The organism is Pseudomonas fluorescens, from assembly GCF_902497995.1.
Classification (GTDB): Bacteria; Pseudomonadota; Gammaproteobacteria; order Pseudomonadales; family Pseudomonadaceae; genus Aquipseudomonas; species Aquipseudomonas fluorescens_BK.
The window spans coordinates 1-115,343 of the sequence record NZ_CABVII010000002.1; the positions used below are offsets into that span (position 1 = coordinate 1).

93 protein-coding genes, 1 pseudogene and 1 riboswitch (1 of these 95 running past the window's edge) are annotated in these 115,343 nt (G+C 60.7%); of the genes and pseudogenes, 57 read left to right on the forward strand and 37 right to left on the reverse strand.

The features are described 5' to 3' along the window. Window positions 1-65: hypothetical protein (locus F8N80_RS32085; RefSeq protein ID WP_440131173.1), on the forward strand; the 65-nt coding region annotated here is incomplete at its 5' end. 247 nt (window positions 66-312) lie between these two features. Here F8N80_RS32085 and F8N80_RS02020 read toward each other — a convergent pair. Next, the gene (locus F8N80_RS02020; RefSeq protein ID WP_440131174.1) at window positions 313-2,757 is read right to left on the reverse strand and encodes a penicillin-binding protein 1A; all 2,445 of its coding nucleotides are present in this window, start codon (window positions 2,755-2,757) and stop codon (window positions 313-315) included. A 216-nt stretch (window positions 2,758-2,973) separates the two neighbouring features. On the opposite strand from F8N80_RS02020, the gene F8N80_RS02025 reads away from it, so the two are divergent. From F8N80_RS02025 to gspM, 23 genes are all read left to right on the forward strand, one after another. Continuing rightward, entirely contained in the window at window positions 2,974-4,038 is a 1,065-nt protein-coding gene (locus tag F8N80_RS02025) for a pilus assembly protein PilM (RefSeq protein WP_150749047.1), read from the forward strand. Next, window positions 4,038-4,601: a PilN domain-containing protein gene (locus F8N80_RS02030; protein ID WP_150783122.1), complete on the forward strand. Its 564-nt coding sequence runs from the start codon at window positions 4,038-4,040 to the stop codon at window positions 4,599-4,601. The genes F8N80_RS02025 and F8N80_RS02030 overlap by 1 nt, the downstream gene beginning before the upstream one ends. Beyond that, a complete protein-coding gene (gene pilO, locus F8N80_RS02035) occupies window positions 4,598-5,221 on the forward strand; it encodes a type 4a pilus biogenesis protein PilO (RefSeq protein ID WP_150749049.1) in 624 nt (207 codons plus the stop codon). The genes F8N80_RS02030 and pilO overlap by 4 nt, the downstream gene beginning before the upstream one ends. Continuing rightward, window positions 5,218-5,745 (forward strand): pilus assembly protein PilP, encoded by a 528-nt coding sequence (locus tag F8N80_RS02040; RefSeq protein WP_150749050.1) that lies wholly within the window; start codon window positions 5,218-5,220, stop codon window positions 5,743-5,745. The genes pilO and F8N80_RS02040 overlap by 4 nt, the downstream gene beginning before the upstream one ends. A gap of 13 nt (window positions 5,746-5,758) precedes the next feature. Continuing rightward, the gene (pilQ, locus tag F8N80_RS02045) at window positions 5,759-7,837 is read left to right on the forward strand and encodes a type IV pilus secretin PilQ (protein ID WP_150783123.1); all 2,079 of its coding nucleotides are present in this window, start codon (window positions 5,759-5,761) and stop codon (window positions 7,835-7,837) included. 4 nt (window positions 7,838-7,841) lie between these two features. Next, a complete protein-coding gene (gene aroK, locus F8N80_RS02050; RefSeq protein WP_150749052.1) occupies window positions 7,842-8,360 on the forward strand; it encodes a shikimate kinase AroK in 519 nt (172 codons plus the stop codon). A gap of 150 nt (window positions 8,361-8,510) precedes the next feature. Continuing rightward, window positions 8,511-9,611 (forward strand): 3-dehydroquinate synthase, encoded by a 1,101-nt coding sequence (gene aroB / locus F8N80_RS02055; RefSeq protein WP_064675510.1) that lies wholly within the window; start codon window positions 8,511-8,513, stop codon window positions 9,609-9,611. Between the two features lie 10 nt (window positions 9,612-9,621). Further along, window positions 9,622-11,217 (forward strand): AAA family ATPase, encoded by a 1,596-nt coding sequence (locus F8N80_RS02060; RefSeq protein WP_150783124.1) that lies wholly within the window; start codon window positions 9,622-9,624, stop codon window positions 11,215-11,217. A gap of 348 nt (window positions 11,218-11,565) precedes the next feature. Beyond that, a complete protein-coding gene (gene gltB, locus F8N80_RS02070) occupies window positions 11,566-16,011 on the forward strand; it encodes a glutamate synthase large subunit (protein WP_150748631.1) in 4,446 nt (1,481 codons plus the stop codon). A gap of 124 nt (window positions 16,012-16,135) precedes the next feature. Beyond that, window positions 16,136-17,554, forward strand: a complete 1,419-nt coding sequence (locus tag F8N80_RS02075) for an FAD-dependent oxidoreductase (protein ID WP_064675513.1) — start codon at window positions 16,136-16,138, stop codon at window positions 17,552-17,554. Between the two features lie 223 nt (window positions 17,555-17,777). Further along, window positions 17,778-18,845 carry a uroporphyrinogen decarboxylase gene (hemE, locus tag F8N80_RS02080; protein ID WP_150748630.1) on the forward strand — a complete coding sequence of 356 codons (1,068 nt, stop codon included), beginning with the start codon at window positions 17,778-17,780 and terminating at the stop codon, window positions 18,843-18,845. A gap of 295 nt (window positions 18,846-19,140) precedes the next feature. Further along, a complete protein-coding gene (gene gbpA, locus F8N80_RS02085; protein WP_150748629.1) occupies window positions 19,141-20,607 on the forward strand; it encodes an N-acetylglucosamine-binding protein GbpA in 1,467 nt (488 codons plus the stop codon). A gap of 28 nt (window positions 20,608-20,635) precedes the next feature. Then, entirely contained in the window at window positions 20,636-21,310 is a 675-nt protein-coding gene (locus F8N80_RS02090) for a type II secretion system protein N (RefSeq protein ID WP_318185846.1), read from the forward strand. 8 nt (window positions 21,311-21,318) lie between these two features. After that, window positions 21,319-23,247, forward strand: a complete 1,929-nt coding sequence (gene gspD, locus F8N80_RS02095) for a type II secretion system secretin GspD (protein WP_150783125.1) — start codon at window positions 21,319-21,321, stop codon at window positions 23,245-23,247. Continuing rightward, on the forward strand, window positions 23,244-24,725 hold the full coding sequence (gene gspE, locus F8N80_RS02100; RefSeq protein ID WP_150748627.1) for a type II secretion system ATPase GspE: 1,482 nt from the start codon (window positions 23,244-23,246) through the stop codon (window positions 24,723-24,725). Before gspD ends, gspE begins: the two co-directional genes overlap by 4 nt. A 3-nt stretch (window positions 24,726-24,728) precedes the next feature. Then, window positions 24,729-25,937: a type II secretion system inner membrane protein GspF gene (gene gspF, locus F8N80_RS02105; protein WP_150783126.1), complete on the forward strand. Its 1,209-nt coding sequence runs from the start codon at window positions 24,729-24,731 to the stop codon at window positions 25,935-25,937. 3 nt (window positions 25,938-25,940) lie between these two features. After that, window positions 25,941-26,396 carry a type II secretion system major pseudopilin GspG gene (gene gspG, locus F8N80_RS02110; RefSeq protein WP_150748625.1) on the forward strand — a complete coding sequence of 152 codons (456 nt, stop codon included), beginning with the start codon at window positions 25,941-25,943 and terminating at the stop codon, window positions 26,394-26,396. 3 nt (window positions 26,397-26,399) lie between these two features. Continuing rightward, window positions 26,400-26,867 carry a type II secretion system minor pseudopilin GspH gene (gene gspH, locus F8N80_RS02115; RefSeq protein ID WP_150748624.1) on the forward strand — a complete coding sequence of 156 codons (468 nt, stop codon included), beginning with the start codon at window positions 26,400-26,402 and terminating at the stop codon, window positions 26,865-26,867. Next, window positions 26,860-27,243 carry a type II secretion system minor pseudopilin GspI gene (gene gspI, locus F8N80_RS02120; protein WP_150748623.1) on the forward strand — a complete coding sequence of 128 codons (384 nt, stop codon included), beginning with the start codon at window positions 26,860-26,862 and terminating at the stop codon, window positions 27,241-27,243. Before gspH ends, gspI begins: the two co-directional genes overlap by 8 nt. Next, window positions 27,236-27,778: a type II secretion system protein GspJ gene (locus F8N80_RS02125; RefSeq protein WP_150748622.1), complete on the forward strand. Its 543-nt coding sequence runs from the start codon at window positions 27,236-27,238 to the stop codon at window positions 27,776-27,778. Before gspI ends, F8N80_RS02125 begins: the two co-directional genes overlap by 8 nt. After that, a complete protein-coding gene (locus F8N80_RS02130; RefSeq protein WP_150748621.1) occupies window positions 27,775-28,626 on the forward strand; it encodes a type II secretion system protein GspK in 852 nt (283 codons plus the stop codon). The genes F8N80_RS02125 and F8N80_RS02130 overlap by 4 nt, the downstream gene beginning before the upstream one ends. Further along, complete coding sequence (gene gspL, locus F8N80_RS02135) at window positions 28,623-29,729, forward strand: type II secretion system protein GspL (protein ID WP_150748620.1); 1,107 nt, start codon at window positions 28,623-28,625, stop codon at window positions 29,727-29,729. The genes F8N80_RS02130 and gspL overlap by 4 nt, the downstream gene beginning before the upstream one ends. Next, a complete protein-coding gene (gene gspM / locus F8N80_RS02140; RefSeq protein WP_150748619.1) occupies window positions 29,726-30,157 on the forward strand; it encodes a type II secretion system protein GspM in 432 nt (143 codons plus the stop codon). Before gspL ends, gspM begins: the two co-directional genes overlap by 4 nt. On the opposite strand, the gene F8N80_RS02145 is transcribed toward gspM, so the two are convergent. Then, window positions 30,150-31,430, reverse strand: a complete 1,281-nt coding sequence (locus F8N80_RS02145; RefSeq protein WP_224790626.1) for an MFS transporter — start codon at window positions 31,428-31,430, stop codon at window positions 30,150-30,152. The genes gspM and F8N80_RS02145 overlap by 8 nt on opposite strands. Window positions 31,431-31,548: 118 nt before the next feature. Here F8N80_RS02145 and F8N80_RS02150 point away from each other — a divergent pair, with 118 nt between their 5' ends. Continuing rightward, on the forward strand, window positions 31,549-32,451 hold the full coding sequence (locus F8N80_RS02150) for a LysR family transcriptional regulator (RefSeq protein WP_150748617.1): 903 nt from the start codon (window positions 31,549-31,551) through the stop codon (window positions 32,449-32,451). A gap of 529 nt (window positions 32,452-32,980) precedes the next feature. Continuing rightward, window positions 32,981-33,271, forward strand: coding sequence for a DUF6124 family protein (locus tag F8N80_RS02155; RefSeq protein WP_150783128.1), 291 nt, complete (start codon window positions 32,981-32,983; stop codon window positions 33,269-33,271). Window positions 33,272-33,470: 199 nt separating this feature from the next. Here the strand turns inward: F8N80_RS02155 and F8N80_RS02160 are convergent, their stop codons facing one another. From F8N80_RS02160 to F8N80_RS02250, 19 genes are all read right to left on the reverse strand, one after another. After that, a complete protein-coding gene (locus F8N80_RS02160) occupies window positions 33,471-34,697 on the reverse strand; it encodes a beta-ketoacyl-ACP synthase (protein WP_150783129.1) in 1,227 nt (408 codons plus the stop codon). Next, window positions 34,697-35,425, reverse strand: coding sequence for a 3-oxoacyl-ACP reductase FabG (gene fabG, locus F8N80_RS02165; RefSeq protein WP_150783130.1), 729 nt, complete (start codon window positions 35,423-35,425; stop codon window positions 34,697-34,699). The genes F8N80_RS02160 and fabG overlap by 1 nt, the downstream gene beginning before the upstream one ends. Continuing rightward, window positions 35,422-35,883, reverse strand: a complete 462-nt coding sequence (locus F8N80_RS02170; RefSeq protein ID WP_150748613.1) for a hotdog family protein — start codon at window positions 35,881-35,883, stop codon at window positions 35,422-35,424. Before F8N80_RS02170 ends, fabG begins: the two co-directional genes overlap by 4 nt. Beyond that, a complete protein-coding gene (locus F8N80_RS02175) occupies window positions 35,880-37,076 on the reverse strand; it encodes a beta-ketoacyl-[acyl-carrier-protein] synthase family protein (RefSeq protein WP_150748612.1) in 1,197 nt (398 codons plus the stop codon). Before F8N80_RS02175 ends, F8N80_RS02170 begins: the two co-directional genes overlap by 4 nt. After that, window positions 37,073-37,705: a hypothetical protein gene (locus F8N80_RS02180; RefSeq protein WP_224790627.1), complete on the reverse strand. Its 633-nt coding sequence runs from the start codon at window positions 37,703-37,705 to the stop codon at window positions 37,073-37,075. Before F8N80_RS02180 ends, F8N80_RS02175 begins: the two co-directional genes overlap by 4 nt. 76 nt (window positions 37,706-37,781) lie before the next feature. After that, window positions 37,782-39,029, reverse strand: coding sequence for an NAD(P)/FAD-dependent oxidoreductase (locus tag F8N80_RS02185; RefSeq protein WP_150748130.1), 1,248 nt, complete (start codon window positions 39,027-39,029; stop codon window positions 37,782-37,784). After that, window positions 39,016-40,176, reverse strand: a complete 1,161-nt coding sequence (locus F8N80_RS02190; protein WP_150748129.1) for a sodium:proton antiporter — start codon at window positions 40,174-40,176, stop codon at window positions 39,016-39,018. Before F8N80_RS02190 ends, F8N80_RS02185 begins: the two co-directional genes overlap by 14 nt. Next, window positions 40,173-42,512, reverse strand: a complete 2,340-nt coding sequence (locus tag F8N80_RS02195; protein WP_150783131.1) for an MMPL family transporter — start codon at window positions 42,510-42,512, stop codon at window positions 40,173-40,175. The genes F8N80_RS02190 and F8N80_RS02195 overlap by 4 nt, the downstream gene beginning before the upstream one ends. After that, window positions 42,496-43,215 carry an outer membrane lipoprotein carrier protein LolA gene (locus F8N80_RS02200; RefSeq protein ID WP_150748127.1) on the reverse strand — a complete coding sequence of 240 codons (720 nt, stop codon included), beginning with the start codon at window positions 43,213-43,215 and terminating at the stop codon, window positions 42,496-42,498. The genes F8N80_RS02195 and F8N80_RS02200 overlap by 17 nt, the downstream gene beginning before the upstream one ends. After that, complete coding sequence (locus F8N80_RS02205; protein WP_150748126.1) at window positions 43,212-43,637, reverse strand: acyl-CoA thioesterase; 426 nt, start codon at window positions 43,635-43,637, stop codon at window positions 43,212-43,214. The genes F8N80_RS02200 and F8N80_RS02205 overlap by 4 nt, the downstream gene beginning before the upstream one ends. Continuing rightward, window positions 43,630-45,174 carry an HAL/PAL/TAL family ammonia-lyase gene (locus F8N80_RS02210; protein WP_150783132.1) on the reverse strand — a complete coding sequence of 515 codons (1,545 nt, stop codon included), beginning with the start codon at window positions 45,172-45,174 and terminating at the stop codon, window positions 43,630-43,632. Before F8N80_RS02210 ends, F8N80_RS02205 begins: the two co-directional genes overlap by 8 nt. Next, window positions 45,155-46,096, reverse strand: coding sequence for an LpxL/LpxP family acyltransferase (locus F8N80_RS02215; RefSeq protein WP_150748124.1), 942 nt, complete (start codon window positions 46,094-46,096; stop codon window positions 45,155-45,157). The genes F8N80_RS02210 and F8N80_RS02215 overlap by 20 nt, the downstream gene beginning before the upstream one ends. Continuing rightward, entirely contained in the window at window positions 46,093-46,827 is a 735-nt protein-coding gene (locus tag F8N80_RS02220) for a glycosyltransferase family 2 protein (RefSeq protein WP_150748123.1), read from the reverse strand. The genes F8N80_RS02215 and F8N80_RS02220 overlap by 4 nt, the downstream gene beginning before the upstream one ends. Before the next feature lie 146 nt (window positions 46,828-46,973). Next, window positions 46,974-48,656 carry an acyl-CoA synthetase family protein gene (locus tag F8N80_RS02225; RefSeq protein WP_150783133.1) on the reverse strand — a complete coding sequence of 561 codons (1,683 nt, stop codon included), beginning with the start codon at window positions 48,654-48,656 and terminating at the stop codon, window positions 46,974-46,976. After that, window positions 48,653-49,198 (reverse strand): hypothetical protein, encoded by a 546-nt coding sequence (locus F8N80_RS02230; RefSeq protein ID WP_150783134.1) that lies wholly within the window; start codon window positions 49,196-49,198, stop codon window positions 48,653-48,655. The genes F8N80_RS02225 and F8N80_RS02230 overlap by 4 nt, the downstream gene beginning before the upstream one ends. Then, complete coding sequence (locus F8N80_RS02235; RefSeq protein ID WP_150783135.1) at window positions 49,195-49,449, reverse strand: acyl carrier protein; 255 nt, start codon at window positions 49,447-49,449, stop codon at window positions 49,195-49,197. Before F8N80_RS02235 ends, F8N80_RS02230 begins: the two co-directional genes overlap by 4 nt. 9 nt (window positions 49,450-49,458) lie before the next feature. After that, complete coding sequence (locus F8N80_RS02240; RefSeq protein ID WP_150783136.1) at window positions 49,459-49,734, reverse strand: phosphopantetheine-binding protein; 276 nt, start codon at window positions 49,732-49,734, stop codon at window positions 49,459-49,461. Then, a complete protein-coding gene (locus F8N80_RS02245) occupies window positions 49,712-50,524 on the reverse strand; it encodes a lysophospholipid acyltransferase family protein (RefSeq protein ID WP_150783137.1) in 813 nt (270 codons plus the stop codon). Before F8N80_RS02245 ends, F8N80_RS02240 begins: the two co-directional genes overlap by 23 nt. Continuing rightward, window positions 50,500-51,225, reverse strand: a complete 726-nt coding sequence (locus F8N80_RS02250) for a beta-ketoacyl synthase chain length factor (protein ID WP_150783138.1) — start codon at window positions 51,223-51,225, stop codon at window positions 50,500-50,502. The genes F8N80_RS02245 and F8N80_RS02250 overlap by 25 nt, the downstream gene beginning before the upstream one ends. Window positions 51,226-51,577: 352 nt before the next feature. Between F8N80_RS02250 and F8N80_RS02255 the strand changes: the two genes are divergently transcribed. Beyond that, on the forward strand, window positions 51,578-52,348 hold the full coding sequence (locus F8N80_RS02255) for a ParA family protein (RefSeq protein WP_150783139.1): 771 nt from the start codon (window positions 51,578-51,580) through the stop codon (window positions 52,346-52,348). Between the two features lie 126 nt (window positions 52,349-52,474). Here F8N80_RS02255 and trxC read toward each other — a convergent pair whose 3' ends face one another. Further along, window positions 52,475-52,909, reverse strand: coding sequence for a thioredoxin TrxC (gene trxC, locus F8N80_RS02260; RefSeq protein ID WP_150783140.1), 435 nt, complete (start codon window positions 52,907-52,909; stop codon window positions 52,475-52,477). Between the two features lie 195 nt (window positions 52,910-53,104). Between trxC and F8N80_RS02265 the strand changes: the two genes are divergently transcribed. Together F8N80_RS02265 and F8N80_RS02270 are read left to right on the forward strand one after the other, a co-directional pair. Then, window positions 53,105-53,401: a type II toxin-antitoxin system HigB family toxin gene (locus tag F8N80_RS02265; protein ID WP_150783141.1), complete on the forward strand. Its 297-nt coding sequence runs from the start codon at window positions 53,105-53,107 to the stop codon at window positions 53,399-53,401. Next, entirely contained in the window at window positions 53,398-53,799 is a 402-nt protein-coding gene (locus F8N80_RS02270) for a helix-turn-helix domain-containing protein (protein WP_150783142.1), read from the forward strand. Before F8N80_RS02265 ends, F8N80_RS02270 begins: the two co-directional genes overlap by 4 nt. A gap of 6 nt (window positions 53,800-53,805) precedes the next feature. Here the strand turns inward: F8N80_RS02270 and selO are convergent, their stop codons facing one another. The 3 genes from selO to F8N80_RS02285 are packed head-to-tail and all read right to left on the reverse strand — an operon-like array spanning window position 53,806 to window position 60,444. Further along, window positions 53,806-55,269, reverse strand: a complete 1,464-nt coding sequence (gene selO, locus F8N80_RS02275; protein ID WP_150783143.1) for a protein adenylyltransferase SelO — start codon at window positions 55,267-55,269, stop codon at window positions 53,806-53,808. Between the two features lie 48 nt (window positions 55,270-55,317). Further along, a complete protein-coding gene (mscK, locus tag F8N80_RS02280; protein ID WP_150783144.1) occupies window positions 55,318-58,668 on the reverse strand; it encodes a mechanosensitive channel MscK in 3,351 nt (1,116 codons plus the stop codon). 33 nt (window positions 58,669-58,701) lie between these two features. Further along, window positions 58,702-60,444: a potassium/proton antiporter gene (locus tag F8N80_RS02285; protein ID WP_150748112.1), complete on the reverse strand. Its 1,743-nt coding sequence runs from the start codon at window positions 60,442-60,444 to the stop codon at window positions 58,702-58,704. A 315-nt stretch (window positions 60,445-60,759) separates the two neighbouring features. On the opposite strand from F8N80_RS02285, the gene F8N80_RS02290 reads away from it, so the two are divergent. After that, window positions 60,760-60,990, forward strand: coding sequence for a hypothetical protein (locus F8N80_RS02290; RefSeq protein WP_150748111.1), 231 nt, complete (start codon window positions 60,760-60,762; stop codon window positions 60,988-60,990). After that, window positions 60,987-61,289: a cell division protein ZapA gene (locus F8N80_RS02295; RefSeq protein ID WP_150748110.1), complete on the forward strand. Its 303-nt coding sequence runs from the start codon at window positions 60,987-60,989 to the stop codon at window positions 61,287-61,289. The genes F8N80_RS02290 and F8N80_RS02295 overlap by 4 nt, the downstream gene beginning before the upstream one ends. Window positions 61,290-61,540: 251 nt before the next feature. On the opposite strand, the gene F8N80_RS02300 is transcribed toward F8N80_RS02295, so the two are convergent. Further along, window positions 61,541-63,343, reverse strand: a complete 1,803-nt coding sequence (locus tag F8N80_RS02300; RefSeq protein ID WP_150783145.1) for an acyl-CoA dehydrogenase — start codon at window positions 63,341-63,343, stop codon at window positions 61,541-61,543. Window positions 63,344-63,589: 246 nt separating this feature from the next. Then, complete coding sequence (gene putA, locus F8N80_RS02310; protein WP_150783146.1) at window positions 63,590-67,540, reverse strand: trifunctional transcriptional regulator/proline dehydrogenase/L-glutamate gamma-semialdehyde dehydrogenase; 3,951 nt, start codon at window positions 67,538-67,540, stop codon at window positions 63,590-63,592. Between the two features lie 462 nt (window positions 67,541-68,002). Between putA and putP the strand changes: the two genes are divergently transcribed. The 4 genes and pseudogenes from putP to F8N80_RS02335 all read left to right on the forward strand — a co-directional run bounded on the left by putP (window position 68,003) and on the right by F8N80_RS02335 (window position 74,041). Next, entirely contained in the window at window positions 68,003-69,487 is a 1,485-nt protein-coding gene (putP, locus tag F8N80_RS02315) for a sodium/proline symporter PutP (protein WP_150783147.1), read from the forward strand. 901 nt (window positions 69,488-70,388) lie between these two features. Next, entirely contained in the window at window positions 70,389-70,718 is a 330-nt protein-coding gene (locus F8N80_RS02325) for a hypothetical protein (RefSeq protein ID WP_150748106.1), read from the forward strand. A 325-nt stretch (window positions 70,719-71,043) separates the two neighbouring features. After that, window positions 71,044-72,990 (forward strand): annotated as a pseudogene (locus tag F8N80_RS02330) (RHS repeat-associated core domain-containing protein); the annotation flags it as partial. 211 nt (window positions 72,991-73,201) lie between these two features. Beyond that, entirely contained in the window at window positions 73,202-74,041 is an 840-nt protein-coding gene (locus tag F8N80_RS02335; RefSeq protein ID WP_150748104.1) for a 23S rRNA (adenine(2030)-N(6))-methyltransferase RlmJ, read from the forward strand. Between the two features lie 149 nt (window positions 74,042-74,190). Here F8N80_RS02335 and msrA read toward each other — a convergent pair whose 3' ends face one another. From msrA to aceE, 4 genes are all read right to left on the reverse strand, one after another. Further along, a complete protein-coding gene (gene msrA / locus F8N80_RS02340) occupies window positions 74,191-74,838 on the reverse strand; it encodes a peptide-methionine (S)-S-oxide reductase MsrA (protein ID WP_150748103.1) in 648 nt (215 codons plus the stop codon). Between the two features lie 107 nt (window positions 74,839-74,945). Further along, the gene (locus F8N80_RS02345; protein WP_150783149.1) at window positions 74,946-76,340 is read right to left on the reverse strand and encodes an alkaline phosphatase D family protein; all 1,395 of its coding nucleotides are present in this window, start codon (window positions 76,338-76,340) and stop codon (window positions 74,946-74,948) included. A gap of 291 nt (window positions 76,341-76,631) precedes the next feature. Then, the gene (gene aceF / locus F8N80_RS02350; protein ID WP_150783150.1) at window positions 76,632-78,596 is read right to left on the reverse strand and encodes a dihydrolipoyllysine-residue acetyltransferase; all 1,965 of its coding nucleotides are present in this window, start codon (window positions 78,594-78,596) and stop codon (window positions 76,632-76,634) included. Window positions 78,597-78,607: 11 nt separating this feature from the next. Next, window positions 78,608-81,253, reverse strand: coding sequence for a pyruvate dehydrogenase (acetyl-transferring), homodimeric type (aceE, locus tag F8N80_RS02355; RefSeq protein WP_150743861.1), 2,646 nt, complete (start codon window positions 81,251-81,253; stop codon window positions 78,608-78,610). 383 nt (window positions 81,254-81,636) lie between these two features. Here aceE and glnE point away from each other — a divergent pair, with 383 nt between their 5' ends. The 16 genes from glnE (at window position 81,637) to F8N80_RS02440 (ending at window position 100,754) form a co-directional block, all read left to right on the forward strand. Further along, window positions 81,637-84,576: a bifunctional [glutamate--ammonia ligase]-adenylyl-L-tyrosine phosphorylase/[glutamate--ammonia-ligase] adenylyltransferase gene (gene glnE, locus F8N80_RS02360; RefSeq protein ID WP_150783151.1), complete on the forward strand. Its 2,940-nt coding sequence runs from the start codon at window positions 81,637-81,639 to the stop codon at window positions 84,574-84,576. A 346-nt stretch (window positions 84,577-84,922) separates the two neighbouring features. Then, window positions 84,923-85,957: a lipopolysaccharide heptosyltransferase II gene (waaF, locus tag F8N80_RS02370; RefSeq protein ID WP_150743863.1), complete on the forward strand. Its 1,035-nt coding sequence runs from the start codon at window positions 84,923-84,925 to the stop codon at window positions 85,955-85,957. 1 nt (window position 85,958) lies between these two features. Further along, entirely contained in the window at window positions 85,959-87,020 is a 1,062-nt protein-coding gene (waaC, locus tag F8N80_RS02375; RefSeq protein ID WP_150743864.1) for a lipopolysaccharide heptosyltransferase I, read from the forward strand. Beyond that, window positions 87,020-88,144, forward strand: a complete 1,125-nt coding sequence (locus tag F8N80_RS02380) for a glycosyltransferase family 4 protein (protein WP_150783152.1) — start codon at window positions 87,020-87,022, stop codon at window positions 88,142-88,144. The genes waaC and F8N80_RS02380 overlap by 1 nt, the downstream gene beginning before the upstream one ends. Beyond that, the gene (rfaP, locus tag F8N80_RS02385; protein WP_150743866.1) at window positions 88,141-88,947 is read left to right on the forward strand and encodes a lipopolysaccharide core heptose(I) kinase RfaP; all 807 of its coding nucleotides are present in this window, start codon (window positions 88,141-88,143) and stop codon (window positions 88,945-88,947) included. The genes F8N80_RS02380 and rfaP overlap by 4 nt, the downstream gene beginning before the upstream one ends. Further along, on the forward strand, window positions 88,947-89,681 hold the full coding sequence (locus F8N80_RS02390) for a lipopolysaccharide kinase InaA family protein (RefSeq protein WP_150743867.1): 735 nt from the start codon (window positions 88,947-88,949) through the stop codon (window positions 89,679-89,681). The genes rfaP and F8N80_RS02390 overlap by 1 nt, the downstream gene beginning before the upstream one ends. Further along, on the forward strand, window positions 89,678-90,430 hold the full coding sequence (locus F8N80_RS02395) for a lipopolysaccharide kinase InaA family protein (protein WP_150743868.1): 753 nt from the start codon (window positions 89,678-89,680) through the stop codon (window positions 90,428-90,430). Before F8N80_RS02390 ends, F8N80_RS02395 begins: the two co-directional genes overlap by 4 nt. Then, window positions 90,430-91,881: a lipopolysaccharide kinase InaA family protein gene (locus F8N80_RS02400; RefSeq protein ID WP_150743869.1), complete on the forward strand. Its 1,452-nt coding sequence runs from the start codon at window positions 90,430-90,432 to the stop codon at window positions 91,879-91,881. The genes F8N80_RS02395 and F8N80_RS02400 overlap by 1 nt, the downstream gene beginning before the upstream one ends. 239 nt (window positions 91,882-92,120) lie before the next feature. Then, window positions 92,121-92,453 (forward strand): YceK/YidQ family lipoprotein, encoded by a 333-nt coding sequence (locus tag F8N80_RS02405; protein ID WP_150783240.1) that lies wholly within the window; start codon window positions 92,121-92,123, stop codon window positions 92,451-92,453. A 176-nt stretch (window positions 92,454-92,629) separates the two neighbouring features. Further along, complete coding sequence (locus F8N80_RS02410) at window positions 92,630-94,387, forward strand: carbamoyltransferase family protein (protein WP_150743870.1); 1,758 nt, start codon at window positions 92,630-92,632, stop codon at window positions 94,385-94,387. After that, window positions 94,371-95,501: a glycosyltransferase gene (locus tag F8N80_RS02415; RefSeq protein ID WP_150743871.1), complete on the forward strand. Its 1,131-nt coding sequence runs from the start codon at window positions 94,371-94,373 to the stop codon at window positions 95,499-95,501. Before F8N80_RS02410 ends, F8N80_RS02415 begins: the two co-directional genes overlap by 17 nt. Further along, window positions 95,501-96,397, forward strand: coding sequence for an antimicrobial resistance protein Mig-14 (locus tag F8N80_RS02420; protein WP_150743872.1), 897 nt, complete (start codon window positions 95,501-95,503; stop codon window positions 96,395-96,397). The genes F8N80_RS02415 and F8N80_RS02420 overlap by 1 nt, the downstream gene beginning before the upstream one ends. 8 nt (window positions 96,398-96,405) lie before the next feature. Continuing rightward, entirely contained in the window at window positions 96,406-97,836 is a 1,431-nt protein-coding gene (locus F8N80_RS02425) for a PIG-L deacetylase family protein (protein WP_150743873.1), read from the forward strand. Beyond that, window positions 97,833-98,789, forward strand: a complete 957-nt coding sequence (locus tag F8N80_RS02430) for a glycosyltransferase (RefSeq protein WP_150743874.1) — start codon at window positions 97,833-97,835, stop codon at window positions 98,787-98,789. Before F8N80_RS02425 ends, F8N80_RS02430 begins: the two co-directional genes overlap by 4 nt. Before the next feature lie 57 nt (window positions 98,790-98,846). After that, the gene (locus F8N80_RS02435; protein ID WP_150783153.1) at window positions 98,847-99,608 is read left to right on the forward strand and encodes a glycosyltransferase family 2 protein; all 762 of its coding nucleotides are present in this window, start codon (window positions 98,847-98,849) and stop codon (window positions 99,606-99,608) included. A 48-nt stretch (window positions 99,609-99,656) separates the two neighbouring features. Next, entirely contained in the window at window positions 99,657-100,754 is a 1,098-nt protein-coding gene (locus tag F8N80_RS02440) for a glycosyltransferase family 4 protein (protein WP_150744066.1), read from the forward strand. On the opposite strand, the gene F8N80_RS02445 is transcribed toward F8N80_RS02440, so the two are convergent. Next, complete coding sequence (locus F8N80_RS02445; protein ID WP_224790628.1) at window positions 100,749-101,315, reverse strand: toluene tolerance protein; 567 nt, start codon at window positions 101,313-101,315, stop codon at window positions 100,749-100,751. The genes F8N80_RS02440 and F8N80_RS02445 overlap by 6 nt on opposite strands. Before the next feature lie 150 nt (window positions 101,316-101,465). On the opposite strand from F8N80_RS02445, the gene F8N80_RS02450 reads away from it, so the two are divergent. From F8N80_RS02450 to hldE, 3 genes are all read left to right on the forward strand, one after another. After that, the gene (locus F8N80_RS02450) at window positions 101,466-102,638 is read left to right on the forward strand and encodes an O-antigen ligase family protein (RefSeq protein WP_150743876.1); all 1,173 of its coding nucleotides are present in this window, start codon (window positions 101,466-101,468) and stop codon (window positions 102,636-102,638) included. A 15-nt stretch (window positions 102,639-102,653) separates the two neighbouring features. Next, window positions 102,654-104,462 carry a lipid A export permease/ATP-binding protein MsbA gene (gene msbA / locus F8N80_RS02455; RefSeq protein ID WP_150783154.1) on the forward strand — a complete coding sequence of 603 codons (1,809 nt, stop codon included), beginning with the start codon at window positions 102,654-102,656 and terminating at the stop codon, window positions 104,460-104,462. Window positions 104,463-104,646: 184 nt separating this feature from the next. Then, the gene (gene hldE / locus F8N80_RS02460; protein WP_150743878.1) at window positions 104,647-106,071 is read left to right on the forward strand and encodes a bifunctional D-glycero-beta-D-manno-heptose-7-phosphate kinase/D-glycero-beta-D-manno-heptose 1-phosphate adenylyltransferase HldE; all 1,425 of its coding nucleotides are present in this window, start codon (window positions 104,647-104,649) and stop codon (window positions 106,069-106,071) included. 37 nt (window positions 106,072-106,108) lie between these two features. On the opposite strand, the gene F8N80_RS02465 is transcribed toward hldE, so the two are convergent. From F8N80_RS02465 to F8N80_RS02480, 4 genes are all read right to left on the reverse strand, one after another. Beyond that, a complete protein-coding gene (locus tag F8N80_RS02465) occupies window positions 106,109-107,077 on the reverse strand; it encodes a metal ABC transporter ATPase (RefSeq protein ID WP_150743879.1) in 969 nt (322 codons plus the stop codon). A gap of 32 nt (window positions 107,078-107,109) precedes the next feature. After that, complete coding sequence (locus F8N80_RS02470; RefSeq protein ID WP_150783155.1) at window positions 107,110-107,922, reverse strand: aldo/keto reductase; 813 nt, start codon at window positions 107,920-107,922, stop codon at window positions 107,110-107,112. Beyond that, the gene (locus F8N80_RS02475; protein WP_150743881.1) at window positions 107,919-109,094 is read right to left on the reverse strand and encodes an NAD(P)/FAD-dependent oxidoreductase; all 1,176 of its coding nucleotides are present in this window, start codon (window positions 109,092-109,094) and stop codon (window positions 107,919-107,921) included. The genes F8N80_RS02470 and F8N80_RS02475 overlap by 4 nt, the downstream gene beginning before the upstream one ends. Window positions 109,095-109,291: 197 nt before the next feature. Next, window positions 109,292-109,624: a DMT family transporter gene (locus F8N80_RS02480; protein ID WP_015093202.1), complete on the reverse strand. Its 333-nt coding sequence runs from the start codon at window positions 109,622-109,624 to the stop codon at window positions 109,292-109,294. 103 nt (window positions 109,625-109,727) lie between these two features. Between F8N80_RS02480 and F8N80_RS02485 the strand changes: the two genes are divergently transcribed. Then, the gene (locus F8N80_RS02485) at window positions 109,728-110,642 is read left to right on the forward strand and encodes a LysR family transcriptional regulator (protein ID WP_150743882.1); all 915 of its coding nucleotides are present in this window, start codon (window positions 109,728-109,730) and stop codon (window positions 110,640-110,642) included. After that, complete coding sequence (waaA, locus tag F8N80_RS02490) at window positions 110,635-111,912, forward strand: lipid IV(A) 3-deoxy-D-manno-octulosonic acid transferase (protein WP_150743883.1); 1,278 nt, start codon at window positions 110,635-110,637, stop codon at window positions 111,910-111,912. Before F8N80_RS02485 ends, waaA begins: the two co-directional genes overlap by 8 nt. A 115-nt stretch (window positions 111,913-112,027) precedes the next feature. Here waaA and F8N80_RS02495 read toward each other — a convergent pair whose 3' ends face one another. Then, complete coding sequence (locus F8N80_RS02495) at window positions 112,028-113,461, reverse strand: TolC family outer membrane protein (RefSeq protein ID WP_150783156.1); 1,434 nt, start codon at window positions 113,459-113,461, stop codon at window positions 112,028-112,030. A 193-nt stretch (window positions 113,462-113,654) separates the two neighbouring features. Then, window positions 113,655-113,760: riboswitch (TPP riboswitch) on the forward strand. A gap of 164 nt (window positions 113,761-113,924) precedes the next feature. Here F8N80_RS02495 and thiC point away from each other — a divergent pair. Beyond that, window positions 113,925-115,343 carry the 5' portion of a phosphomethylpyrimidine synthase ThiC gene (thiC, locus tag F8N80_RS02500; protein ID WP_150743885.1) on the forward strand. It continues 471 nt past the right edge of the window, so only the first 1,419 of its 1,890 coding nucleotides appear in the window; it begins with the start codon at window positions 113,925-113,927; its stop codon lies beyond the right edge, outside the window.

A 115,343-nucleotide genomic window follows, 5' to 3' on the forward strand; every position in this document is an offset into this window, starting at 1 on the left:
TGGCGACCCTGCCGTATCCGAAGAACTACCCGCTCAAAAGCGTGGATGATGTGTTCAACGGCTAAGCCGTTGTAGCGCTTCAGCCAAAGGCCCCGGCTCACTCTGAGTCGGGGCTTTTTTGTATCTGAGAGTTTTGTATCGTTTGTAAGGGCCTCTTCGCGGGCAAGCCTGGCTCCTACGGGTTACGCGCCAATTTTGATATCGCGTGCAACCTGTAGGAGCGAGGCTTGCCCGCGAAGGCTGCCTGACAGGAACCAAATACTAAAAAGCCCCGCACTTCTTTCGAGGGCGGGGCTTTTCAGTGTGCGGTGATCAGAACAAATCGATCGGTGCCGCTTCATCCGCTGGCAGCGGGCTGCCCGGCGCATTGCCGTTGCCCTGTTCGTTGGCCGACGCTGGCGTGTGCTCGGCCTTGAACAGTTCGAAGTAGGCGCCTGGGGTGCCTGGGGAGGCTGCACGGCCACTGATCGGGTCGACTCGCAGGCTGAGGATGCCTTCCGGTTCTTGCTGCGTATGGGGCGGCTTGTCTTTGAGTGCGGCGCCCATGTAGCTCATCCAGATCGGCAGCGCGACCGTGCCGCCGAACTCCCGGCGACCAAGACTTTCAGGCTGGTCGAAGCCGGTCCAGACGGTGGTCACGTAGTCGGCGTTGTAGCCGGAGAACCAGGCGTCCTTGGATTCGTTGGTGGTGCCGGTCTTGCCTGCAATGTCGCTGCGACCCAAGGCCAGGGCGCGGCGGCCGGTGCCACGTTTGATGACGTCCTCAAGCATGCTGTTGAGGATGAACGTGGTGCGGCCATCGACAATGCGTTCGGCCACGGCCGGTGTGGGAGGCGCTGGCTGGGCAGTCAAGGTTTCGCCTGGCGTTGCGCTGACGGTGAAAGCGTCGGCAGCCGGGACCGGGGCCGCGATGCCGTCGCTGACTGCATTGCCTTTCGGAACGCTTGGCGGGTTGGCGACGAACAGCGTGTCACCGTTGCGGCTTTCGATCTTGTCGATAATGTACGGGGTGATCTTGTAGCCGCCATTGGCGAAAGTACTCCAGCCGGTGGCGATTTCCATGGGCGTCAGGGTGGCGGTACCCAGGGCCAGGGACAGGTTGCGCGGCAGGTCCTGTTTGTTGAAGCCGAACTTGCTGATGTAGTCGATGGTGCGGTCCACGCCCAGTGCTTGCAGCAGACGGATCGACACCAGGTTGCGCGACTTGTAGAGCGCCTCGCGTATGCGGATCGGGCCGAGGAAAGTGTTGGTGTCGTTCTTTGGGCGCCAGACCTTGTCCAGGTATTCGTCGACAAATACGATCGGGGCGTCGTTCACCAGGCTGGAGGCGGTGTAGCCATTATCCAGCGCGGCGCTGTAGACGAACGGCTTGAAACTCGAGCCCGGCTGACGCTTGGCCTGGAGCGCGCGGTTGTAGTTGCTCTGCTCGAAAGCGAAGCCGCCGACCAGCGAACGGATGGCGCCGTTCTGCGGGTCGAGGGACACCAGTGCGCCCTGGGCTTGCGGAATCTGGCTGAACTTCAGTGAGCTGTCTGGCTGGCGCTGGACGCGAATCAGGTCGCCGACCTGAGCCACATCCGACGGCTGCTTGGGATTGGCGCCCATGCTGTTGGTGTTCAGGAACGGACGCGCCCATTTCATGGTGTCCCAGCTGACGTGTCCTTCCCCGGTGCGGGTCAGCACTTGCAGGCCGGTCTTGTCGACCTGAATGACGATGGCCGGCTCAAGGCTGCTGATGGTGCGCTGTTTAGTCAGTTCGGTAGCCCAGGCCTCGCGGGTCTTGCCCGGCAGGCGTGACTCGGGGCCGCGATAGCCATGACGCTGATCGTAGGTCATCAAGCCTTCGTGGACCGCGGTGTTGGCCATTTCCTGCAGGTTGCTCGGCACCGTGGTGGTGACGCGGAAGCCTTCGGTATAGGCATCGCTGCCATAGCGCCCGACCATTTCGGCGCGAGCCATTTCAGCGATGTACGGGGCATTCACTTCCGGGGTCGGTACGTGATAACTGGCGTTGAGCGGCTCGTTGACCGCAGTGGTGTAGTCGGCTTCGGTGATTTTGCCCAGCTTGTACATGCGCCCCAGGATCCAGTCGCGACGCTCCTTGCTGCGGGCCGGATTGGCCAGCGGGTTGAAGCGCGACGGTGCTTTGGGCAGGCCGGCGATCATCGCCATTTGTGCCAGGCTGACGTTTCGAATCGACTTGCCGTAATAGACTTGTGCCGCTGCCTCGATGCCGTAGGCGCGGTTGCCCAGGTAGATTTTGTTCACGTACAACTCAAGGATTTCGTCCTTGGTCAGCTGCCGTTCGATCTGCAGGGCCAGGAGGATTTCGGTGGTCTTGCGCGAGAAGCTGCGTTCGCTGGTGAGGAAAAAATTCTTCGCAACCTGCATAGTGATGGTGCTGCCACCGGACTGGATGTGTCCGCTCTTGATCAGCTGAGTGGCGGCTCGCATCAGGCTGCTGGGGTCGACGCCGTAGTGGTTGGCGAAATTGTCGTCTTCGGCGCTGAGCAAGGCATTGATGAAATTGGGGGGGATGTCGGCAAAACGGATCGGTGTGCGGCGCATTTCACCAAATTCAGCGATCAATTTGTCGTCGCTGCTATACACCCGCAAGGGGATCTGCAACTGAATGCTTCTCAGTGCCTCCACGGAGGGCAGTCCGGGGCTAAGGTATAGAAACGCGCCGCTCAGACCAAGGAGCAGTCCGCAGAAGACGGCGACGATGGACCACCCGAAAAATTTCAGCAGACGAATCAAGGCTTTTGGATATCCAGGGCAAAGAATGAATTAGGCTCAGGGTTCAGGTAAACAGGGAACGACCCGCGCTTGAAGTAAAAGCTGAAAAAAACGCTGGGCATTATAAGCATTTTTCCGTCGAGGGCGTCATTTGCGCTGCTGTCAAGACGGGTGGTTTGAACGCAATGCATATTACGGAGTCCGTAACTCACGGAAAGTCATAGGGAATGGGTAGTGCTAGGACTCTTCAATAAAAAGGCCAATACGCTTCTGGGGATCGACATCAGTTCCACGTCGGTAAAGCTGCTGGAGCTGAGCCGCCAGGGCGATCGCTATCGGGTCGAGGCCTATGCGGTTGAACCGCTGCCCTCAAGCGCGGTGGTCGAGAAAAATATCGCCGAACTCGAAGGCGTGGGCCAGGCGCTTTCACGCGTGCTGCTCAAGGCCAAGACCAGCCTCAGGAACGTCGCCGTGGCCGTGGCCGGTTCCGCAGTGATCACCAAGACCATCGAGATGGATGCCGGTCTTTCCGACGACGAGATGGAAAACCAGCTGAAGATCGAGGCCGATCAATACATCCCTTATCCATTGGACGAAGTCGCGATCGACTTTGAAGTCCAGGGCGTGTCGGCGCGCAGCTCCGAGCGGGTCAATGTGCTGCTGGCGGCGTGTCGCAAGGAGAATGTCGAAGTTCGTGAAGCAGCCTTGGCCCTGGCCGGCCTGACAGCTCGGGTGGTCGACGTCGAGGCCTATGCGCTGGAGCGTTCGTACGGCCTGCTGACGCGTCATCTGGCGGCCTCTCAAGAGGGACTGACGGTGGCGGTGGTCGACATCGGTGCCACCATGACCACGCTGAGCGTGCTGCACAACGGGCGCATCATCTATACCCGCGAGCAATTGTTCGGCGGTCGTCAGCTGACGGAAGAAATCCAGCGGCGTTATGGACTGACGCTCGAGCAGGCGGGGCTGGCGAAGAAACAGGGCGGTCTGCCGGACGATTACGTCAGTGAGGTACTGCAGCCATTTCGCGAGGCGCTGGTGCAGCAGGTGTCCCGTTCATTACAGTTTTTCTTCGCCTCCGGTCAGTACAACTCGGTCGATCACATTCTGTTGGCCGGCGGTACCGCTTCGGTCTCGGGGCTGGACCGGTTGATCGAGCAACGTTTGGGCACACCCACGCAAGTGGCCAACCCCTTCTTCGATATGACCCTGAGCAGCAAGGTCAACGCCGGTGCCCTGGCCAGTGATGCCCCGGCATTGATGATTGCCTGCGGGCTGGCCCTCAGGAGTTTCGACTGATGGCGCGGATCAATCTTCTACCCTGGCGCGAGGAGCTGCGTGAGGCGCGTCGCAAGCGCTTTTTGCTGGCGCTGGTCGGTGTGCTGGTGGGTTCGGTGGGGGCGGTGCTGATTGCGGACCAGCTCATCAAAGGCGCCATCGATCGACAAATCGCCCGTAACGACTACATCGGCAAGCAGATTGCCGTGGTCGATGAGCGGATCAACAAGATCAGCGACCTCAAGGCCCGACGCCAGCAACTGGTCGAGCGCATGCGCATCATCCAGGACCTGCAAGGCAATCGTCCCATCAGCGGGCGTATCTTCGACCAGTTGGCGCGTACCTTGCCGGATGGCGTTTACTTCACCGAAGTGAAAATGGCCGGCAAAACCTTGTCCATTGCAGGCGCGGCGCAATCCAACAATCGAGTTTCAGACCTGATGCGCAATCTGGATGCGTCCGACTGGTTCGAAGCGCCCAACCTCACGGAAGTCAAAGCGACCACCGCCGGTCAGCTGGAGCAGGCCAATGTTTTTCAGTTGACTGTTCGTCAGACCCAGCCGGCTGTGGAGAGCGCCAAATGAGGCTGTCCGAATGGTTCGAAGGCCTGCGCAAGATCGATATCAACGATCTGGATACCAACAACATGGGCTCCTGGCCGCCGGCGATCAAGGCATTGGTGGCTGTCCTGCTGATGGTATTGGTGCTGGCGCTGGGGTACAGCTTTTACGTCAGCGATCTGGAGGATCACCTCGATCTCAAGCGCGAGGAAGAGTCGACACTCAAGGAGCAATTCGCCACCAAAGCCCACATGGCAGCGAATCTGGAACTGTATACCCAGCAGATGAAGGAAATGGAGAACTCTTTTGGCGTGCTGCTGCGGCAATTGCCCAGTGACACCGAAGTACCCGGCCTGCTGGAGGACATCACACGCACCGGCCTGGGCAGTGGCCTGGAGTTCGAAGAGATCAAGTTGTTGCCGGAGGCCTCCCGGCAGTTCTACATCGAGCTGCCGATCCAGATCACCGTCACCGGTGCCTACCATGACCTGGCCACCTTCGTCAGTGGCGTAGCGGGACTGCCACGAATTGTCACCCTGCATGACTTCGAGATTGTGCCGGCCAACCCCGAGGGCGGGCCGAGGTTGCGTATGAGCATCCTTGCCAAGACTTACCGCTACAACGACAACGGGCTGCAAAAATGAGCCCGATTCGTTGTGTATCGATGATTGTATTCATCGCCGGCCTGGCCGGTTGTGGCGGCGACAACGACGTCAGTGACCTCGATGCCTACATGAACGAAGTGCGCTTGCGAGCGCCGGGCAAGATTGAACCCACCCCGACATTCCGGTCTTACCCCACATTCACCTACAGCGCCGCCAACCTGAGAAGTCCGTTTTCCAGGCAGATCAGGGTCGATCTGGCGGGTCAGAAACACGGCTCGCGCAACGTCAAGCCCGACCCTGGCCGGGTCAAGCAATACCTCGAAGGTTTCAACATCGAGCAGTTTGAAATGGTCGGCACCCTCTCCAATGCGACGGGTTCCTTTGCGCTGCTGCGCGGAGCGGGCGGTGTGCATCGGTTGAAAGTCGGCGATTACCTGGGACGTAACGATGGACGGATCGTCGCCATCAGCGGCTCACAGGTCGATGTGGTCGAAATCGTTCCAGACGGCGAAGGCGCCTGGCTGGAGCGGCCGCGGACCATCCCTTTGAAAGAGCACTCATAGTGGAACTCGAATAATGAACAGGATTTTCTCCACCCTCGGTACTTCGCTATGGATAGCGCTGCTGTCGCCGATGGTACTAGCGGCCAACCTCAAGACGCTGGATGTCGCGGCGTTACCGGGAGACCGCGTCGAGTTGAAGTTGTCCTTCGATGGACCGCCCCCGACGCCCCGAGGCTACACGACGGAATCGCCGGCACGGATTGCACTGGATCTGCCCGGCGTGGTCAGTCAACTGAAGAGCAAGAATCGTGAGCTGGGGGGCGGCAATGCCCGAAGCGCCACGGTAGTGGAGGCCAAGGACCGCACGCGGTTGATCATCAATCTGACTCAGTTGACCCCGTATGACGCGCGGGTCGAAGGCAACACGCTGTTCGTGGTTGTCGGGCAAGGCGCCGCGAAGGCCGCGTCCCGGCCCGCCAGTGCGCCTCGTGCCGCCACTGCAACGCCAGCCCCGGCCAAGGCTTATGCGCCGGTGGGCAAAGCCATCCGGGGCGTGGATTTCCAGCGCGGCACCCAGGGCGAAGGCAATGTGGTCATCGATCTGTCGGACCCCTCCATCGCCCCGGATATTCAGGAGCGCGACGGCAAGATCATTCTCGGTTTCGCCAGGACACAGCTGCCCGAGCCATTGCGGGTGCGCCTGGACGTCAAGGACTTCGCCACGCCAGTGCAGTTCGTCAATGCCAGCGCCACGGGCGATCGGGCCACCATCAGCATCGAGCCCAGCGGTGCTTTTGACTATTCGACCTATCAGACCGACAACAAGCTGACGGTCAGCATCCGGCCGATGACCGTCGACGACCTGCAAAAACGCAACGCCGAGCGTTTCGCCTACACCGGTGAAAAACTCTCGCTGAATTTCCAGGACATCGATGTGCGCTCGGTGCTGCAACTGATCGCCGATTTCACCAACCTCAACCTGGTGGCCAGCGACACGGTGCAGGGCGGCATCACCCTGCGTTTGCAGAACGTGCCGTGGGACCAGGCGCTGGATCTGGTGCTGAAAACCAAAGGCCTGGATAAACGCAAGATCGGCAACGTGCTGCTGGTAGCGCCCGCCGATGAGATTGCCGCGCGCGAACGCCAGGAGCTCGAGTCGCAGAAGCAGATTGCCGAACTGGCGCCGTTACGTCGCGAGCTGCTGCAAGTCAACTATGCCAAGGCAAAGGACATCGCCGAGCTGTTCAAGTCAGTGACCAACAAACAGGCGGAAACGGATGAGCGGGGCTCGATTACCGTGGATGAACGGACTAACAACATCATTGCCTACCAGACCCAGGACCGCCTTGACGAGCTTCGCCGTATCGTTGCGCAACTGGATATTCCGGTACGGCAGGTGATGATCGAGGCGCGAATCGTCGAAGCCAATGTCGACTACGACAAAAGCCTTGGCGTGCGCTGGGGCGGTTCGGTGCAGAACAAGGGCAACTGGAACACGTCCGGGGTCAGCAACGGCTCGTCGACCACCATTGGTACGCCGGGCAGCACCAGCACCAATTCGCCGTTTGTCGACCTGGGCGCCGCTGGCAATACCTCCGGGCTCGGCATCGCGTTCATCACTGACAACGTGTTGCTGGACCTGGAGCTGACCGCGATGGAAAAGACCGGTAACGGCGAAATCGTCTCGCAGCCCAAGGTGGTCACGTCCGACAAGGAAACCGCGAAAATTCTCAAGGGCACTGAAATTCCCTATCAGGAAGCCAGTTCCAGCGGCGCCACGTCGGTATCGTTCAAGGAGGCCTCGCTGTCGCTGGAAGTGACGCCGCAAATCACCCCGGACAACCGGATCATCATGGAGGTCAAGGTCACCAAGGACGAGCCGGATTACCTGAACAAGGTCCAGGATGTACCGCCGATCAAGAAAAACGAGGTCAATGCCAAGGTGCTGGTCAATGACGGCGAGACCATCGTTATTGGTGGGGTTTTCTCAAATACTCAGAGTAAGGTTGTAGATAAGGTGCCATTTCTCGGCGATGTGCCGTATCTTGGCCGCCTTTTCCGGCGTGACGTGGTTTCGGAGAAAAAATCCGAGCTGCTGGTATTTCTCACTCCGCGTATCATGAACAATCAGGCGATTGCTGTGAGTCATTGATTCTGTGCGAAATTTGATTCTTGTTGGACCGATGGGGGCTGGAAAAAGCACCATCGGCCGTTTGCTGGCCAAAGAGCTGCGCCTGCCGTTCAAGGATTCCGATAAGGAAATTGAACTGCGCACGGGCGCCAATATCCCGTGGATTTTCGATAAGGAAGGCGAACCGGGCTTTCGTGACCGCGAGCAGGCGATTATTGCCGAGCTGTGCGGCTGCGATGGCGTGGTGCTGGCGACCGGTGGCGGCGCGGTAATGCGCGAAGCCAATCGTCGGGCGCTGCATGCCGGTGGTCGGGTGGTTTATCTGCACGCGTCCGTCGAGCAGCAAGTCGGTCGCACCTCGCGTGATCGCAACCGGCCACTGCTGCGTACCGCCGATCCGGCCAAGACCCTTCGGGACCTGTTGGCGATTCGCGATCCGCTTTATCGGGAAATCGCCGATCTGGTGGTGGAAACCGATGAGCGACCGCCGCGAATGGTCGTGCTCGATATTCTCGAGCGCTTGCAGCAGCTACCTCCCCGTTAAAGCGCGGCGCGAAATGCGCTATCCTCGAGCGCTGTCATGACCGCTCAAGGTTGTGGCGGATGGCTACCGAACGGCGTCACACCAGCAGGCGCCGTGGATATTGGATAATTCAAGGCAGGACGCCTGCTTCCATCTTCACTGTGGGGACACATGCAGACACTCAAGGTTGATCTAGGCGAGCGCAGCTACCCGATTCATATTGGCGAAGGTTTGTTGGATCAGCCTGAGCTGCTGGCCCCGCATATTCGCGGACGGCAAGTGGCGATCATCTCCAACGAGACCGTTGCGCCGCTCTACCTCGAGCGTCTGACCCGCAGCCTCGCACCGTTCTCGGTGATATCCGTGGTCCTGCCCGACGGCGAAGCCTTCAAGACCTGGGAAACCCTGCAGCTGATTTTCGACGGCCTGCTGACCGCACGCCACGACCGTCGCACCACGGTGATTGCCCTCGGTGGCGGCGTCATTGGTGACATGGCCGGTTTTGCTGCCGCCTGCTACCAGCGCGGCGTCGATTTCATCCAGGTCCCGACCACTTTGCTGTCGCAAGTCGACTCTTCGGTGGGCGGCAAGACCGGGATCAATCATCCGCTGGGCAAGAACATGGTCGGCGCCTTCTATCAGCCGAACGTGGTGCTGATCGATACCGCCACCCTCAACACTCTGCCGGCCCGCGAGCTGTCCGCCGGGCTGGCGGAAGTCATCAAATACGGGCTGATCTGCGATGAGCCGTTCCTGACCTGGCTTGAAGAAAACGTCGATCGCCTGCGTGCCCTGGATCAGGTCGCCCTGACCTACGCCATCGAACGTTCTTGCGCGGCCAAGGCGGCGGTGGTCGGTGCCGACGAGAAGGAGACTGGCGTTCGTGCCACGTTGAACCTGGGTCACACCTTCGGCCACGCGATCGAAACCCATATGGGCTATGGTGTCTGGTTGCATGGTGAGGCAGTCGCTGCTGGCACCGTAATGGCTTTGCAGATGTCCGCACTTCTGGGCTGGATCAGCGAGCAGGAGCGCGATCGCGGCATCCGCCTGTTCCAGCGCGCCGGTCTGCCGGTCATCCCGCCTGAAGAGATGACTGAAGCCGATTTTCTCGAACACATGGCAATTGACAAGAAAGTGATCGACGGACGTTTACGCCTGGTGCTGCTGCGCCACATGGGCGAAGCAGTGGTGACCGACGATTATCCGAAAGAGGTTTTACAGGCCACGCTGGGGGCGGATTACCGCGCCCTGGCTCAGCTTAAAGGTTAATAAGATCCCGATGACTAGTTTGCATGCCGACGAGGCGTTCCTCGGCCATTACCAGTTGAGCCATGACCCTTTCGCTCCACGGGTGCCTGGCTTCAAATTTTTCCCGGCCCAGCGCAAGCCGGTGCTGGGACAGCTGCACCACCTCGCGCGCTATAGCCAGTTGCTGCTGGTGGTCACCGGCCCGCAAGGCAGTGGCAAGACCCTGTTGCGTCAGGCCCTGGTGGCCAGTACCAACAAGCAGTCGGTACAGAGTGTGGTGGTTTCCGCCCGTGGTGCCGGCGACGCAACCGGCGTGCTGCATCAGGTGGCTCAGGCGTTGAACGTTGCGCAGCCCGAGATCGGTGCGATTCTGGCTCAAGTGGTGCAACTGGCGCTCACGGGGCAGGAAGTCTACCTGCTGGTGGATGATGCCGAGCAACTCGACGAGTCCGCGCTGGAGGCTTTGATGGCCCTGGGCGCGGGTGCGCCGGAAGGTCGTCCCCATGTGTTCCTGTTCGGCGAGTCCTCGCTGATTGCGCAGCTTGATGCGTTGAGCCTTGAGGAAGAGCGTTTTCACGTCATCGAGTTGCAGCCCTACACTGAAGAGGAAACCCGCGAATATCTGGACCAGCGGCTCGAGGGCGCCGGTCGGGGTATCGAACTTTTCACCGCGAAACAGATCTCTGATATTCACGAAAGCTCCGACGGTTGGCCTGGCACCATCAACCAGGTTGCCCGCGATGCAATGATCGAAGCCATGATTGCCAGCCGCTCAGCGGTCAAGCGTCCAAGTATGGGGTTCAATATGCCGAAGAAACACGTATTGGCGATTTCCGCCGTTGTCGTGGTCGCGGTAGCCGCCGCCTGGTTGATGCCGGGTCGCAGCAAAGCGCCGACCACTGGCGCACCTTCCAGCGAACAGGCACAACTGCCGCCCGGTCAGGGCGCGCCGCAACCTGACAGCGACGGTGCTCCGACCATGGAATTCAACGGTAATTCGCAACCGATGCCGTTGCCGCTGGTCGGTAACTCGCAGCCGGTCATGCGCGGTCCCCTGGCCGAAGCGGCCGGCGGCATCACCGAAGGCGACGACGGCGTGCCGGTAGAAGGATCCAGCGCTACGCCGCCGACCGTTACGACGATTGCGCCGCCTGCCGGCGTCCAGCCAGGTCCGGCGCCGATATCGGCGGCCAAGCCAGCGCCTGCTCCGATTCAGGTCGCGACGGCCAAGCCAGCCCCGGCGCCTGCTGCGAAGCCGGCCCCAGTCCCAGCCCCGGCCAAGCCAGCCGCTGCGGCCGCCAAGCCTGCGGAGAAGCCAGTCACCGTGGCCAAAGCCGCTGGTGGCACCTGGTACGCAGGACAAGCGCCGGGCAACTACGTGGTGCAGATCCTCGGCACCAGTTCCGAAGCGACCGCGCAAAACTTCGTGAAAGAGCAGGGCGGCGAGTACCGTTATTTCAAGAAAGTGCTCAACGGCAAACCGCTTTATGTCATCACCTATGGCAACTTCGCCAACCGCGATGCAGCCCTTTCCGCCATCAAGGCCTTGCCAGCGAAGGTTCAGGCTGGTAAACCTTGGCCTCGCACTGTCGCCAGCGTCCAACAGGAACTGGCAGCAACTCGCTGAAGATTCGGCGGCCTTACCCAGGCCGCCTCTCCAGGCACCTCAAAATTTCTGCAAGCGCGCTGGCCTCACAGGCCGCGTGCCTTGTGGTGTCTGCGTCACAGTAGTCTTTGAGTCGTAGCGGTCAAAATTAAAAATGTTTTGACTAGCACGGTAGATAGCTTTAAACCTTTCACAAATGCGACATAGATTTACGACATTTCGTCGTCGAATTTGTGAGCCTCTGTGTCGGTGTGTACAATGACCTCCCTTTTGCCCCTGCAAAGCTGGCGTACGTTCGGCGCGGACGGCAAGTGGTTGAATTGAAAAGAAATTTGCCCCGATATGGGGCAGCCTGGTGAGAAAGTGTCTATGAAAGCAGGTCTGTACCAACCAGATGAATTCAAGGATAACTGCGGTTTCGGCCTGATAGCCCATATGCAGGGCGAGCCCAGTCATACCCTTTTGCAAACGGCCGTCGAGGCCCTGACCTGCATGACCCACCGCGGTGGGATCAACGCCGACGGCAAGACCGGTGACGGTTGCGGTCTGCTGATTCAAAAGCCGGATGTGTTCCTGCGTGCGATCGCCCAGGAAACCTTCGGCGTCGCACTGCCCAAGCAATATGCCGTGGGCATGGTCTTCTTCAACCAGGATCCGGTAAAAGCCGAAGCCGCTCGCGAGAACATGAACCGCGAGATCCTGGCTGAAGGCCTGACCCTGGTCGGCTGGCGCAAAGTGCCGATCGACACCAGCGTCCTCGGCCGCCTGGCCCTCGAGCGCCTGCCGCAGATCGAGCAGGTGTACATCGGCGGTGAAGGCCTGAGCGACCAGGACATGGCCGTCAAGCTGTTCACCTCCCGTCGTCGCTCGTCCGTGGCCAACGCCGCCGACACCGACCACTACGTGTGCAGCTTTTCCCACAAGACCATCATTTACAAAGGCCTGATGATGCCGGCGGACTTGACCGCCTTCTATCCGGACCTGAGCGATGAGCGCCTGCAAACCTCGATTTGCGTGTTCCACCAGCGCTTCTCCACCAACACTCTGCCGAAATGGCCGCTGGCTCAACCGTTCCGCTTCCTGGCGCACAACGGCGAGATCAACACCATCACCGGCAACCGCAACTGGGCCGTGGCCCGTCGCACCAAGTTCACCAACGATCTGATGGACCTGGAAGAACTCGGCCCGCTGGTCAACCGCGTAGGTTCCGATTCCTCGAGCATGGACAACATGCTGGAGCTGATGGTCACCGGTGGCATCGACCTGTTCCGTGGCGTACGGATGATCATTCCGCCTGCGTGGCAGAACGTCGAGACCATGGACCCGGATCTGCGGGCGTTCTACGAATACAACTCGATGCACATGGAGCCGTGGGACGGCCCGGCCGGCGTGGTCATGACCGACGGTCGTTACGCGGTGTGCCTGCTCGACCGTAACGGTCTGCGCCCGGCGCGTTGGGTCACCACCAAGAACGGCTTCATCACCCTGGCCTCGGAAATCGGTGTCTGGAACTACCAGCCTGAAGACGTGATCGCCAAGGGTCGCGTGGGACCTGGCCAAATCTTTGCCGTGGACACCGAAACCGGTCAGATCCTCGACACCGATGCCATCGACAACCGCTTGAAGTCGCGTCATCCGTACAAGCAATGGCTGCGCAAGAATGCCCTGCGCATCCAGGCGACCATGGAAGACAACGACCACGGTTCGGCGTTCTACGACGTCGACCAGCTCAAGCAATACATGAAGATGTACCAGGTCACGTTCGAAGAACGTGATCAAGTGCTGCGTCCGCTCGGCGAGCAAGGCTATGAAGCCGTCGGCTCGATGGGCGACGATACGCCGATGGCCGTGTTGTCCCAGCGCGTGCGCACGCCGTACGACTATTTCCGCCAGCAGTTCGCCCAGGTCACCAACCCGCCGATCGACCCGCTGCGCGAAGCGATCGTGATGTCGCTGGAGATCTGCCTCGGTGCCGAGCGCAACATCTTCCAGGAGTCGCCGGAACACGCCTCGCGCGTGATCCTCAGTTCGCCGGTCATTTCCCCGGCCAAGTGGCGCTCGCTGATGAACCTCGATCGTCCGGGCTTCGAACGCCAGATCATCGACCTCAACTACGACGAGAGCGTCGGCCTCGAAGCCGCGGTGCGCAACGTCGCCGATCAGGCTGAAGAAGCCGTGCGCGCCGGCCGCACCCAGATCGTGCTGAGTGACCGTCACATTGCCCCGGGCAAGTTGCCGATCCACGCGTCCCTGGCGACCGGCGCGGTGCACCATCGCCTGACCGAAAAAGGTCTGCGTTGCGACTCCAACATCCTGGTGGAAACCGCGACCGCTCGCGATCCGCATCACTTCGCGGTGTTGATCGGTTTCGGTGCCTCTGCCGTCTATCCGTTCCTGGCCTACGAAGTGCTGGGCGACCTGATCCGTACCGGTGAAGTGCTGGGCGACCTCTACGAGGTGTTCAAGAACTACCGTAAAGGCATCACCAAGGGCCTGCTCAAGATCCTGTCGAAGATGGGTATCTCGACCATCACGTCGTACCGTGGTGCGCAGTTGTTCGAAGCCATCGGCCTGTCCGAGGAAGTCTGCAACCTGAGCTTCCGTGGCGTGCCGAGCCGCATCAAGGGTGCGCGTTTCGTCGACATCGAAGCCGAGCAGAAAGCCCTGGCCACCGAAGCCTGGAGCCCGCGCAAGCCGATCCAGCAGGGTGGTTTGCTGAAGTTCGTCCACGGTGGCGAGTACCACGCCTACAACCCGGACGTGGTCAACACCCTGCAGGCCGCCGTGCAACAGGGCGACTACAGCAAGTTCAAGGAATACACGTCGCTGGTGGACAACCGCCCGGTGTCGATGATCCGCGACCTTTTGAAAGTCAAAACCCTGGACACGCCGCTGGACATCAGCGAGATCGAACCGCTGGAATCGGTGCTCAAGCGCTTCGACTCCGCGGGCATCTCCCTCGGCGCCTTGTCGCCGGAAGCCCACGAAGCCCTGGCCGAAGCCATGAACCGCCTCGGTGCGCGTTCCAACTCCGGCGAAGGCGGCGAAGACCCGGCGCGCTACGGCACCATCAAGAGCTCGAAAATCAAGCAGGTTGCCACTGGCCGTTTCGGTGTGACCCCGGAATACCTGGTCAACGCTGAAGTGCTGCAGATCAAGGTCGCTCAGGGCGCCAAGCCCGGCGAAGGTGGCCAGTTGCCGGGTGGCAAGGTCAACGGTCTGATCGCCAAGCTGCGTTACGCAGTGCCGGGCGTGACCCTGATCTCGCCGCCGCCGCACCACGACATCTATTCCATCGAAGACTTGTCGCAGCTGATTTTCGACCTGAAACAGGTCAATCCGAAGGCGTTGGTCTCGGTGAAGCTGGTGGCAGAAGCGGGCGTCGGCACCATCGCCGCCGGTGTGGCCAAGGCCTACGCGGACTTGATCACCATTTCCGGTTACGACGGCGGCACCGGTGCATCGCCGCTGACCTCAATCAAATACGCGGGCGCTCCGTGGGAGCTCGGCCTGGCCGAAACCCACCAGACCCTGCGCGGCAACGACCTGCGCGGCAAAGTCCGGGTACAGACCGATGGCGGCCTGAAAACCGGCCTCGACGTGATCAAGGCAGCCATTCTCGGCGCCGAAAGCTTTGGCTTCGGCACCGCGCCAATGATCGCCCTGGGCTGCAAATACCTGCGCATCTGCCACCTGAACAACTGCGCCACCGGCGTCGCGACTCAGAACGAGAAGCTGCGCAAGGATCACTACATCGGCACCGTCGACATGGTGGTGAATTTCTTCACCTACGTCGCCGAAGAAACCCGTGAGTGGCTGGCCAAACTGGGCGTGCGTTCCCTCGAAGAGCTGATCGGTCGTACCGATCTGCTGGACATCCTCGAAGGCCAGACCGCCAAGCAGAATCACCTGGACCTGACTCCGCTGCTGGGCAGCGATCACATCCCGGCAGACAAGCCTCAGTTCTGCCAGGTCGACCGCAACCCGCCGTTCGACAAAGGCCTGCTGGCCGAGAAAATGGTCGATCTGGCCACTTCGGCCATCAACGACATGAGCGGCGCCGATTTTGCCCTGGACATCTGCAACTGCGACCGTTCCATCGGTGCGCGGATTTCCGGAGAAATCGCGCGCAAGTACGGCAACCAGGGCATGGCAAGTGCGCCGATCACCTTCCGCTTCAATGGGACGGCCGGTCAGAGCTTCGGTGTGTGGAACGCCGGTGGCTTGAACATGTATCTGCAAGGCGATGCCAACGACTACGTCGGCAAAGGCATGACCGGCGGCAAACTGGTCATCGTTCCGCCGAAGGGCAGCGTGTACAAGACTCAGGACAGTGCCATCATCGGCAACACCTGCCTGTATGGTGCGACCGGCGGCAAGCTGTTCGCTGCTGGCACCGCAGGCGAGCGCTTCGCGGTGCGTAACTCCGGTGCACACACCGTGGTTGAAGGCACGGGCGATCACTGCTGCGAATACATGACCGGTGGTTTCGTCTGCGTCCTGGGCAAGACCGGTTACAACTTCGGCTCAGGCATGACCGGTGGTTTCGCCTACGTACTCGACCAGGACAACTCTTTCGTTGACCGGGTCAACCACGAACTGGTGGAAATCCAGCGGATCAGCGGTGAGGCGATGGAAGCCTATCGCAGCCACCTGCAACGCGTGCTGAACGAATACGTTGAGGAAACCGACAGCGAGTGGGGTCGTAACCTCGCTGAAAACCTCGATGACTATTTGCGTCGTTTCTGGCTCGTCAAACCTAAGGCGGCGAGCTTGAAAACGTTGCTCTCCAGTACTCGTGCCAGTCCGCAATGACGCAGCTGCAAGTCGCAAGCTTCAAGCGACAAGCTTGAAGCGGCGCGCGGTGTAGCAGGTGAATTTGATTTTCTTGCAGCTTCAAGCGTGTAGCTTGAAGCTGTCGTGTATGAGGTTTTGAAGCATGGCTGAACGTCTGAATAACGACTTCCAGTTCATCGACGTCGGGCGCAAAGATCCGAAGAAGAAACTGTTGCGTCAACGCAAGAAAGAGTTCGTGGAGATCTACGAACCGTTCAAACCCCAGCATTCGGCCGACCAGGCCCACCGCTGCCTGGGTTGCGGTAACCCGTATTGCGAATGGAAGTGCCCGGTGCACAACTTCATTCCCAACTGGCTGAAGCTGGTGGCCGAGGGCAACATCCTCCAGGCCGCCGAGCTGTCGCACCAGACCAACACCCTGCCGGAAGTCTGCGGCCGGGTGTGTCCGCAGGATCGTCTGTGCGAGGGTGCCTGCACCCTCAATGACGGTTTCGGCGCGGTGACCATCGGTTCGGTCGAGAAGTACATCACCGACACCGCGTTCGCCATGGGCTGGCGCCCGGACATGTCCAAGGTCAAGCCGACCGGCAAGCGTGTTGCCATTATCGGCGCAGGCCCTGCCGGCCTGGGGTGTGCCGACGTGCTGGTGCGCGGCGGCGTGACTCCGGTGGTGTTTGACAAGAACCCGGAAATCGGTGGTCTGCTGACCTTTGGCATCCCCGAGTTCAAGCTGGAAAAGACCGTGCTGAGCAATCGCCGCGAAGTCTTCACCGGCATGGGCATCGAGTTCCGTCTGAACACCGAAGTGGGCAAGGACGTGACCGTCGAGCAACTGCTCGAAGAATACGATGCCGTGTTCATGGGCATGGGCACTTACACATACATGAAGGGCGGCTTTGCCGGCGAGGACCTGCCGGGCGTGCATGACGCTTTGGACTTCCTGATCGCTAACGTCAACCGCAACCTGGGCTTTGAAAAGTCGCCGGAAGATTTCGTCGACATGAAAGGCAAGAAGGTGGTGGTACTGGGCGGCGGCGACACGGCGATGGACTGCAACCGGACCTCGATTCGCCAGGGCGCCAAGTCGGTGACCTGTGCCTATCGTCGCGACGAAGCGAACATGCCGGGCTCGCGTAAAGAAGTGAAGAACGCCAAGGAAGAAGGCGTGAAATTCCTCTACAACCGCCAGCCAATCGCGATTGTCGGTGAAGACCGCGTCGAAGGCGTAAAGGTGGTCGAGACCCGTCTCGGCGAACCGGATGCCCGTGGCCGTCGCAGCCCCGAGCCGATCCCGGGCTCCGAAGAGATCATCCCGGCGGACGCCGTGGTCATCGCCTTCGGTTTCCGTCCGAGCCCGGCGCCGTGGTTCGAACAGTTCAGCATCCAGACCGACAGCCAGGGCCGCGTCGTGGCGCCGGAACAAGGTCAGTACAAGCACCAGACCAGCAACCCGAAAATCTTCGCCGGTGGCGATATGGTTCGCGGGTCTGACCTGGTGGTGACGGCGATCTTCGAAGGGCGTAATGCCGCTGAAGGGATCCTGGATTACCTGGGCGTGTAAATCTGCTGGATCGGCGTCGCTCCATTCGCGGGCAAGCCTCGCTCCTACAGGTTAATCACACACCCGTAGGAGCGAGGCTTGCCCGCGAAGGGGCCGGTCGCGTCAACGTAGATCGAGCATTAAACCGCGACAAATTGACCCGATAGACAAAAGGCGCGGCTCTTGCCGTGCCTTTTGCGCCCGGCTCTGAGAAAATGCCCGCACTTTTTTTCCGGATGCCGACATGACTGCCCTGAAGAACGACCGTTTCCTTCGTGCCCTGCTCAAGCAACCCGTAGACGTCACCCCCGTGTGGATGATGCGTCAGGCCGGTCGCTACCTGCCTGAATACCGCGCCAGCCGCGCCAAGGCCGGCGACTTCATGAGCCTGTGCATGAACCCGGAGTTCGCTTGCGAAGTCACGATGCAGCCGCTCGACCGCTATCCACAGCTGGACGCGGCGATCCTGTTCTCCGACATCCTCACTATCCCCGACGCGATGGGCCAGGGCCTGTACTTCGAAACCGGTGAAGGTCCACGCTTCAAGAAAGTCGTCAGCACGATGGCCGACATCGAAGCCCTGCCGATCCCTGATCCACACAAAGACCTCGGCTACGTCATGGACGCGGTCAGCACCATTCGCCGCGAACTGAACGGCCGCGTGCCGCTGATTGGCTTTGCCGGCAGCCCGTGGACCCTGGCTACCTACATGGTCGAAGGCGGCTCGTCGAAAGACTACCGCAAGACCAAAACCATGCTCTACGACAACCCGCAAGCCTTGCACCTGCTGCTCGACAAACTCGCGCAGACGGTCACCAGCTACCTCAACGGGCAGATCATGGCCGGCGCGCAAGCGGTGCAAATCTTCGACAGTTGGGGCGGCAGCCTCTCGGCGGCGGCGTACCAGGAATTCTCCCTGGCCTACATGCGCAAAATCGTCAGCGGCCTGATCCGCGAGCACGAAGGCCGCAAGGTGCCGGTCATCCTGTTCACCAAGAACGGCGGCCTGTGGTTGGAAAGCATCGCCGACGCTGGCGCCGATGCGTTGGGGCTGGACTGGACCTGCGACATCGGCAGCGCCCGTTCTCGCGTCGGCGATAAAGTTGCGCTGCAAGGCAACATGGACCCGACCGTGCTCTACGCCAAGCCTGAAGCCATTCGTGCCGAAGTCGGGCGGATTCTCGCCAGCTACGGCAAGGGCAGCGGCCACGTGTTCAACCTCGGCCACGGCATCACCCCGGAAGTCGATCCGGAACACGCCGGTGCGTTCTTGCGCGCGGTGCATGAGCTGTCGGCGCAATATCACGAATAACGGTATCTGACGTTATTTAAAAGCCTGTCCGGACCTGTGCCGGACAGGCTTTTTTGTGCACTGTTGAAATGATTCCTACCTGGAGTGGTTCTGTCTGTACGAATGTTTTCGCTCTGTATCAGATAGATGAACGCAGAGACCTTTCCCGCGTCTTGTGAAGATTTGCCCTACATAGAAATTGCCCCCATCCCCGTAAGGTTCCAGCCCCGAGTTCGGTGCAGTCAGCACTGAGCGATATCGCAACTATTGGCGTTACATCTGCGCCTTAACTTCGATAAGCAGTCTGGAATACATTATGAAAATCAATTTCGAAAAGAGAAGTGCGTTAACCGCCTGCACTTCTTCAATGATCCTGTTATCGGCCATGCTGGCATCACAAACCGTTTCCGCTCACGGCTATCTGGAAACACCCCCATCGCGGGCATTGCTTTGCCAAAAAGGCGTAAACACCAACTGTGGCGGCGCCCAATACGAACCGCAAAGCGTCGGTGAAACCTTCAAAGGCTTCCCGGCAGGCGTTGGCGGTGCTCCTTTGCAGGGGCCGGTCGATGGCAAGATCGCCAGTGGCGGTCACTCGTTGTTCTCCGCGCTGGACGCTCAGTCCGCCACCCGTTGGCAGTTGACCGAAATCAAGGATCGCAACATCGATTTCCAGTGGCGCTACACCGCCGTTCACCCTGCGACCAAGCACGAATACTTCATCACACGCAACGGCTGGAACCCGAACGAATCGCTGAAACGCGTCTCCTTCGAAAGCACGCCGTTCTGCACGGTCGATGGCGGTAACCAGAAGCCAGCGAACAGTGACAAGCACAGCTGCACCCTCCCTGACGACAAGTCCGGCCACCACGTCATCCTGGCGGTCTGGACAGTCGGTGACACCGACGCGGCGTTCTATAACCCGGCCGATGTGAACATCCTTGCCGAGCCATCGCTGCCAGGTGGCTGGTCCGCTGTCGGGAATATCGCACCGTCGACCACATTGTTGGTCGGTGACAAGGTCAAGGCCCGCGCGTTCTCGGCCGATGGCGAGAGCCCGAAGTACAGCGTCGAAATATCCATCGACAACGTAGAGGAAGGTTCGCCAAACAACACGTCATTCAAGCTGGCCGAAAAAATCAACGCCACCCACACGCTTATCCGCGCCGGTGTTCGTGACGAAAACGGAAACATCGAGCCGGTCAAGGGTAAGAACAGTCTGTACGCGCAAAAAGAAAGCGGCGTAACCCGTTACGAAGTTCAGCTGGACATGAAGGAAGACACCGCGGCTCGCATGTCGGTGGCCTCTCAGCAGGCCGAATACGTGCTGGAAAAAGGCTTGGCCAAGGTCCAGTTCGGCATGATCTCGAACCGTAAAATGAACGTGGAAGCGACCTTGCTCGACGAAAACAACAAGCAGGTTGGCACCACCTCTGCACAGGTGGACAGCGGCTCGACGTCACTGACCCTGGATGTTCGCAGCAATCCTGGTAAACACACCCTGACATTGGTCGGTACCACCTTGGATGGCCGGACCACTCGTCAGGATACGCAACCCACCAACATGACCGGTGAAGGCGCGGGCGTCGAATATGACTTCGTGTTCCCCGAGGGCCTCAGCGACTACACCGCCGGTACCAAGGTACTGCAACCCAAGACCAATGAAGTCTTCGAATGCAAACCGTTCCCCGAGTCGGGTTACTGCAAGCAATACAGCCCTTCCGCCAACGGATTTGAACCAGGCGTCGGTGCTCACTGGCACACGGCGTGGGACAAACTCTAAGCCCTCTCTGTAACACTTCAGGCGATCTTTGACCGACCGCCTGAAGCTTTCTTCCTCTGTTGAAATCGAGTTAAAGATGACTGTTTCGGGTTACTCCAGACAACGCGTTTGGCTGCACGGGTTGTCGGCGGCTGTAATCACGACTTGGCATGAGCGGCTCGTGAAATTTTCGTCGGTGGACCGGGCGGGGTTCGGAGTGCGCCTGTGCAAAGGTTTTCTTTTGATTTTGCCAATCGGCTACGGGGCGTTTCTGGCGTGGCAAGAGTGGCATTTTCGGCAAAGCCTGGCTTCACCGTTGCCCATCGATACAGCGGCATCCATGACGCCGTCCTCCCGTGCGCCCATTGATGCAACAGCGGTTGCAACCGTGCTCGGCCTGGCGGCTGAAACCACGTTGTTGCCCAGCGCTGAACCCCTGTCCTTGCAGGCGAGTTTTATCCTCGGCACAGGTTTGTCCAAGGCGCTGCTGGCCGACTCCCAAGGCGCGCGAATTTACCAGGTGGGCGAACGTTTGCCTGGCGGCAGCGTCCTGCGCCGGGTCGAGTCGAACCACGTGGTGCTTTGGAACAAGGGCAGGGAAGAACTATTGACGTTGCAGCGATCTGCCGCGCGTTTTCTGCGCAGATTCGAATCGCAAGCCGACCCTCAAATATCCGCTATTTCCTCGCGTTATCTACGCCCGCTATCCGGCCAGTCAGAGTGATCACCTCCATGAATAGCTTCGTCGGCGCACACGCCCTGCGCTCCATGGTTCTTCTCGTCGTTTTGGCCATTGCGCTGTTCCATGACGCGCTTGCGGCCGCAGAAGAAAAATGGCAGCTGGCGATGAACAACGCCGAGTTGCGCGACATCGTCGAAGAATTTTCCGGCATTCTCGGGACCACCGTGGTGCTCGATCCCAGGGTGTCGGGGCGGATCACCGTCATGTCCCAGCAGGCCCTTGACCGTGAAGGTGTGCGCCGATTGTTCTATTCGGTGCTCGATGCCCACAATTTTACGGTGATCGACGAGGGCGACCGGATCCTGATTACCCCGGTGACGGAAGCCAGGACCCGGGCCGGCCAAGGTGCTGCGAAGAACGCCACGGCCTCGCAGTTCGTCACCCGCGTTATCGACCTCAATACCGGTAGCGCCACCGATATCTCCGGGCTGGTGCGGCCGCTGGTGTCGGCCAATGGTTATGTCGGCCCGTCGGTGTCGGCCAATGCATTGGTGGTCACTGACTCGGCCGCCAATGTGAAACGTATCGAGCAAGTGGTCCGGCAGCTGGATTCCGGGCAGAACAGCCTGCATGCAGTGGTGCAACTGCGTCACGCCCAGGTCGCAGACGTGGCCCCGGTCATTGAAGCTTCCTTGGGCAAGCGCAACGCCGATTCAGCGATTCAGGTACTGACCGATACCAGGACCAACCGCCTGATCTTCATCGGCCCGCTGGCGGTTCGCCAACGTCTGGTCGACCTGGCGAGCCGTCTCGACATCCCGGCCACGGCGGCCCTCGACAATGCGCGAGTCCTCCGGCTGCGCCACAGCGATGCCAAGCAATTGGCCGAAGTGCTGGAAACGATGGGGCAGGGCAGAAAACAGGCGCCGGCCCTGGGCGGCGCCAAGGACACCTCATCAGGCACGACCTTTATGATCAAGGCCGACGAAAGCCAGAATGCACTGGTGGTGATCGCCGAGTCGGCGCAACTCAGGACTATCGAAAGCATTGTGCGCCAGCTGGACCAGCCTCGGGCGCAGGTGCTGATCCATGCCGCCATCGTCGAGATTTCCGGGGACATTGCCGAAGCCGTGGGCGTTCAGTGGAGCGTGAGTACCGGTGACGCCAAAGGCTTTATCAACTTCCCCGGTACCGACATCCCGATCGTCGGCGGGCTGAATTTTGACGAAAAAAAATCGGCGCCGGAAGGTGCATTTCTGCAGTTGGGCGGTGACCGCTTCGGCGCGTTGATTTCAGCCCTGGCCAGCAATACGCGAAGTAACCTGCTCTCCACGCCGAGCCTGTTGACCCTGGACAATCAGGAAGCGGAAATCATTGTCGGTCAGAACGTGCCCTTCAAGACCGGCTCCTACGCCACCAACAGCAATGGCGCAGAAAACCCGTTTACCACCGTCGAACGCAAGGACGTGGGCATCAGCCTGAAGATAAAGCCCTACATCAACGACGGTTCGACGTTGCGGCTGGAAGTCGAGCAAGAGGTGTCGGACGTCGCGCCCTCGGTGTCGGGCATCGATTCCTCGGACTTGATCACCAACAAGCGTGCACTCAAGAGCACTATTCTGGCCGACGATGGCGAGATCATCGTGATCGGCGGCCTGATCCGCGACAGCGTGCGCACGCAAAAGAGCGGGGTACCGCTGCTGCGCGACATTCCCTACCTGGGCGCGCTGTTTCGCTGGAGCCGGGACACCCAGACCAAAAGTAATCTGATGGTCTTCCTGCGACCCACCATCGTTCGCAGCAAGGAAGACCTGGTGGATATCAGCCAGCAGCGCTACAACGCGCTGCGCGAGCTGAGCCAACCGAGCGCGGGTCAGAACAACTCGCTGCTGCTGCCGGCAGAATCGCGGCAGTTGTTCGAGCCGAGCACCGACGCGCCAATGTTCGATTTACGCAAGCCAGCGCCGGCTGCGCCATGACCCGGCCGTCTGATCCCTGCGAGCAATTGCCCTTTGGTTTCGCCCGGCGATTTGGCGTGCTGCTGGAACGCGAAGGAACTGATGTAAGCCTGGCCCTGCGCGCCGATACGCCGCTCACAGCCCTGGCGGAAGCGCGCCGGGTGTGCGGCCGGGACCTGCCGGTGCGGGTGCTGGAAGCCGGTGTGTTTGCTGCGCGCCTGGCGACAGCCTACCGCGAAGGTCAGAGCGCGGCCGAGCAGGTCGCCCAGGGGCTGGACGAAGAACTGGACCTGCTCAGCCTGGTGGATCAAGTCCCGCAGGCCGCCGATCTGCTGGAGCAGCAGGGCGATGCGCCGATCATCCGGCTGATCAACGCACTGCTCAGCGAAGCGGTGCGCGAACAAGCGTCGGACGTGCACCTGGAAACCTTCGAGCACTCTGTGTCGGTGCGCATGCGGGTCGACGGCCAACTGCGGGAAATGCTCAGGCCCCGGCGTGAGCTGGCGACGCTGCTGGTGTCGCGGATCAAGGTCATGGCGCGTCTGGATATTGCTGAAAAACGCGTGCCCCAGGATGGTCGGATGGCCCTGCGGCTGGCCGGGCACGAAGTCGATGTGCGGGTCTCGACCCTGCCCTCGGCACACGGCGAACGCGTGGTGTTGCGCTTGCTCGACAAACAGGCCGGGCGCCTGGAGTTGGGGCGACTGGGCATGCCGCACGACACCCTCGAAACCCTGCGCCAGCTGTTGGGTAAACCTCACGGCATTCTTCTGGTGACCGGCCCGACCGGCTCCGGCAAGACCACCAGCCTGTACGCCGCGCTGAGCAGTCTGAATGACCAGACCCGCAACATCCTCACGGTCGAAGACCCCATTGAATACCACCTGCCGGGCGTCGGTCAGATGCCGGTCAATCCGAAAGTGGAGATGACCTTTGCCCGAGGCCTGCGGGCGATCCTGCGCCAGGACCCCGACGTGGTGATGGTCGGTGAAATTCGTGACCGGGAGACGGCGCAAATAGCGGTCCAGGCTTCCCTGACCGGTCACCTGGTGCTCTCGACGCTGCACACCAACAGCGCGATCGGCGCAGTGACCCGGCTGGTGGACATGGGCGTCGATGCCTACCTGTTGGCGTCATCGCTGGTGGGCATTCTGGCCCAGCGCTTACTGCGCACGTTGTGTCCACAGTGCAAGGCGCCCTACATCGCCGATGCCGCCACGTGCCAACGTTTGGGGCTCGACGCTGCAGCACCACCGCCACTGTTCAGCGCTGTGGGGTGCGAGCAGTGTCAGCACGGTTATCGCGGACGTATCGGGATCTACGAACTGATCAGCGTGACGCCCGCCGTGTCGGCCCTGATTCACCAGGGCGCCGGCGAGCAGGCCTTGGCCGACGAAACGCGCAAGGAATCCCGCAGCCTGTTCCAGGACGGTCGTCAACGGGTGCTCGATGGCTTGACCAGCCTCGATGAGCTATTGCGTGTGACCCAGGAGGGCTAACCAGTGCCGACTTTCGACTATCGCGCTGACGATGCCCGGGGTCGCCCTTGCAAGGGCCGACTGGAAGCCGACAACGCTCGTCATGCCCGGCAACTGATGCGTGAGCGTGGCTTGTGGCCTCGCACGTTGAGTGAGATTGGAACGGGGGGTGGCGGTAATACGCAGCCTCGTGGTGGGCGACTGAAAGCTGCGGAGCTGGCACTGCTGACCTTGCAGCTGTCGACGCTTGTCCAGGCCGGTCTACCCCTGGAAGAAGCACTCGAAGCGGTGGCGAAGCAGAGTGCCCGGCGCAGGGTTGCCGGTTTGGTGTCGGCAGTCAGGAGCCGAGTGATGGAAGGTCAGGCCCTGGCAACGGCGCTGGGTCTGTTTCCCAAGGCATTTCCCGACTTATTCCGTGCCACCGTCGCTGCGGGGGAACGTTCCGGCCACCTGGGCCATGTGCTGGAGCAACTGGCGACCTACACCCAGGCCCGCCAGGCTTCGCGGCAAAAAATCCAGATGGCCTTGGTGTACCCGTTGATCCTGATGCTGGCCAGTGTGGCGATCGTCGGCTTTCTGCTCGGTTATGTGGTGCCGGACGTGGTGAAGATTTTCGTCGACAGCGGGCAACCGCTGCCCTGGCTGACCCGGGCGCTGATCGGCCTGAGCGATGCCCTGCGCAACCATGGCCTGTTGTTGATGGCGGCGCTGGCGGCGATGGTGGGTCTGTGGCGCTGGAGCCTGCGCCAGCCGACCTGGCGACTGCGCTGGCATCGCCTGGTATTGAACGTCCCGTTGATCGGTGAAGTGTTGCGGGCGATGGAGGCGGCGAGATTCGCCAGCACCCTGGCCATTCTCGGCAAAAGTGCCGTGCCCCTGGTGGACGCGCTGGAAATCGCAGCCGCCGTCATCGGCAACCTGACCATCCGCGCGCGGATGGTCGATGTGGCCCGCTCGGTCCGCGAAGGCGGGACCCTGACCCGCGGCCTGGAGCAGAGCGGCGATATCCCGCCGATGATGCTGCACATGATCGCCAGCGGCGAACGGGCGGGCGAGCTCGATCGCATGCTGGCCCGCGCCGCCGAACAACAGGAGAGCAGCCTGGCCGCGCGCATCGCTCTGGTGGTGAGCCTGTTCGAGCCGGCCATGCTGGTGCTGATGGGCGGCGTCGTGCTGCTGATCGTCATGGCCATCCTCCTCCCGATCCTGAGCCTCAACCAATTGGTGAATTGACCCATGCAACCTGCACGCAAAAACGCTCCTGCCGCCCAGCGCGGTTTTACCCTGATCGAAATCATGGTGGTGGTGGTCATCATCGGCATCCTGGGCGCAATCGTGGTGCCGCAGTTCATGAGCCGTCCGGATCAGGCCAAGGCCACCGCCGCCAGAATCGATATTCAAGCGATCTCTACGGCGCTGGAAATGTATCGCCTCGACAACTTCCATTACCCCTCGACCCAGCAAGGTCTGGACGCCTTGGTCAAGCGTCCCTCAGGCACGCCGGCAGTGCGCAACTGGAACCCTCAGGGTTACCTGAAAAGCCTGCCTGTGGACCCTTGGGGTGCGCCGTATCAATACCTCAATCCGGGCGTACGATCGATCGACGGCCGCTTCGACTTGTACTCCCTGGGTTCCGACGGCATCGCGGGAGGCGAAGGGCATGCGGCAGACATCGGTAACTGGGGCGGTTGACGGATGCGCTGCCATTGCCGGGGGTTTACCTTGCTCGAGCTGATGATCGTGATCGTTTTGATCGGCGTGCTGCTGGGCATGGTGAGCTTTGCCACCGGACCGAATCCGAAGCGTCAGGCCCGGCAGGAAGCGGACGGGATCGTGCGGATGATTCACCAATTGCGTGAACGGGCGGTACTCGCAGGCCAGGAGCATGGCTTGCGGCTGAGCGTCGACGGCTATCGGGCGATGCGGCTCGATGTCCGGGGCTGGGAACCGGTGACGGCCTTGTATCGATGGCCCGGCGACCTGCGGCCGCGACTTGAACAGGAGGGGCATCCTGTCAGCCTCGGTGCCGACGAGGGGCCGCCGCAGTTGTTGATGCTCAGCAGCGACGAGACCAGTGCATTCACGCTGACTTTCGCCAGTCAGGGCACGAGCTGGCTGAGCCTGTCCAGCGACGGCATAGGGGAACCTGTGATCGATGGCTAGTCGGCGGTTGATGGCGCCCATGTGCGGCTTCACATTGCTGGAAATCATGGTGGCCCTGGCAATCTTTGCGACCCTGGCAGCGGCCGTACTGTCCGCCAGCCAATACGTGGTGAAGCAAACCGGCGGGGTCGAAGAACGACTCTTCGCGGCATGGCTGGCAGATAACCGGTTGAATGAACTGCGCCTGCAACCCCGGGTGGCTGCCGGACAACAGCAACAGATCGTGCACATGGATCGCCGCGACTGGTTATTGCGTCAGCACATCAGTGTCGCGAAGGACCCGCGCCTGCTCCAGATCGATATTGACGTCAGCCTTTCCGGTCGTGAGCAGACCTTGCACCGTGCCAGCGGCTGGATACCCGCTCGTCATGAGTAAACAGAGCGGTTTCACCTTGCTGGAGCTGGTGATCGCCCTGGCGATTTTCGCGGTGCTGGGCCTCGCCAGTTGGGGGCTGTTCGATGGCGTGGTGCGCGTGCAGCAGGGCACGGCGGCACACGAACGTGAATTCAGAAGCCTGCAACGGGCGATAGCGACGATCGAGCGGGATTTGCTGCACATCACCGAGCAGCCTGTGGTGCTTGCGCAGACGCGGTTGCAGTGGCAACGCAGCAATTGGCGCAACCCGCTGGACCAACCCCGTAGCGAGCGCCAGGCGCTGACCTATCGTCTCGACGACGGTGCGCTGTGGCGCGACAGCCAAGGGGAGGGCTCGCCGATCGTACAGCGACAAAAATTGCTCGACGATGTTCGCGGCTTGAGTTGGCGGCTGTTCGATGGTCAGTCCGGCTGGCGCAGTGACTGGCCGACCGGGCAGGGCGTTAAAGCGCCGCTGGCGGTGCAAGTGCAATTGTCGGCGGGGCGTTTCGAGTCGATCCGTCGAGTGTTGCTATTGCCCGGGGCGCTGCCATGAACGGGCGGCAACGGGGCATCGCATTGATCAGCGTATTGCTGGTCATGAGCCTGGCGCTGCTGATAACAAGTGGCTTGCTGCACAGCCACCGTTTGTTGCTGCAAAGCAGCGGACAACAATTGCAGCAGATGCACCTGCGTCAACTCGGTGTGGCCGGGGAAACCTGGGCGCTGGTGCTGTTGCAGGACGTCGCGCGGGACCCGCAAAAAACAGTCGACATGGCCCAGGACTGGGCTCGATTGACACCGGGTTTCGACATTGAAGACACGCAGATTCGCATTGATATCGAGGACTTGGCCGGGCGCTTCAATCTCAATGCATTGTTGACTCAGGGGCAGGTCGACCAGGTCACCCTCAATCGCTGGGCACGCCTGCTGGCCTTGCTCGACATTCCACCGCTGGCGTTGAGTCAGGTGGGCGCACTACGGGAGCTGAGCCAGCTGCGCCTGCTGCCTGGGATTGACGGTCAGTTGCTGCGTCGACTGGAACCCTGGGTGGCGGTGTTACCCAAGGACGCCGTGCTGAACATCAATACGGCACCGGTGTTGGTGTTGAGGATGCTCGACGGTATGGAAGCCGAGACTGCCGACGCATTGGTCCGTCAGCGCTCGACGAGCCCATGGGCCAGTGTCCAGGCCTTTACCCAGGACCCGTTGCTGTCCGGAGCGGGCCTGAGCAGTCACGGCCTTGGCGTCAGCAGCCGCTGGCACCGGATTACGGTTCAGGTTACCCGGGGGCAGAGCACTCTGCGGCTGGCCACCGACGTCGAGCGCGACCCTGATACTCGGCAACTGAACATCCTGCAAAGACGCTTTCTTCCTTCGAGTGCCAACGAGATGCCGCGATGAATACCTGGCTATACCTGACTGCCGAGGGTCTGGCCGCACCGTCGGCCGATTGGCCCTGCTGTGTATGGTCCTCCATGGGCCAACGCCAGCCCCTGCCATTGCATCAAGCTGCGCAGGCACTGAACGGGCAGGCGGTCGATGTGCTGCTGCCGATGGAATCCTGCAGCTGGGTACGCAGCGAACCATGGCCCTCCAAGCGCCAGCCCGGTGCGCAGGCCATTGCGTTTGCGGTTGAAGATCAACTGAGCGAAGCATTGGAAATGCTGCACTTGAGTGTCGGTGCTCGCGATCGTGAAGGACGCTACCCGGTGATGGTGATCGACCGGGAGCTCTTTGCCGGGGTGCTCGCGCTGCTGGCCGAGTCCGGCATTGCGGTGCGTTCAGTCTTCGTCGATGCCGATGTATTGCCCGGGGACCAGGCGTCGGGTGTTTGGTGGTTCGGTCGATGGCTGTTGGGCGGCGGGTTGCCGGCGCGGGTAGCCGTGTCGGACGACAGTTTGACTTTGCTCAAGGCGGCTTTGCCTTCGGACATTCAATGGTGCGACGAGCGTCAGGACTCGGTCGATGTCGATCAATGGTTGGTAACCCGTCCCTCCCATGCCATCGACCTGCTGCAGGGCACATTTGCCCCGCGCGCAAACCCCCTGCCCTGGCGTCTGGGTGGCTTGGCGCTGCTGATGCTGTTGATGCTGAGCTGGGGCGCTACTGAAATGCGCGTCCGTTTTCTGGATAACGAAACCCGCCAGCTCTATACCCAGAGCGAACAACGGTTCAAGGCGCTTTACCCTGAGCAGAGCCGCATCGTCGACCTGGCAACGCAGTTCAAAGCGCTTCAAAGCCAACGCGCGCAGCCACAGGACACGCATACCGCGAGCCTGGTCAATCTGATCGAGCAGGTCATTGGCGCCAGCCACGTCGAAGTCCAGCGCATCGAGTTTAGCGAAGGCAGCGGCTGGAAAATCCAGCTGACTGCCAACAGCTTCGCCGAGCTTGAGCAGTTGCGCGAACGCGGGCGACAGCAAGGCGTGCCCGTCAGGCTCGACAGTGCGAGCAAAGAAGGCAATGGGGTGCGGGCGACCCTGATAGTGGAGAAAGACGCATGAAGGCAGCCTGGCAACGCATGTCCACCCGCGAGCAACGGCTGTTGTCGGCCATGGGCGTTTTCATTCTGGCCGCCCTGGCATTCACTCTGATCTGGCAGCCGGCCCGCCAGCGGCTTGAGACAGTAGAGCGTCAGTATCAGCAGCAACTGACCTTGGCGGCGCAGCTGCAACAGGCGCAACCCCGGGGCAACATCCCCGTCGCCATTAACCAGCCTTTGTCGCTGCGCGCCAGCGAAAGCATCACGGCAGCGGGTCTCGAGTTGCACCAGATGGATACGGACAACGACCTGCTGCGCCTGACCCTCAGCGGCGACGCCAAGGCTCTGCTGCAATGGCTGGACCGTACCGAGCGCGACGGCGTCGCCCTGCAATCTCTAACCCTGGAAAAGCGCGACGCCGTACTCGAGGCGCGGGTAGTGCTCAGGTAGGCGAGCTGCTCCCCGGGAGCAGCGGCAGACGCGCCAGCTTCAACGCGATCAGCAGCGCCACCACCAGCAACGCGCTGATAAACAGCCCAATCCCGTTCCAGCCGCCCAGATGCCAGAACACCCCACCCGCCGTGCCGGCAATGCTCGACCCGGCGTAATAGCTGAACAGGTACAGCGACGACGCCTGCCCCTTGGCCTTGAGCGCGCGGCGGCCGATCCAGCTGCTGGCCACCGAATGGGCGCCGAAGAAGCCGAAGGTGAAAATCAGCATGCCGACGATCACCACCGGCAAGGGCGTAAACAGGGTCAGGGCCAGGCCGGCGATCATCAGCACGATGGTGGCCCAGAGCATTTTGCGCCGGCCAAGTCTATCGGCCAGGGCGCCGACTTTCGCCGAGCTGTAGATGCCCGACAGGTACACCACCGAGAGCAGCCCGACAAACGCCTGATCCATGTGATACGGCTCGGCCAGCAAGCGATAACCGATGTAGTTGAACAGGGTGACAAACGCGCCCATCAGCACAAAGGCTTCGAGGAACAACAGCGGCAGGCCGGCATCACGAAAGTGCATGGCGAAGCCGTCCAGCAGGCTGCGCGGGTGCAATGAACGAGGGCGGAAGTTGCGCGACTCGGGGAGAATCTTCCAGAACACCGCCGCCGCGATCAGCGCCAGGCCACCGATCACCAGCATCGCCGTGTGCCAGCTGACGAAGTCGATCAACACCCCGGTAATCAAGCGTCCGCTCATCCCGCCGATGGCGTTGCCGGCGATATACAGGCCCATGGCCAGGCCGATGTGCTGCGGATGAATCTCTTCGCTCAGGTAAGTCATGGCGACCGCTGCCAGACCACTCAACGACAACCCTATCAGCGCGCGCATGAGCAACACGCCGTGCCAGCTCGGCATCATGGAGCTGGCGATGGTGCACAGCGCCGCCGCGAACAACGCCGCAACCATGACCGGTTTACGCCCTACGCGGTCGGAGAGGGGACCGGTGATCAACAAACCGATGGCGAGCATGCCAGTGGCCACCGACAGAATCAGGCTGCTCTGGGCCGCGTTGATGGCGTACTCGTGGGACAGCAGCGGCATCATCGGTTGCACGCAGTAAAGCAGGGCGAAGGTCGCGAAGCCGCCGCAGAACAGCGCGAGCACCGTGCGCATGAACATCGGTGTGCCCTTTTCGATGTAAATCTCCTTGAACCCGGCGACGACATCGTCCCGCGCGGCGGGCGGAATTTCATGGGCGAGTGGAGCGACAACAGTTTTCACTTCAAACCTCGGAGGACGCGGCCGGTCAGGCAATGAAAAAAGCATATAGCTCGCTAATGATTCAATCCAATATATTGTTCGACCTGTTTGAGAGGTTTTGCGACCTAATGGAGTTTTCATGGAATTGCGTCATCTGCGCTACTTCATCGCCGTTGCCGAAGAACTGCATTTTGGCCGCGCTGCCCAGGTGCTGGGCATCTCTCAACCACCGTTGAGTCAACAGATCCAGGCGCTGGAACAGGAAGTGGGCGCACGGCTTTTCGAACGTACCAATCGTCGGGTCGAGCTGAGTGAGGCCGGTCGCTTGTTTCTGGAAGAGGCGCGGCTGGTTTTGGCGCAGGTGGATAAAGCGGCGAATGTTGCACGGCGAGCGCAGCTGGGTGAGTTGGGTGAACTGAAGATTGGCTTTACCTCGTCTGCGCCATTCAACTCGACGATCCCTCAGGCAATCTTTTCCTTTCGCCAGCAGTTTCCGGCAGTGCACTTGAATCTGCGGGAAATGAGCAGCACCCAAGTGGCCGTCGCCCTGGTGGACGAATCGATCGAGGTGGGAATCATGCGGCCGCTGAGTCTGCCGGACTCACTCAGCATGGTGGAACTGATGCGCGAGCCACTGGTGGCGGTCCTCAGCTCCAAGCATCCGTTGGTGGCCGGTAGCGAAGAAGGCTTATTCCTCTCGGCTCTGGCTCACGAACCCTTCGTATTTTTCCCGCGCAGTTATGGCAGCGGACTTTATGCACAATTGCTCAGCCTGGCCCGGGATGCCGGCTTCAACCCGCACTTTGCACAAGAGGCGGGGGAGGCGATGACCATCATCGGTCTGGTCGCGGCGGGATTGGGGGTATCGGTGCTGCCGGCGTCTTATCAGCGGATGCGCATCGATGGTGTGGTGTATCGGCCGTTGCTGGATCCAGCGGCAGTGTCAGCGGTGTGGCTGGTGCAGCGCAAGGATCAGAAGTCGCCGATGGCCAAGGCGTTTATCGAGCTGCTGACGCGCAAGGTTGAGCCGCTGAAGCCGTGACCGCTTCGCCGTCAATCGCGGGCAAGCCCGCTCCCACAGGGTTCGGCTGTGTGGCGAAAATCGTGTTTACACCGCTGAACCCTGTGGGAGCGGGCTTGCCCGCGATGGCGTCCGCCAGAACACCAAAAAAGGGGCAGCTATCTATGACGATGAAGTATTCATCCTATCGGAAGATATACCGCTTGCTGTAGGACGTTTCCGAAGTAATTTGGAGAGGCTACAGCACCTTGCGGCATTACCTACAACTACGCCAGAATCCACCGGCTTGTGCGCCTTGGGGGCCGCCGGTAACTTGATTCGTGTCACTGATTCCCAGTGATCGGGTTTAGTAGCCCGCTTCTCCTCCCCAAACGGCTGCACAAGCGTCATTCAGTCAGGTTCGCCTGCACTTGATGGTAGCTGTGCGCATGGCACTCCTGGGTGCGCCGGATTTTGGGTAGGTGTCCGGTCTACTAACTTGCGCACAGCTGCCACCCTTACGTTTAGTAGCGAAACAGGTTGCGGCACTACTAACAGGATTACCTTCCCAATGATTAAGCCAACTCCGAACCCGCCGGATACCGAGCCAGTCTCTGTTTCGGAATCAACCGATTCCGAAACACGCACGCCGAGCAAAATTTTCCTCATCGCCCCCGATATCGACAACCAAACCCTGCTGGAATACGCATGCGAATCCTTGGCATCAGCGAATGTCATGGCCAGTGATTTCGCGAGGTATCTGCAAGGATCGCAGTGCAACACACTGCTGGGGATTCAGCAGTCGATCATGCTGGGAGAGCTGGCGGTGAACCGGGTGCTGGACAATCTCGATCCACTCTAGTTGGCCCTGGCTCGCGCGCAATGACTCCGGTTGCGATGGATGTTCCCGAAAGGGGCTTGTGAGACTCTGAGGATCCTGGGCAACCAGCCATCGCAGAGCCAGTCAGGTTAAGGGCGATGACAAGCCGACCTGTTTGTGAAGGGGCGCCGAAGGGCGCCCTTTGTCGTTGTGGTTTTACTGGAAACGTTGAACGACCAGATTACGCCCACCGCCGAAAAATCAGCGACGTATTAACCCCGCCAAACGCAAAATTATTATTCATCACATACTCATTGCTCATCTGCCGAAACTCGCCGCGCAGGTAATCGAGTTTGCCGCATTTCGGGTCGACCTCGTCCAGGTTGAAGGTGTGCACGTACAGGTCGCGGTTCATCATTTCGATGCTGAACCAGGACTCCAGCGCACCGCAGGCGCCCAGGGTGTGGCCGAGGAAGCTCTTTTGCGAGCTGATCGGCATGTGTTCGCCGAACAGGCTGCTGGTGGCCAGGGTTTCAGCGATGTCGCCCTGTTCGGTTGCCGTGCCGTGACCGTTCACGTAGCCGATGTCCGAAGGCTGCAGCCCGGCGTCTTCCAGGGCCAGTTCCATGGCCCGGCGCATGGTGGACTGCTCTGGACGGGTGGCGTGTTGGCCATCGGCGTTACTGCCGAAACCGACGAGTTCGGCATGGATATGCGCGCCTCGGGCCAGGGCGTGTTCCAGTTCCTCGAGTACCAGCATGCCAGCGCCTTCACCGATCACCAGGCCATCGCGTCCGATGTCATACGGGCGAGGGCTGGTTTGCGGGGCATCGTTTTTCAGGCTGGTGGCGTAGAGCGCATCGAATACCATGGCCTCGGTGGGGCACAGTTCTTCGGCGCCGCCGGCGAGCATCAGCGGCAGGCGGCCGAATTTGACCGACTCGTAGGCGTAACCGATGCCCTGGCTGCCGCTGGTGCAGGCGCTGGAGGTCGGAATCAGGCGCCCGGTCAGGCCGAAGAAGATGCTGATGTTCGCCGCGGTGGTGTGCGGCATCATGCGCACGTAGGAGTTGGCGTTCAGGCCTTCGGCCACCGAGTTGAGCAGCATGTTGCCGAAGGCCTTGATCTCGTCGGTGCTACCGGTGGACGAGCCGCAGGCCACGCCCATGCGCCCGTCCTTGATCAATGGGTTGCCCAGCAATCCGGCGTCGGCCAGCGCTTGCTCGGCAGCACCCACGGCAAGCCGCGAGACGCGGCCCATGCTGCGCAGTTGCTTGCGGGTCCAGTGGCTGGGCACTTTAAAGTCATCGATAGGCCCGGCCAGGCGCGTGTTGAGTTCGGTAAAGCGATCCCATTCGTCCATCCGGCGGATACCGCTGCGGTTGGCTGCGAAGTTGCCGGCGATGGTCTCCCAATCGCTGCCCAGTGAGGTGATGCCGGCCATGCCGGTGACGACGACGCGCTTCATCAGCACAGGCCTCCGTTGACGGCCAGAACCTGCCGGGTGATATACGCGGCTTCCGCCGACATCAGGAAGTTCACCGCGCCAGCCACTTCTTCCGGGGTGCCCATGCGTTGTGCGGGGATCATTTTCATCAGTTCTTCCACCGGCACGTTTTCATCGAGCATCGCAGTGTCGATCAGGCCGGGTGCGACACAGTTCACGGTAATTTTGCGCTTGCCGAGTTCGATCGCCAATGCCTTCGCCGCGCCGATCAAACCGGCCTTGGAGGCGCTGTAGTTGACCTGGCCACGGTTACCGATCAATCCGGACACCGAGGTGATGCAGACAATGCGCCCGGCGGCGCGACGACGAATCATCGGCATCATCACCGGGTGCAACACGTTGTAGAAACCGTCGAGATTGGTGCGCATTACCACATCCCAATCATCCTCGCTCAGGGCCGGAAAAGCACCGTCGCGTGTCAGGCCGGCGTTCAGCACCACGCCGTAATAGGCGCCGTGGGTTTCCACGTCGGCCTCAAGAGCGGCTTTGCAACCGGCGCGGTCGGACACGTCGAATTGCAGGATGCGCGCCGTGCGTCCCAGGGCCTCGACCTCGGCTTGCACCGCGAGGGCGTCCGCCAGGCCGCTGCGGCAATGCAGCACGATGTCATACCCGGCCCGGGCCAGGCGCAACGCGATGGCGCGGCCGATGCCACGGCTGGAACCGGTGACCAGTACGGATTCAGTCATGACTGGACTCCTTGGGATTCATGAAGATATTGCGCGGCCTGAGGCGGGCGGAACACGTTCAGACGGGCGGTGGCGTGAATGCCGGGGGCATTGATGTGGCATTCGAACACGCCCATGCCATTGTCGTCCTCCAGCGAGCGCAGGCCATGGATGGTCAGCTCGGTGCCGGCGGGAAAGTGTTCGACGTTGCATTCGAATTTACGCGTGCCGAGCAGGAACCCCAATGCCACCGCATCGCCGCGCTGGCGCGCATGGCAGCCGGCATAGGCGGCAACGCTCTGGGCCATCAATTCGATACCGACCCAGGCCGGCAGGCTGCCGTCTGGACAGCTGAACAGGCCATCGGGCCTGACGGTGAGGCGGGTGTAAATCTGCTCGTCATCGAACGACAGGATCTGCTCGATGAGGATCATGTCGCCAGCATGGGGCAGCAGGTCGGCGAGCGGCCAATCGATCATGGGGCGTCTCCGATAATCAGGCTGACGTTATTGCCACCGAAGGCAAAGGAGTTGCTCATCAGATAGCGAGGTGCAATGGACGCCAGGCGATCGATCGGGGTCACCCACTTCAGGGCCGGCAGTTCGGGATCCGGCTGGCCATCCCAGATATGGGGCGGCAGGGCGTGTTCGCGGTTGCCGGTGCTCAGGCTCAGCCAGCAGAACGCCGCTTCCAGGGCGCCCGCAGCGCCCAGGGTATGACCGGTCATCGGTTTGGTCGAGGAGCAGGGGACGCCGTTCGGGAACAATGCCGCCACCGACAGGCTTTCCATGGCGTCGTTGTGTTGGGTGGCGGTGCCGTGCAGGTTCAGGTAATCGATCTGTTCGGGTTGCAGGCCGGCGCGGCTCAAGGCTTTGCGCATGGCTTGCAAGGCACCACGGCCGGTCGGCTCCGGCGCGGAGATGTGGTGCGCGTCGGAGCTGGCGCCGCTGCCCAGCAGGGCAATCGGCGGGTTGTCGCCTGCATTTCCAGTCATCAGAAACAGCGCTGCCGCTTCGCCGATGTTGATGCCGTTACGGTTGACCGAGAACGGATTGCAACGCTGTTCAGAGACCGCTTCCAGTGCCGAAAACCCGTTGAGGGTCAGTTTGCACAAAGTGTCGACACCGCCACACAACACGGCATCGCACAGGCCAAGGTCCAACAGGCGCTGGGCACTCATCAGTGCCCGGGCGCTGGAGGTGCAGGCCGTGGAAATCACATAGGCCGGACCGCTCAATTGCAGCCAGTCGGCGAGGAAATTCGCCGGCGCGCCGAGTTCCTGCTGCTGATAGTCGTAATCGGCCGGGAATTGATGCTCGCGGATGTAATGCGCCAGTCCGCGACTGGCTTCGTCGATGCCCGAGGTGCTGGTGCCCAGAACGATACCGATACGGTCGCGGCCATAGGTCTGGATCGCGCGCTCGATGTCTTCGCGAATTTGCAGCGCGGCCTCCAGCAGCAATTGATTATTGCGCGTGCTTTGCTTGCTCAGCTCGATGGGGATCGGCGCCAGTTCGCCGCGCACCGCCGCTACCGGCAACGACCGCTGCGCCACCCAACCCGCTTCGTGGCGCATGCCGCTGCAGTCACCGGCAAACAGGTTGCGGCTGACTTCGCGTTTGTCGCGGCCCAGGGCGCAGATTACCCCGAGGGCGTTCAGGTAAGCCGTCATGGCGCGTCTCCGCTCAGGGGCGTGACTCGATAATTCGGGCCTTTGGGCAGGTTCAATTCAAAGCTCATCGGTTGTGAGTAACGGACGTCCCAGCGCGATGGCAGGGATCGTTGCGATCCATGTTGCCAGGCAGTGGGGTAGTTGCCTGAGAGTTCATCTTTGGGCGTCAGCGCAAACAGCAGCGCGGCGAACAGTTCTCGCGCTTGCGGATTGGGCGGCAGCAGACCGTCAGACTGCCACTGGCCATCGACCAGTTTCTGCCGTGCCTGCGGAATGCCTAACAAGTCCATCATCGACCAGCGAATGCCAGGGTCTTCACGCTGGATCACCAGCACCCAGTCCTGACGTTGGTCGGCCTCGAGTCGCTGGATGTGCAATTGCAGCGGCAGCGCCAGGTTCGGGGTTTGCTCGGGCAGGGGCGCCCGGCTGGCGCAGGCGCTCAGCAACAGGACTGCGCCAACCAGTAGAAATCGCAGAATGCCCACTATCCCTGTGGGAGCGGCGGTGCGGCGATCCGACTTGCTCGCGAAGGCGTCGGCACATCCAACATTGAAGGTGGCTGGTCCATCGCTTTCGCGAGCAAGCCCGCTCCCACAGGATATGTACTTTGAGCAACTGACAATGAGCATCAAACAGCACCTTCAAGGGGGGCGCGCGCGACCACGTCGACCAGGGTTTCTTCGACGTAGTTGTCGCTCAGGTAACTCACGTGGCATCCCTTGCACAGAGTTCCGACAGCATTCGCAGCCGACGCCTGGGTTCGGCGACGAACGGATTGCGCTCGTCCCAGGCATAACCGGCGAGGATAGAGCTGATCATGCGGCGGATGTCCGGTGAGCCGCCCTCATGATAAATCACATCCTGGAATGTTCCGGCGTACCAGCCTTCGACATAGCAACGGAATGTGTCGACGCCACGCTTGAGCGGTACGGCGAATTCGGTGTGCCAATCGACGCTTTCGCCTTGCAGCTGGCGGTGCAGAACCGCCGCGGCCATGCTTGCCGAGCGCATGGCGATGGTCACACCAGAGGAGAACACCGGGTCGAGGAATTCCGCTGCATTGCCCAGCAGCGCAAAACCGGGTCCGTGGAGGGTTTTGACGTTGGCCGAATAGCCGCCGATGGTTCGCGCAGGGGTATCCCACACGGCGTTGGTCAACACACCGGACAGGCTTGGCGTTTCAGCGATGAACCCGCGCAGGCAGTCGTCGAGGTTCTCGGTACGGCCTGCGAAATGTTCGGCTGCCGCCACCACGCCTACCGAACAACGGCCATTGCTGAACGGAATGGTCCAGAACCAGATGTCGCGATGGGTCGGATGGGTGGTGATGAGGATTTTTTCCCGCTCGAAAGCCGGGTGGTCGATATGGTCTTCGACGTGGGTGAACACCGCCTGGCGCACCGGGAAATTCGACGGCGCCTCAAGATCGAGCAAGCGCGGCAGCACGCGACCGTAGCCGCTGGCATCGAGCACGAAATCGGCCTCGACGCGGTACTGGCGGCCGTCTTCGCGATGCACCTCGAGTTGCGGTTTGGCCAAGGTGAAATCGGCACTGATGATCGCTTCGCCATAGCGCACTTCCACGCCCTGGAGTTCCGCCTGATCGGCCAGCAGCTTGTCGAAGTCGGCGCGCTGGACCTGAAAGGTGGTCGGCTTGCCGTTGCCGAAGGTGTCACCGAAATCGAAGGCGCTGTAGTGCTCGCCCCAGGCGAATGCGGCGCCGTTTTTCAGCTGGAACCCGGCGGCGTTCACCGCCTCGAGCATGCCGGCTTCCTCGACGAAATCCAGGCAGTGGGACAGCAGGCTTTCACCGATGGAAAACCTTGGGAAATGCTGGCGTTCGATCATCAGCACGTCGTGGCCTTTGCGCTTGAGCAGCGCGGCGGCGATGGCGCCCGAGGGCCCCGCGCCAATCACCACAACCTGGCGACGTTCCATTTCAACTGTTGGCACTGGAGCTCCTTGCCGGGACGGCGATGTTCAAGCGGGTTCGGTGCATGCCGGCAAGTGCCGGCAGCAGTGTGGCGATCAGGCCCATCACCATCAGCGCAAAATACAGCACCGGGCTGATGAGCTGTTGTTGCAGCAGCAGGTTGAGAAAGACGATCTCACTCAAGCCACGAATATTGAGCAGGATACTTTCCCGCCAGCGACTGGCGCCTTCGAACGAGGCGCCGGCCCAGCCGAGGCCCAGCCAGTTGCCCAGCAGTTTGCTGGCAATCGGCAACAGCAACAGGGCGCTCAGTTGCACCCAGCCGAGGCTGGCCATGGCTGCGTGGACGTTGATCTGCACGATGCCGAAGGTGAGGATCAGCGGGATCGCGATATAGGTCTGCACGTGACTCAGCCAGATCACCGGTAATGGCAGCACCAGCGGCACCTTGAGCACGGCCATGCATAACAGATAGCCAATGCCGAAAATCAGGGCATTGAGCTTGAAGTGTTCCGCCACGACCAATAGCGCGAAGAAGCAGACGCTATGCAACAACGGTTGGCGCAGCCGCAGCAGGCGCAACAGTAGCGGCAGGCAGGCCGCGGCCAGCGGCACCAGCAGGCTGCTCAGGTGCAGGCTGCCCTGGGCGATGGCGAACAGCGTCCAGCAGGTGAGGTCGATGAGGATGGCGGTCTGTACCAGTCGCCGGGTGGCGGCCGGCGGGTATTGGATGTGCCGCAGGTACAGATACAACACCGGAATGGCGGTGATGGCGAACAGCAGGCCGACCGCCAGGGAACTGATCCAGGGTTGCGGCGGTAACAGCCAGACCGCTGTCCCGAGCCCGCAGGCGAATGGAATGCAGAAGCTCGGCAGGGCGATTTTCAGGCTCTGGCGGTCGAGTCGCAGGTCGATCACGTCGCTGAGAATATGCCCCAGGAGCAAGGCAAAGCTCAGGCTGTAGAGATTTTTCAGCCAGGCCGGCGCCACCAGTGCGGCACCGTTCAGTAGCCACTGGGGTTCGATCCAGAAGTACATCAGCGCCGGCAGACCGAAGGTTGCCAGCAGCAACTGGCTGACGATCGGGATCACGCCGAAGTGACGACCGACACGGGTGGCCACGGCGAACAGTCCCAGGGCCATGAGCCAGAACAGGACGACCATCATGCTGCCGGCTCCGTGACCGCGGCAGCATGGACTTGTCGTCCGGCCCAGGGTGCGAGGAGGAAGCTGAAGGCCAGGCCGAGGCTCACCGACAGACCGAAATTACTCACCGCCGGCGTACTGGACACCGCCAGCAGCCCGAACGACAGCCAGGTGGTCACCGCCGCGAGCAGGGTGCCCAACAGGCTCACGGCGACGCCGCCGACCTGTTCGCGCATCAGGATCGCGTAGTCGACGCTGATGGCCGTGACCAGCAGCAGGCCGAACAGGCTGAACAGCGTCAACGGCTGCCCGAGCCAGCCGAGACTGGCCAGACTGCACAGCGCCGCCAGCAGTGGCAGGGCGACGATGCGCAGCGCGCCACCCAGGCCGAACGGCAGGATCAGTAGCAGCACGATCAACACACAGGAGGCGAGTTTCAGTTCAGCGGCACTGACCTGGGTATCGGCGAAGACCTCGTTCAATTCGCCAAGGCGATCCACCAGTTCCACGCCGGGCAAATCCATGGCCTGGACCCGCAACAAGGAAGTGTTGTTCAGGCCTTGCAGGCTGACCAGCGCCGCTACGCCATCATCGATGGGGCCTAGCCACAAGGCGCGATAAGGTTCGGCCAAAGGACCGACCAGCGCCGCGTCGATGTCTTCGATCGGCAGCGCCTGCAACCTTGCCAGTTCGGCTTGCAGCGCGGCGGCCGGCACGCCGAGCTCGAGCAGCGGTTGCCAAAACTGCGGCAGCTTGTTCAGCGCCTCACGTACCCGCAGCTGTTCGCTCGGCTGGCTGACCAGTTGATTGAGTGACAGATAACCCTGGAGTTTTTCCAGATTGACCAACTGATCCAGCCGCTCGCTCAACGCCGTCTGGCGTTCGAGCAGTTGCTGTTGATTGGCGGCGCGCACCAGGAAGAACTGGCTGGTGGGTTGATAACCGGTGATGCGCGCAATGGTCTGGGCTTCGTCGGTCAATTGTTGCGGTGCGCCGACCCACTGGCGAATATCGTTGCGGGCCTCGAGCTGCAACAGTCCGCCCACACAAAACGCTATCAGCAGCGCCAGCAACACCGGGGTGCGCGCAATGTTCAGCAGCGCTTCACGGCGATCCAGCAAAAATTCGGCGACTCGCAGTGGCCATTGCGCCGGACGCAGCTCGACGCCTTTGAGCAGCGCCGGCAACAGGCACACGGCGCACAGATAGGCACCCACCAGCCCGGCGGCGGAGAACACGGCAATTTGCGTCAGTGCCGGGAACGGCGTCCAGGCCAGGGCCAGGTAACCGATACAGCTGGTGATCAGGCTCAGCGTCAGTCCCGGCAGGGTCAGGCGCAACGCCGGCCAGCTGTGCCAGGGTTTCAGGCTCCAGCTCTTGGACAGGTAATGCAGCGGGTAATCGACAGCGACGCCGATCAGGCTGGAGCCGAGCACCAGGGTCATCACGTGCATGTGCCCGAACATCGCCACGCAGGCCACCGCACCGAACAGCATGCCCACCAGGACCGGCACAAACGCCAGCAACACTCGCCAGCGCCGGAAGGCCAGCAACAGCAGCAACAGAATGCCCGCCGTGGCGCCGCCGCCGACCCAGGTCATTTCCCGGGTGGCTTGCCGTTGACCGCTGGCGGCGTAGAGCAAGCCACTGGCGGCCAGCAGTTGCACGTCGGCCCGGGCGGCTTGTTCCCGGCCCTGCTGGAGAAGATCGGCCACTTGCAGCGGCAGGTTCATGTCGAAGGCATTGCCGGTGGTCCGCGCCCGCAGCAGCACCCAGCTCTTGCCGTCGGCATCGGCGACCAGCGCACCGCTGCCGATGTCCAGTTGCACCGAACCCTGTTGCGGCTGGCTGTTCTGGATGCGCCCGGTCAGGCCCAGCCAGTCATCCTGGCTCGGCACCAGGCTGAAGCCGGTGAAGGGGTCGAACAGCGCCTGGACCCGTTGCTGGATAAACGCGTCGGGGTGCTCGATCAGCTGTTGCCGATCCGTCGCCGAGAGCATCGCCAGGCGACCTTGCAGCAATTGCGTGCGCAACGCCGGCAAGTCCGCTTGCAGGTTCCACTGGACCTTTTCGAACAAGCCGCTGGCCTGCCACTGCTCACCCAGCGTCTGCGCCATGGCGATGGCTTGCGGGCGATCCTTGTGGCCGACCAGCACCAGCATTTCGCGGTTCAGCGGTTCTTGCATGCGTTGTTCGGCGCGCAGTTCCAGCGCATCCGGCGCCGTGCCCGGCACCAGTTCCATCAGGTTGGCCGACAGCGGTGCGCCGTCGCGCCATTGCCACCCGGCGAGCGCGAGCACTGCCAGCAGCAGGATCAGGAACAGCCACGGCAGCCTCCGTTCACTCGGCAAAGTCATGTTGCTCCGCATCGCTCAACGGTTGGGTACCGGTGCTGTCCAACATGCGCAAATACGTGCTGTCACCCTGGGTTTCCAGCAGCTGGATGCTGTGCACCAGTTCGCCGCCGGTGATGTTGATTTGATTGAACACCTGCTTGAGTAGCATCGAGCGCGGCACCAGGGTCAGTGTCCAGTTCTGTGCGTCGCCGCCCAGGGACAGCTCGAAGTCCCGTTGCAGGCCGCTGCTGTCACCTTGCAGCACGGCGAGGAACAAACGGTTCTGCTCGGCGCCGGCACTCTTGCCGGGCAGCATTTGCCAGCCGCTGGCGTCACGCCGGGCAATGCCCTTGGCGCTGATGCGGTAATCCTGCTGCAGCGGTGTTTTCAGCAACCACAGCAGGCCCTGATTTTTTGCCAGGACAAAGCTGCCCTTGCTGGTCAGCGGCTGGGGCAAAGCACGCAGGTGTTTTTCCTGGATGAAGTGGCCGTGGATCACATCAGGCTTGGCCAATTGGTCGCTGAGCTGTTGCAGATCGAAGGCGTTGGCCAACCCGGGAATACCCAGTAACACGCAAAATACTGCAGGAGCGAGCTTGCTCGCGAAAAACCTGAGAGCGCTGCGGAGTGTCAGGTGCCTAGCGTCATCGTTAACGACCTTCGCGACGGTGCGGCGATCCGACAAGCCCGCTCCCACAGGAGGGCGGCGGTGGCAGTAAATCATGGCAGGGCCCTCTCTACGGCGTCGGTGAAGACCTTGGGCGAGGCCAATTGCATTTCGCGACTGCCCATGTCGACGGCAACCTGCACGGAACTGGCGCGGGTCAGGCGTTCGCCGGTGTGCAGATCGCTGATCAGGTAGCTGATCTTCAGGCGGTTCTCCCACTCCACCAGATTGGCCCGCACATTCAGCTTTTGACCGAACACGGCACCGCGCACATAGCGCAGCTGCAAGTCGATCACCGGCCAGGCGTAACCCGAGGCAACCATGGCGTCGTAGTTGTGGCCGATCTTGTCCAGCAGCGCACAGCGGGCAACTTCCAGGTATTTGACGTAATGGCCGTGCCAGACGACGTTCATGGTGTCGACGTCAAAGAACGGCACGAGGATTTCCGTATCGGCATGAAGCACTCCCTTGCTACGCATGCAGCCTCCAGTGTTGTTCGGCGATACGTTGCAGGCACAGGCGCAATTCGCCTTCCAGGGCACGGTCTTCGATGACCGGCGGGAAATCTTCAGCCAGCGCTTCGTGCATGGCGGCGAGTGCTGGCGGCAGTGGGCGTGCATCCTCGGCCTTGCTGCGCAGCCAGACGCCCTGGTTGGCGGCCAGCAGCGTGGCGGCGGCGACCTGTTCGGTCAGCTCCAGCACGCGGATCGCGTCCCGGGCGGCGATGGTGCCCATGCTGACCTTGTCCTGGTTGTGGCATTCGGTGGAGCGCGAAAAGACGCTGGCCGGCATGGTGTTTTTCAGCGCTTCGGCCGTCCAGGCGCTGGTGCCGATCTGCACCGCCTTGAAGCCGTGGTTGAGCATTGCCCGATCAGCCGTGGCGCCGGACAGGTTGCTTGGCAGACCATGGTTGTAACGCTCGTCCACCAGCAGCGCGAGCTGGCGGTCGAGCAGGTCGGCGACGTTGGCCACCAGGTTCTTCAGGCTGTCCATGGCGAATGCGATGTGGCCGCCATAGAAGTGCCCGCCGTGCAGCACGCGTTCGGCTTCGGCGTCGATGATCGGGTTGTCGTTGGCGCTGTTGAGCTCGATCTCGATGAACGAGCGCAGCCAGTTCAGGCTGTCCGCCAATACGCCGAGGACGTGGGGCGCGCAACGCAGGGAATAACGGTCTTGCAGGCGATGCAAGGGCGCGGTCGGCGCGTCGATCGCCAGGTCCTTGCGCAGCCAGGCGGCGACTTGCATCTGCCCCGGATGCGGTTTGGCGGCGAACAGGCGCTCGTCGAAATGCTCCGGGTTGCCTTGCAGCGCGACCACGTTCAGCGCGGTGATGCGGGTCGCCAATTGCAGCAGGTAATCGGCGCGGGCAAAGGCCAGGCACGCTAGACCGGTCATGACCGCGGTGCCGTTCATCAGTGCCAGGGCTTCTTTCGGGCGCAGTACCAGCGGTTGCCAACCGAGTTCGCGGTGCACGTCGGCGGCTTGTCGGCGTTCGCCGCGGAACATCACTTCACGCTCGCCGGACAAGGTCGCAGCGACATAGGACAGCGGCGTCAGATCACCGCTGGCACCCACCGAGCCTTCTTCCGGGATCAGCGGCAGGATGTCGTGTTCGAGGAAGGCCTGCAGGCGCTCCAGCAGTTCCACGCGCACCCCGGAGACCCCGTGGCACAACGACTGCAAACGCGCCGCCAGCACCGCGCGGGTGGCCTGGGCGTCGAGCAGTTTGCCCAGGCCGCAACCGTGGAAGGTGTACAGGTGACGGGGCAGCGCCTCGACGTGATGCAAGGGCACCGCGACCACGCAAGAGTCGCCGTAACCGGTGGTCACGCCATAGATCACCCCTTCCTTGTCCAGCAGGGAGTCGAGGAATCGCGCACCCTTGGCGATACGCTCACGGTACGTGGGGTCGCTTTGCAACTGCGTCGGCACCTGACGGTTGGCCAGGGCCAGCACGTCTTCGATGCGCAGAGGGAGTTCGCCGAAGGTTACCGGCTCAAGCGTTGGCGTCGTCATCGGTCTTCCAGAAAGGGTAAAAGTTGAACCATTGTTGGGGCGCTTGCAGGCAATAGTGACTCAGGCGTTCGGCGTAGCGGGTCGCCCACTGATGAATGACCTGCTCGCGGTCGCTGCGCTTCCACACCACGGCCTCGGTAAACGGTTCGAGGGTGACTCGATATTGGCCCGTCGGCTTCTTCAGGCACATCAGCAGATTGATCGGGCATTTGAGCAAACCGGCCAATAACCACGGGCCCTGGGGGAAGGCGGCTTGATGGCCGAGAAAATCCACGGTCACGCTCCGCCCGCCGTGCAGCGGCACGCGATCGCCGGCAATCGCCAGCCATTCGCCGCGCTCCAGGCGCTCATGCAGTTGCAACATGATGACCGGGTCGAGCTCACTGACCTGGATCAACCGCAGGTTGGTCGCGCCCGCTTCACCCAGCAGACGATTGAATTGTTCGGCGTGCTTGGTGTGCACCAGTACGTTCATGGTGACCTTCTCGCCGATCTCCGCCAGTGCGCGGCAGACCTCGAGGTTGCCCAGGTGCGCACCCACCAGCATCTGCCCGCGTGTGCCGCGCAATTGATTGCGCAGCAGCGCCGGGTCGATGATTTCGATCTGCTCGATGCTCAGCTTGCCATTCCACACATCGAGCTTGTCGAGCATGGAATCGGCAAAAGCCATGAACTGGCCAAACACCCGCCAATGGGTCGGGCGCAATTCAGTGCGACCGCTCCAGTCGGCGAGCCGTTGCTGGTATTGCCAGGCACTATGGCGGGCGCTGCGACCGAACAGGAAAAAGTACAGGACGATGCCGTACAACAACGGGCTCAACAGTCGACGGCCAAGCACTTTGGCGCCGAACGCCGTGAGCTTCATCAACCAGAAACTGCCGCGTTCCTGGCGGTCGGCCCAGTGTCGCCGGTCTGCGCTCATGCCCGCCACCGCTGCCAGAGGATCATCGGGGCCCGCACTAACATGCCGAAGAACAGGCGGGTGTGCATGCTCGTGATCAGCACGTTGTCGCGGAACATGCGGAAATGCGAGACGCCGTCCAGCGGGTAGTGAACCCTGGTTTGCAGCCACTGCATCGGCAGATTGCGCCAGGCCAGGCGTACCAGAATGTCCGAGTCGAAGTCCATGCGCTTGCCGATCTTCGCGGTGTCGATCAGTGCCAGGGTCGGCGGCAACGGATAGACGCGAAAGCCGCACATGGAATCGCGGACCTGCAAGGACAAGGTGTTGATCCAGACCATGACGTGAGTCAGGTAGCGGGCGTACAAGCGAGCTTTGGGTACGCTGGCATCGTACTTCGGATAACCGCAGATCACCGCCTCGGGATGGATGCGCGATTGTTCGATGAAGGTCGCGACGTCCTGCAGGTCGTGCTGGCCGTCGGCATCTACCTGCAAGGCATGACTGAAACCCAGGCGCGAAGCTTCGCGCAAACCGGTCATGACGGCGGCGCCCTTGCCCTGGTTGGAGGCCAGTCGGATCAGGAACACCTTGTCGCGCCGGGCCAGTCGATCGAGCACTTTTGCGCAGGGTTGATCGCTGGCGTCGTCCACCAGAAGGCACGGCAAGCCGCTGGCGAGCACGGCATCGACCACCGTGGTGATGGCGGTTTCGTGGTTGTAGACCGGGATGACGGCGCAGGGGTTATGCATGTTGGCGTACACCCCAAGGACCGAGGTGTCTTATTCGCGAGCAAGCCCGCTCCCACAGGGGATTGCCGTATGGCGCAGATCCAGTGTGGGAGCGGCGGTGCGACGATTCGACTTGCTCGCGAATGAGTGCGCAGCACTCACCAAGGTTACACATCGCCTGAAGCCTCCAGCAATATCCGCCCACTGGAACAGGTAGCGGTTTCATTGCGATAAGCGAAATACAGCTTGCCGCGTACCGGGTCAAAGCGCAGGTGCAGTTGGACTTCATCCCCCGGGCGCACCAATTGCTGGAACTTCAGCACTTCCATGCCGGCGAATTTTGCCGGCAGCGCCATCAATTGCTGGCCCAGCATAAGTGCCCACTCCACCTGCACCACGCCCGGCAATACCGGCGCCCGGGGGAAATGGCCACTGAAGTAGGCGAGGTCCGGTGGCACCGCCAGTTGCAGGCTCCACTCGCCATCGACTTCGACCTGTTCCAGCACTTCTGGCTCCTTTGGACGCGGCGCCAGCAGCAGGGCTTCAACGTCGGCCTGGGGCAGTTTGCCTTGGGCGCTCAGCGGCAGTTGCCGCAGCAGGCGCCAGCGGCGTGGCAGCGCAAGCGCTTCGCAATGCTGGCTCAGGTGCTGTCGCAGTTCGTGCGTGAGCGTACGCCGGCCCTGATTGCGCAAGGCATGCAGACCCTGTTCGCTGAGCACCAGCAGTGCACCCAGGGAGGCGCGGTTTTCCTGAACCACGCCGAGGCGCGCTTCGGCAACCCACTCGTGTTCCATCAACGCCTGTTCCAGCATCGGCAGCGAGATACGTTTTTCTTCCAGTTTGACGATCCGGTCCAGTCGCCCGAGCAACTCGAAGCGGCCATCGGCGGCGATTCGCGCGGCATCCGCGGTGTGTTCGACATGACCGGGCGGCAAGTAGGGCGAGGCAATGAGCAGCGCGCCGTCACTGTCCTGGCTCAACTCGATGCCGGCAAAGGGCTGCCAGAGATCGTGTCCCTGCCGCCAGGCAATACCCCCGGTTTCCGAACTGCCGAAGATTTCCGTTGGCCATTGGTTCAAGCGTTTGTGCAAGCTGTGAGCGGCCTCGACCGGCAGCGCACCACCGGAGGAAAACACTCGCCGAACGGCACTCAAGGCCGGCCAGTCGAGATTGTCGCTCATGCGCTTGAGCAGCGCCGGGCTGGCGACCCAGGCAAATACCGGGTGTTCGCGGCTGGCGCGCTGCAAATCTTCCGGAAAAGCCAGTTGCCTGCGCATGAACGGGCGCCCGGCGCACAAAGGCCACAACACCCGGAACAGCAGACCGTAGATGTGCTGGATGGCAACGCTGCCGATGATGCAGGCCTGACCCAGATCGGCGCCCCACAGATGCTCCAGCGCTTCGACTTCATTGGCCAGCTGGCGCAGGCTTTTGTCGATGCGCTTGGGTTCGCCGCTGGAACCGGACGTGCACAAGCTCAGCTGGCAGCGATCCAGATCCAGCGTGGCAGCGCTCAGTGGCGAATGCCGATAATCTCTCGGGTGTGCGTCGTCGACCTGATCGGTCAGCCACAGATCGACTTCCCTCGACCAGCGCTGGCGAGTCCGGGCTTGCAAGTCGGCAGGCAGCAGCACGCTGACCCCGGCACGCCAGGCGCCGAGCAGGGTAATCGCCAGGTCGGCGGCATCTTCGAGGTGCACGGCAATGCGCTGCACGCCCTGGGCCTGCAGGCTGGCGGCCAGGCTCAATGCCTGCTCGCACAGTTGCGCGTGATTCAGCGCCGGCCCTGCCGTCACGGCACGTGCCGGCTGAGCCTTGAGCAACAGGTGCTCAAGTTTTGTCCAATTCATGGGTGGCCTCGTACCCGTTGTCGCATGAGCCATTCAATGGCAAACAGCAGGCCCATCAATCCGTAGGAGATCAAACCGGTATACAACATCCACCACTTCAGCGGCGCCCAGAGTGTCAGGGCGGCGGCGAGCAAACCGTTACAGAGGAAGAACACACACCAGACGATGGTCACCTGGCGGGTATAAACAATCGCCTTCGCCGGCAGCTGCGGTTCACGCAGTCGCGCCAGCCGTTCGACCATCGGCGGGCCGTATTTCAGGCTCAGCCCAAACAGCGCGAGCATGAACGCGCTGATCAGTACCGGGTACCAGCGCAGCAACAGCGGGCTGTCCGACAGAGCCAGTAGCAGACAGAAAGCGATCGCGCCCATCGCCATCCACAGGCTGCCGGGCTTGCGCGCACCGAGCAGGGCCCGGGCCAGCCACAGGCTGCCCAGCAGCAGGCCGAACTGCCACGGGGCGAAATGCTCCATGCCGAAATACACCGCAAAGGGGTACAGCAGGCCCGCCAGCAGCAGGCCAAGGCCGATCAATCGACTCATGCGGCCGGGTGAACCAGACGATAGACCGCCTCGACCACGTCGCTGACGGTACGCACTGACTTGAATTCTTCGGCGGCGATTTTCTTGCCGGTCTGGCGTTTGATGTGATCGATCAGGTCGACTGCGTCGATGCTGTCGATTTCCAGGTCCTGGTACAGGTTTGATTCGAGGCTCACACGCTCAGGGTCCAACTCGAAGAGTTCGACCATGGCATCGCGCAGGGTGTTGAAAATTGCTTCACGAGTTTGCATGGTCCGGTCTCAAGCTGCCTGTTTTGCGGTGACGAACGCCGCAAGGCTCGCCACATTGCTGAAGTGATTGCGCGTGTCCTTGGCGTCGGCGTCGATCTTGATGCCGTACTTTTTCTGGATCGCCAGGCCTAGTTCCAGGGCGTCGACCGAATCCAGGCCCAGGCCTTCGCCAAACAGCGTCTGGTCATCGCCAATGTCGTCGACGCTGATATCTTCAAGGCCCAAGGCGTCGATGATCAGTTCTTTGATTTCCTGCTTGAGACTAAGAGTGTGTAGTTCGCTCATCTTCGGCGAGCTCCTTGATAAAGTAATGGTGCAGATAATCGTTGAGCTTGCGCGACGCCTGAGGAGCAGGGCCCAGCGCAGCGAAGGCTTGTGGGTCTATATCGGCCCCGACACGGAAACTGAAGTGCACGCGGCGTTTGGGGATCCGATACCAAGGCTCGGCCTTGGTCAATGTGGTGGGGTTGACCTTGATGATCACCGGGGTGAGGATTTTCGCACCGCGCAATGCGATCGCCGCCGCACCCCGATGAAAGGCCGGCGCATGGCCTGGCCGGGTGCGCGTGCCTTCGGGGAAAATGATCAGGGTCTGGCCGCTTTTCAGCGCATCCGCCGCCGCATCGAGCATGTCCATACTGCCATCGTTGCTGATGTATTCAGTGCGGCGCAGCGGATCGCGGGTAAAGGGGTTCTCCCACAGGCTTTGCTTGACCACGCAATTGGCATGGCGCACCAGGCCGATCAGGAACACGACGTCGATCAGCGACGGGTGGTTGGCGATGATCATCTGCCCGGGTCGACCGAGCTTTTCAGCACCCTGGATGTCGTAGGTCAGCACGCCGGCGCGGGCCATGAAACGGACGAAAAACCAGAAACATCTACTGACAGTTTGCCGGGCCCGCAGCCGATGCTTGCGGGCATCGCCGGGCAGGCAGCTCAGCAGTGGAAAAACCACCAGGCGCAGGCACACCCCGCCCAACCCGAACAGGGTGAAGCTTGCAGCGGTAGCCAGCAGGCGCCAGTAATAGGCGTCGCGGTTTTTATCTGTTACAGGTTGCGTTGCCAGGTCCATACACGATTTTTCCAGGCATGTTGGCAGGTAGTCTGCTGGCCGAGCAGGGTACGCAAGAGATCAAGGGCATGGGGCCAGTGGGCTTTGGACAACGCATCCGGGTTGCTGTTCAGGGACAGCTGCCAGTCATTGCCCGGAGTAATCAGCAGGCCGACCGCGTAAGGGAACGGCACATCGTCGATCCAGGTGGAATAGGCTTGGGGTGGCTGCTCTTCGGTAACCACCAGCAGGACTGCCGTCGCACCTTCGGCAAGCAATGCCGCGGCCTCTAGCATGCCGTGTTCAAGGCCGTCTCCGGCTGCCGCAAGGGCGGTCATCTCACTGGTTTCGCCACGCATGATCGACCACAGGCCGATCACCGCGTTGTGCACCGACAGGCTGAACTGGGTAGGGGACAGCGGTTGATCGGCCGCCAGTTCGCTGAGGATTTCAAAGGTGCGCGGGGTTTCGCCGTGGCGGGAAATAAAGACCAACGGCAAGTCCTGACGCCCCTCTGCCAATGGCCAGCCAACACTGAATGCCATCCGCGCCAGGCGGCTGAGTCGCCGGCGCTGCATGGCCGGTAGAAAAGAGACGTCGGGGGCGGCATCGCTGCCCGGGAGCACGACCGGTTGTCGGCACCAGGCCTGCCAATCGTCCACGCTTTCGAGCCCAGGGGCCCACGCGCGCCATTGGGCGATGTTGAAGTTAATCACAGACATTCATCCCGCCCCTGCGGGCTTCCTTGACGCGGTGAATCGCAAAAACAGCGACAGACGCTACCGTGGCGCATTACGCCGAGTGGCGCGCATTATCGCGGTGCGGCGAGCCCGTAGCAAATGCTGGTTACATTTTGCTCAACAAACGGACCGGTTGGTGCGCATCGAGCTTCGTATGGCCATTATCCATAGTGCGTCTGTCATGTCTGTCGGCTCATTTTGCGATCAGTGCATGACTTCGCCGCTTTTTCATCAAGAGATCGCACCTGACTGTGTAGTCCCTTTACCGGCGAGGTAGCTAAGCAGCGCCGTGGACTACTACACTCGTCATTCTTTGATACACGGAGGTTTTGACATGCGGCGCGTGGTGTTCAATCAGAAAGGTGGCGTAGGCAAATCGAGCATTGCCTGCAATCTGGCGGCGGTCAGCGCCAGCGAGGGTTATCGCACCTTATTGGTGGATCTCGATGCCCAGGCCAACTCCACTCAGTACCTGACAGGGCTCACCGGCAATGACATTCCGATGGGCATTGCCGATTTCTTCAAGCAGACGCTGTCTTCCGGGCCGTTCTCGAAAAAAAGCCAGGTCGATATCTACGAAACCCCGTTCGACAACCTCCACGTCATCACTGCCACGGCCGAGTTGGCTGACTTGCAGCCCAAGCTTGAGGCCAAGCACAAGATCAACAAGCTGCGTAAATTGCTCGAGGAACTGGACGGCGACTACGACCGCATCTATCTCGATACGCCGCCAGCTTTGAATTTTTATGCCGTTTCGGCATTGATCGCCGCTGATCGCGTGCTGATCCCCTTCGATTGCGACAGTTTCTCGCGTCAGGCGCTGTACGGCCTGCTGGCGGAGATCGAAGAATTGAAGGATGACCACAATGAAGGGCTGGAAGTCGAAGGCATAGTCGTCAACCAGTTCCAGGCCCGTGCCAGCCTGCCCCAGCAAATGCTCGACGAACTGATTGCCGAGGGGTTGCCGGTGCTGCCGGTGTATCTGGGCAGTTCGGTGCGCATGCGTGAGTCGCATCAGGCCAACACGCCGCTGATCCATCTCGATCCGCGGCACAAGCTGACCCAGCAGTTCGTCGATTTGCACAACCTTCTCGAAAACACCTGATGACCCATGTGGGAGCGGGCTTGCTCGCGAATACGGTGTGTCAGTCACCATAGATGTCGACTGATAAACCGTATTCGCGAGCAAGCCCGCTCCCACAATTGGTTCTCGGTGGCTATGACAGTGTGGTCAGATCCCCTGGCTACGCAACCAGCTCATCAACTGCGGTAACGGGAAGGCCCCGCTCTGGCGCGCCACTTCCCGGCCGTTCTTGAACAGAATCAGGCTCGGGATCGAGCGAATCCCCAACTGCGCCGACAACTGCTGATTCGCCTCGCTATCCAGTTTCGCCAACCGACACTTGCCTGCCAACTGGCTGGCGGCCTGCTCGAACACCGGGGCAAACGACTTGCACGGCCCGCACCAGTCCGCCCACACATCCACCAGCAACGGCAGGTCTCCCTTGATCTGACTGGCGTAATCGCTTTGCTTCAATTCGAACGGTTTGGCCAACAGGACCTCGGCCTTGCACCGGCCGCATTTTGGATGGTCGTCGATTCGTTCGGCGGGAATGCGGTTAAGGCCATTACAGTGGGGGCAGGGGATGAGCATTGGATCGGTCATGAGAGGGGTCCTGTTAAGAAGCCGATCCTTCCTATTTGGAGACGTTTGCTCATGTTTTCAATCGAGGGAAGTGGCGCAGCCTGTCTAGGCTCAGAGAACACTGACTTCACCATTCGTCTGCTTGCCAATATCGCAACTTGCGATATTGGCGATCTGTGATTAACTCACTATAGCAAATTGCGATAAGGAGATTGCATGCATGTGTTCGCGGAAAAACGAATCTGGGAATCCAAGGAAAAATGGCCAAAGGCTGCGAGTGCGCTCGATGAATGGTATCGATTGATCAAGCGAAACAAACCCGGTGATTTTGCCGCAATGAAATCGCTGTTTCCTGCAACCGATAAGGTTGGTGAGTTTCATGTGTTCGACATTGGAGGAAATAAACTGCGATTGATTGCTGTCGTGAGGTATCAGCCACAGAAGCTGTACATCAAACACGTGTTGGATCACCGCGAGTATGAACGGGGTAAATGGAAGGAGAAGAGACAATGAGTGTACTGATCAAAAAAGCTGCTGAGCATTGGCAGTTTGTGTCGCCGGTACTGCGCAAACCAAAAAACGAAGACGACTACGACGCGCTGGTCCAGGCGCTCGATGAATTGCTCGAGATGACCGGTGAGGATGAGTCACATCCTCTGATGAGTCTGGTGGATATCATCGGCGACTGGATTGAGGAATGGGACCACAAGCATCGCCCGATGCCCGTAGCCAGTGGCGTAGACGTCCTTCGTTACCTGATGCGCGAACATGGCCTGAGCCAAAGCGAGCTGCCCGGCGTAGGCAGCCAGTCGGTAGTCTCCGAGATCTTGAGCGGCAAGCGCCAGCTCAACCTGCGCCAGATCCGCTGGTTGGCCGAGCGCTTTGGTGTGTCGGTGGAGACCTTTATCTGACCAGCCTCACGACGAGCAACTGATCTCCAGATGCTTGCCCCATTCCGGCGGCCGCTCGGCGTAACCCTGCATTCCCGGCTGCTCCTCAAATGGATTGCTCAGCACCGCATGCAGTCGACGAACTTCCGAGTAGTCGCCACTTTGCGCTGCATCGATGGCTTTCTGCGCCAGGTAATTGCGCAGGATGTAGATGGGGTTGACCGCATGCATCCGTTTGCGGCGCTGTTGCTGATCGACTTCGCCATCACGGGCGACTCGCGCGACGTAGCGTTCACCCCAGCCATCAAAGCCCTTGATGTCGACGAAGTCATCGCGCAATCGGGCGAGCGCCTGCTCAGGTGATTCATCCCCCAGGCGGCGGAAGAACAAGCTGTAATCGACGCCGCTGTTCTGCATCAGTTGCAGCAGGTGCTCCAGCAATTTCTGGTCATCTTCCTCGGCGGTGGTGAAGCCCAGACGTCGGCGCATCAGGTCCAGGTAGTGGGCCTGGTACAGCGGGAAGTACAGGCCGAGGGTTTCGCGCAGGGCCTCGACGCTGATGAAGGGCGTCAGGGTCTGGGCCAGGGCGCTGAGGTTCCACTGGCCGATCGGCACCTGGTTGCTGAAGGAATAACGGCCCTGGTCATCGGAGTGGTTGCAGATGAAGTGGGCGTCGAAGTCGTCGAGGAAGGCAAACGGGCCATAGTCGAAGGTTATGCCCAGGATCGACATGTTGTCGGTGTTCATCACCCCGTGACAGAAGCCATAGGCTTGCCACTTGGCGATCAGTTCGGCGTTGCGCTCGACGATTTCGCGGAACATCGCCAGGTACGGTTCCGGTTGTTCCAGGCATTGCGGGAAATGCATGGCCAGCAGGTGGTCGCCGAGTTCTTTTTGCTTCTCGGGGCGTTTGGTGTAGTAGAAATATTCGAAATGCCCGAAGCGCACATGGCTGGGGGCCATGCGCAGGACCATGGCCGCGCGTTCCTGCGTCTCGCGCCAGACCGGGGTGTCGGAGCCGATCACGCACAGCGCGCGGGTAGTCGGGATGTTCAGGGCATGCAGCGCTTCGGAGGCGAGAAACTCGCGGATCGATGAGCGCAGCACCGCGCGGCCATCGCCCATGCGCGAAAAAGGCGTCTGGCCCGCGCCCTTGAGGTGCAGGTCCCAATGCTCGCCGGCTTCGTTGTACACCTCACCCAGCAACAAGCCGCGACCGTCGCCCAACTGGGGGTTGTAGGAACCGAACTGATGACCGGAATAGACCATTGCCCTTGGAACCGCATCGGCCCAGAGCTTGTGGCCGCTGAACAGCTCGGCGAACTCCGGGGTTTCGGCCTCGGCCGGGTCGAGGTCGAGCAGGGCCATGGCGGCGGGGCTGGCGACCACCAGGCGCGGATTATCGATGGGCTCGGGCAGCACATGGACGGAAAACGTATCGCCCAGGCGGGCGAAACGGTTATCGAAGGTCAGTTCGTCGAGGGCTTTCAAGGGCCATCTCCAGCAGAATGTCCGAGCATTCTGCTGGGGACAGGCCGGTTAGTCGAGCTTGGCGGCTGGCGGCACTTGAGGCACTTGAACATCCGCCTTGGGCACGATGGTCTTGGCTTCCGGCTCGATTGGCACCATCTTGTATTCCTGACCCTGGATGTTCTTGAGGTAAACCTCCATCTGCCGGAACGAAATGTTGATGTGCTGCTTCTTGAATTCGCGGTTGATGAAGCGGTTGACCTCGTCGAGCACCGGGTTGCGGTCACCGAGGTCGCGCACATGCATGCGCAGCTCGTGGTCGAGGGTGCTTTCACCGAAGTTCAGGAAATACACCTGGGGTTCAGGCTCTTTGAGTACCCGCGGGTTTTCCCGGGCAGCCTTGAGCAGCAGTTCCTTGACCAGGTCGAGGTCCGAACCGTAGTCGACACCGAGCTTGAGGGTCACCCGGGTGATGGTGTCGGTCAGGGACCAGTTGATCAGTTGCCCGGTAATGAACGTCTTGTTCGGGACGATGATGTCCTTGCGGTCGAAGTCGGTGATGGTCGTGGCGCGGATGCGAATCTTGCTTACCGTTCCCGACAGGTTGCCGATGGTGATCGTGTCGCCGATCCGCACCGGGCGTTCGAACAGGATCATGATCCCGGAGATGAAGTTGGCGAAGATCTCCTGCATGCCGAAACCCAGGCCCACCGAGAGCGCTGCCACCAGCCATTGCAACTTGTCCCAACTCACGCCGAGGGTGGACAGGGTCGAGACGAAACCGATACCGGCGATCACGTACGACAACAACGTCGTTGTGGCATAGGCACTGCCCTGGGCCAGGTTCAGCTTCGACAGCACAAACACTTCCAGCAAACCCGGCAGGTTGCGTGCAAGCGCAAAGGTGATGCCGATGATGATCAACGCGCCGAGCATGTCGCCGATGCTGATCGGCACCATGCTCATGTTGGCGCCGGTGCCGCTGGTGTATTCGTAGAGGGTGATGTTGTCCAGGTACGAGAACACCGAGATCAGGTCGGACCAGACCCAGTACAGCGCTGCCATGAACCCGCCAAGCAACGCCAGGCGGATCAGGCGCAGGGACTGTTCGTTGACCTTCTCGATGTCCAGGGTCGGTTCTTCGATCACCACTTCGCCGTCGCCCGCTTCCTTGGCGGCCTGGCGTTTGGCCAGCGCGCGCTGATAAGCCAGGCGTCGGGCTGCAACGCTGAGACCGCGTACGAACGTGGCTTCGATGACCAGCCAGAACATCAGCAGGTAAAGGGTATTGATCAATCGGTCGCTGAGTTTCAGTGCGGTGTAGTAGTAGCCGAAGCACACCGCCACGAACAAGGCGACCGGCAGGGCGGTGAACAGGACGGCCACGGCCTTGCGGAACAGTGACGCGTTCTGATGGGTCGGGCTGCTGGTCAACAAGCGGCTGAGCAGCCAGGCCATCAAGGCGTAGCAGGTGAGCACCACCGGCATGCCGAGCACGTCGTCGGCCAGCCCCGCCGGTTGCAGCTCGGCGACGGCCACCACCGCGACCAAGGCCATTACCACCAGCCCGAGCCGGCGAATCCAGCCCTGGAGGAATTCGACCTGGGGCTTTTCCCAACGGAAATGCAATTCGGCCACGCCGCCGGGTGCGAGGATCCGGTAGGCGGTGTAGAACACCAGCCAGGCCTGGGCCATCTGCAGCAGCGCCGCGCCCATGTTGGCGTTCTGCCCGCGAGCGTCGATCTGCAAGGCCAGGCCGCACAAGGCCAGGCCCAGGGCGACCGGCATTGCCAGCAAAATATTGATCAGGATCGCTTGAGGCGTGTGCCACTGGCTGTCGCGCTTGAAGTGGCCAATGTCCTGGTGAACCTTGTTCAGCTTGGCGTACAAGCTCGTGCGCCGCCACAGCAGGGCGCCGATCAGCAGCGCCAGCGGCAGGAACAACAGCGGTCGCTGGGTCAGGCCGTCGGTCAATTCACTCAGGCTCGAAGACCACGGCAGTGTGGTCACTTGTCGTTGCAGGCGCTCCGGCACGGCGCGGATCCATTCAGGATCAAGCGGCTTGTTGCTGGCAATCCAGAACATCTGCTCATCCAGCGTGGCCCTGAGACTTTGCGCAGTGCTGAGCAGTTGCTTTTGATTGAGTTGCAGCGTGATGGATTCATTGAGCACCGCGCTCAGTTCGCGGTTCAGCCGCTCCAGCAGGTCGGCGCGGGTGGTGGCCAGTTCCATCAGGCTCTTGCGCAGCTGCGGGGTGACTTGCTCGGGCGGCTGGGCCGCCAGCAGATTATCGACGTACGTCGCCGGGTTGCTGAGCAGTTCCCGTTGCTGGCTGACTTCGAACTGGTACAGGCGGATGTCGGCGATCTGGTCGGCCAGGTCGCGGTCGACCTTGAGGTGCGGCAGGCCCTGTTTCTGCTTGTAGAGAATCTTGGAGAGCAGCAGGCTGCCCTTGAGCACGTTGATTTGCTCATCCAGGGCTGAATCGCTCTGGGTCACGTTGTCCAGCTGTTGTTTGGTCTGCAGGTTCTGCTGGGTGACTTCGTTGAGACGGTCGGTGCTTTTGAGCAGGTAGTCCGAAAGTTTCAGGTTGGCCGCACTTTCGGTGGCCAGCAGAACGCTGCCTCCGGACTTCTGTGCTTCGATGGACTGCTGGGTCACCGTCTCCTGGGACTGGGCCAGGCGTTTCTGGCTGATCAGGTTTTGCAGCTCCTGGATTTCCCGTTCCAGGCGGTCGGATTTCTCCGAGAGCAAGTCATGCTGGCTATTGCCCAGATCCTGCAGCTGACTGTTGCCGGCCAGTTCCTGGCGACGCAGGAGGATCAAGGCATTGAGCGCCGCGAGTTCGGCATTGAGCTGGTCGCGTTGCTCGCCGCTCAGGGTCTTGCCGTTGTCTTTGCCGGCCTTGAGGATGTTGTTGATCTGCTGGATGCGCGTCTGGCTGGCGGAAATTTGCGCCTGGGCGCGCTCGGGGCGGGTTTGGGCAGTAATGACCAGGCTGTTGGCGTTGGCCAGGGCTTTTTGCAGATCGCTTTGCTGGGTCGAGCGCTCGGTCAGCAACTGCTCAAGCTGCTGAATCGACTCTTTGGCGTAGCGCTGCGCCACCGGCACCACGCTGGTGGCCTTGAGGCGAGTCAGTTCACGCTGATTCTCGATGTTCTGCTTTGGCGCGGTGGCCAGTTGTTGCTTGAGCTCAACCAGCTTCTGTTCGTAATCACGCTTACTGGTGAGCTGTGTCAGCGTGCTTTGCAGAGTGCTCTGCAGGGCTTTTTGATCGGCTTCCGGCAGTTTGCGCTCGGCGATCTTGTCCAGGTTTGCCTGCACGGCGTCGCTGGACGGCGGCTCGGCCGCTTGCAGCGTACCGACAGAAAGGCTCAAGCCCAGCAGGGCCATGACGAAAAAGGTGCGCAGGGTTGACATAGAGACCGATCGAAACAAGACGAAGAATTGAGTTTAGAGGAACAAGCCCGGGCCTGGGCGACTTCCTTCGGGGAATCTGACGCCCACTTTGCCGATCTTGTTCCCTTCCATGACCGCGACGGTCCAGATGGTGTTGTTCCACTCCACCTGGTCACCGACTACTGGCGCACCCCCCACTTTATGGGCAATGAAGCTGGCCAGAGTCATGTCCGGATCGATGCCTTCGACTTTCAACCCATATAGCGCCGCAACCGCAGTCAGCTGGGCGTCTCCTTCAAGTACGAAGTCACCGAAAAAGCGCAAATCGAGGCCCCGTTGCGGCGCCTGACTGAAGAGTTTTCCGAGGGCCGACAGGTTGTGTTCATGGCCGATTACACAGAGCAAATCATCGACTTCGAGCACCGTACTACCCGACGGATGGAGCAGTTGCTGCCCCCGAAACAGTGCCGCGATCCGGGTACCTTCGGGCATTTTCAGTTCGCGAAGGGGTGAGCCGATGCACCATTTTTCGGCACCGAGGCGATAAACGAACAGTTCCCACTCGCTGGTGACGTGGACTTCCAGGGCGGCCCGGGAGATCGGCGCGGGCTCCGGCGGAACGGTCACCTTCAGAAGCTTCGCCACCCAAGGCAGGCTCGTGCCCTGCACCAGCAGCGACACCAGCACGATAAAGAAGGCGAGATTGAAGTAAAGCTGGGCGTTCGGCAGGCCCGCCATCAGCGGGAACACCGCCAGAATGATCGGGACCGCGCCGCGCAAGCCTACCCAGGAGATGAACGCTTTTTCGCGGCCATGGAACGCCTTGAACGGCAACAGACCGACCACTACCGACAACGGCCGGGCAAACAGAATCATCCACAGCGCCAGGCCCAGGGCGGGCAAGGCGATCGGCAACAAGTCGTGGGGCGTCACCAGCAGGCCCAGCACCAGGAACATCCCGATCTGGGCCAGCCAGGCCATGCCGTCGAGCATATGCAGGATGCCATGGCGGCTGCGCACCGGGCGGTTGCCGATCACCAGGCCGCACAGGTACACCGCGAGGAAGCCGCTGCCGTGCAGGGCGTTGGTCAGGGCGAAAACAACCAGGCCGCCGGCAATCACCAAAATCGGATAGAGGCCGGCGGCCAGGTTGATGCGGTTGACCAGTTGCAACATGACCCAGCCGCCGCCCAGCCCGATCACTGCGCCGATGCCGAACTCGCGCACCAGATGCCCGAGCAGGCTCCAGTGCAGCCCGGTCTCGCCGCTGGCGAGCATATCGATCAGGGTCACGGTCAGGAACACCGCCATCGGGTCGTTGCTGCCGGACTCGATCTCGAGACTGGCGGTCACCCGTTCGTTCAGGCCTTTGCCACCCAGCAGCGAGAAAACCGCTGCAGCATCGGTGGAACCGACGATGGCGCCGATCAGCAGGCCCTGAATCAGGTTCAGGTCGAACAGCCAGGCGGCGGCCATGCCGGTCAGCCCCGTAGTGATCAACACCCCGACCGTGGCCAGCGACAGCGCGGGCCATAACGCAACGCGGAAACTGGAGACCCGGGTTCGCAAGCCACCGTCGAGCAGAATGACCGCCAGTGCGAGGTTGCCGACCAGATAGGCTGTCGGGTAGTTGTCAAAAATAATACCGCCGCCGTCGACACCGGCGGCCATGCCCACGGCCAGGATGATCACCAGAATCGGAATGCCAAGGCGGGAGGAAAGTGAACTCACCAGAATGCTCGCACCTACCAGCAACGCGCCGATCAAGAACAGGCTGTTGATGGTGGTAGCATTCAAAGGCAGTACTCCAGAAAGCTGAAAGGCGGGCACAAACTGACCATGCAGTCTGCGTGCCAGCGATTCTAACCTGTTGAAATGTGATGCTGTCAAAAAGCTTTTCGGCAGTAGAGGCCCAAGGCGTTCCGGCGTTTTTTATCATACAACCGTCCTGGCGACGAAGTGCAGGAACCAGATGGGCCAAACAGAGTCTCTACAGTTCGCGAGGAAGGTCGTCCGCCAGCAAAATCAAGGCTTGCGCCGGGATAACCCTGGCATCCGCAGTGACTTTTCCTTTATCGTACGCGCCCTTTTCAAATGCCTGGAAAATCAAAAATGTTGGAAGCATCCCTAAGCCAATTGGAACAACTGGTCAGCGATCTGGTGCAACAGAACCAATCCCTGCTCGCCACCAACCAGACCCTGAGCGCAGAACTGGCCCAGGCCAAGGACGAAAACGAAAGCCTGCAATTGAGCCTGATGGAGCAGGAAGAGAAACAAGGCGCCACCACGGCCCGCATCCAGGCCCTGGTTGAGCGTGTCAGCGCCGGCCCTGTCAGCGCATGAATCACGGCACCGCAGGGGTAAAAGTCGTCTCGATCCTGGGGGAGGACTATTCGATCAGGGCGCCGGCCGGGGAAGAGCAAACCCTGCTGGACGCCGCGCTGATGTTGAAGGCCGCCCTGGCCGACACTAAAAACAAATACCCGACACTGATCGGTGACCGCTTGTTGGTACTGGCCGCGATGAATCTGTGCTCTCAGCAGATCGAAATGCGCAAAAAGCACCGCCAGGAACTCGACCGTTACCAAGAGCAAGTCAGCGCCACGGTTGAAGTGATCTCCAAGACGATCAATCAGGCCTGATTTTAGGATTGATGGGAAGTCAGAGCTTGCCGTGAGGGTTGTCAGACGTTGCAGCAGTTGGCGGATCATCTGGCGCGGCAGATGGGTGGGTTCAAGTTGAGCTGATGAGTCGTCTTTACGGGCCTCTTCGCGAGCAAGTCGGATCGCCGCACCGCCGCTCCCACATTTAACCGCGCTGTCTGGTCGAACGCGGACCACTGTGGGAGCGGGCTTGCTCGCGAATGGATTTCAGCAGCACAATAAGTCTTCAGTCAGAACCACTCATCCTGCATCGCCAGACACACATCATCCCGAGCCTCAAGAATCGCCAGCTCATGGTGGCAACCCGGTACTTCCCACGTCAGGAAATACCGTGCCGCTTGCAGCTTGCCTTTATAGAAGTTCACATCTGCCGCATTGCCTTTGGCCAGCCCTTCCTCGGCGCGAATCGCCTGCTCCAGCCAGCGCCAGCCAATCACCGCATGCCCGAACACTTTCAAGTACAGCGCCGAGTTCGCCAGGCTGCTGTTGACCTTGCCTTGCCCCAGATCCGTCAGCAGGCCGATGGTCACCGTTTGCAGGCGCGCCACCAGTTGCTCCAAGGGCTCGCGCAACCTGGTCAGCGACCCATGCGCCTGTGCCCGCTCGGCAGTGTCGGCGATCAGGCGGATCAGTTGCTTGAGCCCCGCGCCGCCGTTCTGCGCCAGTTTGCGTCCCAGCAAATCCAGCGACTGAATGCCGTGAGTGCCCTCGTGGATCGGATTCAGGCGGTTGTCGCGGTAATACTGCTCCACCGGATATTCACGGGTGTAACCGTGACCGCCAAGAATCTGGATCGCCAGTTCGTTAGCCTTCAAGCAAAACTCCGATGGCCAGGATTTGACAATCGGCGTCAGCAAATCCAGCAGCTCATGGGCTTGTTTGCGCTCGGTTTCGGTCTCGAGGGTTGTGGTGTCATCGAACAGCCGTGCGGCGTACAGACCCAGGTCAAACGAGCCTTCCACGTAGGCTTTCTGGGTCAGCAACATGCGCTTGACGTCAGCATGCGCAATGATCGCCACCGGCGCAGTGTTCGGGTCTTTGCTGTCCGGGACGCGACCTTGCGGACGTTCGCGGGCGTATTCCAGCGAGTACAGGTAACCGGCGTAACCTAGCATTACCGCGCCCATGCCGACGCCAATCCGCGCCTCGTTCATCATCTGGAACATGTAGCTCAAACCGTGGTGCGGCTTGCCCACCAGGTAGCCGACACACTCGCCGTTGTCGCCGAAGTTCAGCGCGGTAGAGGTCGTGCCGCGCCAGCCCATCTTGTGGAACAGCCCCGCCAGTAGCACGTCGTTGCGTTTGCCCTGGCTGCCGTCATCGTTGACCAGAAACTTGGGCACGATAAACAGCGAGATTCCCTTCACGCCGGCCGGTGCCTCCGGCAACTTGGCCAGGACCATGTGCACGATGTTTTCCGACAACGGGTGATCGCCGCCGGAGATGAAGATCTTGTTGCCCTTGAGTCGATACGTGCCGTCGGACGCCGGCTCTGCGCGGGTGCGAATATCCGACAACGACGAACCGGCATGCGGTTCGGTCAGGGCCATGGTGCCAAAGAAGCGTCCATCGATCATCGGCTGCAGGAAGCGCTGCTTCTGCTCATCGGTGCCGAAACTTTCAATCAGGTTGGCCGCGCCCATGGTCAAAAACGGGTATGAGGTCGACGCCGCGTTGGCCGATTGAAAGTGTGCGAAACAGGCCTGGGACAGCAGGGTAGGGAGCTGCATGCCGCCCGCATCGAAACTGCGCGCCGCATTGAGGAAGCCGGCTTCGAGGAAAGCATCCACTGCCGGCTTCACTTCCGGAATCAGAATCGCCTGACCGTCTTCGTAGCGCGGCTCGTTTTCATCGCCCTTGCGGTTGTGCGGGGCGAAGAATTTTTCGGCGATGCTGCGAGCGGTGCCGAGGGCGGCGTCGAACGTCTGGCGATTGTGCTCGGCGAAACGCTCGCGCTGGGTCAGGCCCTCGGCATCGAGGACTTCATACAGCTCGAAAGCCAGATTGCGGGAACTGAGCAGCGTCTCGGACATGGCGGCCTACCTTTTTTTGGAATGAACCGAGTCTAGGCGTGGAGAGGACGGGGTGAACAGGATGATTGATGAGCGTGATGGTGCAGTCCGAGCACCGCTGATCAAATGTGGGAGCGGGCTTGCTCGCGAATGCGGTGTAACAGTCAATGTTGATGTCGACTGACACTCCGCATTCGCGAGCAAGCCCGCTCCCACAAGGGTTTTGCATTCCAGGCGTCCATTGCGGACGCCTGGTTTTGAAGCGATTTAGCCGATGGTCATCAAGCTCGCATTACCACCCGCCGCAGCCGTGTTAACGCTCAGCGCCCGCTCGATCACCAGGCGCTCCAGCGCAATGCTGGTTTCGCCTTGCGACAGACCATGAACCCCGACAATCGCCCCGGCACGCTTGGCCACTTGCTGGCACACCGCACGCAGCTGATCGGAATGTCCATGATGCAGAACCGCATCAAACACCACTTCATCCTTGTTCCAGTCGGCAACCAGCTTGATGCGTGCCTGAACGTCCTTTGGCAGACGGGCGAACACTGCCTTGGTCAATTCCGCTTCCGGCCACACTGCCGAACCGCCTACCGCCAATACCGCTGCGAGTTGGGTCAGCAGATCGCCTTCGACGTCCGCCAGGCACAGCACGTGTTCACGCGGCAGGATGGCGTAGCTGTTGCGTTCGCCGGTCGGGCCTGCCAGGACACGCGTGATCCCGCTTTGCGATTGCGCTGCGAACTGCACGCACAGGGTGCTCAGGTCGGCGAACGTGTGTTTATCCGCCCAGGCCTTCAGGGCCGTCAGCGGTTTGCTCATGGCATCGCGCAGACGAACATCCGGTGCCGTGATAGCGTCACCGCGAGCGAAGGATTGTTCGATCGCATCGGCAGGACGCGTGGACAGCAGGCGGTACAGGTACAGCGGACCACCGGCTTTCGGGCCAGTGCCCGACAGACCTTCGCCGCCGAACGGTTGCACGCCAACCACGGCACCCACGATGTTGCGGTTCACATAGACGTTACCGGCGTTGACGTTGTCGATCACCTTGGCGATGGTCTCGTCGATACGGGTGTGCACACCCAGCGTCAGGCCATAGCCGGAAGCGTTGATCTGAGCGATCAGCTGGTCGATGTCTTTGCGCTTGTAGCGAACCACGTGCAGCACCGGACCGAAGATCTCCCGTTGCAGCTCGTCGAAGCTTTCCAGTTCGATCAGAGTTGGCATCACGAAGGTGCCGCGTTTGACTTCTTCGGTATTGGCGATGGCCACCTGGTACACGCTGCGACCTTTGTCGCGCATGCCCTGGATGTGCTTGTCGATACCCGCCTTGGCTTCGGCGTCGATCACCGGGCCGATGTCCACGGATAAGCGCTCCGGGTTACCGAGACGGCATTCAGCCATGGCGCCCTTGAGCATTTCGATGACGCGGTCGGCAGAATCTTCCTGCAGGCACAGGACCCGCAGCGCCGAGCAACGTTGGCCGGCGCTGTCGAAGGCCGACGATACAACGTCGATCACGACCTGTTCGGTCAGTGCGGAGGAGTCGACGATCATCGCGTTCTGGCCACCGGTTTCGGCGATCAGCGGGATTGGGCGACCCTGGGCGTCCAGACGGCCCGCGACGTTGCGTTGCAGCAAGCGAGCGACTTCGGTGGACCCGGTGAACATCACGCCTTTGACCCGATCGTCACCGACCAGGCGGGCGCCAACGGTTTCGCCACGGCCCGGCAGCAGTTGCAACACGCCTTGCGGAATTCCGGCTTCGAGCATCAAGCGCACGGCTTGAGCGGCGACCAGCGGGGTTTGTTCCGCAGGCTTGGCCAGTACCGGATTACCGGCAGCCAAAGCAGCAGCCACTTGCCCACTGAAAATCGCCAGCGGGAAGTTCCATGGGCTGATGCAGACGACCGGACCCAATGGGCGGTGGGCGTCGTTGCTGAAATCGTTGCGCGCCTGCACCGCGTAATAACGCAGGAAGTCCACGGCTTCACGCACTTCGGCGATGGCGTTGGCGAAGGTCTTGCCGGCTTCGCGAGCCAGCAGGCCCATCAGTGGCTGGATCTCGCCTTCCATCAAATCGGCGGCACGTTCCAGGATCGCGGCGCGTTCGGCGGGCGGGGTGGCCTGCCAGATCGGCGCAGCATTCAAGGCGCACTGGATCGCGTTGTCGACGTCGTCGACGGTGGCTTCCTGGACATGGCCAACCACGTCGCGCAGATCGGACGGGTTCAAGACGGGCGCAGGGGTTTCAGTGCTGGAGGCGCAACCGAGCATCGGCGCGGCTTTCCAGTGGTTATGAGCGGTGGCCAGCAAGGCGCACGACAGGGAAGCCAGACGATGTTCGTTGGCCATGTCGATGCCGCTGGAGTTGGCGCGCTCGGCACCATACAGGTCGCGGGGCAGCGGGATGCGCGGGTGCGGCAGGCCGAAGCCGCCTTCCAGCGTCGCCATCTGCTCGATGCTGGCCACTGGATCGGCCACCAGCTCCTGAATCGAAATGGACTGGTCGGCGATACGGTTGACGAACGAGGTGTTCGCGCCGTTTTCCAGCAGGCGACGCACCAGGTACGCCAGCAGGGTTTCGTGGGTGCCGACCGGTGCGTACACGCGGCACGGACGGTTCAGCTTGCCTTCGGAAACTTTGCCTACAACCTGTTCGTACAGCGGTTCGCCCATGCCGTGCAGGCACTGGAACTCGTACTGGCCCGGGTAATAGTTCTGACCGGCGATGTGGTAAATGGCCGACAGGGTGTGGGCGTTGTGCGTGGCGAACTGCGGGTAGATGACTTCCGGTACCGACAGCAGTTTGCGGGCGCAGGCGATGTAGGACACGTCGGTGTACACCTTGCGGGTGTAGACCGGATAGCCTTCCAGGCCTTCGACCTGGGCGCGCTTGATTTCGCTGTCCCAGTACGCGCCTTTCACCAGGCGGATCATCAGGCGATGACGGCTGCGGCGAGCCAGGTCGATCACGTAGTCGATCACATACGGGCAACGCTTTTGATAAGCCTGGATCACGAAGCCGATGCCGTTCCAGCCGGTCAGTTGCGGTTCGAAGCACAGGCGCTCGAGCAGATCCAGCGACAGCTCGAGGCGGTCGGCCTCTTCGGCGTCGATGTTCAGGCCGATATCGTATTGCTTGGCCAGCAGAGTCAGCGACAGCAGGCGCGGGTACAGCTCCTCCATCACGCGCTCGTACTGCGCACGGCTGTAACGCGGGTGCAGGGCCGAGAGCTTGATGGAAATGCCCGGGCCTTCATAAATCCCGCGACCGTGGGACGCTTTGCCGATCGAATGGATGGCTTGTTCGTACGAGGCCAGGTATTTCTGGGCGTCATGTTCGGTCAGTGCAGCTTCACCGAGCATGTCGTAGGAGTAGCGGAAGCCCTTGGTTTCGAACTTGCTGGCGTTGGCCAGGGCTTCGGCAATGGTTTCGCCGGTGACGAACTGCTCGCCCATCAGGCGCATGGCCATGTCGACGCCCTTGCGGATCATCGGCTCGCCGCTCTTGCCGATGATGCGGCTCAGGGACGAAGTCAGGCCGGCTTCGTTGTGGGTGGCCACCAGTTTGCCGGTCAGCAGCAGGCCCCAGGTGGCGGCGTTGACGAACAGCGACGGGCTGTTGCCCAGGTGCGGATGCCAGTTGCCGGTGCTGATCTTGTCGCGAATCAGTGCGTCGCGGGTGCCTTTGTCCGGGATACGCAGCAGCGCTTCGGCCAGGCACATCAGGGCCACGCCTTCCTGGGACGACAGGGAAAATTCCTGCAACAAACCCTGGACAATACCGGCACGGCCGCCTGCGCTCTTCTGATTGCGCAGTTTCTCGGCAATCGAGGCGGCGAGTTTGTTGGTGGCGTCGCACATCGCAGCCGGCAGGCGAGCCTGTTCGATCAGCATCGGCACCACTTCGGGTTCCGGGCGACGGTAGGCGGCAGTGATCGAAGCGCGCAGCACCGATTGCGGCAGAATGCTTTCGGCAAATTCAAGGAAGCACTGGTGGGCGTGATCCAGCGGCACGTCGACGGCTTCGTCGGAATCCTTGGTCAAACCGTTCAGCTCGGTCAGGGTTGCACCACCCTCGAGTTTTTCCAGGTAATTGAAAATTGCCTGCTTGATCAGCCAGTGCGGCGTGCGGTCAATCGAGGTCGCGGCGGCCTTGAGGCGCTCGCGGGTCGGGTCGTCAAGTTTGACCCCAAGGGTGGTGGTAGCCATATTTTTATCCTCATGTTTGCCACGACCGCGTGGCATCAGCTGGCGGCAAGATTAGCTGCGCAGCTTGCGAGGTGCAACCGGGTGCAACCCTTTTTTTGTCGGAATGTTACGCAGCTCGTCAGGAAATAAACTGCGCGACGGTCGTATCGTTTCTGCTTGGTGCATTTACTTCTGGTAATGAGCTCTGACTGCCCTAAAAGGGCGCAAAAACAGGGCTTTTGTCGATAAATCCGACTAGGTGCAACTTATTCCCGAGAAACTGGTTGCACCTTATTTGCTTTGTTGAATAGCATTCGGGCCCAAGGTGCAACCGGTCTGAAAGTCAGGTGTGCCGGCTGATGGCTTTCCTGGGGAAACATCAGTCATAAATGCGCGGGATCCAGGATCGTCTGTCAAACGCCATCGTTTGCGAGCGGTTCACCAGCCGCCGCTACATAAAAACAAAGCCAGGGCATCACTTAAATGAGCGTAAGCAATCCAACCCTGATCACGTTCGTGATCTATATCGCAGCAATGGTGCTGATCGGCTTCATGGCCTATCGCTCCACCAACAACCTTTCTGACTACATTCTGGGCGGCCGTAGCCTGGGCAGTGTCGTGACAGCATTGTCCGCCGGCGCCTCCGACATGAGCGGCTGGTTGTTGATGGGGCTGCCTGGCGCTATCTACATGTCCGGTCTTTCCGAAAGCTGGATCGCCATCGGCCTGATCGTCGGTGCTTACTTGAACTGGCTGTTCGTTGCGGGTCGTCTGCGTGTGCAGACCGAGCACAACGGCGACGCACTGACCCTGCCGGATTACTTCTCCAGCCGTTTCGAAGACAAAAGCGGCCTGCTGCGGATCATCTCCGCCGTCGTGATCCTGGTGTTCTTCACCATCTACTGCGCCTCCGGCATCGTGGCCGGTGCCCGTCTGTTCGAAAGCACCTTCGGCATGTCCTACGAGACGGCACTGTGGGCCGGCGCTGCAGCGACGATTGCCTACACCTTCGTCGGCGGTTTCCTGGCCGTGAGCTGGACTGACACCGTACAAGCCACGCTGATGATTTTCGCGTTGTTGCTGACGCCGATCATCGTGCTGCTGGCCACCGGCGGCGTCGACACCACGTTTCTGGCGATCGAAGCGCAAGATGCCAGCAACTTCGACATGCTGAAAAACACCACCTTCATCGGCATCATCTCGCTGATGGGTTGGGGCCTGGGCTACTTCGGCCAGCCGCACATCCTCGCGCGCTTCATGGCGGCGGATTCGGTCAAGTCGATTGCCAAGGCACGTCGCATCTCCATGACCTGGATGATCCTGTGCCTGGGCGGCACCGTGGCGGTGGGCTTCTTTGGTATCGCTTACTTCTCCGCACACCCTGACCTGGCCGGTCCTGTAACCGAAAACCACGAGCGTGTGTTCATCGAACTGGCGAAAATCCTGTTCAACCCGTGGATCGCCGGTGTGCTGTTGTCGGCCATTCTGGCGGCGGTGATGAGTACCCTGAGCTGCCAGCTGCTGGTGTGCTCGAGCGCCCTGACTGAAGACTTCTACAAAACCTTCCTGCGCAAAACCGCTTCCCAGGTTGAACTGGTCTGGGTCGGTCGCGCCATGGTGCTGCTGGTTGCCCTGGTCGCCATCGCGTTGGCCTCCAACCCGGAAAACCGCGTATTGGGTCTGGTCAGCTACGCCTGGGCCGGTTTCGGTGCAGCGTTCGGCCCTGTCGTCCTGATCTCCGTGATCTGGAAAGACATGACCCGCAACGGCGCACTGGCCGGTATCCTCGTTGGCGCGATCACCGTGATCGTGTGGAAACACTTCGAGGTGCTGGGCCTGTACGAGATCATCCCGGGCTTCATCTTCGCCAGCCTGGCGATCTACATCGTCAGCAAGCTGGGCGCGCCGACTGCCGGTATGCTTTCGCGCTTCGCGGCTGCCGAGGCAGATTTCCGCCTGAACAAGTGATTGTGATGGGTTGAATTCTTCCTGTAACAGTTAAAAAAAAAGGCTCGCAACTTTATAGTGCGGGCCTTTTTTGCAAGCCTGGTCCGAAAAACAGGCATTGGCCCCAATGCCAGTCAGTTAAGCGAATGCGGCCCCTGTAGGAGCGAGCTTGCTCCGGGCGGCGTTCCGACGATGGTCGTTAACGATAACGCGTGTTTACTGATTAAACGCGGCGCTCTTGAGTCCATCGTCGGAACGCCGCCCGGAGCAAGCTCGCTCCTACAATTTCCTTAACTGACCGGCATTAGGCATTGGCCCTCCAATATCTGTGGTCCTTTTCAGTATTGGTCGTGAGACATGTCCTGATTTTCTCGGCCATCTTGAGTTCCCTCTCTGTCCACGTACTTTGCGTTAAGTCACTCATCCCGAGTCGGCTTACCCATCGTTAACAGTGATGCGCTTCCCATGACCGGGGCGTCATTTCTTGAAGCGTGCGCTAGGTATTTCAAGTCCCGATTCATTGCTGGACTGGAGCTGGTGCCTTACGGCAGGTTGCAGAGGGCGCTGTGGTCCAGTGGGTTGGTCCGCTGCGAATTTTCTGGGCAAGGTCTTCGGAAGTTTCCTTCAAAACGTAACGGTTTCCATGAACTGGTGGAGTGTAGGTTTCATGGATAGTCTTTAGTGGTCACTGACAATTCAGTGGTGGGGTGTAGGAACCCGTTAAGACCAGAAGAACGCTTTGGCGTCGACAGCTGATTTGCGGCCACAAACGTGCGCCCGTAAGATCTATTGCGGCGGCTGTGCGCGGGCACGCTTCGGCGTGGTCGAGTTCTCTGGTCTCGATATTCCTACCCCGCGTATGGCTGCCACCCAAGCCTGTAGGAAGGCCGATGGTAGCCCCGCTTCTACCAGAGGTTAGAAAATGAAAACAATTCATCCGGATCCACCCTACGAAAAACCAACCCCCCATCCCGACAACCGCTTCATGGCATTGACCAGCAACTGCACTGACATGCCTACCCTGTTCGTTGACACCCACGCGCCACTCGACATCCTCACCGACGCCGCCAGCCACAGAATCCGCGCAGTGACCCAGGTGCTCGAGAATCTGTCCATGCGCGGCTCGATCGAGTGCGAGTCCTTCATCCTCAGCGACTTTGCCTTGCTCTGTGCCATTGCGTTGCGTGATGGCTGCGATGTGCTGGATGTGGTCGGTCGGCGGTTGCGGGCGCGGTCTTCAGCAGGGGCGTAGGCGTCGTCACAAGATCCAGAGGCAAATTTCCGTCTGAACAAGTGATCGGGATTAGCTGAGGCTCTGACCATTCAAAAGCAAGAAAGCGGCCCGCTTCCTGTTAGAGGCGGGCCGTTTTTTTATGGGTGCAGGGAAATGTCTGTAGTCATTTGTCCCGATTGTTGTGGGAAACGGCTCTACAAAAGCAGGACATATCTGAATTTTCTCACTGCTCCTCAACACCCGTACTCGCTGATGCAGAATCGCTCGTCTTCACTCTGCAGAGACACATCGGATGTTCGTTCCTGCTAATCAACTGCCTTTCACGTCAGCGTTCGACAGCCTTGACCTCACCGATGCGACCGAGCCCGACAGCCCTGGCAGCGACTATCGCCTTGATGAAAATGGTCGATTGCTGTCGATCCGCTATCCGGACAACAGCCAGCATGTGTTCGTTTGGCATGGTCCGGCCCAATTGGTCGAAGAAACGCTGCCGGACGGTGGTCGGCGGCGTTTTACTTACGATGCGTTGGGGCGGCAGGTAAGCCGGCAGGATGAACACGGTGCCATCACCCGTTACCGATGGGACGCCGACGGCCGTCTGATTCAGACGACGCTCGCCAGCGGCGCCAGTCGCGAGTTCAGTTATGACGCCGATGGCCGGATCACCGCCGAGCGCGATGAGCTCGGCCACGTCACGCGCTACGAATACGCAGCCGATTGCCAGCTCATCAGTCGCCGGACCAATCCCGACGGCACGCAGCTGCGCTATCGCTACGACACAGTACTGCGGTTGCTCACGGCAATCGAAAACCAATCCGGCGAACAGTATCGGCTGGAGTACACGGCCAGCGGTCTGATCCGCCAGGAAACCGGGTTCGACGGTCGTCGCACTGCGTACCTCCATGACCCCAATGGTCTACTTCTGGAAATAACCGAGTTCGGCGATGACGGCGTGGATTTGATCACCCGCTATCAGCGCAACGCCGCAGGGCAGGTGCTGGTCAAGACCTTGCCCGACGGTAATAAGGTCGGTTATCGCTACGATGACCGCGGCCGACTGGTCCGCATCGATGACGGTCAGGCTCATTCGCTTGAGCTGGAGTATGACCGGCAGGGCCGCCTGATCTGCGAGCGCCAAGGCCGGGGCACACTGCGTTATGGCTACGACGCCTGCGGTCAGCTCAATCACCTGCGCCTGCCTGACAATAGCCAGATCGATTACCGACACGCCCAGGGCGGCACGCTGATGGCCATCGATCTCAACGGCGCACGGCTCACCACCCACGCATTCGTCTTTGGCCGTGAGCAGCAACGCCAGCAAGGTCAGCTGAGCAGTCAGTACCACTACGATGAGCAGGGGCGGTTGCAAGCCCACGCGATCAACCAGCCAGCCCGGCCCCTGTACATGCGTCATTACTGCTACACCGTCAACGGCAACCTCGCCTCGATCGCCGACAGCCGTCATGGGCAGCGCAGCTATTACTACGACGCGCGCAATCGTCTGGTCCGGGTGCGCCACACCCGAGGCGACCCGGCGCAACGCTTCGTCCATGACCCTGCCGATAACCTTCTGATGCAGGATCGACAAGGTCCGGCCACCTTCAAAGGCAACCGCCTGCTCATGCATGGCGATAGCCATTACGACTACGACGCCTTCGGTAACCTCATTCGTGAACGCCGCGGCATCGGGCAAAAAATCGTCACCGAATACCATTACGACTGCCAGCACCGGCTGATCGGCATCACGTTCCCGGATGGCCGCAGCGCCAGCTACCGCTACGATGCCCTCGGTCGTCGCATCGGCAAAACCGTCGACGGCAACACCACCGAGTTCTTCTGGCAGGGCGACCACCTCGTGGCCGAATGTAGCCGGCATCATTACCGTAGCTACCTTTACGAACCCGGCAGCTTCCGCCCGCTGGCCTTGCTCGACGGCAAAGGTCCGTACCAGGCCTGCGCGTTTTATTACCAGCTTGATCACCTGGGAACGCCGCAGGAACTGACGAGTTGCGCTGGCGAAATTATCTGGTCGGCCAAGTACGACGCCTTCGGCAAAATCATCCACCTGTCGTTGGCAGGGGTGGATCGGTTCGACCAGCCCTTGCGTTACCAGGGGCAGTACTTCGATACCGAGAGCGGCCTGCATTATAGCCGGCATCGCTACTACAGCCCGGATACGGGGCGCTACCTGACTCCCGGCCCGCTCAACCTGGAGGGTGGTTTGAACCCGTACCGGTACGCGCCGAATCCGACAGGTTGGATCGATCCATTGGGGGTGGCTTGCCAGCCGTGGCCTGCAGAGAAGGGGCGGCGGAATCTCCGGGCGATGTTATCGGACGTTTCCGAGAGCGGTAGTGAAGCGAGGTCAAAAAGAAGTATTTGACCGTCTGCGAGGTGCCGGATGTGCTCGGGCGGTTGTTGTCACAACCACCCGCTCGGCTGCGAACCCCTGACGTCCAGCCCCGTACAAGGTAAACTTGCCGCCCTTCGCAGGAGCAGCCATGAATTATCGTCACGCCTTCCATGCCGGCAATCACGCCGATGTGTTCAAACACCTGACTTTGACCCGCCTCATTGCCTTGATGGCGCGCAAGGAGCAGCCGTTTGCCTATCTCGACACCCACGCCGGCATTGGTCTGTATGACCTGCAGGGCGACCAGGCCAGTCGTACCGGTGAGTACCTGGAAGGCATCGCGCGGTTGTGGGATCAGCCGGATCTGCCGGCGTTGACCGCTGATTACATGAAGGTGCTGCACGAGATGAACCCGGATGGGCAGTTGCGCTATTACCCGGGGTCGCCGGAGTTGGCGCGGCGTCTGACCCGTGCGCAGGATCGGGTGTTGCTCAACGAGAAGCACCCGGAGGATGGTGTGTTGCTCAAGGACAACATGAAGGGCGATCGTCGGGTGAAGGTGCATCTGGGCGAAGGCTGGCATGTGCCGCGCGCGATGTTGCCGGTGCCGGAAAAGCGCGCGGTGATGTTGATCGATCCGCCGTTCGAGCAACTCGATGAGATGCAGCGTTGTGCGGCGTCGTTGAAAGAGGCGATCGGCCGGATGCGCCAGACGGTGGCGGCGATCTGGTATCCGGTGAAGGATCAGCGCATGTTGCGGCGTTTTTATCAGGATCTGGCTGGCACGGGTGCGCCGAAGTTGTTGCGGGTGGAGTTGCTGGTGCATCCGCTGGATACGCCGAACAGCCTGAATGGTTCGGGGTTGGCGATTGCCAATCCGCCGTGGGGGCTGGAAGAGGAATTGCGTGAGTTGCTGCCGTGGTTGTCCAGGAAGCTTGGACAGACCCAGGGTGGGTGGCAGATGGATTGGTTGATCGCCGAGAGTTGATTGCTGATCAGATGTTTTGATGGTGTCTGACCGGACGCCTTCGCGAGCAAGCCCGCTCCCACAGTAGGTCTATGTCGATCACAAAAGCGTGGTCAGACACAGATCAATGTGGGAGCGGGCTTGCTCGCGAAGCTTTTAGCGATCTGAAATCAGATCGGGCAGGTCACGCCTGTACCGCCAATCCCGCAGTAACCCTCGGGATTCTTGGCCAGATACTGCTGGTGATACGCCTCGGCGAAGTAGAACGTCGGAGCTTCGTCGATTTCGGTGGTGATGGTGCCTTTGCCCGCCTTGGTCAGTTCGGCCTGGAACACCTGCTCGCTGTGCTTGGCGGCTGCCAGCTGAGTCGGGTTGGTGGCGTAGATGACGGAGCGATACTGCGTGCCGATGTCGTTGCCCTGGCGCATGCCCTGGGTCGGGTTATGCAGTTCCCAGAACATCTTCAGCAGCTCGTCGTAGCTGACTTTTGCCGGCTCGTAGACCACCAGCACCGCTTCAGTGTGGCCGGTCAGGCCCGAGCAGACCTCTTCATAGGTAGGGTTCGGAGTAAAACCGCCGGCGTAACCCACTGCGGTACTGACCACGCCCTCGCGCTGCCAGAAGCGACGTTCCGCCCCCCAGAAGCAGCCCAGGCCGAAGATGGCGAAATCTACATCGGTAACGAACGGGCCCAGCAGCGGGGCGTCATGGACGAAGTGTTTTTCCGGCACGGTCATTGGCGTTTCGCGGCCAGGCAGGGCTTGTTCTTTGGTAGGGAGCACGTTTTTGTTTACCAGAATTTCCGAGCGCAGAACCATCGTCAGTCCTCTCAGTCAGGTTGGGATGTAAATAGTCAGACCACCAGTGTGCCCAATGCCGTCCAGTTACGCACTATCTCTGTGGGAGCGAGACCGGCTTGCCGGGCTTAACGCAATCGGATGTTTGTCGTTTGCAGCAGATTGCCGTCCCGGTCGTGATAACTGACGCGGATCTGTTCTGCATCGACGATCAGGTGGGCGAAGTTGTCCTGGCTGATGACCGCGCCGGTCAGTTCGTACCGATAGTCCCCGGCAGGGGTTCGGGCCAGTGGTTGATCGAGGATGAAGGTGGACGCGTTGGCATAGGGCAGCATTTTGCTGTTGCACAACGGCGAAGACACGATGGTGTGAACCTCAAAGTCCGGGTCTTCGCTGTGGGTCAGTCGACTGGTCAGTGAACCGTGAATATCGCCGGAAATGAAAAAGACGTTCTGAATACCTTGTGTACGAATAGTCTCAAGCAACCGTAGCCGCTGCTCGGGAAAGGCTTGCCAGGCGTCTTCGCCCTGGCGTTTGCGGTCGGGGTAGAACATCACGCTGGTCACCACGAATTTGACCCGGGCGGGGCTGCGGACCAGCCAGTCGCACAAGGCTTGCTCCTGGGTGTCGTCGAGGATGCGTCGATCATCGGTCGAGAGATTGCGCCGTGTTCGACTGTCGGTGACAAACCATTCGATATCGCCTTCGGTAAATTGATACCAATACTTTTCCAGTTTTGTGTTTATTTGTCCGTTGTCCGCCAGTTCGTGTGCCGGGCCATGGCTGGCCTGATACAGTTCATAGGCGCTGATTGCGTTGGCATATAAGTACTCGTCGCACGTGCTTTTATTGGCGGGCCAGTTGTCTTCGATTTCATGGTCGTCAAGGATCATGTAAGTGGGCAGGCTGGACATCAATGTTGCGATGTTGGGCTGCGAAAAAGCCGTGCGGTACTTGTGCAGAATTTCTTTGTATTCACGATCAGGGGCGATGGCGTTCAGGTCATCGACATAGATCTGGTCGCCTGTCATCAACAGGGCACTGACGGGTGGGTCGGCCTGCTCTGCCAGTCGGGAAACGGAAGCGAATATCCTGTCCCCCAGATGAGGTGCGATGGCAATGCCTGCGGTCATGCGCAGGTAGCGGCAGGATCCGACGATGTAAGCCCGTGGCCGTGTGGCCCGGGGTGAGCGGGTACGAAAGCGATGAATCGGCGGCGGCCATTGCAGCGCCAGCTCCGTCACCGTCTCCACGGTATGCACCGGGCTCATCGGGCTGAACCAGCCGGCCTGATACTCGTAGTCGGTATCGGCTGCAAGATCGTTGAGGGCGATGACTGCGCACATGTCGCGACTGCTGTCGAGTTTTGCAAAGACACCGGTGGACCAGCGTTTTTCTCCTGTCCGTCGATAACGAACGCCGGCAAATACCAACGCATCTTTGTGTGAGTTTCCACGCAGGAATATACGCGTGTGATTAGTTGTTGTATGGCCAAGGATAGGGCCCACTGTAGGTTTTAACATGATCGAATCCATTCAGCTTGCTGCTAATTAGGCAGGTTTTGTTTCAGCGGTTTATTTGCAAGTCTTACAACTAAGGTTAGTTATTTGACCTTGAAAAATATCGAGCTGAAATGGATGCGAGTTGTGGGCGATGTCAGCCACAAATGTAGGAAGGCAACTCTTCAGGTATCTCTTCAGGTAAAAGCGCCAGGCAAAAAAAGCCCCGCCAAATGGGCGGGGTTGAGGTACGAGCGTGGCGCTCGGAAATCGTGGAACGCAACGGGCCCTCCGGTGAGGGAGGGCCGGTCGGTGTTACAGCAGGATGGTGCGGATGTCCGCCAGCAGGGCGCTCAGACGCTGGGTGAAGCGTGCAGCAGCGGCGCCATTGATCACGCGGTGATCGTAGGACAGCGACAGCGGCAGCATCAGTTTCGGCTGGAAGGCTTTGCCGTCCCAGACTGGCTGGATGGTTGCCTTGGAAACACCGAGGATCGCCACTTCCGGCGCGTTGACGATCGGCGTGAAGCCGGTGCCGCCAATGTGGCCGAGGCTGGAAATGGTGAAGCAGGCGCCTTGCATGTCGTCAGCGGTGAGCTTCTTGTCGCGGGCTTTGGCAGCCAGCACAGCCGCCTCAGCCGCAAGCTGCAACAGGCTCTTCTGGTCGACGTTCTTGATGACCGGTACCAGCAGGCCTTCAGGCGTATCCACCGCGAAGCCGATGTTCACGTATTTCTTGCGGATGATCGCCTTGCCGCTTGGCGCCAGCGAACTGTTGAAGTCCGGCAGTTCCTTGAGCATGTGCGCGCAGGATTTGAGCAGCAGCGGCAGGATGGTCAGCTTGACGCCGGCCTTCTCTGCAACGGCTTTCTGAGCGACACGGAACGCTTCCAGGTCGGTGATATCAGCCGAATCGAACTGAGTCACGTGCGGAATGTTCAGCCAGCTGCGGTGCAGGCTCGACGCGCCGATTTGCATCAGGCGAGTCATCGGCACTTCTTCGATTTCACCGAAGCGGCTGAAGTCCACGACCGGAATCGGCGGGATACCCGCGCCACCGGTTGCACCAGCAGCAGCAGCGGCCGGTGCTTGCTTGGCCTTCTGCATCATGGCCTTGACGTAAACCTGCACGTCTTCCTTGAGGATGCGACCGTGCGGACCGCTGGCGCCGACGGCGTCCAGTTCGACGCCGAATTCACGGGCCAGTTGGCGTACAGCCGGGCCAGCATGAACCTTGGCGCCCGGTTTGGCCGGTGCAGCAGCAGGCGCGGCCGGTGCCGGAGCAGCAGGCGCAGCGGCGGCTGGAGCTGGAGCACTAGGAGCAGCAGCGGCGGTCGCCGGGGCAGCAGCAGGTGCAGCGCCTTTGACTTTCAACTTCAGGATCAGGTCGCCAGTACCGACTTCGTCATCCAGCTTGATGGAAACGCTTTCCACCACGCCGGCGGCAGGCGATGGAATTTCCATGCTCGCCTTGTCGGATTCCAGGGTGATCAGCGACTGGTCGGCTTCAACGGTATCGCCGGCCTTGACCAGGACTTCGATGATCTTGGCCTTGCCTGCCGAACCGATGTCCGGGACGTGAATGTCCTGAACGCTGTCGGCAACCGGTGCAGCCGCGGCGGCTGGCGCAGGAGCAGCGGCAGCAGGCGCAGCAGCCTGGGCTGGCGCGGCAGCGGCAGGGGCCGCAGCACCCGCCACTTCCAGGTCCAGAATCAGGTCGCCGGTGCCGACTTCATCGTTGAGCTTGACGCTGATGGCCTTGACCACGCCAGCGGCAGGCGACGGGATTTCCATGCTGGCCTTGTCGGATTCCAGGGTGATCAGCGACTGATCAGCCTCGACGGTGTCGCCGACCTTGACCTGGATCTCGATGATCTGGGCCTTGCCCGACGAACCGATGTCCGGCACGTGCACTTGCTGAACCGAAGCGGCTGCTGGCGCAGCAGCAGGCGCGGCCGGCGCCGGAGCAGCAGCCGGTTTCTCTTCAGCCTTTGGCGCTGGCGCAGCGGCAGCCGCAGCGGCAGCCGCAGGGGCGGCAGCAGCGGCACCTTCGACTTCCAGTTCCAGCAGTTCGTCGCCTTCTTTCAGGCGATCGCCCAGTTTCACTTTCAGGCTTTTGACGATGCCGGCCTTGGGAGCAGGCACTTCCATGCTCGCCTTGTCCGACTCAAGTGTCAGGATGCTCTGCTCGGCTTCGATACGGTCGCCGACCTTCACAAACAGTTCAATTACTTCACCTTCACCGCTGCCGATGTCAGGTACGCGAATGAGTTCGCTCACAGAGTGTCTCCTCAGCAGTCCAGTGGGTTGCGTTTTTCCGGGTTGATCCCGAACTTGGCGATGGCTTCAGACACCACCTTGGGTTCGATATCACCACGGTCAGCCAGTGCTTCCAGGGCTGCCAACACCACGAAATGACGGTCGACTTCGAAGAAGTGACGCAGCTTCTTGCGGCTGTCACTGCGGCCGAAACCGTCGGTGCCCAGGACTTTGAATTCCTTGGACGGGACCCACTGACGAATTTGCTCAGCGAACAGCTTCATGTAGTCGGTAGAGGCGATGACCGGACCTTTACGGCCGTTCAGGCACTCTTCGACGTAGCTCAGTTTAGGCTTCTGGCCCGGGTGCAGACGGTTGGTGCGCTCAACGGCCAGGCCGTCGCGACGCAGTTCGTTGAAGCTGGTAACGCTCCATACATCGGCGCCGACGTTGAACTGCTCGCGCAGAATCTTCGCCGCTTCACGGACTTCACGCAGGATGGTGCCGGAGCCCATCAGCTGAACGTGGTGCGCCGCTTCGCGGGTGTCTTCTTCGAGCAGGTACATGCCCTTGATGATGCCTTCCTCGACACCGGCCGGCATGGCTGGCTGCTGGTAAGACTCGTTCATCACGGTGATGTAATAGAAGACGTCCTGCTGCTGTTCGGTCATCTTCTTCATGCCGTCCTGGATGATCACCGCCAGCTCGTAGCCGTAGGTTGGATCAAAGGTGCGGCAGTTCGGGATGGTGGCAGCCAGGATGTGGCTGTGACCGTCTTCGTGTTGCAGGCCTTCGCCGTTCAGCGTGGTCCGGCCGGCGGTACCGCCGATCAGGAAGCCACGGGTACGGCTGTCGCCAGCGGCCCAGGCGAGGTCGCCGATACGCTGGAAGCCGAACATCGAGTAGAAGATGTAGAACGGCAGCATTGGCTGGTTGTGGCTGGAGTACGAAGTACCGGCAGCGATGAAGGAGCTCATGGCGCCCGCTTCGTTGATGCCTTCTTCGAGGATCTGGCCCTTCTTGTCTTCTTTGTAGAACATCACCTGGTCTTTATCGACTGGCTCGTAGAGCTGGCCGACGGAGGAGTAGATGCCCAACTGACGGAACATGCCTTCCATACCGAAGGTACGGGCTTCGTCGGGGATGATCGGCACGATACGCGAACCGATTTCCTTGTCCTTGACCAGCTGCGCGAGGATCCGCACGAAGGCCATGGTGGTGGAAATCTCACGGTCGCCCGAGCCGTCCAGGATAGCCTTGAGGGTATCGAGTGGCGGCGTCGGGATGTCGAAGCTCTTGGCGCGACGCTGTGGCACGAAACCGCCCAGCGCGGTGCGGCGCTCGCTCAGGTAACGGGCTTCGGCGCTGTTTGGCTCCGGCTTGAAGAACGGCAGGTTTTCCAGCTCGTCGTCCTTGACCGGAATGTCGAAGCGGTCACGGAACAACTTCAGGCTGTCGACATCGACTTTCTTGGTGTTGTGCGCGGTGTTTTTCGCTTCGCCGGCACCGGTGCCATAACCTTTGATGGTCTTGGCCAGGATGACGGTGGGTTGTTCTTTGTGGTTGACCGCTTCGTGGTACGCCGCGTAGACCTTGTACGGGTCGTGACCACCACGGTTGAGTTTCCAGATCTCGTCGTCGGACAGGTCTGCAACCATCGCCTTGAGTTCTGGCGAGTTGAAGAAGTGTTCACGCACGAACGCGCCGTCTTTGGCTTTGTAGTTCTGGTACTCGCCGTCGATGACTTCGTCCATGCGACGTTGCAGGATACCGTCGACGTCTTTGGCCAACAGTGGGTCCCAGAAACGGCCCCAGATGACTTTGGTCACGTTCCACTGAGCACCGCGGAACACGCCTTCGAGTTCCTGGATGATCTTGCCGTTGCCGCGAACCGGGCCGTCGAGGCGCTGCAGGTTGCAGTTGATGACGAAGATCAGGTTGTCGAGCTTCTCACGGCCAGCCAGCGAGATCGCGCCCAGGGATTCCGGCTCGTCGCACTCGCCGTCGCCCAGGAAGCACCAGACTTTTTGCTTGCCTTCAGGGATGAAGCCACGGGCTTCCAGGTACTTCATGAAGCGTGCCTGGTAGATCGCCTGGATCGGGCCCAGACCCATGGATACAGTCGGGAACTGCCAGAAGTCAGGCATCAGCCAAGGGTGCGGGTAGGACGACAAGCCCTGGCCGTCGACTTCCTGGCGGAAGTTGTTCATCTGGTCTTCGGTGATGCGGCCTTCCATGAACGCACGGGCGTAAACGCCTGGCGAGGTGTGGCCCTGGAAGTAGATCAGGTCGCCGCCATGTTCGTCGGTCGGAGCCTGGAAGAAATAGTTGAAGCCGATGTCATACAGGGTCGCACTGGAGGCGAAGCTGGAGATGTGACCACCCAGGTCAGAATCTTTCAGGTTCGTGCGCATTACCATGGCCATCGCGTTCCAGCGTACCAGCGAGCGAATGCGGCGTTCCATGAACAGGTCGCCAGGCATGCGTGCTTCGTGGGTAACGGGGATGGTGTTGCGGTAAGGCGTGGTGATGGCGTAAGGCAACTGCGAACCGCTGCGGGTCGCGAGTTCACCCATACGGGTCATCAGATAGTGAGCACGGTCTTCGCCTTCTTTGTCGAGAACCGATTCCAGGGCGTCCAGCCATTCCTGGGTTTCGACGGGATCGAGGTCTTGCATGGCTTGCTCCAGGGCGGAAAGGCTTCCAGAATCGGTTGCCTGAGTTTGCGACTGGCCTTGTGGGCAGACGATATAAATTCTTGGATTGCCGAGAGGTTGTTCCGGCGGCGTGTAGTTTTACTACAAATCAGCGGGCATTTCAGCCTTTCGAATGTATAGACGAGTAGTAAAACTACAGATGAGCGGCTTGTGGCCTCCGGCTGCGTTGTGAGAATAATCGTTAAGGTTGGTCTTTTACCAACCAGAAAAGGTGAAAGCTTGATGCTGTCTGCCAAAAAACAAGAAATATCAGCTATTTCTAACCTTTGTTCGACAGTCGATCAGGTAGTGTGTTTTCGCGAATCACTACATGCAGCCCCCTACACGCCGATCAAGGATAGACCATGAGCCTCCCTTCGCTTGCCGAACTGCCCGCCGTGCTCCTGCCGTTTGTCACCCGTGCCGAGCAGTCGTTCCGTACGGCGGCCGCCGAACTGGACGACGACCGGGGGCTGTCCGGCTGGACGCCTGAACGCTGGGCACAATTCGCCCGGGTCACCGCTGCCAGCGACTTCGTGATTGAACAGAGTACCCGCGACCCTTCCATGTTGCTGGAGCTGGTGCAGTCCGGCGAACTGGACCGCCATTTTGCGCCCGGTGAGTTGTGCGGGCAGATTGCGGCAGCGGTGAGCGCGGTTGAAACCGACGATGAGCTCGGTCGCGCCCTGCGCCGCCAGCGTAATCGCCACCAGGTGCGAATCATCTGGCGCGACCTGACCCGTCAGGCCGACCTGGTCCAGACCTGCCGCGACCTCTCGGACATGGCCGATGCGAGCATCGATCAGGCCTATCAGTGGTTGTACTCGCGGCATTGCCAGCAATTCGGCGTGCCGACCGGCCGGCGCAGTGGCGAACCACAACAGATGGTCATCCTCGGCATGGGCAAGCTCGGCGCGGTGGAGCTCAACCTGTCGTCGGACATCGACCTGATCTTTGCCTACCCCGAGGGTGGAGAAACCGTCGGCGTGAAGCGTTCGCTGGATAACCAGGAATTTTTCATTCGTCTCGGCCAGCGTCTGATCAAGGCGCTGGACCCGATGACGGTCGATGGCTTCGTGTTCCGTGTCGACATGCGCCTGCGGCCATACGGCTCGGCGGGCGCCTTGGTGCTGAGCTTCAACGCACTGGAGCAGTATTACCAGGATCAGGGTCGCGACTGGGAGCGCTATGCCATGATCAAGGCGCGGGTGGTGGCCGGCGATCAAGTGGCCGGCGCACAGTTACTCGACCTGTTGCGGCCGTTCGTTTACCGGCGTTATCTGGACTTTTCGGCCATCGAAGCGCTGCGCACCATGAAGCAGCTGATCCAGCAGGAAGTCCGGCGCAAGGGCATGGCCGACAATATCAAGCTTGGCTCCGGCGGGATCCGTGAAGTCGAGTTTATCGCCCAGGCCTTTCAGCTGATTCACGGTGGTCGCGACCTGAGTCTGCAGCAGCGTCCGCTATTGAGCGTACTGAGCACACTGCAAGACCAGGGTTACCTGCCGCCGGCGGTGATCAGCGAATTGCGCGAAGGCTACGAATTCCTGCGCTACACCGAACACGCCATCCAGGCGATTGCCGACCGCCAGACTCAAATGCTGCCGGACGGCGCTCAGGATCAGGCGCGCATTGCCTTGATGTTGGGTTTCGACGATTGGGCCGCTTTCCATGAACAGCTCATGTATTGGCGCGGTCGGGTGGCGTGGCACTTCGGTCAGGTGATCGCCGACCCCGACGAAGAACAAGGCAGCGAAAGCGAAGTGGTGGTCGGCGGTGAATGGCTGCCGCTGTGGGAAGAAGCCCAGAACGAAGAAGCGGCATGCCGTCAATTGGAAGAGGGCGGATTCACCGATGCCACCAAGGCGCTGAAAGCCTTGGCCGGCCTGCGCGGCAGTCCGCAGTTGCGCGCCATGCAGCGCCTGGGACGCGAGCGCCTCGATGCCTTCATTCCGCGCTTGCTGGCGCAAGCCGTAGAGCACGCCAATCCCGATCTGGTGTTGGAACGGGTGCTGCCATTGGTTGAAGCCGTGGCCCGCCGTTCTGCGTACCTGGTGTTGCTGACCGAAAACCCTGGTGCGCTACGACGCTTGTTGACCCTGTGCGCCGCGAGCCCGTGGATCGCCGAACAAATCACCCGCTTCCCGCTGCTGCTCGATGAATTGCTCAACGAGGGCCGGTTGTTCAAGCCGCCCTTGGCGCCGGAGCTGGCCGCCGAGTTGCGCGAGCGCCTGACACGGATTCCCGAGGACGACCTCGAACAGCAAATGGAAGCCCTGCGGCATTTCAAACTGGCGCACCGCTTGCGGGTGGCGGCCTCGGAAATCGCCGGCAGCCTGCCGTTGATGAAAGTCAGCGATTACCTGACCTGGCTCGCTGAAGCGATTCTCGAACAGGTATTGGCCCTGGCCTGGCGCCAGACCGTGGCCAAGTACGGCACGCCACTGCGCACCGACGGCACTGTGTGCGATCCCGGCTTCATCATTGTCGGTTACGGGAAAGTCGGTGGGCTGGAATTGGGGCATGGTTCGGACCTGGACCTGGTGTTCATCCACGACGGCGATCCGCAGGCGGAAACCGACGGGCCCAAGCCTATCGACGGCGCCCAGTTCTTCACTCGGCTCGGGCAGCGGATCATTCACTTGCTGACGACCCAGACCAACTCCGGTCAGCTCTACGAAGTGGATATGCGCCTGCGTCCGTCCGGTGCTGCGGGGTTGCTGGTGAGCTCCCTGGGGGCGTTTGCCCGTTATCAGGAAAACGAAGCCTGGACCTGGGAACACCAGGCATTGGTGCGGGCGCGGGTACTGGTGGGCAGTGAGGATGTCGGCCGGGCGTTCGAACAAGTGCGTGCCGCCGTGCTGGGCAAATCACGAGACCTGGCGACCTTGCGTCAGGAGGTCAGCGAGATGCGCGCCAAGATGCGCGATAACCTCGGCAGCAAGAGCACCGCGGCAGGCACCGGGGCAAACGCCTTCGAGGCCACGGCGCCATTCGATCTCAAGCAGGACGCCGGAGGTATCGTCGATATTGAATTTATGGTGCAATACGCGGCTCTGGCGTGGTCGCAGACGCACCCGTCATTGCTGCGCTGGACCGATAACATCCGCATTCTGGAGGGGCTGGAGGAGGAAGGGCTGATGCCCGCCGAAGACGCCAGCCTGTTGCGTGAGGCCTATAAAGCCTACCGCTCCGCCGCCCACCGGCAGGCCTTGCAGAAGGACCCCGGCGTGATACCCGGCGACCAGTTCGCGGACGAACGACGGCAGGTATTGCGGATCTGGAAAGAGTTGGGATTAAGCTGAAATCGGATATTTGAAACACCCAATACCCCCTGTGGGAGCGGGCTTGCTCGCGAAAGCGGAGTGTCAGTCGACAGTGATGTTGGATGTGATGGCCCCTTCGCGAGCAAGCCCGCTCCCACAGTTAATCTGCGGTGTTTGGTGGATTGAAGCAGCTAAACTACACCGCACTGGATGTGCACCAATACCCAATGTGGGAGCGGGCTTGCTCCGGGCGGCGTTCCGACGATAGCGCAGTGACAGTCGACAGTAATGTTGAAGGTGATGCCCCATCGCAAGCAACCCTGCTCCCGCAGTGATTCTCGAGGCGGGGAGGCGTATGCCTCCCCGGTTCGTTTATGGAAACCACATGAAAATTCTGATCGTTGGGCCCAGTTGGGTCGGTGACATGGTGATGGCGCAGACACTGTTTCAGTGTCTCAAGCAGCGCCACCCGCAATGCGAAATCGACGTGCTGGCCCCCGAGTGGAGCCGGCCGATTCTCGAGCGCATGCCCGAAGTGCGCCAGGCCTTGAGCTTTCCGCTCGGCCACGGTGTCCTGGAGCTGGCGACCCGTCGACGCATCGGCAAATCCCTGGCCGGACAGTATGACCAGGCGATCCTGTTGCCCAATTCCCTGAAGTCGGCGCTGGTGCCATTTTTTGCCGGCATCCCGAAACGCACCGGCTGGCGTGGCGAGTTCCGTTATGGCCTGCTCAATGACGTGCGCGCGCTGGACAAAGAACGTTACCCACTGATGATCGAGCGCTTCATGGCCCTGGCTTACGAGCCCGGCCTTGATCTGCCCAAACCCTATCCACGGCCGAGCCTGCAAATTGATCCGGTCAGCCGGGAGGCGGCACTGGCCAAGTTCGGTCTGACCCTCGACCGTCCGGTGTTGGCGCTGTGCCCCGGTGCCGAGTTTGGCGAATCCAAGCGCTGGCCGTCCGAGCACTACGCCAAGGTCGCCGAAACGAAGATTCGTGAGGGTTGGCAAGTCTGGCTGTTCGGTTCGAAGAACGATCATGCCGTCGGTGAAGACATCCGGTCGCGGCTGATTCCCGGCTTGCGTGAAGAGTCGGTGAACCTCAGCGGCGGCACGTCGCTGGCCGAAGCCATCGACCTGATGTCCTGCGCCGACGCGGTCGTCTCCAACGACTCCGGCCTGATGCATGTCGCCGCCGCGCTGAATCGCCCGCTGGTGGCGGTCTACGGCTCGACCTCGCCGGGCTTCACACCGCCATTGGCCGAACACGTGGAGATCGTGCGCCTGGGCATCGAATGCAGCCCATGCTTCGATCGCACGTGCCGCTTCGGCCATTACAACTGCCTGCGCCAGCTGATGCCGCAAGCGGTGAACGAAGCCTTGCAGCGGTTGCAGGGCACTGTGGTCGAGGTCAAATAATTTGCGGGTTCTGTTGATCAAGACTTCTTCGCTGGGCGACGTGATTCACGCGTTGCCAGCGCTGACCGACGCGGCGCGAGCGATCCCCGGCATCCAGTTCGACTGGGTGGTGGAAGAGGGTTTTGCCGAAATTCCGACCTGGCACCCGGCCGTGGGCAAAGTGATTCCAGTGGCGATTCGTCGCTGGCGCAAGAATATCTGGCAGACCATCAAGAGTGGCGAGTGGAAGCGCTTCAAGCAAAGCGTTCGCGCCACCAAATATGACTTGGTGATCGATGCCCAAGGCCTGCTGAAAAGCGCGTTGCTGACCCGTTACGTCAAAGCTCCGGTTGCCGGGCTGGACAAGGATTCGGCGCGTGAGCCGATCGCGGCACGCTTTTACTCCCGGCGTCTGGCCGTGGCCCGTGGACAACACGCGGTGGAGCGGGTGCGTCAGCTATTCGCTGTGGCTTTGGGTTATGACCTGCCCAAAGGGTTGGGCGACTACGGTCTGAATGTCGAGCGACTGGTGGAATTGCCGCGCAAAAATCCTTACGTGCTGTTCCTGCACGGCACCACCTGGGACACCAAACACTGGCCTGAAGCCTACTGGCGCGAGCTGGCCGAGCGCGTAGGCTACCTCGGCGTGGCGGTGAAACTGCCTTGGGGCAACGCACTGGAGAAGGCCCGTGCCGAGCGCATCGCCAAAGACCTGAAACACGTCGAAGTGCTGCCCAAGCTGAACCTGGCGGGTGTCGGCAAGGTGCTGGCCGGCGCACAAGCCTGCGTCGCGGTGGACACTGGTCTCGGGCACCTCGCCGCGGCGCTGGATGTGCCGACGCTTTCGTTGTTCGGTCCGACCAACCCGGGCCTGACCGGTGCCTATGGCAAGTCGCAGATTCACCTGGCCAGCGACTTCCCTTGCGCGCCGTGCCTGCAAAAGAAATGCACCTATCAACCGACGGCGGAAGATCTGCGCCAGTTCGACCTGAAGCGTGAGTGGCCCCTGTGCTTCACGCGTCTGAACCCCGAGCGTGTCGCGAGCCGATTGAGCACGTTGTTACTGGCTGAGGAGCTGCGCTGATGCAATTGGCATTTGTCTTGTACAAGTACTTTCCTTTTGGTGGCTTGCAGCGCGATTTCATGCGCATTGCCCTGGAATGTCAGCAACGCGGCCACCAGATTCGCGTCTACACGCTGATCTGGGAAGGCGACATTCCACCGGGTTTCGAGGTATTGGTGGCGCCGGTCAAGGCGTTGTTCAACCATCGGCGCAACGAAAAGCTCAGCGAGTGGATGGAAGCGGACCTGGCCAAACGCCCGGTGGACCGCCTGATCGGTTTCAACAAGATGCCGGGCCTGGACGTTTATTACGCCGCCGACGGCTGCTTCGAAGACAAGGCGCAGAATTTGCGCAACTCGCTGTACCGTCGCTGGGGCCGCTACCGGCACTTCGCCGAGTACGAGCGCGCGGTGTTCGCCAGGGACGCCAAGACCGAAGTGCTGATGATTTCCGAAGTGCAGCAGCCGCTGTTCATCAAGCATTACGACACGCCGCTGGAGCGTTTCCATTTGCTACCGCCAGGTATCTCCCAGGATCGTCGCGCGCCAGCCAATGCCACCGAGATTCGGGCCGATTTCCGTCGTGAATTCAACCTCAAGGACGATGAACTGTTGCTGGTGCAGATCGGTTCCGGGTTCAAGACCAAGGGTGTGGATCGCAGTCTCAAGGCGTTGGCCGCCTTGCCCGCCAATCTGAAGAAGCGCACCCGGCTATTTGTAATTGGCCAGGATGACCCCAAATTGTTCCAGATGCAGGGCGCCGCATTGGGGCTCGGCGACAACGTGACGTTCCTCAAGGGCCGTAGTGATATTCCGCGTTTCCTGCTCGGTGCCGACCTGCTGATCCACCCGGCGTATAACGAAAACACCGGGACCGTGTTGCTCGAAGCCCTGGTGGCCGGGTTGCCGGTGCTGGTGAGTGCGGTCTGTGGTTATGCCCATTACATCACCGAGGCTGATGCCGGTCTGGTGCTGGACGAACCTTTCGATCAGGCGCAGTTGACTCAATACCTGACCGGTATGTTGAACGACGATCAAGCGCGGGCGGCCTGGAGTCGCAACGGTCTGGCCTTCGCCGAGACGGCCGACCTCTATAGCATGCCGCAGCACGCGGCCGATGTGATTCTGGCGGAGCACGTGCAATGAAGTTGATGCTGGCTGAACCGTTCAAGAGCCTCTGGGCCGGACGCGACCCGTTCGCCGAAGTCGAGAAGCTCGAGGGCGAGGTGTACCGCGAGCTTGAAGCGCGCCGCACTCTGCGTACCGTCGTTGACGGCAATGGCTTTTTCGTGAAGATCCACCGCGGCATCGGCTGGGGCGAGATCGTCAAGAACCTGATCACCGCCAAGCTGCCGGTGCTCGGTGCCGGCCAGGAATGGAAGGCCATTCAACGCCTGCAGGAAGTCGGCGTGCCAACCATGACCGCCGTCGCTTACGGCGAGAAAGGCAGCAACCCGGCGGATCAGCACTCGTTCATCGTCACCGAAGAGCTGGCACCCACCGTCAGCCTCGAAGATTTCAGTATCAATTGGGTCAAGCAGCCACCCTTGCCGAAACTCAAGCGTGCGCTCATCGCCGAAGTCGCGCGCATGACCGGCATGATGCACCGCGCTGGCGTCAATCACCGCGACTGTTACATCTGCCACTTCCTGCTGCACACCGACAGACCGGTGACGGCTGAAGACTTGAAGCTGTCGATAATCGACCTGCACCGTGCCCATACCCGCCCGACGATTACCCAGCGCTGGCGCAACAAGGACCTGGCGGCGCTATATTTTTCGGCGCTGGACATTGGCCTGACCCGTCGCGACAAACTGCGTTTCCTCAAGGGTTATTTCCAGCAGCCCCTGCGCCAGATCCTCGGCGAAGAGGCTGGGTTGCTCAGTTGGCTCGAAGGCAAGGCCAACAAGCTCTATGAGCGTAAACAGCGATACGGGGACGCGCTCTGATGCCGGGTTGGATACTGGAGCCTGCTTACAGCGATCTGGCAGAAGATTTCGGCAGCCTCGAGGCGGTGTTTGCGCTTGAGGGTGAGCGATTGACCCACGACCCGTTGTCCGAGGTCATTCGCGTCAAGCGCAACGGCGTCAACTATTACGTCAAACGCTACGTCGGTGCGGGTAAAGGTCTGCGTCGTTACCTGGGCAAGCCCCGGGTCAAAGCCGAGTGGCAGAACCTCAAGCGCTTCGCCAAATGGGGCATTCCCACGGCCGAGGTGGTGGCCTGGGGCCTGGAACGGCGCGGTGCGGCTTACGATCGCGGCGCGCTGATCACCCGTGAGCTGCCCAATACCGAAGATCTATCCGCCTTGGCCGAACGGCATGATCCCAAGCTGGCGGACCGCGCCTGGGTCGACACCGTCAGTCGGCAGTTGGCCAGCTACACCCGGACCATGCACGATCATCGCTTTACCCATAACGATTTGAAATGGCGCAATCTGTTGATCGACGATCAGGTCCGGCTGTTTCTGATCGACTGCCCCAACGGCGATTTCTGGCGCGGCTTCTGGCTCAAATACCGCATCACCAAGGATCTGGCCTGTCTGGACAAGGTTGCCAAGTATCAACTGTCGGCCACCCAGCGCCTGCGCTTTTACCTGCAATACCGCCAACGGACCCGGCTCGATGCCGCCGACAAAAAACGGATCCGGCACGTGGTGAGATTTTTCGAGGGGCGCGAATGACTGATTTTCTGGCCGCTGAAGACCGGGCGCTGCTCGAGCGTCACGGCCTTGGCACCTTCGATGCACTCTGGGCCAGGCAACTCGACGCTGTGGATGAGCCCAACACCGCGCGCGGTGGCTGGAGCAGCGTGTATCGACTGGATCTGGAAGGTCAGGGTTACTACCTCAAACGCCAGAGCAACTATCAGATGCGTACCTTGCATGCACCGTTCGGTGAGCCGAGTTTTGCCCGTGAATTTCGCAACATCAGTCGCTATGAGCGCTTCGGGATTCCAGCATTGAAGGCGGTGTTTTTCGGTGAGCGCAAAGTCGACGGCGAGGTTCGGGCGATTCTGTTGACCCGTGCCCTCGACGGATGGGATGACCTGGATTCGTTGTTGCAGCGCTGGTCGGATTTGAGTGCAGCGCAGCACTCGATGATTCTGCAGGCCTGTGGGCAATTGGCCCGGTGCCTTCATGGCGCCCATCAGGTTCACGGCTGCTTCTACCCCAAGCATATTTTTCTCCAGGCCGCCGGCGACGGTTATCAGGCCCAGTTGATCGACCTGGAAAAAACCCGGCCGCTACTGTTCGGGTCGCGTGACCGGGCCAAAGACCTGGAGCCGTTGCTGCGCCGGGCGCCAGAGTGGAACGAAGCGCAGTTGCGCGAGTTGCTGGCCGCCTATCTGGAGCAACCCCGGGACAGCACGCTGATCGATAGCTGGCTGACCCGTCTGCACGCGCGACGCAGCCACAAGGAGACCCGCTGATGCGTTTGTCCGAGTTGAAAAATGCTGGCCGCAGTCCTGGCCTGCCAATGAGCATTTCACTGGCCGATGCCGCCGGTCCTGCCGAGTTGCAGTTGCTGAGCTTGCTGCGGGTCTTGCCCGGGCAGCGTTATGTCGGCGCCGGTGTCTGGCGCGGTCGGCCGGTGTTGGCCAAATTGTTGGTCGGCAGCAAGGCGGCGCGGCATTTTCAGCGGGAACTGGATGGCGTGCGTTTGCTCGCCGCCCAGGGCCTGACCACGCCGCAACTGTTGGCCGACGGCCTGAAAGAGGGCGAGGGCGGTTGGCTGCTGTTTGATTACCTTGAAGGCGCCGAGAGCCTGGGGGAGGCCTGGAAGCAGGTCGAGCAGTTGCCCGTGTTGGCCAATGAGCAATCGGCGGTCCTGGCTGATGCGCTGGGTGCGATTGGTCAGCTGCACCGCAAAGGCCTGTGGCAGGAAGACCTGCATCTGGACAATCTGCTGCGCCAGCGCGGCCGGCTGTATCTGATCGATGGCGCGGGCATCCGTGTCGAGACGGCCGGCAAACCGCTGTCGCGCCAGAAAGTGTTGGAAAACCTCGGGGTGTTTTTTGCCCAGTTGCCCCAGTCGCTGGAGCCCTTCACCGAAGAATTGCTGGTGTATTACCTGCTGAGCAACGGCGAGCATGCCTTGCCCATGGAAGCCTTGCAGAAACAGATCGACAAGGTTCGACGCTGGCGCCTCAAAGACTTGCTGATCAAGGTCGGCCGCGAATGCACGCTGTTCAGTGTCCAGCGCGGGGCGTTCGGCTTGCGGGCGATTCGCCGCGAGGAAGAAGCGGCAATGCTGCCGGTGCTGGAGCAGGCCGATGCGTTGCTCGATCAGGGCCATCTGTACAAGACTGGCGGTGCGGCGAGCGTCGGCAAGGTCGAGGTGGCTGGCCGTACGCTGGTGATCAAACGCTACAACATCAAGGGCTTCGCCCACTGGCTCAAACGCTTCTGGCGTCCGAGCCGTGCCTGGCATTCCTGGCGCGAAGGCAATCGGCTGGCGTTTCTCGGCATTGCCACGCCCAAACCTTTGGCGTTGCTGGAAAGGCGGTTTCTCTGGTTACGCAGTCGCGCTTATTTGATCACCGAACACTTGTCGGGGCCGGACATCATTGAGCGCTTTGCGCCGTACGTTGAGAGCGGCGATGCGCCGGAGGCTGAACTCGCGGCGCTGGATCATTTGTTTGCGCAGTTGATTGGCGAGCGGATCAGCCATGGGGATTTCAAGGGGCACAACCTGTTCTGGCAGGAGGATCGCTGGGCGCTGATCGACCTGGATTCGATGTGTCAGCATGGCTCGCTCAGCAGCTTTGCTCCGGCGTATGCGCGGGATCGGGCAAGGTTCATGCGTAACTGGCCGGAAGCCAGTGGCCTTTATCAAGTCATCGATCAGCGTCTGCCAAAAGACATCTCCAGCGCTACCTGAATCGCCTTCGCGGGCAAGCCCGCTCCCACAGGTATTGTGGGTGACGCAGAATTTGAGCAAGACGCGGACACTGTGGGAGCGGGCTTGCTCGCGAAGAGGCCGGCACATCCAGCGAAAAGGCCGTGAATGTCACGAGGGGACAAGTTCTTATGAAATGTCCTACATGTTCTCCAGACCCCGTGAACTATGCCATGAATAGTCACGATGCTAGCTTGCCTGATGTACTTGGAGGGCAGGTCGTGACGATAAAAAAGGCTGTTGTAATCGCTACTTTCTCACTGGCTTTATCCGGCTGCGGGACCGCCGTTACGGTCCTGCAGGATGACGCCGAAACGGCAAAGGATCTCCGACAAAGGCAGACCTACTGTCAATCCATCCCGCGTGCCTACAGCGGCCTGGCCTACGACTTCTGCATACTCAATTCGCCGCCCAGTCATACGGCAGGTGCAGCACAAGTGGGCTTTATTCCACTGATCTTTTTCGACCTCGTCGCCTCCGCGTTACTGGACACGGTTGTCCTGCCTTACACCCTTTATCGCCAGAGCGAGGACGGGAGCCTCTGGATCAAGTGAAGGCTCCGCAATGCGATGCGTTCTGTCGCGGCAGACCTGTGTAAACAACCGCAGGGTCATTCCCGCCATGTTTACGCTATAATCCCGCCCTTTAGCTGTCTCTCGCCCCTTGCGAGGGGCACATCAATTTTCGAGGCGCCTTGCGCCTGCATGCAGACTAAAGAGGCTAGACCCCTGTGGCATTGACGATTCTTGGCCTGTCCGGCGCCCTTAGCCATGATCCTTCCGCAGCCTTGTACATCGACGGCAAGCTGGTCGCGGCGGCTGAAGAAGAGCGCTTTGTACGCGATAAACATGCAAAGAACCGCATGCCTTACGAATCGGCGAAATTCTGTCTCGAGCAGGCCGGCATCAAGCCGTCCGATGTTGATGTAGTAGCGATTCCGTTCGCGCCGATCAGCCTGTTCGGCAAGGCCCGCTGGCAGTACGCCAAGCGTTACTGGTATGCCCCGGACCGCGCCCTTGACGCGATCCTGATGGGCAACCGTCGCTACAAGCGCTATCGCAACAAGATTGTCTGGTGCCTCGAGCAACTGGGCTTCGACCCGAAGAAGATCAAGATCGAGCCGGTCGAACACCACCTGGCCCACGCCTCCAGCGCTTACCACTGCTCCGGTTTCAAAGAGAAAACCGCGATCCTCGGGATCGACGGCAAGGGCGAGTACGCCACGACTTTCTTCGGTTATGGCGAAAACGGCAAGATCCACAAGATCAAGGAATTCTTCGATCCGGACTCCCTCGGCGGCCTGTATGGCGCGATCACCGAGTTCCTCGGTTTCGAGATGCTCGACGGCGAGTTCAAGGTCATGGGCATGGCACCGTACGGCGATGCCAGCAAATACGATTTCTCGCGCCTTGCGTCGTTCGAGAACGGCGAATTGGTGATCAACACTGAGTACGCCAACGTCATCGGCCTGCGTCGTTATAAAGAGAAGGGCAAGGGCTTCTATTTCTCGCCAAAGCTGATCGAGTGGCTGGGTCCCAAGCGCGAAGGCGACATCGCCGACGAGCCGTACATCCACTACGCGGCGAGCATGCAGGCGCTGTTCGAGAAGCTGGCGTTGCAGATGATCGACCATTACCTGGGCGATGTGCTCAAGGAAACCGGCAAGCTGGCCTACGCCGGCGGCTGTGCGTTGAACGTCAAGCTCAACCAGAAAATCATCGCTCGCGATGACGTCAAGGAACTGTTCGTCCAGCCGGCGTCCGGCGATGCCGGCACCGCGGTGGGGGCGGCAGCTTACGTGTCCCACGCCCGTGGGGTACCGGTCGAGAAGATGGAGCACGTCTACCTCGGTCCGTCCTACAGCAACGAAGACGTGATCGCCGCCTGCGCCCGTCACCCGAGCAAGCCTGAATGGCGCAAGCTCGAGAACATGCCGGAAAACATTGCCAAAATCATGGTCGACGGCAACCCGGTGGCCTGGTTCCAGGGGCGCATGGAGTTCGGTCCGCGTGCCTTGGGCGGTCGTTCGATCATCGGCTGCCCGAGCGCCGTCGGCGTGGCTGACCGGATCAACCACCAGATCAAGTTCCGCGAGCGCTGGAGGCCTTTCTGCCCGTCGATGCTCGACACCGTCGCGCCACAGATGATCAAGATCGACCACCCGGCGCCCTTCATGACCTTCACCTTCGAAGTGGCTGAAGAGTGGAAGACCCGCGTGCCGGAAGTCGTCCACGAAGACGGCACATCCCGGGCCCAGGTGCTCAAGCGCGAATACAACCCGCGCTACTACGACATGATGAAGGCGCTGGAAGTGCTGACCGGTAACGGCGTGTCGCTGAATACCTCGCTCAACCGTCGTGGCGAACCGATGATCTGCTCGCCGACCGATGCCCTGAACATGTTTTTCGGTTCCGATCTACAGTATCTGATCATGGAAGACATCCTGGTGGTCAAAGAGGGCGCGAACGCATATGACACGCTCGGCTGAACGCCATGTGCTGCAGTTCTGTCACGGCTATGACGGGCCGTTTCTGGACTGCGCCCGGCAGTACGCCAGCCTGTTCGCGGGGACCGGCTATCGAGTGACCACGGTGTTTCTGACCGGGGTTGCCGATGCCGAAGTCGCCGCGGGTTGCGCTTCCGACGAAGTGTTGTTCATGGAATACAGCTCCAAGGCCATCCGGGGCCTGAAGCTGGGCGCCATTGGCGATCTGCGCAAGATCGCCGCCTCGCGCAATTTCAGTTTTTGTATTGCTCATCGTTTCAAGCCGATTTATATCGCCTTGCTGGGCACTTCGCTGCCGGTGATTGGCGTGCATCACGCCTTTGACGATTACAAGCGCGGCACCCGTAAACTCTTCGCGAATTTTTTCCGCAAGCGCCTGAGTCTGCTTGGCGTTTCCGATGCGGTGCGTGACGACATGCGCAGTTGCCTGCCGAAATGGCCGGCCGCGCGGATCCAAACGCTCTACAACCGCATCGATGTACCGGCCTTGCAGGAGAGCCAGGTGTCAGTTCGCGAGGCTCGGGAAACACTCGGTCTGTCGATGGATGCCTGGATCGTCGGCAATGTCGGGCGACTGCATCCCGACAAGGACCAGGACACGTTGTTGCAGGGTTTTGCCGAGGCATTGCCGGGCTTGCCGGTAAACAGTCAGTTGGTGATTCTCGGTGCCGGGCGCCTGGAACAGGACCTCAAGGCCCTGGCGCGTGAGCTGGGTATCGGCGACCGCGTGCTGTTCCTCGGTCAGGTGCCCGAGGCCCGGCGTTATTTCCGTGCCTTCGATGTGTTTGCCCTGAGCTCCGATCACGAACCGTTCGGCATGGTGTTGCTGGAGGCCATGGCCGCCGGTGTGCCGTTGCTTGCCACGGCGTGTGGCGGAGCGAAGGAAGTGGTCGAAGGCGTCGGCATTCTGTTCCCGCTGGGCGATGCCCAACGTTTGGCTCAAGGGCTGCAACATCTGGCCGCAATGGACGAGCAGCAACGTCATCAGTGTGCCGAGCTGATGCTCGACCGCTTGCAAGAGCGCTTTTCCGACCGTGCGGTGCGTGATGCCTTCTGGCATTTGCCGCCTGTTACCGAACTGGCACCGAGGGGCTGATGCTCAACCGATTTCAAGGCTGGCGCGAACGTGGCTGGACGGTCGTCGACGCCTCGACCTACGCCGAGGCCTGGCAACGTTATGGCGGCAGCGTCGCCACTCATCCCATGGTGGTCGAGCGGCTGGCGCAGTTGGCTGACATCCCGGTGCGTTACCTGGCCTGGGAGCAGCATGGCGAAGTCAAGGCCGCGATCCCGACCTGGGGGCGCGACCTGGCCTTATCCAAGGATGTGCTCAAGCGCCAAGGTAAAAAGGGCTTGTTCGACCTCGGCAATGCCGAATTCATTCTGCCGGCCGCTGCCGATGCCCAGGCCCCGCTGCGTCATCGCGGGCGCTATCTGTCGGCGCTGAATGAAGGCCGCTTTACCGGCATCAGGCTGCAGGCCGAACAACTGGCCATGGCCCGCACGCCCGAAGAGCTGTCGAAGAAGTTCCGCTACAACCAGCGCCGCGAATTGCGTCTGCTGGAAGAGGCGGGCGGAGTGGTACGGCCGGTTTGCGAGTTTTCCAGCAGCGAGCTGGCGGCAATCTATTGCGACCTGTTCCAGCGCCGTTGGGGTTTCCCGGCGACCGGAGCCGAACGCATGGCCGAGGTCATCGAGTTGCTGCGTGACTTGTTGATCGGCTCGGTGATTTTCCTCAATGAAGCACCGATTGCGATTCAGCTGGTCTACCGGGTGGAGACACCCCAGTGGATCAGCGTCGAGTACATCAACGGCGGCGTCGATCCCGAAACCCGTGAGTTCAGTCCCGGCAGCGTTTTGAGTTTTCTCAACACGCAAAGCGCCTGGGAGCATGCCCGGGCGCTGGAAAAGCCCCTGCGCTTTTCTTTCGGTCGCGCCGACCGTGAATACAAGGACCGCTGGTGCAATCCTGTGCCGGTGTTCACCGTATGAGCCAGCCCATGAATCGCAAACAGCAATTGCTCAAGCGCCATCGGCGCAACAAACGCATCGGCCTGTCGATTGCGCTGGTGCTGTTGATTGCCTGTGGCGTGCTGGTGGTCTGGTGGCTGCCGGTGGTGCTCGCGGTGCTGGGCTGGATTGCCCACGAGGCATGGTTTGCCGACCATCTGTTTTATTCACCCGCAGACGATTATCAGTACAGCTTCCCACCGTACACCCAGCAGCCCAAGGTGTACCTGGACGGGGACCGGTTGCGGCTGGACGAGGGCGTGATGCTGGTTGAAAACGCCACCCTGATCTTGGCGCTGCGGATAAAAAGCACCTGGCTGGGGCGCTTTATCGATCCCGTTGTCGAGGTGTCGGGCGGCGCTGATCCAGATCGCCAGACCTTCGAGCGCGGTGTCGATGGTCTGCGTTATCTCAATCTCACAGGGCAGGCGTCGGTGCTGTCGCAAGGTGAGTTGCGTCTGCGCGGACGTTTCTGCCGATTGCTCGGCGAGCCGGTACTCTCGGTGTTCGAACATCCGGATTACAGCCGTCAGCGGGTGATGGTGATCGCGCCCCACGCCGACGACGCCGAGCTGGCCGCATTCGGCTTGTACAGTGGCGCCGAACAAAGCTGGATCGTGACCATCACCGCCGGTGAAATCGAGGCCGGGCACTACCGGCAGATGGGGCTCGATGACGTCGAAGCGTCTCGGCTGAAGGGCTCGCTGCGCGCCTGGGACAGTGTCAGCGTACCGCTGTGGGGAGGCGTGCCTCAACAACGCTGCATTCAATTGGGCTACTTCTGCCTGCAGTTGCCTGCCATGCAGAGCGCACCGACCGAGGCCTTAGCGTCCCGTGAGGCACAGCTGGGCGATACCCGATATTTCCGCCGATTCAATCCATTTGCCTTGGGCAGTGACGTCGATGGCCTGCCGTCCTGGAATAACCTGCTGGCTGATTTGCGTGAGTTGATCGAACGCATCGAGCCTCAGATCATTGTCTTGCCGCACCCGCGCTTCGATCCCCATCCAGACCACCAGTGTTCGCAACAGGCGGTGATGCAGGCATTGAGCGGCACGACCTGGCAACCCGAGACGTTGTTGCACTACGCCAATCACCTGCACGACAACGATCGCTGGCCAATGGGCGACGCGGGCACGGGTGTGGCACTGCCGCCACAGATCGGAGCGCATGAATCGTTGCGTCCCTGGACGCTTTGTCTGTCGGCCGAAAGTCAGTGGCGCAAGGCTATGTCGCTGGGCATGATGCACGACCTTCAGCCCCGGCCTCCCTTCAAGCGCCTGCTGCGCCGAGCGATACAACGTTGCCTGGCGGCCCGACGCTGGCCGGCGTTCGGCGACAACGATTTCTTGCGTAAAACGGTACGACGCCACGAGTTGTTCTGGGTCCAGGAATTGTCTGGAAAGAGAGAGTCCAATTGAAAGTTCTGTTTCTGGTGCAGAAAGAGCAGCGGGCGATTCTCGATCGACTGTATGACGGCATCGCCGAGCATTGCGAGTGCGACAAGCGCGAATTGACCAGTGAAGAGCAGGACGACTTGCGTGGGTATTTTCGCAAGCATGTCGATGTGACCCGCTATGACCGTATCGTGTTTTTTCTGCGCTTCAAAAAAGAAATCAGGCAGGTGAGGTTCATCCAGACCCTGCCCAACCTGGTGATTCTTGAGCACGATGCCTACCAGAATTACATTCCATGCAAATACACCGGCAAGTTCAGCGCCCATTACCGCAAGCTGCCCTGGGCGCGGGTGATCAGTTCGGGGTTCATGGTCAGCGAGCGCTTGCGCGCCGAGGGCTTCGACGCGGTATTCGTGCCGAAGGGATATGACCAGACGCTGCTGCAGGACCAGGGTCGCGAGCGGGATATCGAGCTGGCGTTTGTCGGCAGTACCAACAGCGTCGCCTACAGTGGCCGCAAGGCGCTGCTCGATGAGTTGGGGCGAGTCGAACCGATGGTCGTGACTCGCACCAAATCCGGTGAAGAGTACTGTGACACCCTCAACCGCATTCGCTTCTTCGTCAGCGCCGATGTCGGTATGGGCGAATTCATGATCAAGAATTTCGAGGCCATGGCGTGCGGCTGTGTGTTGCTGGCCTACGATCAGGGCTCGGCGGAAAGCAACGCGCTGGGTTTGCAGGATATGCATAATGTGGTGCTCTATCAGGATGTCCCGCAACTCCAGCAGAAGCTGGCCAAATTGCGGACCGACCCGGAGCTCGCGCAACGTATCGCTGCCAACGGTCGCGAACTGGCGGTCAGCCAGTTCAGTTTTGCCCGGATCGGCCAGCGTATCGTCGAAGAGCTCAAGCCTGCATTGCGCCCTCGAGCGCCGTTGAGTCTGCTGGAAAAAGTGCGCCTGAAACTGGGCGTTTGACAAGGGTTGGCCCGCCATTCATATGGCTGGCACTTTGACTTTTAAATCGAGAATCAGGTGCAGTTTTCTAAAGAAAGCAACATCACATTAGTGGTCACCAGCTGTGGCCGCCTGGACCTGCTCAAATTAACTCTCGAGAGTTTTGACCGGTTCAATACCGCCGCCATCCGCGAAGTCTTCATCACTGAAGATGCAGGCGATGATCAGGTGCACTCGGTCATTCCCGCCCATTGGAAAGATCACTGCACAGTGTTCGTCAATCGCCCGAAGCTCGGCCAGTTGGCGTCGATCGATCTCGCCTACGAGCACGTCACCACGCCGTACATCTTTCATTGTGAAGACGACTGGGAATTCTATCGCCCGGGGTTTGTGGAAGACTCCGTGAGCATTCTTGAGTTGCGTCCGGAAATTCTCCAGGTGTGGTTGCGCAACTATATTTACGATCTGTGTGTTCACAGTCCCTACATTCAGCTGGGAACACGTGAAATTATCGGAGGGGTGCCGTGTTACCCGCTAATCTCCGATAAGCCCGAGTGGCAAAGTTTTTCGCTGAATCCCGGGCTGCGTCGTATGAAGGAATACCGGCTTTGTGCCCCATTTGCCGAACACGCTGGGGAGAAAGCGTTGTCGCTGCGTTACGCAGAGCTTGATTTGACCGCCGTGACGCTGGAAGGGGATGCCGTTCGGCATACCGGTTTTGGCCTCCACGTACACACGTCGGCAGAACGTCGGCGCAAGACGCGCCGCAGTCGACGTGAACACGTGAAGTCCGGGTTGATATTATTGCTGGGAGTCTGCATTGGCTGGTTCATCAACTAAGTGCGCCACCGCTTGTCATCCGAGACCCTTGCATTGGCTTGTCGCTCTATGACTGTCCTCAACGTCATGTGGTCCGGTGGTGCTGCTTACGCATCGATTCACAAGGTTCATCAGCAAATTCTCGAGCAGGCTGGCCCCACTGCATCAGTGAAGACCTGGCTGCTGCAAGGCAGCGTGTCCGAGTGCGGGCTGAGCGTTGGCGACGTCCGGGAATGGAAACTGTCCTCTGCCCGCTTGAAAGGGCGGCATTTCTGGCGGCTGACGAAGCCCTGGATGCAGGCCGGCTTTCAGAAGGCGCTCATGCAGAGTGAGGCCCACCTTCTACTGCTCGATGGCCTGGGTGTCGCGCGCACGCTTTTGCCTCTACTCAAAACACTGCCACGTACCCGCGCGGTGGTGATTTTTCATGGTTCTACGCGTCTGCGTGCTGCGGATCGAGAGCTCTTTGGGCAGCTCCATGCGTCTTCCCGGCTGACCTTGGTTGCAGTGTCCAATACCTTGGCCACCCAGTTGAGCGGCGACCTCCAATTGCCCGTGATGACCATGCGTAGCGCCTTCGATCCCGCCTCCTTCCGTTCGGCAGTGCTCTCGCGAGAGCAGGCCCGTACCCGGTTGGGATTGCCCCTGGATGATACGCCGGTGCTCGGTGCGGTCGGACGGTTCGAGGACAAGAAGGGTTTTGCGTGTCTGTTGGAGGCCTTTGCTTCAGCCTTGCAGCAACGACCCGAGTTGCGCCTGGTGATCATTGGCGAAGGATCGACCCGAGCAGCGCTGCAAGCTCGCATCGACCACCTGGGATTGGGGACCCGTGTCTCGTTGCCAGGTCATCTCAACGAGGCTGCGCAGCTTTACAGCGCCTTCGACTGGGTCGCTATCCCTTCACTCAGCGAGGGGCTGGGGTTGATCATGCAAGAGGCCGTGATGGCGGGCGTGCCGGTCATGTCCAGCGAATTGGCGGTGTTCCGCGAGCAGTTGGATCATACGGGCTGGTATGTCGCCGTAGATGATGTCAGTGCCTGGAGCGATGCCATCGTGCGCGCGTTCGGCGTCTCTGCGAAAAACGTCGCGGCGAAGCAATATCTGGAACTGGCGCCTGACCGGGCCTGGTCGGACTTCAGTCAAGTCGCCCGCCGATTGCTCTCATGACGGCAGAACGGCTTGCTCCAGCGCTTGCATTGGAAAGCTGCCGTTCAGGTTCTCTCGTGCAATATAGCGGGCGAAGTGTTGCAGGTTGCGCTTGATCAGATGCCTGGGCAGCGGTGCCCGCATAAAACGCATGTCCGCCACATCGATCAGGCCCATTCGATTGTCCGGCGTCACCACGATGTTTCCCAGGTGCAATGAACGAAAGTAGATCCCCGACGAATGCAGATTGCGTATCAGGCCCGCCAGAGCAGGCAGGTTCTGCTGCCAGTTGAAACCTTCCTTGTCGGCAATCTGGCGCAGGGTTTCTCCAGGCAGGGGCCGGTAAAGCACAGCCGTCATGCCCGGGGCTTGCAGTTGGAAGAACTGCAGGACCTCAAAGGTGGGCACACCCAGCTTTTGCAGTTCGATGGCATTGTCGATGAAGCGTTTCGAATACGGACGGAACAGGGCGGAAGAAAAAATACGCTTGCGCCGGAACAGTTTGAGGATATTCCCGTCCTGCAACAGGTAGACTTTCGGGCCGAAGCTATCGGCCTCCAGTATTCTGGCGCCTTCAATCATTCGATTTAAAGCGTCTTGCGCAAGTCGGGAGCATTGCATCGTAGAAAGCCTTGTTGGAATAGCGGGGCACTGTGGCGGGCAATGATGCCGAAAAGTTTCAGTTTTAACCATGCCGGGTTAGGCGGGGTGAACCAATCAAGGAGCACATTGATGCAGGAAACACGCTGGGCGCAAGCATGGATGACGATCGGTCTGCTGTGGTTCCTGTTGGCCATCGCCGTTGCGCCTACCAATAAAGTCTATCAGCAGGGACTGGTCGCAATGCTCTGGCTGCCAGCCATCATGTTCGCCTGGTCAGCACGGGCCAGGCTCGCAGAACTGCTTGATAAGCAGCGCTGGGTCTACCTGCCATTGCTCGGTCTGATGCTCTGGTCATTGATCAGTCTTTCGTGGGGCAGCGTCGAGGACCCGGGTCGCGAAGCCAAGCGATTGTTGTACATCAGTGTGTTTGTGCTGTTCTTCCCGGTCTTTGCCAATGCCCGACCCGAGCGGGTCATACGCGTCATGCAATGGGGCGGCCTGGGGTTGGCGTTGACTGCGTTGGCGGCGATGGTCAGGTTTTACGTGATCAATGGCAACGTCTGGTATGCGCGCGTCGAGGGTTTGGGTGAGTTGGCTCATCCGATTCTGGGGGGGTATGTCATCGGGCTGGCGGCCGTGTGGCTTGTGCATTGGGTCCCGCGGGATCGCTGGCTGCAAGCGGTCTGGGCGCTCGCGCTAGGGTTGCTGGGGGCATTTGTAGTGCTCAGCCAGAGCCGTGGTGCGGCGTTGGCGTTGTTTCTGACGTTGCTTGCCATGCCGATCTGGTGCCGTGATCGTCGCAGCCGCATCATTGCCGTGTCGGCATTGACAGTCGCGATGCTGGCTTTCTGGTTTCTCGAGCCTTTGGTGTTGGCCCGCGGTGTTTCCTATCGTCCGCAAATCCTGATGGCAAGCCTGCAGATGATCGCCGAACATCCTTGGCGGGGGTTGGGGCTGGGTGGCGCCTACAGAGTGTTCGCCGACGGCATCTACTTTGACCATGCCCATAACCTGTTCACCCATGTCGCTATCGAGCTGGGCCTGCCGGGCCTGTTATTGTGGTGCGCGGCATGGATTGCAATCCTGTATCAAGCCTGGAAGGCCCGGGAAACGCTCTATGGCCAAGGTGTCATCGGCATCTGGCTATTTTCATCCCTGGCCATGCAATTCGATGCGGCCAGTCTGACCGGAACGCCAAGGGCGGAGTGGTTCATCAGTTGGTTGCCCGTAGGTCTGGCCGGCGTTTTGGTATGGGCGCGGGCCGATTCCGGCGCTTGTGATAAAATCTCGCGTTCTTCCTAACCAGTGAGCTCTACGATGAGTGACGCACCGCCCGAAGCGGGACAGGATTCCAGCTTGAAAATCTATTTTCGGCTGTTGGGGTATGTAAAACCCTATACCGGCCTTTTCCTGCTGAGTATCGTGGGCTTCGTGATCTTTGCCTCCACTCAGCCCATGCTGGCGGGGATTCTCAAGTATTTCGTCGATGGCCTGAGCAATCCTGAAGCGGTGCTCTTCCCCAACGTCCCCTACCTGAAAGACTTGCAGTTGCTGATGGCCGTACCGTTGCTGATCATCCTGATCGCCGCGTGGCAAGGCCTGGGGTCATTTCTGGGCAACTACTTCCTGGCGAAGGTTTCCCTGGGCCTGGTCCACGACCTGCGTGTCGAGTTGTTCAACAAGCTGCTGGTACTGCCCAACCGTTATTTCGATACCCACAACTCCGGGCATTTGATCTCGCGCATCACTTTCAACGTGACCATGGTGACTGGCGCAGCCACGGACGCCATCAAGGTAGTCATCCGTGAAGGCCTGACCGTGGTGTTCCTGTTTGCCTATCTGGTGTGGATGAACTGGAAACTGACGATCGTGATGCTGGCGATCCTGCCGGTCATCGCGTTCATGGTCGGCAATACCAGCAAGAAATTTCGCAAGCAGAGCAAGAAGATCCAGGTGGCGATGGGCGACGTGACTCACGTGGCCTCCGAGACCATCCAGGGGTATCGCGTGGTGCGCAGCTTCGGTGGCGAGAACTATGAAAAGCGTCGCTTTGCCGAGGCCAGCCAGGGTAACACCGACAAGCAATTGCGCATGACCAAGACCAGTGCGGTGTACACGCCCATGCTGCAGTTGGTGATCTATACCGCCATGGCCGTGCTGATGTTCCTGGTGCTGTTCCTGCGCGGCGACGCCTCCGCCGGTGATCTGGTGGCCTACATCACCGCGGCGGGTCTGTTGCCCAAGCCGATTCGACAGCTGTCGGAAGTCAGTTCGACCATCCAGAAAGGCGTTGCCGGTGCCGAAAGCATCTTCGAGCAGCTGGACGTCGAGCCTGAGGTCGACAACGGCACCGTCGAACGTGATCGCGTCAGCGGCCACCTGGAGGTGCGCAACCTGAGTTTCACTTACCCGGGGACCGAGCGTGAAGTGCTGAAAAACATCAACTTCACCGCGGCACCGGGGCAAATGATCGCCCTGGTCGGGCGGTCGGGGAGCGGCAAGTCGACCCTGGCGAGCCTGATTCCGCGTTTCTATCACCACGACATCGGCGAAATCATGCTCGATGACGTGGAAATCGAAGACTATCGCCTGCGCAACCTGCGTCGGCATGTGGCGCAAGTCACGCAGCATGTGACCCTGTTCAACGACACCATTGCCAACAACATCGCCTACGGTGACCTGGCCGATGCGCCGCGTGCCGATATCGAGAAGGCTGCCACGGATGCCTACGCGATGGACTTCATCTCGCAAATGCCCCAGGGGCTGGACACTCAGGTCGGGGAAAACGGCGTGTTGCTGTCCGGCGGACAGCGTCAGCGCCTGGCGATTGCCCGTGCCCTGTTGAAGAATGCACCGTTGCTGATTCTGGATGAAGCGACGTCGGCGCTGGATACCGAGTCCGAGCGGCATATTCAGGCGGCGCTGGATCATGTGATGAAAGGTCGCACGACGCTGGTGATTGCGCACCGCTTGTCGACCATCGAGAAAGCCGATCTGATCCTGGTCATGGACCATGGGGAAATCGTCGAGCGCGGCACCCACGCCCAGCTGCTGGCGCAAAATGGCTATTATTCGCGCCTGCATGCGATGGGGCTGGACGAGCCGGTAACGGCCGGCATCGCCTGAACCGGCGAGAGGGTGGGCCGGGCTCACCCTCTTGCATGCCCGACGTGCAATGCGTCCGGTGATTTGTATCAAGATCCCATGAACGGAACACCCGAGCGAATCATCCCGTTGCAGCCGTCGCACAAGCCCACGCCAAGCCTGTGTTAATATCGCGCCCCTGTTCATTTTGTATGTGGGTTGCACCATGAAGTTGTCCATGCCGCGATTCGATCAAGCCCCTGTCTTGGTGGTCGGCGATGTCATGCTCGACCGTTACTGGCATGGTGGTACCTCACGGATTTCCCCTGAGGCGCCGGTACCGGTGGTCAAGGTCGAGCAAATCGAGGACCGCCCGGGCGGTGCCGCCAACGTTGCGTTGAACATTGCCGCCCTCGGTGCCCCGGCGTCGCTGGTCGGCGTCACTGGCGACGATGAAGCCGCCGACAGCCTGGTCAATAGCCTCAAGGGCGCGGGCGTGCGGGCGTTGTTCCAGCGCATCGCGCACCAGCCGACCATCGTCAAGCTGCGGGTCATGAGTCGTCACCAGCAACTGCTGCGTATCGACTTCGAAGAACCCTTCGCCACCGACGCCCTGGCGTTGGGCGAGCAGGTCGACGAACTGCTCGAAGGCATCAAGGTGCTGGTGCTGTCGGACTATGGCAAAGGCGCGCTGAAAAACCATCAGGTGCTGATCCAGGCCGCCCGTGCCCGCGGCATTCCGGTGCTGGCCGACCCCAAGGGCAAGGATTTCTCGATCTACCGTGGCGCAAGCCTGATCACGCCGAACCTCAGCGAATTCGAAACCATCGTCGGCGGTTGCGCCGATGAGCACGAGCTAGCGAGCAAAGGCGCGCAGCTGATGCATGACCTCGATCTCGGCGCCTTGCTGGTGACCCGTGGCGAGCACGGCATGACCTTGCTGCGTCCGGATCATCCGGCGTTGCACCTGCCAGCCCGTGCCCGTGAAGTGTTCGACGTGACCGGTGCCGGCGACACGGTGATTTCCACCCTGGCGGCAGCGATTGCCGCTGGCGAAGAACTGCCCCACGCGGTGGCCCTGGCCAATCTGGCGGCAGGCATCGTGGTCGGCAAGCTCGGTACGGCGGCCATCAGCGCACCGGAACTGCGGCGGGCCATCCAGCGTGAAGAAGGTTCCGAGCGCGGTGTGCTGGGTTTCGAACAGCTGTTGCTGGCGGTCGACGATGCGCGTGCGCACAACGAGAAAATCGTCTTCACCAATGGTTGTTTCGACATTCTGCACGCCGGCCATGTGACCTACCTGGAACAGGCGCGGGCCCAGGGCGATCGTCTGATCGTGGCGGTCAACGACGATGCGTCGGTCAGCCGGCTGAAAGGACCGGGTCGCCCGATCAACAGCGTCGACCGTCGCATGGCTGTGCTGGCGGGGCTGGGCGCCGTGGACTGGGTGATCAGCTTCCCTGAAGGCACCCCGGAAAACCTGTTGCGCGAAGTCAAGCCGGACGTGTTGGTCAAGGGTGGTGATTACGGGATCGAACAGGTGGTCGGTGGGGACATCGTGACCGCTTACGGTGGCATCGTGAAAGTGCTGGGGCTGGTTGAAAACAGCTCGACCACGGCGATTGTCGAGAAGATCCGCAAGTCCGAGTGACGCGTTGAGCGTTCCCACTCCGCGTGGGAACGCTCAATCAGGAACTGACTTTTTTACGCGGCACGATCTTCTTCAGCAGTTGCTTGGCCTTCCCGCGCAACCGCGCCAGACCGGAATCCTTCCCCGGGGGGGGCAGCCCCTGCTGCCGCACCCAATCCTTCCAGCGAATCCGCTCATCGCGTACCAACCAGCCTTCCTGTCGGGCAAAGCTTTCCGCCAGGTACAACCCGCGAGTACTCGCCGGGTACAACTGATCCTTTTTCAAGGTATAGAGCTCGGCCACCGGCTGGCCGTCTTGCAATGGCATCAAGTACAGGTCGGGGCGCTTGCGATCGAGCCGGGCCACCAGTTGATCGCCTTCCAGCCGCTCGTCGACATGAAACAGGCTCAGGGATTTGGCTTCCTTGGGTACTTCCAGGCGCAAGTCATAGATCAGTTGCAACGAAGCGGTCGGCAAGTGCACGTAAGCCCGCGGACGTTCGATCAGCTGCAGGTTGGCGCAACGCACCGGTCGCGCCGAGCCGGACAACGGGGTCAGGCGAAATGGCATGGCTTCACGGTAATGCAGGGCTGATGAGTAGGGCGCCGGCAACCAAGTGTCGTTGAAGCGTCCGCCGAGCCAACCTTCCGGCGTTTCCAGCAGGCACTCTTCGGCAATCTCCTGGATCGCGGTGTGAAGCGGCAGGTTCAGCTCGTGGGCCGGCACGTAGCCGGAGATCAGCTTGAGCACCACATCGCCGCGATCCTGCCGCCGTTGACGCACCAACACCCAGTAATCGCGATTCTGCCAATGCAGGGTCAGGCGCACCGAGACCCCGAGATTGGCCAGCTCCAGCGCGAAGCGTTCGGTGTGGGCTACGGTCACCGGGCGGCGACGTTGCAGGGTCTGGGAAAAATTGAGCGGCATCCCGACACTCTGATAACTCAAGCCTTCCGGAGTCGCTTCGACGAATAACGGCAGGGTCTTGAAGTTGCTCGGGTTCTTTCTGATGAGCGTACGCGGCATGTCGGCTCCTGCTTAAGGCCGCATAGGCGGCATCAGTTTCTGCGTAAAACCTGGGCAACGGTCGCGACGTTGTGGGCGAGGTGCAGCGGATTGATGGTCCCGACAATAGCACTGGCAACACCCGGATGTTCAAACAACAATTCGAAGCTGGCGCGCACCGGGTCCACGCCCGGGCTCAGGCAGGCGTGACCGCTGGCGAGGGCTTTTTTGACCAGAATGGCTTTGCCGTGGGCAGCAGCATAGTCGATGACCGGCTTCTCGTTCTGTTCGTTCAGATTGTAGGTGACCATGGCGCAATCACCTTGTTCCAGAGCCTTTAAACCACCTTCGACGGTTTTTCCGGAAAAGCCGAAACCGCGAATCTTGCCTTGGCTCTTGAGCTCGGCCAGGGTCCCATAGACTTCGCTGTCATTGAGGATCGCCAAGTCGTTGCCATCGGAGTGCACCAGCACCAGGTCGATAAAATCCGTTTCCAGACGTTGCAGACTGCGCTCCACCGAGAATCGGGTATGCGCGGCACTGAAATCGTGTCGGGACTGACCGTCGGCAAACTCTTCGCCGACCTTGCTGACGATCACCCAATCCTGACGCTGACCACGCAATAACGGGCCAAGGCGTTCTTCGCTGCGGCCATAGGCCGGGGCCGTGTCTATCAGGTTGATGCCCAGGTCGCGCGAGAGTTTGAGCAGCATGCGCGCTTCGTCATCGCCGGGGATCTGGAAACCGTTGGGGTACTTCACGCCTTGGTCGCGGCCGAGTTTGACGGTGCCAAGTCCCAAAGGAGAAACCATCAGGCCAGTGCTGCCCAATGGGCGATGCAGGTCGTGCAGGGTCGGTTGGCTCATGGCAGCAGTTGCTCCCAGGCTGGAATGCCCATAGGCGGTTTGGGCAGTTCAGGCAGCGGTTGCGGATGGCCTGGCTGGATGCCGTCGCGTTGCAAAGAGGCCATGACCCGATCGGCGAAGTCCGGCGCCAGTGCCAGTTTGGTCGGCCAGCCGACCAGCAATCGGCCTTCTTCGGCAAGAAACGCGTTGTCGGGACGGGTCAGGCCCGATTGCAGCGGCTCGGCGCGGTCCACTCGCAAGGTCGCCCATTGCGCCGTGCTCAGGTCGATCCATGGCAGCAACTGGCCGAGCTCCTTCTGCGCCGTGGCGATTTGCTCGGCGGGCTCTCGGCCAACACCTTCGGCTTCGGCAATATCGCCGCCCAGGTACCAGACCCATTGGCCATCGGCGGCCGGGTGCGTGGTCACGGTAATGCGTGGCTTGGTGCCGCCGCCCAGGCAGTGGGCGTACAGCGGTTTGAGGCCCGGGCCTTTGGCGATGATCATGTGCAACGGCCGGCGTTGCATGGCGGGATGGGTCAGCCCCAGTGTTTCAAGCAAGGTCGCAATGCCGGCGCCGGCACTCAAGACGATGCGCTGGGCACGGATTTCGCGCTCGTCCACCTTCAGGCCGATCAGTTTTCCACCCTCCAGCAACGGTTCGATCTTTTGCCCGGCGAGCAAGCTATCACCCGCCAGATCGGCCAGGCGCCGGATCAGGCTCGGTACGTCGATCACCAGTTCCGCCAGCCGATAGACCTTGCCTTTGAAGCGCTTGTCTTGCAGGGCTGGCGGCAGTTGCTCGCCCTTGACCTGATCGACGCGGCCGCGTACGGCTTTGCTGGCAAAGAAGCTGGTGAGATTGCCGGCGAGGGTGCCGGGAGACCAGAGGTAATGCGCTTCGGACAGCAGACGCACGCCGGACAGGTCCAGCTCACCGTCCCCGGCCAGCGCTTCACGCCAGCGGCGGGGCATGTCGGCGATGGCTTCCGAGGCGCCAGTCAGGGCGCCATGCAGTGCGTACTTGGCGCCGCCGTGGATGATCCCCTGGGATTTCACACTCTGCCCGCCACCGAGGCTGGCGCTTTCCACCAGCACGGTCGAAAAACCCTGGCGGCGCAGACGCGCATTCAGCCAGAGCCCGGCGACACCAGCGCCGACAATCAGAACGTCGGTGGAAATAACGGATGGCATGCAGCGACCTCAGTGTTCAAGACGAGGGCGCAGTATACAGACTCGACGAAGAGGGGATTTGTTGACGATCAATAGGACGGATGCAAAACCTGGGAGCGGGCTTGCTCGCGAAAGCGATGTGTCAGGCAACATTTGTATCGACTGGCACACCGCATTCGCGAGCAAGCCCGCTCCCACAATGGATCGAGTTCCAGGCCTTAGTGTCCGGCGGTTTTGGAGAAGAGCTGGATCACTACGACCCCCAGTACGATAAGCGCCATCCCCAACATCGCCGGCACATCCAGTTTCTGCCCATAGATAAACAACGCCGCGACGCTGACCATCACGATGCCCATGCCGGCCCACACCGCGTAGGCCACGCCCACCGGAACGCTGCGCACCACCAGCGTCAGCATCCAGAACGCAATGCCATAACCGACGATGACCAGAACCAGTGGCAGAGGTGTGCTGAAGCCTTTGACCGCTTTCATCGAAACAGTGGCGATCACTTCGGCGCAGATGGCAATGGCCAGGTAGTAGTAAGCGGTCATGGGTGCATCCTCATGTGAAGTGTTGCTTTCTGAGTTCGGCATTCTAGAGTTTCTTCAGATGCGGTAAAGTCATTACCTATCTGTTCTGAAGATGGGTTTGCCCATGCAATGGAATCTGGACCAGCTGCGATTGTTTGTCAGCGTAGCGGAACGACGGTCTTTCTCCGCCGTGGCGCGGGAGCAGCGCAAGGCGCAATCGGCCGTCAGCAGTTCGATTGCGCTACTGGAAGAGGACCTGGGCGTCAGCCTGTTCGACCGCAGCAGCGGTCGCCAGCCAAAGCTCACCGACGCCGGCAATGCCTTGCTGGAAGAGGCGCGGGAAGTGCTGCGTCAATGTGAGCGCCTCAACGGCCGGGCGCTGGCGATGATGCGCGGCCAGGAGGCTCGTCTGCGTGTGGCTCAGGATGAAGCAATGCCCTACCAACCGATCATCGAAAGCTTCGAAGCCCTGGCGCAAAGATTCCCCAGTCTTGAGGTGCAGTTGACCAGCGCAGCCCAGGGCGATGTGGCGCGCAAACTGGTGGAGCGTCGGGCCGATCTGGGCTTGCTGTTTTATCACGATCAGATCCCCGAAGCTCTTGAGCGGCGGGTGTTGGGCAGTGTTGAAATGGTCACGGTGTGTGGCGTCGGGCACCCACTGGCGGAGCAGGCTCGGGTCGACTGCCAGCAACTGGCACAGCATCGGCAGTTGCTGATGTCCACCGAGTCCAGCGTCTATCCCGGCAGTGAGCCCGCCAGTCCGCAAGTCTGGCGGACCGACAGCTTCTACGTGATGGCCGAATGGCTGGTGCGCGGCCTCGGCTGGGCCTGGCTACCGCGACACGTGGTGCAATATCCGGCTTATCAAGGGCAGATGGTCGAACTGGTCAGCGAATGGACTCCGCCGGCATTGATCGTGGAACTGGTCTGGCGCCGCGACGAGCCCCTCGGTCCGGCCGCCCGTTGGCTCGCGGAACGTTTTGCCGTGCACTTGCAGGCGATTGGCGAAAAAACCGATAAACTCCGCCGCCATGAATAGAACTCTCTACACCGTGCTGTTTTACCTGGGGCTGCCATTGGTAGCGATTCGGCTGTGGCTGCGGGCGCGCAAGGCGCCGGCCTATGCCAAGCGCATTGGCGAGCGTTTCTCCTACGGGTTGCCCGCGATGAAGCCGGGCGGTATCTGGGTGCACGCGGTATCCGTGGGCGAAAGCATTGCCGCCGCGCCGATGATTCGCGCCCTGCTGCAGCGTTATCCGACACTGCCGATTACCGTGACCTGCATGACTCCGACCGGTTCGGAACGCATCCAGGCACTGTTCGCCAACGAGCCGCGTATTCAGCACTGCTATCTTCCATACGACTTGCCCTGCGCCGCGGCGCGATTTCTTGATCGGGTCCGGCCGAAACTGGCAGTGATCATGGAAACCGAGCTTTGGCCGAACCATATTCATCAGTGCGCCAAGCGCGGGATTCCCGTGGCGCTGGCCAATGCGCGCCTGTCCGAACGTTCGGCCAAGGGCTATGGTCGTTTCAGGAAATTGACCCGCCCGATGCTCACCGAGATGAGCCTGTTCGCGGTGCAAACCGAGGCCGAGGCTCAGCGTTTTCGCGATTTAGGCGCCCGGGTGGAAACCGTCGAAGTGACCGGCTCGATCAAGTTCGACCTGACCATCGACCCGGCATTGCGCCAGCGCGCCACCGAGTTGCGTGCGCAATGGCAGGCGCAAGAGCGTCCGGTGTGGATCGCCGCCAGCACTCATGAAGGTGAAGACGAAGTGGTGCTGGCGGCTCATCGTCAGTTGCTCATCCGTCATCCCGATGCGTTGTTGATTCTGGTGCCGCGCCATCCGGAGCGTTTCGGTACGGTGTTCGAGTTGTGTCGGCAGCAGGGTTTCGCGACTGTGCGTCGTTCCACAGGCGAGCCGGTGACCGCGGGTACTTCGGTATTGTTGGGCGACACCATGGGCGAATTGCTGTTTCTTTATGCCCTGGCCGACAGTGCCTTTGTCGGCGGCAGCCTGGTGGCGAACGGCGGGCATAATCTGCTGGAACCGGCAGCGTTGGCCAAACCGGTGCTGAGCGGACCGCACCTGTTCAACTTCCTCGAAATTGCGGCGCAGTTGCGCAGTGCCGGGGCATTGCAGGAAGTGGAGGATGCTGAAGGCCTGGCGGTGGCGGTGCAGCGGCTGTTCGAGTTGCCCAGGGATGCGCAGCGGATGGCGGAGGCGGGGTTGAACGTGATGCGCGCCAATCAGGGGGCGTTGCAGCGGTTGCTGGATGGGTTGGGGCGGTTGATCGAGCGTTAGGCCGCGTTGGCTGAACCAAAAAGATCGCAGCGGCCCCCTGTAGGAGCCAGGCTTGCCGGCGAAGGCGTCTTCGAAACCGCCTTCGCCGGCAAGCCTGGCTCCTACAGGATTTGGGTCAAGGCCTCGCTTTGAGCTGATCCGCCGCCGCCTTCGCCAGATCCGGTGGCAGGAAGTCCTTGTCCGGGTTGTAGTCGGGCTTGAGATAGCGCTTCAGATCCTGCAGATCCCCCGGATTCAACGTGCCGGCCGCTTGCTTGAGGCGCAGGTTGTCGAGGATGTAGTCGTAGCGGGTGTTGTTGTAGTTGCGCACCGAGGTGTACAGCTGGCGTTGGGCATCCAGCACATCGACGATGTTGCGCGTACCCACCTGATAACCGATTTCGGTTGCTTCCACGGCGCTCTGGTTAGAGATGATCGACTGCTTGCGCGCCTGCACCTGCTCCACGTCGGTGTTTACCGCACGGTGCAGGTTGCGGGTGTTTTCCACCACTTGCCGGCGCAGGGATTCGCGCTGTTGTTCGGTCTGATCCAGGCGCGAGTAAGACTCGCGAACCTGTGAGGTGGTCAGGCCGCCGCTATAGATCGGGATACTCAACTGCAGGGCCAGCGTGCGTTGCTCGACGTTACCGCTGTAAGGCTGGCCGAAGGCGCTCGGGTTGCTGAAACCCAGGGCGTCGTTGTCGCCCTTCTCGTATTTAGCCACGGCATCCAGGGTCGGTGCGTGACCGGCCTTGCGCTGCTTGAGGGTTTGTTCGGCGGCGCTGACCGCATAGTTGCTCGCCAACAGATTCAGGTTCTGCCTGGCGGCGGTATCGACCCAGGCCTTGGCGTCATTCGGTGCCGGCGGCAAGATCGGCAAGGTGTGGACGATGCCCTGGATAGAGTTGTACTGGCGGTTGGTCAGGGTGATCAAGGCTTCGAACGCGTCATCCACCTGGCGCTGCGCAACGATCCGGTTGGCCCGTGCCGTGTCGTAGCTGGCCTGGGATTGCAGTACATCGGTCTTGTCCGAGAGGCCGACGTCGAAACGTTCATTGGACTGATCGAGCTGGCGCTTGAAGGCGTCTTCTTCGGCCTTGGTCGAGGCCAGGTTGTCCTGGCTGCGCAACACGTTGAAGTAGCTTTCTGCCGTTTGCAGAATCAGGTTCTGCTCGGTCGCCGAGAGTTGCAGCGCAGCCTGTTCGTTGACGTCCTTGGCGGCCTGGTACTGGAACCAGCGATCGGCGCGGAACAGTGGCTGGGCCAGGGTCGCCTGATAGGAGTTGGCGCTGCGATTGGCGACGGCCGCCGGTTGATCGATATCGGTACGCACGTTGGCGACCTGGGCGCCACCGGAGATGTTCGGCAACAGCCCGGCGCGGGCCTGGGGGACGACTTCTTTCTGGGCGCCGTACTGGGCCCGGGCGGCGGCCAGGTCGGCGTTGTTATTCACCGCTTCCTGGTAGACGCTGACCAGGTCGGTGTGGGTCGATAAGGGCGCTTCTGCTGCCCAGGCCATTCCATTGGACGCACAAGACACGGCGAGAGCCAGTGAGAGTTTGCGCAGCATGAGGCCATCCCTAAAAAATTACGCTGATAATTTGAGCGCCAAGGCTACGGCGCGGCGCCCCGCAGCGTCAAGGCGCGGCATGGCTTGGCGAGTGTAGTTGCGCACACGTTCGGCAACAATCCTGTAATTGCGCCATTCATCATGGTGTTTACCGCGGTGTTGGCGTTCTTTGCCAGTTGTGTCTAGACTGGCCGGGTTCTTGTCGGGGTGCCTTGCTATGAGGCTGAGATCGAATAATTTCGGATCCCGTTGAACCTGATCAGGTTAGCGCCTGCGTAGGGAACAAGATTTCTCGTCACCCGGCGAGTCCTCTTGTGCTTTGTCCGGGATGTTGTTCGACAATCGAACACCCCTCGAGCACCAAGCACAGCACGGCTGGTTTCCCCAGCGCCAGTGCGTCCATTCGTTTACAGGTTCGCTCCGACAAAAAATCCACTGCCTGGATGTGTTCGGAGAGCCCGTGATGACGATAAAACTAAAAGACAATACGAACCTGAGTGACTCGGCCAAGGTCGATCAACAATCGGTTCAGCCGTTTACCCGCTCGCAAAAAATCTACGTTCAAGGCTCGCGCCCGGACATTCTCGTGCCGATGCGCGAAGTCAGCCTCGACGTGACCCCGACCGAATTCGGCGGCGAGATCAACGCGCCGGTGGTGGTGTATGACACCTCGGGCCCGTACACCGACCCCAACGTCATCATCGACGTACGCAAAGGCCTGGCCGATGTGCGCTCGCCGTGGATCGAAGCCCGTGGCGACACTGAGCGCCTGTCCGGCTTGAGCTCGAACTTCGGCCGGGAGCGTCTCGCCGATCCGGAACTGACCAAGCTGCGTTTCGCCCACGTGAACAACCCGCGCCGCGCCAAGGCCGGGGGCAACGTCACCCAGATGCACTACGCCCGCCAAGGCATCATCACGCCCGAGATGGAATACGTCGCCATCCGCGAAAACATGAAGCTCGAAGTGGCCCGCGCCGCCGGGCTGCTGGACCAGCAACACGCTGGTTACAGCTTCGGCGCCAGCGTGCCGAAAATCATCACCCCCGAATTCGTCCGTGACGAGATTGCCCGCGGTCGCGCGATCATTCCCGCCAACATCAACCACACCGAGCTGGAACCGATGATCATCGGCCGTAACTTCCTGGTGAAGATCAACGGCAACATCGGCAACAGTGCCTTGGGTTCGTCCATCGAAGAAGAAGTGGCGAAACTCACCTGGGGCATTCGCTGGGGCGCGGACAACATCATGGACTTGTCCACCGGCAAGCACATTCACGAGACCCGTGAATGGATCATCCGTAACTCGCCGGTGCCGATCGGTACCGTGCCGATCTACCAGGCCCTGGAAAAAGTCGGCGGCGCTGCCGAGGACCTGACCTGGGAGCTGTTCCGCGACACGCTGATCGAACAGGCCGAGCAGGGCGTCGACTACTTCACCATTCACGCCGGCGTGCTGTTGCGTTACGTACCGTTGACCGCCAAGCGCGTGACCGGCATCGTCTCCCGTGGTGGTTCGATCATGGCCAAGTGGTGCCTGGCGCACCACAAAGAGAACTTCGCCTATACGCATTTCGAAGAAATCTGCGAAATCATGAAGGCCTACGACGTCAGCTTCTCGCTGGGCGATGGCCTGCGTCCGGGCTCGATTGCCGATGCCAACGACGCGGCACAATTCGGCGAGCTGGAAACCCTCGGCGAACTGACCAAGATCGCCTGGAAGCACGACGTGCAGACCATGATCGAAGGCCCGGGCCACGTGCCGATGCAGTTGATCAAAGAGAACATGGACAAGCAGCTGGAATGCTGTGACGAAGCGCCGTTCTACACCCTCGGCCCGCTGACTACCGACATCGCGCCAGGCTACGACCACATCACTTCCGGC

Excerpts from the sequence above, each read along its gene's own strand:
- F8N80_RS02335 (WP_150748104.1), top strand. The coding sequence starts at position 73,202 with ATGAATTATCGTCACGCCTTCCATGCCGGCAATCACGCCGATGTGTTC.
- putA (WP_150783146.1), bottom strand. The coding sequence starts at position 67,540 with ATGGCTACCACCACCCTTGGGGTCAAACTTGACGACCCGACCCGCGAG.
- waaA (WP_150743883.1), top strand. The coding sequence starts at position 110,635 with ATGAATAGAACTCTCTACACCGTGCTGTTTTACCTGGGGCTGCCATTG.
- F8N80_RS02445 (WP_224790628.1), bottom strand. The coding sequence starts at position 101,315 with ATGATTGAAGGCGCCAGAATACTGGAGGCCGATAGCTTCGGCCCGAAA.
- aceE (WP_150743861.1), bottom strand. The coding sequence starts at position 81,253 with ATGCAAGACCTCGATCCCGTCGAAACCCAGGAATGGCTGGACGCCCTG.
- F8N80_RS02155 (WP_150783128.1), top strand. The coding sequence starts at position 32,981 with ATGATTAAGCCAACTCCGAACCCGCCGGATACCGAGCCAGTCTCTGTT.
- F8N80_RS02495 (WP_150783156.1), bottom strand. The coding sequence starts at position 113,461 with ATGCTGCGCAAACTCTCACTGGCTCTCGCCGTGTCTTGTGCGTCCAAT.
- gspL (WP_150748620.1), top strand. The coding sequence starts at position 28,623 with ATGAATACCTGGCTATACCTGACTGCCGAGGGTCTGGCCGCACCGTCG.
- F8N80_RS02290 (WP_150748111.1), top strand. The coding sequence starts at position 60,760 with ATGTTGGAAGCATCCCTAAGCCAATTGGAACAACTGGTCAGCGATCTG.
- mscK (WP_150783144.1), bottom strand. The coding sequence starts at position 58,668 with ATGTCAACCCTGCGCACCTTTTTCGTCATGGCCCTGCTGGGCTTGAGC.
- F8N80_RS02235 (WP_150783135.1), bottom strand. The coding sequence starts at position 49,449 with ATGCAAACTCGTGAAGCAATTTTCAACACCCTGCGCGATGCCATGGTC.
- gbpA (WP_150748629.1), top strand. The coding sequence starts at position 19,141 with ATGAAAATCAATTTCGAAAAGAGAAGTGCGTTAACCGCCTGCACTTCT.
- gspE (WP_150748627.1), top strand. The coding sequence starts at position 23,244 with ATGACCCGGCCGTCTGATCCCTGCGAGCAATTGCCCTTTGGTTTCGCC.
- F8N80_RS02225 (WP_150783133.1), bottom strand. The coding sequence starts at position 48,656 with ATGAATTGGACAAAACTTGAGCACCTGTTGCTCAAGGCTCAGCCGGCA.
- F8N80_RS02170 (WP_150748613.1), bottom strand. The coding sequence starts at position 35,883 with ATGATCGATTGGCCGCTCGCCGACCTGCTGCCCCATGCTGGCGACATG.
- F8N80_RS02300 (WP_150783145.1), bottom strand. The coding sequence starts at position 63,343 with ATGTCCGAGACGCTGCTCAGTTCCCGCAATCTGGCTTTCGAGCTGTAT.
- F8N80_RS02265 (WP_150783141.1), top strand. The coding sequence starts at position 53,105 with ATGCATGTGTTCGCGGAAAAACGAATCTGGGAATCCAAGGAAAAATGG.
- F8N80_RS02485 (WP_150743882.1), top strand. The coding sequence starts at position 109,728 with ATGCAATGGAATCTGGACCAGCTGCGATTGTTTGTCAGCGTAGCGGAA.
- F8N80_RS02060 (WP_150783124.1), top strand. The coding sequence starts at position 9,622 with ATGACTAGTTTGCATGCCGACGAGGCGTTCCTCGGCCATTACCAGTTG.
- F8N80_RS02390 (WP_150743867.1), top strand. The coding sequence starts at position 88,947 with ATGCCGGGTTGGATACTGGAGCCTGCTTACAGCGATCTGGCAGAAGAT.
- F8N80_RS02040 (WP_150749050.1), top strand. The coding sequence starts at position 5,218 with ATGAGCCCGATTCGTTGTGTATCGATGATTGTATTCATCGCCGGCCTG.
- waaF (WP_150743863.1), top strand. The coding sequence starts at position 84,923 with ATGAAAATTCTGATCGTTGGGCCCAGTTGGGTCGGTGACATGGTGATG.
- F8N80_RS02470 (WP_150783155.1), bottom strand. The coding sequence starts at position 107,922 with ATGAGCCAACCGACCCTGCACGACCTGCATCGCCCATTGGGCAGCACT.
- gspM (WP_150748619.1), top strand. The coding sequence starts at position 29,726 with ATGAAGGCAGCCTGGCAACGCATGTCCACCCGCGAGCAACGGCTGTTG.
- trxC (WP_150783140.1), bottom strand. The coding sequence starts at position 52,909 with ATGACCGATCCAATGCTCATCCCCTGCCCCCACTGTAATGGCCTTAAC.
- F8N80_RS02395 (WP_150743868.1), top strand. The coding sequence starts at position 89,678 with ATGACTGATTTTCTGGCCGCTGAAGACCGGGCGCTGCTCGAGCGTCAC.
- F8N80_RS02345 (WP_150783149.1), bottom strand. The coding sequence starts at position 76,340 with ATGTTAAAACCTACAGTGGGCCCTATCCTTGGCCATACAACAACTAAT.
- F8N80_RS02480 (WP_015093202.1), bottom strand. The coding sequence starts at position 109,624 with ATGACCGCTTACTACTACCTGGCCATTGCCATCTGCGCCGAAGTGATC.
- aroB (WP_064675510.1), top strand. The coding sequence starts at position 8,511 with ATGCAGACACTCAAGGTTGATCTAGGCGAGCGCAGCTACCCGATTCAT.
- F8N80_RS02425 (WP_150743873.1), top strand. The coding sequence starts at position 96,406 with ATGAATCGCAAACAGCAATTGCTCAAGCGCCATCGGCGCAACAAACGC.
- F8N80_RS02210 (WP_150783132.1), bottom strand. The coding sequence starts at position 45,174 with ATGACGACGCCAACGCTTGAGCCGGTAACCTTCGGCGAACTCCCTCTG.
- F8N80_RS02465 (WP_150743879.1), bottom strand. The coding sequence starts at position 107,077 with ATGCCGCGTACGCTCATCAGAAAGAACCCGAGCAACTTCAAGACCCTG.
- gspI (WP_150748623.1), top strand. The coding sequence starts at position 26,860 with ATGGCTAGTCGGCGGTTGATGGCGCCCATGTGCGGCTTCACATTGCTG.
- gltB (WP_150748631.1), top strand. The coding sequence starts at position 11,566 with ATGAAAGCAGGTCTGTACCAACCAGATGAATTCAAGGATAACTGCGGT.
- pilO (WP_150749049.1), top strand. The coding sequence starts at position 4,598 with ATGAGGCTGTCCGAATGGTTCGAAGGCCTGCGCAAGATCGATATCAAC.
- glnE (WP_150783151.1), top strand. The coding sequence starts at position 81,637 with ATGAGCCTCCCTTCGCTTGCCGAACTGCCCGCCGTGCTCCTGCCGTTT.
- F8N80_RS02420 (WP_150743872.1), top strand. The coding sequence starts at position 95,501 with ATGCTCAACCGATTTCAAGGCTGGCGCGAACGTGGCTGGACGGTCGTC.
- rfaP (WP_150743866.1), top strand. The coding sequence starts at position 88,141 with ATGAAGTTGATGCTGGCTGAACCGTTCAAGAGCCTCTGGGCCGGACGC.
- F8N80_RS02475 (WP_150743881.1), bottom strand. The coding sequence starts at position 109,094 with ATGCCATCCGTTATTTCCACCGACGTTCTGATTGTCGGCGCTGGTGTC.
- F8N80_RS02325 (WP_150748106.1), top strand. The coding sequence starts at position 70,389 with ATGAAAACAATTCATCCGGATCCACCCTACGAAAAACCAACCCCCCAT.
- F8N80_RS02270 (WP_150783142.1), top strand. The coding sequence starts at position 53,398 with ATGAGTGTACTGATCAAAAAAGCTGCTGAGCATTGGCAGTTTGTGTCG.
- gspG (WP_150748625.1), top strand. The coding sequence starts at position 25,941 with ATGCAACCTGCACGCAAAAACGCTCCTGCCGCCCAGCGCGGTTTTACC.
- F8N80_RS02215 (WP_150748124.1), bottom strand. The coding sequence starts at position 46,096 with ATGAGCGCAGACCGGCGACACTGGGCCGACCGCCAGGAACGCGGCAGT.
- F8N80_RS02295 (WP_150748110.1), top strand. The coding sequence starts at position 60,987 with ATGAATCACGGCACCGCAGGGGTAAAAGTCGTCTCGATCCTGGGGGAG.
- F8N80_RS02195 (WP_150783131.1), bottom strand. The coding sequence starts at position 42,512 with ATGACTTTGCCGAGTGAACGGAGGCTGCCGTGGCTGTTCCTGATCCTG.
- hemE (WP_150748630.1), top strand. The coding sequence starts at position 17,778 with ATGACTGCCCTGAAGAACGACCGTTTCCTTCGTGCCCTGCTCAAGCAA.
- msbA (WP_150783154.1), top strand. The coding sequence starts at position 102,654 with ATGAGTGACGCACCGCCCGAAGCGGGACAGGATTCCAGCTTGAAAATC.
- F8N80_RS02150 (WP_150748617.1), top strand. The coding sequence starts at position 31,549 with ATGGAATTGCGTCATCTGCGCTACTTCATCGCCGTTGCCGAAGAACTG.
- F8N80_RS02180 (WP_224790627.1), bottom strand. The coding sequence starts at position 37,705 with ATGCTCATTGTCAGTTGCTCAAAGTACATATCCTGTGGGAGCGGGCTT.
- F8N80_RS02400 (WP_150743869.1), top strand. The coding sequence starts at position 90,430 with ATGCGTTTGTCCGAGTTGAAAAATGCTGGCCGCAGTCCTGGCCTGCCA.
- F8N80_RS02200 (WP_150748127.1), bottom strand. The coding sequence starts at position 43,215 with ATGATTTACTGCCACCGCCGCCCTCCTGTGGGAGCGGGCTTGTCGGAT.
- F8N80_RS02130 (WP_150748621.1), top strand. The coding sequence starts at position 27,775 with ATGAACGGGCGGCAACGGGGCATCGCATTGATCAGCGTATTGCTGGTC.
- F8N80_RS02125 (WP_150748622.1), top strand. The coding sequence starts at position 27,236 with ATGAGTAAACAGAGCGGTTTCACCTTGCTGGAGCTGGTGATCGCCCTG.
- F8N80_RS02075 (WP_064675513.1), top strand. The coding sequence starts at position 16,136 with ATGGCTGAACGTCTGAATAACGACTTCCAGTTCATCGACGTCGGGCGC.
- F8N80_RS02190 (WP_150748129.1), bottom strand. The coding sequence starts at position 40,176 with ATGATGGTCGTCCTGTTCTGGCTCATGGCCCTGGGACTGTTCGCCGTG.
- gspH (WP_150748624.1), top strand. The coding sequence starts at position 26,400 with ATGCGCTGCCATTGCCGGGGGTTTACCTTGCTCGAGCTGATGATCGTG.
- msrA (WP_150748103.1), bottom strand. The coding sequence starts at position 74,838 with ATGGTTCTGCGCTCGGAAATTCTGGTAAACAAAAACGTGCTCCCTACC.
- gspD (WP_150783125.1), top strand. The coding sequence starts at position 21,319 with ATGAATAGCTTCGTCGGCGCACACGCCCTGCGCTCCATGGTTCTTCTC.
- F8N80_RS02220 (WP_150748123.1), bottom strand. The coding sequence starts at position 46,827 with ATGCATAACCCCTGCGCCGTCATCCCGGTCTACAACCACGAAACCGCC.
- F8N80_RS02380 (WP_150783152.1), top strand. The coding sequence starts at position 87,020 with ATGCAATTGGCATTTGTCTTGTACAAGTACTTTCCTTTTGGTGGCTTG.
- hldE (WP_150743878.1), top strand. The coding sequence starts at position 104,647 with ATGAAGTTGTCCATGCCGCGATTCGATCAAGCCCCTGTCTTGGTGGTC.
- F8N80_RS02255 (WP_150783139.1), top strand. The coding sequence starts at position 51,578 with ATGCGGCGCGTGGTGTTCAATCAGAAAGGTGGCGTAGGCAAATCGAGC.
- F8N80_RS02030 (WP_150783122.1), top strand. The coding sequence starts at position 4,038 with ATGGCGCGGATCAATCTTCTACCCTGGCGCGAGGAGCTGCGTGAGGCG.
- F8N80_RS02415 (WP_150743871.1), top strand. The coding sequence starts at position 94,371 with ATGACACGCTCGGCTGAACGCCATGTGCTGCAGTTCTGTCACGGCTAT.
- F8N80_RS02245 (WP_150783137.1), bottom strand. The coding sequence starts at position 50,524 with ATGGACCTGGCAACGCAACCTGTAACAGATAAAAACCGCGACGCCTAT.
- F8N80_RS02240 (WP_150783136.1), bottom strand. The coding sequence starts at position 49,734 with ATGAGCGAACTACACACTCTTAGTCTCAAGCAGGAAATCAAAGAACTG.
- F8N80_RS02160 (WP_150783129.1), bottom strand. The coding sequence starts at position 34,697 with ATGAAGCGCGTCGTCGTCACCGGCATGGCCGGCATCACCTCACTGGGC.
- F8N80_RS02440 (WP_150744066.1), top strand. The coding sequence starts at position 99,657 with ATGACTGTCCTCAACGTCATGTGGTCCGGTGGTGCTGCTTACGCATCG.
- F8N80_RS02230 (WP_150783134.1), bottom strand. The coding sequence starts at position 49,198 with ATGAGTCGATTGATCGGCCTTGGCCTGCTGCTGGCGGGCCTGCTGTAC.
- F8N80_RS02175 (WP_150748612.1), bottom strand. The coding sequence starts at position 37,076 with ATGACGGCTTACCTGAACGCCCTCGGGGTAATCTGCGCCCTGGGCCGC.
- F8N80_RS02250 (WP_150783138.1), bottom strand. The coding sequence starts at position 51,225 with ATGTCTGTGATTAACTTCAACATCGCCCAATGGCGCGCGTGGGCCCCT.
- F8N80_RS02205 (WP_150748126.1), bottom strand. The coding sequence starts at position 43,637 with ATGCGTAGCAAGGGAGTGCTTCATGCCGATACGGAAATCCTCGTGCCG.
- fabG (WP_150783130.1), bottom strand. The coding sequence starts at position 35,425 with ATGACTGAATCCGTACTGGTCACCGGTTCCAGCCGTGGCATCGGCCGC.
- F8N80_RS02450 (WP_150743876.1), top strand. The coding sequence starts at position 101,466 with ATGCAGGAAACACGCTGGGCGCAAGCATGGATGACGATCGGTCTGCTG.
- putP (WP_150783147.1), top strand. The coding sequence starts at position 68,003 with ATGAGCGTAAGCAATCCAACCCTGATCACGTTCGTGATCTATATCGCA.
- pilQ (WP_150783123.1), top strand. The coding sequence starts at position 5,759 with ATGAACAGGATTTTCTCCACCCTCGGTACTTCGCTATGGATAGCGCTG.